Raw genomic sequence first — 112,661 nt, 5'->3', positions numbered from 1 at the left:
TCGGGCACGTTGAGGGAACCCGCCGGGTCGTCCTCGATGAGGAGGACCGTGAGGTTGGTGGGGCCGGGCTGGGGGGCCGGGCCCGTGGCGCCGGGGCCGGAGGCGTGGGAGCCGGGCGGGTTTGTGGAGTTGTCTGCAGGGGCCAGGGCCGAAGCGTTCATGGCAGCCCCCTCTCCGGACGGTCCGCTGGGCGCGGACACGGCGTGCGCCTGACCACTCTCCACGGCCGGGATCGCTCTCTGCCGCGGTACGGGTACGGGCATCGTGTTGGGTTCCTTCCCTCCCCCCGAGGGCACGGCGGGCGAGGGACCTCGACCCACCGACGGGGACCTTAGCGCCAGGCGCCGCCGCAACGGAATGGGCGGCGGGGCGCCGGGTGGCAAACGGCCGACGTCATATGCCGCATCACGTACCGCACTTGGACATGGCAGGGCTTTCTCCTGGGATGACGAATGTCACGCGCCGAAGGTTGAGCCCGGAGGGGAAGGTGTCGCGAGTCACGTGGGGTGGCTCACGGGGGGGGGGCGTGGGGGCGGGGGCATGAGGGCTTAGGTGGGGGTGGCTAGTGGAGGGGGTGCTCACGGAGGAGGTGGCTCACGGAAGGGGTGGCTCACGGAAGGGGTGGTGCGGGGCTGGTCGGGTTGGGGTGGACCGGGTTGGGGTGCGCCACCGTTCGGCTGCCTCAAGCCTGCGGGGCGGGGCCCCGGCTCAAGCCCACGGTTCGGGCCCACGGCTCAACCTCCTGGTCCAGCCCACGGCTCAAGCCTCCGGGTCGGGCCCCCGGCTCACGCCTCCACCTCAAGCCCACACGTCGAGCTCACGGGTCGAGCCCACGCGTCGAGCTCCCGCCTCAAGTCCCCGGCTCAGGTCTCCGCCTCCGGATCACTGCACCGCCTCCGCCGCCGCCTCAACGCCTCCGGCTCACGCGTCCGGGCGTACGACGCCCAGGATCTGCATCGTGCCCGCGCCGGCGATCGTCACCTTTCGGTTCGGGCGGGGGGCGTGGACCATCGAGCCGTCGCCCAGGTACATGGCGACGTGGCTGGCGTCGGAGTTGTAGATGATGAGGTCGCCGGGGCGCATGTCCTGGATGTCGATGTGCTTGAGCTGTCGCCACTGCTCCTGGGACGTGCGGGGAATGGTCAACCCGGCGGCGGCCCACGCCTCGCTGGTGAGGCCGGAGCAGTCGTAGGTGTCGGGCCCCTCGGCGCCCCATTCGTACCACTTGCCTATTTGCTTCGTGGCGAACTCGACGGCCTTCTTGCCCTGCGGTGACGCCTTGCCGTTGATCTCGGCGAGGATGCCGGAGTCCAGCCACGCCGCCTGCGACCTCTGCGCGGCCGCCGCCTCCAACTGCGACAGCCGCTCCCGCTCGTCGTCCTCCAGCTGCGCTTCCAGCTCCTCGGCGGCGGCGATCTGCTTCTTGATCTTCTTCTTGGCCTTCTCCTTGGCCTTGCGGTTGGTCTCCAACTTCTCCCAGCGCGCGGAAGCGTCCTTGGAGTACTGCTCCAAGTCCTGCTGGGTGCGCGTCATTTCGGCGAGCAGCCCCTTCGTCGCGAGCTGGCCCTGGCGAATGCGGTCCGCCCCCTCCAGGAAGTCCTGGGGGTTCTCGGTCAGCCACAGCTGCACCTCGGGCGGGAGGCCGCTGCCCCGGTACTGGGCGCGGGCCGCGGCGCCGATGAGATCCTGCAACTTGTCCAGCTTCTGCTGCCCCTTGACGACCTCGTGGGCCAGGTCGACGAGCTCCTCGGACTGCTTGTCGGCCTTCTCCTCGGCCGCGTTGTACGCGTCCGTCGCGACCGCGGCGTCGTGGTACAGGCCTTCCAGCTTCGTGCGGACGCGTTCCAGGTCCTCGTTCGTCACCGGGGTCGAGCCGGGGGCGGGTGAGGCTGATGCCGAGGGTGTCGGCGTCGGGCTCGGGGTCGGGACGGTCGGACTCGTCTGGCTCGCGTACGCGGTGACCGGTGCGCCCAGGACGGTCATCGCGCAGACCACGGCCACGGCGGCCATGGTCAGGTTGCGCTTGCCGACTGCCATACCTCTTGCCCCCCACCCCAATGGAAACAGAACTGGTTAACCGTCAGTAACTTGCCGGTGCCCGGGTGATCGTGTCACGGCGTCGCGGAATGCGACAGAGGTGGGCAAGAACTCACTTCTTCCCACCGCTACTTCCTCCCTCCCCTGCTCCCACCTGCGTGACATCGTCCCCGCCTGTCCGACGAACGGCCCGACGGGATCGTTCCCGTGCGTCACGAAAATGTCGCTCTGGGTAATCGCAGCGGAGTGAGCAGTGGGTGGGCGGGCGCTAGCGGAGCCGAGGCGCCAACGCCTCCCAGGCCACCGTGACTTCGCCCTGGCGCCAACGCGACACCCCGTCCCGTACCGGCCAGTCCGCGCGCAGCGCGCGGATCGTGCGGATCCAGCGCTGCCGGGCGCCGTACGAGGCGTACGGCGCGGCGGCCGCCCAGGCGCGGTCGAAGTCGCGGAGGAACGCGTGCACCGGTTCGCCGGGGACGTTGCGGTGGATGAGTGCCTTCGGGAGGCGCTCGGCGAGGTCGGAGGGGCGGTCCAGGGAGCCGAGTCGGGTGGCGAAGGTGACGGTGCGGGGGCCCTCCGGGCCGAGCGCCACCCAGACGTGCCGACGGCCGATCTCGTCGCAGGTGCCCTCGACGAGCAGACCTCCGGAGGGGTACGGGGCGGTGGGGAAGTGGGGGCCCGTCGTAGGAGAGTTGGCGCCTGCGGTGGGGGAGTGGGCGTTCGCGGTGGGGTGGGGTGTGCCGGGAGGGGGCGGCGCGGCCGGTTCGAGGCGGGCGCACAGGCGTTCCCATACGGCGGCGACCTCGTCCTCGTCGTACTGGCGGAGTACGTTCGCCGCCCGGATGAGGGTCGGGCGGCCCGGTACGGGCACCTCGAAGCCGCCGTGCCGGAAGGTCATGCCCTCGCACGCGTAGGGCTGCGCCGCGGTGACCCTGGCCGGGTCGATCTCGACGCCGACGACCTGGGTGCGGGGTGCCGCTGTACGGAGGCGGTGGAGAAGTTCGACGGCGGTCCAGGGGGCGGCGCCGTAGCCGAGGTCGACGGCGAGGGGGGTGGTGGCGCGGCGTAGTGCGGCACCGTGCGTCGCCGCGATCCAGCGGTCCATGCGGCGCAGCCGGTTGGGGTTGGTGGTGCCACGCGTCACGGTGCCGACAGGTCTTGCCATGGGGTGAGCGTATGTCCGCGCCCGGGTCTCACGCTCCGGGGCCGCTGCCGTCCTTCTGCCCGAACCGGCTCGGCGGTGGCGGGGCCTCGTGTCCCGCCACCTGCACCCCGTCCCAGCCTGGCTACTACCGCCGTCCTCCGGCCTCGCACCCCCGCCCCCTCGCCGCCCCCGGCCCCGCGGTCTCATGCCCCCTCGACAGCTGCCCGGCCCCCGAACCAAGCCCACCCCACTCCACCCAACTCAGCTCGGCCCACTCCCCAAACCCTCGAACGGTTGAGCGAAGTTCAGTAATAATTACGCAAAGGGGAAATGGAACAGCCTCCTCCGGTGTTCCCCCTCCGGAGAGGGACCCCATGCCCTCCCCACGGCATGCCCGCAGCGAGGAGGAACGCCACGTGAGCCACTACGTCAGCAGGCTCGGGCGACGCTCCCCGGTCGGCGCGGGGCGGCTCCGGCTGCACCGGAAGCCTCGCCGGGTCGCGATGCTCTCGGTGCACACGTCACCGCTGCACCAGCCCGGCACGGGCGACGCCGGCGGGATGAACGTCTACATCGTGGAGCTGGCGCAGCGGCTGGCCGCACAGGGCATCGAGGTGGAGATCTTCACCCGGGCCACGACCGGCGCCCTGCCCCCCACGGTCGAGCTGGCGCCCGGCGTTCTGGTCCGCCACGTCGACGCGGGCCCCTACGAAGGTCTGGCCAAGGAGGAACTCCCGGCCCAGCTCTGCGCCTTCACGCACGGGGTGACGCAGGCCTGGGCGGGCCACCGCCCCGGCCACTACGACCTCGTCCACTCGCACTACTGGCTCTCCGGCCAGGTCGGCTGGCTCGCCGCCGAACGCTGGGGCGTCCCCCTGGTGCACGCCATGCACACGATGGCCAAGGTCAAGAACGCCGCGCTCGCCGCCGACGACACCCCCGAACCCGCCGCCCGCGTCATCGGCGAGACCCAGATCGTCCGCGCCGCCGACCGCCTCATCGCCAACACGGCCGAGGAGGCCGACGAACTCGTACGCCACTACGAGGCCGACCCGGCCAAGGTCGCCGTCGTCCACCCGGGCGTCAACCTCGACCGTTTCCGCCCCGCCGACGGCCGCGCGGCGGCCAGGGCGCGCCTCGGTCTTCCCCAGGACGCCCTGATCCCCCTCTTCGCCGGCCGTATCCAGCCCCTGAAGGCCCCCGACGTCCTCCTCCGCGCCGTCGCCGTCCTCCTCGCCGAGCGCCCCGAGCTGCGGTCGAGGATCGTCGTGCCGGTGGTCGGCGGGCCGAGCGGCAGCGGGCTTGCCAAGCCGGAGGGCCTGCAGAAACTGGCCGCGCGGCTCGGCATCGCCGACGTCGTACGGTTCCGGCCGCCCGTCGGGCAGGAGCAGCTCGCGGACTGGTTCCGGGCGGCGTCCGTGCTGGTCATGCCGTCGTACAGCGAGTCCTTCGGGCTGGTCGCCATCGAGGCGCAGGCAGCCGGTACGCCGGTGCTGGCGGCCGCGGTCGGCGGCCTCCCGGTCGCCGTGCGGGACACGGAGACGGGCTTCCTGGTCCAGGGCCACGATCCCGTCGCGTACGCGCGCGTGCTGCGTGATTTCGCCGACGCCCCCGAGCTGCCGGCCCGGATGGGCGCGGCCGCGGCACGCCACGCCGAGTCCTTCGGCTGGGACGCGTCGGCCGCCGCCACCGCGGACGTGTACACGGCGGCCCTCCAGGACCACCGCCGCCACCGGGTGCGCGCCCACCACGGGTGAGCCCCGCCCGCCCCTCGGCGACGGTTCCGCGCGGCACCCCCGTCGACCCGCTCGTACCGGCGGGTACGCTCGCCCCATGGCTGACGAAGCGTCGATCATCGAGCAGGTCCTCAACGAGGCCGAGCTGGAGTGGGAGAGCCCCGGACCCGGCTCCTACGTCGTGAAACTCCCCGGCACCCGCAAACTCTCGACGACCGTCTCCCTGATCGTCGGCCGCCACTCCCTCTCCCTCAACGCCTTCGTGATCCGCCACCCCGACGAGAACGAGGCGGGCGTCCACCGCTGGCTCCTGGAGCGCAACCTCAAGCTGTACGGCGTGAGTTACGCCGTCGACCCGCTCGGCGACATCTACGTCACCGCCCGGCTGCCGCTCTCCGCCGTCACCCCCGAGGGCATCGACGGCCTCCTCGGCCAGGTCCTGGAAGCGGCCGACGGCGCCTTCAACACCCTCCTGGAACTGGGCTTCGCCTCCGCGATCCGCAGGGAGTACGCCTGGCGCGTCTCCCGGGGCGAACCGACCCGCAACCTGGAGGCGTTCAGCCACCTGACGCGTGACGTGACGTCGGAGACCCGCCCCGATAGCGACCGGGAGTGACCCCCACCCACCGCCTGAAGTGCCGCGTCAGGTGCGCCTGGTCGTAGAACCCGGCCACCGCCGCCGCCTCGCTCGGCCGCATGCCCTCCAACAGCAGCCGCCTGGCCCGCTCCACCCGACGGGACATCAGGTACTGGTGCGGCGCGATCCCGAAGGCCGCCCCGAACGCCCGTACGAGATGCGCGGGGTGGGCCTGGACCGTCCCCGCGGCCTCCTCCAATGTGATCCCGTCCGCGACCCGCTCGTCGAGGAGTTCACGGAGCCGATGGGCGACGGTACGACCCCCGGGACCCCGGAGCCCGAAATCCGCCGCCGGCCTGCGCGGATTCCTCCCAGGATTCCTCCCCGGACGCCTCCCCAGATGCCCCCGCAGCCGCTCCCCGACGAGCGCCAGCCTGCTCTCCGCCTCCAACTCGTCCCCCGGCCGCGCGAGCGCCGTGTGCAACTCCGCCACGCGCCGCCGCAGCAACGGATCCCGCAGGTCGGGCCCGTCCACCGCCGCCCCGATGAGGCTCTCGTCCAACGCCGACGCGCTCGAAGCCGGGTCCAGGTACAGCACCCGCTTACGGAACCCCGCGTCCGTGACCGGCTCCCCGTTGTGCGGCACGAACGGCGGCAACAGCGAGACCGTGTCGCCCGGCGTGCCGTGCTCATGCCGGTCCAACTCGTAGCGCACGGCCCCGTCGTCGACGATCAGCAGCGTCCAGACGTCGTGCACATGCATCGGGTACGCGTACTCGGTGTAGTGCGCGTGGAACACCTCGACGATGCCGGGCACACGGGGTCGCCAGGCGGAGACTTCACGCTGGGGGCGCATGCAAAGAACGTACAAGACGGGGTCGTACGCCGTTCGGCAGTCTCGTCCCATGAACAGCGAGACCCCTGGCAAGACCCCTGGCGAGACCCGTAGTGCGACCCGTAGCGAGCCCCCTGTGGATGTGCTGCCGCCCGTCCGCTTCGACACCAAGATCGCCGTCGTCCTCCGCGACGACCTCGCGACCTGGCAACGCCTCAACGTCACGTCCTTCCTGGTCAGCGGCATCGGCCCGGCGATGCCCGAGGTGATCGGCGAGCCGTACGAGGACGCCGACGGGACGGCCTACCTCCCGATGTTCCGGCAGCCGGTCCTCGTCTTCGAGGCCACGAAGGAGGTCCTGAAGACGGCGCACACGCGGGCGCTGTCCCGCGCCCTCCCCCGTGCGCTCTTCACCTCCGACCTGTTCGCCACCGGCAACGACCGCGACAACCGGGCGGCCGTACGGTCCGTCGCGACGGGCGAGCTGGACCTGGTGGGGTTGGCGGTCTACGGCCCGCGCAACGGGGTGGACAAGGTGGTGAAGGGGGCGCGGATGCATCCGTGAAACCGCCATGGCCACCGCCGCCGTGCTCAGACCGAACCGACGGTCTTCCCGCTGGCCTGCTCTCCGCTGACATGCTGCCCGGCGATCGGGCTCCCGGCGATCGGGCTCCGGGCGATCGGGCTCCCGGGGACCGGCCTTTCGAGGACCGGCTCTCCGGGGATCGGCTCTCCGAGGACCTGTTCTCCGGGGACCGGCTCTCCGAGGACCTGCCCTCCGGGGACCTGCTCCCCGACGGCGGTCGCCTTCCCGATGGCCGTAGCGGAGACGACCGCCCGCGCGTTGCCCGCCCCCTGGCTGCCTGCCCCCGTACCGTCAGCCCCCGTGCCCTCGGCCCCCGTGCCCTCGGCCCCCGTGCCGTCAGGCCGCGTGCTGTCAGGCCCGTCCCCCACCCCCGGCATCCGGCGCATCAGCGCCCAGTACCCGGCCCCCGCCACGGTCCCGATGACCGCGCACAACCCCCACAGCCACTCCGCGCCCCACCGGTCGATGACGACGCCGGACATGAGCGGAGCGACCAGCGCGGCGACGGACCACGACATCGTGTACATGCCCTGGTAGCGGCCGCGCCCCTGGGCGGGCGAGAGGCGGACGACGACGCCGGTCTGCGTCGGCGCGTTGATGATCTCGGCGAGGGTCCAGACGCAGACGGTGAGGGCGAAGACCCCGATCGACCCGGCGAAGGCGGTGAGGCCGAAGCCGTACCCGGCGAGCACGGACGAGACCACCAGGAGCCGTCCCGGATCCCGGTGCTCGATGAACCGGGTGACCGGGATCTGCAGGGCGACGATCAGCACCCCGTTGACGGCGATGGCGAGACCGTAGTCCGCCGGCGTGAAGCCCGCCGCGCCCATCGCGACCGGCAGCCCGACGGACCCCTGCTGGAAGATCAGCGCGACGAGGAAGGACAGCCCGACGACGCCCATGAACCGCCCGTCGCGGACCACGGTGCCGAGCCCGACCGCGTCCGAGGCGGCGCCGGCCCTCCCCACCGCCGTCCCGCTCTCCGGCCGCGACTCCGGCAGCTTCAGGAAGACGAGGATCGCGCAGGTCAGGGTCATCCCGGCCTCGAGGAGGAAGCCGGCGCGATAACTGACCTCGGCGATGAACCCGGCGGCCATGGAGGAGACGGCGAAACCGAGGTTGATGGCCCAGTAGTTGAGGGAGAACGCGCGGACGCGGTCCTCGGGCCGGACGATGTCCGCCATCATCGCCTGCACGGCAGGGCGCGACGCGTTGCTGGCGGCGCCGACGAGGAAGGCGACGGCGGCGATCGCGACGGGATCCCGCACGAAGCCGAGCAGCGCGACCGACAACGCTGTCGAGACCTGTGCGACGAGCAGGGTGGGCCGTCGGCCGAGCCGGTCGGCCATGACCCCGCCGACGAGCGAGGAGACGACCCCGCCGAGCCCGTGCAGCGAGGCGACGAGTCCGGCGTACGAGGCGGAGTACCCGCGGTCCAGCGTCAGGTACAGCGCCATGAAGGTGGCGACGAAGGCACCCAGCCGGTTCACCAGCGTGCTGGTCCACAGCCACCAGAACTCGCGGGGCAGCCCCGAGACCGTTTCGCGGACGGCACGTCTGGCGGCGACGAGTGGCATGGAGCTCCCCCACGGGCGTAAGCGGCTAAAGCGGCGAACACAACTTACGAACGGGGGAGAGACCCGAGCCACCCAATTAACAACCCCAGTCAACTGTCATGGGCGGGGAGCAGGGGGTGCAGCCGGGGGGTGTCCGCCTGTCGGCCGGACGTATGACGGTTCTCGGCCGTCGATTACGCTCGGGGCCATGGCCGACGCACCGTACAAGCTGATCCTCCTCCGCCACGGCGAGAGCGAGTGGAACGAGAAGAACCTGTTCACCGGCTGGGTGGACGTCAACCTGACTCCGAAGGGCGAGAAGGAGGCGACGCGCGGCGGTGAGCTGCTGAAGGACGCCGGCCTGCTCCCGGACGTGCTGCACACCTCCCTCCAGCGACGCGCCATCCGCACCGCGCAGCTGGCCCTCGAGTCCGCCGACCGCCACTGGATCCCGGTCCACCGCAGCTGGCGCCTGAACGAGCGCCACTACGGCGCCCTCCAGGGCAAGGACAAGGCCCAGACCCTCGCCGAGTTCGGCGAGGAGCAGTTCATGCTGTGGCGCCGCTCGTACGACACCCCGCCGCCGCCGCTCGCGGACGACTCGGAGTTCTCCCAGGCGACCGACGCGCGCTACGCGACGATCCCGCCGGAGCTGCGCCCCCGCACGGAGTGCCTGAAGGACGTCGTCACGCGCATGCTGCCGTACTGGTACGACGGCATCGTCCCCGACCTCCTGGCCGGCCGCACGGTCCTCGTCGCCGCCCACGGCAACTCCCTCCGCGCCCTCGTCAAGCACCTCGACGACATCTCGGACACGGACATCGCAGGCCTCAACATCCCCACGGGCATCCCCCTCGCCTACGAACTGGACGCCAACTTCAAGCCCGTCACCCCCGGCGGCACCTACCTCGACCCCGACGCGGCAGCAGCCGCAATCGAGGCGGTCAAGAACCAGGGCAAGAAGAAGTAAGCAGGGCCGAAAAAGCCCCCTACCTGCGGGTTCTCCGCTGGTAGGGGGCTTCTTGGTGGTGCTGGGCCGTCTGTGGGCCGTCAGGTGTGGGAGAGCTCGGGCCGGGCCGTGTCGAAGACGGCAGCCACGGCCTTGCGAGTGCGCTCCTGGCTGGACGGCATGAGGTGCGCGTACACGCGGAGGGTCAGGCCGGGGTCGGAGTGCCCCAGGTACTCGGCGAGAGCCTTGATGTTCTCGTGCGCGTCCAGGAGCATCGAGGCGTAGAAGTGCCGGAGTGCGTGCATGCCGTTCTCGCGGGACTCGGCGTAGGACTCCCCGGCTTGCGCTTGGGGATCACCCCGGCCGAGGCCAGCGCCCGCTTCCACACCTCCTCGTTGAGCGAGGTGCGCCAAACGTGTCCGCCGCGCGGTCCGGTGAAGATCAGCCGCTTGGTCACCGGAGGCCCGTCCGCCACCTGCCACGGCAAGGTGATCTCGACCGGCGGGTACCGCTTCATGTGCTCCCGGAGCGCATCGGCGACCGGTACAGAGAGCGGTACGTCCCGCAGCTTGCCGCCCTTGGGTGGAGCGAACACCGCCTTGCTCGGAGCGGATGGTGCGGACGTCGAGTTGGCGGCCGACGGTGGGTTGCCGTCGCACTGCGCACCATCTCACCTGCATTCGACCCGGAAGCTTCCGAGCAGGCATGGCAGTGGCTGCACGACGTGCCGCATACGGTGGGGGTGCAGTGAGACACACACGCGTGCGTGGTCGGTCGGCGCACCCGCCATCGTGGCTGGCTGTCGTCGGCTGAGGTTAGAACGAAACGGGCCGCATCGCGGGCGGACGAGCGCGGACGGCAGCGGACCATCGGGGCAGGCGAGCAGCACACCAGCCCAAGCGCAGCCCCCACCTAAGTTGCTTCGGGACGACGAAGTCATGAGGTCTCGCCGTCACAGCTTGCCCTGGGTAGGCGATGCTTGGGGTATGACCTCTGAATCCAGCGCTGCCCCGTCGATGACCACTCATATGAGCGCTGCGTCCGATGGAGTCACCAGCGTTTTCACATGGGAGGAGGGCGCACGCATCGAGGTCCGCAACCTGGGCGGGGAGATCGTCATTGAGGCAAACGCTGCCGGGTTGAAGACCCTGGCCGGCCACCTCCTCACGCTTGCGCAGGACGGCACACCGGACGGCGCCCATCTCCACCTGGAGGAGAGCAACGGGCTCGAAGAAGGCTCCGTAGGCCTGGTCTTGGAGCGGTTCAACAACGAATGACTCGTGCCAGATCCTGCGGGGAACCACGGGGAGTAGCGGGAAACCAGGCGACCGTCCGCCAAGCATCTACGCGCCTCCGCCGCAGGTCAGGTCCGGAGCAAGCCCCAGATGCCCTTAGCTTCCCAAGCTGAGGGCTCAGGCACCGTCGCCACGGTGCCGCCGTGGTGGCTTGCTCTGTTCGACGGCACCGACAGCGTGGCTGAGGCCGGGGGGGGCCAGCGAGGCAAACGCGCGCGTGATCGGCTGGCCTCCCCGCCGTCGTGGCTGACTGTCGTCGGCTGAGGCCCATACGAACACGTAATCAGCTGGAGCAGAGGTTACCCACATGCGGCCAGCTCGGCAGGGCTGTGCATCCTGGGCACCATGACGAACCCCGAAGGCCCGTACGTGAAGGTGCACTTCCGGCTTGAGATCGACGACGACTGGCCCCCGGCATCGGCGGAGAGTCTGTGGGCCGTCGACCAGGGGGACGGCACCGTGCGGCTCGACAACATCCCGTGGTTCGTTCGAGGCATCGCGTGCGGGGACGTCGTGGCCATCCAGCCCGACGAGGAAGGTGTGCCATGGGCCGGCGAGGTGGTTCGGCGTTCGGAGAACTGCACCATCCGCTTCATTGTGATCCGTGACGGCGGCTCGGGGGCCGCACGGCAGAGCGTGCTCAACGCGTTTCACGAACTCGGTGTCTGCGGCGAGGGCATAGAGCCGTTCGGCATGGTCGCCCTGGACGTCCCGCCCACGGCCGATCTCTCCAAAGTACAGAAGCTGCTCAACCATGGCGTGGCCAAGGAGTGGTGGGACATGGAAGAGGGGTGCATCACCGCCCAGTGGCGGGCTGCCTCCGTCGGCTGAGGCCGTTCATGTGATCCACGGCTGGGCCGTCTCTGGGCCGTCCGAGGCCGCTCAACAATGGCCAATGACGACCAACGACGACCACCACGCGCACGAGCCCACCGCCCCTGACCAGCAAATACCCAGCTCACCAAGATCCCCGGCAAGACCCAGGGCAAGAAGAAGTAGAGTTGATGATCATGCCCCCGACCTGCGCATACGGCGCGGGGCGGGGACATGTTCACGGTCTGGAACCTCCCTGGAACCTCAGCGCTTCGGCAGTACGGCTCCGGACGCTCTCTCGTCTCCGCCTGAGCTCCCGCATCGTGGAGGGCTGAGACGGCTGCCCCGCGTCCTCCTCCGGCACGCAGGTGAGAACGACGGAGGGAACCCGGGTCGCCAGAATCTTGCTGCGCCAGAGGCTCAGCCCCGTCAGCCGACGCACGACCTGGACGACGTCCATCACGCGGACGCCGGGGTCGGAGAGTGCGACGTCATGGGGCACGTCGTCGCACACCAGCAAGAAGTACTCGTCCGCCCAGACCAGAAACAGGCCCCCTACCCGCCGAACCGCAGGTAGGGGGCCTCATACGATGTGGAGCGTGGTGGGCTACGCCGCGCCCTTGATCTCCGGTGCGATGAAGCGGCGGTGGAGGGGGCCGAAGGTGGTGTGGGGGGTGCCTGGGAGGCCCGCTTTTTCGATGACGGGGGCCAGGCGCTCCGCGAAGAATGACTCGAATGCCTGCTGGGACTCCCAGACGTCCGTGACGTGGAGGCCCTGGTCGTCGAACCAGGCCACGTGGATCTGGCCCCCGGCCGCCGGTACCCCTTCCCAGTCGACCGCGTCTCGCACGGTGTCGTACTGCTCCGGAGTCACCTCAGGCCAGTGCATCGACATCACTACGGACATGTGCAGAACCCCCTTGTTCCCGCCGGTTGCGGCAAGGGGATGGTTCCATCCGGCGAGCGCAGGCGGACAGGGCGTGCGGAGGTGGTGAAGCGGCTGACCGCGCCGACCGAAAGCCCGCGCACGCTCGTTGCGCCGGTCCGTCCGCGCCGGTCCGTCCGCGTCAGCCGTCCGCGCTCGTCCGTCCGCGTCAGCCCGTCCGCGTCAGCCCCCCGCACCGACCCCTCCGCGCCGCACATGATCGGAGTCGGCGCGGTGCACCGCTAGATCGTCAGCGGCACCGGGTGTATCTCGTCCGCCATGTGGCCCGAGCGTTCGTGGACGCGCTGGACCGCGTCCGCGGAGGGGGCCTCGGAGAGGCAGTAGACGGTGCCGGACGCGGGATCGGCCCAGGCCCGCTCGAAGTGGACGTTCTCGTCCTTCTCGACGTCGAGGTCGGCCTGGTGCGCGGCACGCAGCTGGTCCTCCGTGATGCCCTTCATGTTGTGGTGCACGTCCATGAACTTGGTCATGTCCCCTACCTCCTCAACCACCGGCCCCCTCCCCATGCTGCGCCCGTACCGCCGAACGGGCGACTCCGCAGCGGGAGACTCCGCAGGCGCCGTCGCCCTCCCTCGCGGACATGCGTGAAGGGGCCCGTCACGAGTGACAGGCCCCTTCACCCCGCGTACGAGCAGAGCCGGCGCGGCTGATCGGCTGATCGGCAGGTCGACCGATCAGCGTCAGCCGCACTGACACGGGTTGCCGGACTGGCACCCGCACCCGCATCCCGAGCCGCAGCCGCAGGCGCCGAAGAGAGGCAGGGTCTTGATGTCGGCGGGTTGGTGGGTGTCCCGGACCTGTGTGGGGTCCGGCGTGCTGGGGCTGGCGGGGGATTCGGCCATGGTCCCTCCTCGAAGGGATGGAAGGCGAAGGGATGGAAGCGGCGCATCGGAATCCGAAGGCAACACATCGGATTTCGAAGACAACACATCGGATTCCGAAGGCGGCACATCGGCTTCCGAAGGCGGCGCGCCGGAATCCGAAGCGGTGCATCGGAGCCAAGGGAGCGAGGTGGTGTCCTCGCCTGTCCTCGCCCGTTGACTGCCCCATTCCAAGCCCGTTCAGCCGGGCGCATCAACGGCGCATGGAGGCGTTCACACGCCCCGTCCGACCATCGAGCGCCGGGGACCTACGCCCCCTCCACCCCCGCGACCGGCTGCACCGGCTGGATGTCCGCCTGGAGTTCGTCCGCGTGTTCGCCCGTCACCAGGTACACCACCCGCTTCGCGACCGACACCGCGTGGTCCGCGAAACGCTCGTAGTACCGGCCGAGGAGGGTGACGTCCACGGCGGTCTCGATGCCGTGCTTCCAGCGGTCGTCCATCAGGTGCTGGAAGAGCGTGCGGTGGAGCAGGTCCATCGCGTCGTCGTCGCTCTCCAGCTGGAGGGCCAGGTCGACGTCCTTGGTGATGATCACCTCGGCGGCCTTGGCCATCAGGCGCTGCGCGAGCTGGCCCATCTCCAGGATCGTGGCGTGCAGGTCACGCGGGACCGTGTGCTCGGGGAAGCGCAGCCGGGTCAGCTTGGCCACGTGCTGGGCGAGGTCGCCCGAACGCTCCAGGTCGGCCGACATCCGCAGCGAGGTCACGACGATCCGGAGATCCGTCGCCACCGGCTGCTGCCGGGCCAGCAGGGCTATCGCGCGGGCCTCAAGGTCGTGCTGGAGATCGTCGACCTTCTGGTCGGCCTCGATCACGCTCTCGGCCAGCTTCAGGTCGGCGTCGAGCATCGCCGTCGTGGCGCGACCGATGGCCGACCCCACCAGTCGGGCCATCTCGACCAGGCTCTCACCGATCGAGTCAAGTTCCTCGTGGTACGCGTCCCGCATCAGGGTGTCCCTCTCTTACGTACGTCTGCTCGTGGGTAACCAGGAAAGCCGTTCCGGAGGCCGACCCGCCAGGCCGGGCCAGGAAGGCCGTACCCCGACCGCCGCGTCGCACGGTGACGGCGGACGGTGACGGCGAACGGTGACCGGGGCCCCGGACGATTCCCACGCTCCCACGTTCCGGCCCTTACGCGTCCGTTTCCGCCACCCCAAATGAACCAATACTGGCTCCAAGGTGAACTCTGGGCGACGAGTGTTCGAGGTCGCCCTCCGATCGCTGTGGGGATGTCGGACCTCGTGCCTAACCTGGATGCATGGACGTGAACGCGGCAGTCGCCGCAGCGGCTGCGATCGCCGGAGTACTCACCGGCGTCATCGCCATGCTGGCGTTCCGTATCAGCGAGCGCGAGCAGAAGCGTCCCACCAGAACCTCCCTGCACACCGACCCGGTGCTCCCGCCCGGCGTCGACACCGTGCTGTCCGTGCTCCGCTCGTCCGCCGTCGTCCTCGACGAGGCGGACGCCGTCGTCAAGGCCAGCTCCGCCGCGTACGCCCTCGGGCTGGTGCGGGGCGGCAAGCTCTCCATCGAGCCGATGCTCAAGATGGCCCGCGACACCCGTCGCGACGGCGAGATACGACAGGTCGAGCTGGACCTGCCCCGGCGCGGCACGGGACGCGGCGAGGCGCTCGCGGTCTCCGCGCGCGTCGCGCCGCTGGGCTCGCGGCTCGTACTGCTCCTGGTCGAGGACCTCACCGAGGCCCGCCGGATAGAGGCCGTGCGGCGGGACTTCGTCGCGAACGTCAGCCATGAGCTGAAGACGCCCGTCGGCGCGCTCTCCCTGCTCTCCGAGGCCGTCATGGGCGCCTCGGACGACCCGGAGGCGGTGGAACGCTTCGCCGGGCGCATGCAGATCGAGGCCACCCGGCTCACCAACCTCGTGCAGGAACTGATCGACCTCTCCCGGGTGCAGAACGACGACCCGCTGGAGGACGCGGAGCCCGTTCGGGTGGACGAGCTGGTCGCCGAGGCCGTCGACCGCTGCCGCCACCAGGCCGGGACCAAGCAGATCACCATGGCCGCCGGCGGCACCGCCGAGCTGCGTGTCTGGGGCAACCGCGGCCAGTTGGCCGCAGCCCTCGGCAACCTCGTGGAGAACGCCGTCAACTACTCCCCGGCCCGCACCCGCGTCGGCATAGCCGCACGCCGGGTGAGCGCGCCCGGCGGGGACCATATCGAGATCGCCGTGACCGACCAGGGCATCGGCATCTCGGACAAGGACAAGGAGCGCATCTTCGAGCGCTTCTACCGCGTGGACCCGGCCCGCTCCCGCCAGACCGGCGGTACGGGCCTCGGCCTCGCGATCGTCAAGCACGTGGCCGCCTCGCACGGCGGGGAGGTCACGGTGTGGAGCTCGGAGGGACAGGGCTCCACGTTCACGCTCAGGCTGCCGGAGGCGGGCGCGTCCCGTGACCGCGTGGCCCAGCACCCGGACCTCGACGACGAGGACGGACAGCCTCACACCGACAGATCCCCGTACGAACCGTACGGACCGCTTCCCGCCCCGGAGGTCCTTCCGTGACCCGAGTGCTCGTCGTCGAGGACGAGGAGTCCTTCTCCGACGCCCTGTCCTACATGCTCCGCAAAGAGGGCTTCGAGGTCGCCATCGCGACCACCGGGCCCGACGGCCTCGACGAGTTCGAGCGCAACGGAGCCGACCTCGTCCTGCTCGACCTGATGCTGCCCGGCCTGCCGGGTACCGAGGTCTGCCGTCAGCTGCGCGGCCGTTCCAATGTCCCGGTGATCATGGTGACCGCCAAGGACAGCGAGATCGACAAGGTCGTGGGCCTGGAAATAGGAGCCGACGACTATGTCACCAAGCCCTTCTCCTCCCGCGAGCTCGTCGCCCGTATCCGGGCCGTACTGCGCCGCCGCGGCGAGCCCGAGGAGGTCACCCCGGCCGCGCTGGAGGCCGGTCCCGTCCGCATGGACGTCGACCGTCACGTGGTCACTGTCTCGGGTTCCAAGGTCGACCTCCCCCTCAAGGAGTTCGACCTGCTCGAGATGCTGCTGCGGAACGCGGGCCGAGTCCTGACCCGTATGCAGCTCATCGACCGCGTCTGGGGTGCCGACTACGTCGGGGACACCAAGACCCTCGACGTCCACGTCAAGCGCCTCCGCGCCAAGATCGAGCCGGACCCGGGCGCGCCGCGGTACCTGGTCACGGTCCGTGGCCTCGGCTACAAGTTCGAGCCGTAGGCCCTACGGCCGCACGCACGCCGTACGCCGAAGGGCGGCACCCCCGGGAGGGGTGCCGCCCTTCGGCGTACTGATGCGGGCCTCAGTGGCCCGTGGTCTCCTCGGAGGCCGAGACGGACGGCGAGGCCGTCGAGCCGGCGGCGGTGCCCTCCTCCTCGGCGGCCGTGCCGTCGGGGGACGGCGAGCCCGTGCCGTCGGGGGACGGGGAGCCGGTGGTCTCCTCGGACGGGGAGGCGCTGGTGGCGGGGGCCTCGGGGATGTCGCTCGGGCCCCACTTCTCGAAGTAGTGCTCGGCGGGGACCACGAAGGCGCGCAGGGTGACCTCGCCGGTCTCGCTGAACTCGAAGGTGACCTTCTGGGCGTTGCCGTCCTTGACCCCGTCGGTGGTCTCCATGACGGCGGAGGCGTTGCCCTCGCCGCCCAGGATGACGGAGCCGCCGGCCGGGACGACGACCTTGCCGCCCTTGCCCTTGCCCTTGGCGGGCGTGAGTTCGACGGTGCCCGCGCCCTCGACGGTGACGGAGTCGAGGGTCTGGTCGGTCGAGGAGGCGTTGAACAGCGTCGCGGAGACCACGGCGGGGCCCTTGGTCTCGGTGCCGGGCTGGGTGACCACGATCGCGTTCTGGATCTTGATGTCGCCGACGCTGGTGGCCGCGTTGTCCGGCTTGATCTCCAGCGTCTGGGCGTTGTTGCCGGCGGCGCACGCGGCGAGTGAGGCGATCGAGAACGCGATGGCGGCGGCGGCGAGGGCGCCGCGTCGAAGGCTGCTGCTCACGGCGGCGGCAACTCCTAGAACGTGGGCGGTACGTGGTCTGTAGCGGCCTTAGGTTACCGAGCCGTCCCGCCGCCGCCGCACCCGACCCTCCCCAAGTCCCCGACATGTCACCGGAGGCAATTGACGGACACGTCACGCCCGGCTTCGGCCGGCATTCGCAAAACCGTCGTCGATCTCGTCGCCGCCGCGTCCTGGATTTCCGTCGGGGAATGCGCCCCTCCACGAAAAATCGATCAACTGCCAGAACGCCGCCGGAACAGCGCGAGAACACGATCCGGTAACGGCGATACAGGGCCCGTGGACAGAACTCCTTGATCAATTCCGGATTCGTCTCGTACCCGACTCCCTGCACCGAACGGAGTAACGGAAGTCGCACACTTGGAGTCGGACAAAGCGGGACGTTAGGATGCTCCCGGCGTCCTCCGGATGCGTGTAACGTACGCGTTTCGCTCCGCCCGGAGAGCCGCTCCCACCTGCGAATACCCTCTTCCGTTCGGGCCCCGCAGCACGTTCCTGTTGCAGTTGTCAAGCCCCGAGATATGCCCTGACCTGCGAAAACGCCATTCAGAACCCGCCGTATCCGTGTTACCCTGGATAGCCACGGAAGGGGTACCTGTCACATGACGTTCAAGGTTGGCGACACCGTGGTCTATCCCCATCACGGGGCCGCGCTGATCGAGGCCATCGAAACTCGCCAGATCAAAGGCGTGGACAAGACCTACTTGGTGCTCAAGGTCGCTCAGGGCGACCTGACGGTGCGTGTGCCAGCGGACAATGCGGAGTTCGTCGGCGTACGTGATGTGGTCGGTCAGGACGGCCTGGACCGGGTCTTCGAGGTGCTGCGCGCGCCGTATGCCGAGGAGCCCACGAACTGGTCGCGTCGCTACAAGGCAAATCTGGAGAAGCTCGCCTCCGGCGATGTCATCAAGGTCGCGGAAGTCGTGCGTGACCTGTGGCGTCGTGAGCGCGAGCGCGGACTGTCCGCCGGTGAGAAGCGCATGCTCGCCAAGGCCCGCCAGATCCTGGTGAGCGAGCTGGCCCTCGCGGAGAACACCAACGAGGACAAGGCCGAGGCTCTGCTCGACGAGGTCCTCGCGTCCTGAACTGACTGCATCTCGAACTGATTGTGGCAGGCAGCCAGCCCGCTCAGCCGTTCAGTGCAGCAGCACAGCACATCGAAATGCCGCGGTGCCCGATGACGTAAGTGTTGTCGCCGGGCGCTGCGGCATGTTCGTACCCGGATGCCGTACGCCTCGATGGGGTCCCTGATACTTGGCGATACTTGGCGTGCCCCGGTGCTCATGAGTACGCGGTACTCGTACTTGGCGTGCCGGGCCCGGGCAGCTGGCTCGACCAGATGTCACGGAAGGGTCCGGTCAAGGTGTCGCGCCCGGCACGCTGTGGCCATACCCACGTAGGCCGAGCACACAAACCTGACAGGAACCGATGTCTGACGAATCGCGCCCTTCCCCCTCCGGAACCGGTACGGCGACCCGTACGGCGGCCGTGATCCCGGCCGCCGGCCGGGGCGTACGCCTCGGTCCGGGCGCCCCCAAGGCGCTACGCGCGCTGAACGGCACCCCGATGCTGATCCACGCGGTGCGGGCCATGGCCGCGTCCCGTGCCGTGTCCCTGGTGATCGTGGCCGCGCCGCCCGACGGCGCCCCCGAGGTCAAGAGCCTCCTCGACGCGCACGCGCTGCCCGAGCGCACGGACTTCCTCGTCGTACCCGGCGGTGAGTCGCGCCAGGAGTCGGTGAAACTCGGGCTCGACGCGCTGCCGCCCGGCTTCGACATCGTCCTCGTCCACGACGCGGCCCGTCCCCTGGTGCCCGTCGACACGGTGGACGCCGTCATCGAGGCCGTACGGGACGGGGCGCCGGCCGTGGTGCCCGCGCTGCCGCTCGCCGACACCGTCAAGGAGGTCGAGCCGGCGGACGCGCCCGGGACGCCGGAGCCGGTCGTCGCCACGCCGGAGCGGGCGCGGCTGCGCGCCGTGCAGACGCCGCAGGGGTTCGACCGGGAGACGCTGGTGCGGGCGCACGAGACGGTCACCGGGGAGGTGACCGACGACGCGAGCATGGTGGAGCGGCTCGGGCTCGGCGTCGTGGTCGTGCCGGGGCACGAGGAGGCGTTCAAGGTGACCAGGCCGCTGGACCTGGTGCTCGCGGAGGCGGTTCTGGCGCGCAGGAGGCTGAACGATGGGTTCTGAGACGGCGCCCGGGTCGCTGCCGGGTTCGCTGCCGGGTTCCGTGGTGTTGCCGCAGGTCGGGATCGGTACCGACATCCACGCCTTCGAGGAGGGGCGGGAGCTGTGGTGCGCCGGGCTGAAGTGGGAGGGGGAGGGGCCGGGGCTCGCCGGGCACTCCGACGCGGACGTCGTGGCGCACGCCGCGTGCAACGCGCTCTTCTCCGCGGCCGGGATGGGGGACCTCGGGCAGCACTTCGGGACGGGGCGGCCGGAGTGGGCCGGCGCGTCGGGGGTGACGCTGCTGGCGGAGGCCGCGCGGATCGTGCGGGCCGGCGGGTTCGTCATCGGGAACGTGGCGGTGCAGGTGGTGGGGGGCCGGCCGAAGATCGGGAAGCGGCGGGACGAGGCGCAGAAGGTGCTGTCCGAGGTGGTGGGGGCGCCGGTGTCGGTGTCCGGAGCCACGACGGATGGGCTGGGGTTTCCCGGGCGGGGTGAGGGGCTGATGGCCGTCGCCACGGCGTTGGTCGCTCGCGTGGGGTGACCTCGGGGGGTCGCCCCGGCCGCCCCTACCCGTCCCGTCCTCCAGGGGCTGTGCCCCTTCGACCCCCCTTCGGCGCGTTGCCGGGCGCGGGGCGGTGGGGCTTCTCGCGCAGTTCCCCGCGCCCCTTGCGGGGCGCGGGTTCGGGGCGGGGTTCGGGGCGCGGGTCTTCCCTAACGTCACGAAACCGTGGTGCTTGGGGTGATCGGGGCGGGGCACCGGTCATGGGCTACTACTCTTGAGGCGTGACTATTCGCCTGTACGACACCAGCGCCCGGCAGATCCGTGACTTCGCCCCGCTCACGCCGGGTTGTGTCTCGATCTACCTGTGTGGCGCCACGGTGCAGGCGGCCCCGCACATCGGGCACATCCGGTCGGGGCTCAACTTCGACATCATGCGCCGGTGGTTCGAGTACCGCGGGTACGACGTGACGTTCGTCCGGAACGTCACGGACATCGACGACAAGATCATCGCGAAGTCGGCCGACCAGGGCCGCCCGTGGTGGTCGATCGGCTACGAGAACGAGCGCGCGTTCAACGACGGTTACGGCGTGCTCGGTTGCCTGCCGCCGACCTACGAGCCGCGTGCCACCGGGCACGTGACCGAGATGGTCGAGATGATGCGCGGGCTGATCGAGCGCGGGCACGCCTACGAGGCCGACGGGAACGTCTACTTCGACGTGCGGTCCTTCCCGGGGTACCTGCAGCTGTCCAACCAGGAGCTGGACAACCTGCTCCAGCCCTCCGGCGAGGGTGAGACCGGCAAGCGCGACCCGCGGGACTTCGCCATGTGGAAGTCGGCGAAGCCGGGGGAGCCGACCTGGGAGACGCCCTGGGGCCGGGGGCGGCCGGGCTGGCACCTGGAGTGCTCGGCGATGGCGCACAAGTACCTGGGCAGCGCCTTCGACATCCACGGCGGCGGCCTCGACCTGATCTTCCCGCACCACGAGAACGAGATCGCGCAGGCCAAGGCCTTCGGCGACGACTTCGCCACGTACTGGGTGCACAACGCCTGGGTCACCATGAGCGGCGAGAAGATGTCCAAGTCGCTGGGGAACAGCGTCCTCGTCTCCGAGATGGTCAAGCACTGGCGGCCCATCGTCCTGCGGTACTACCTGGGCACCCCGCACTACCGGTCGATGATCGAGTACAGCGAGGACGCCCTGCGCGAGGCCGAGTCGGCGTTCGCCCGGATCGAGGGGTTCGTGCAGCGGGTCGTCGAGAAGGCCGGCGGGATCGTCGAACCCGCCGCCGAGGTGCCGCCTGCGTTCGCCGAGGCCATGGACGACGACCTCGGGGTGCCGCAGGCGCTCGCCGTCGTGCACACCACGGTCCGGCAGGGCAACAGCGCGCTGGCCGCCGACGACAAGGAAGAGGCGGTGGCACGGCTCGCCGAGGTGCGGGCCATGCTCGGGGTCCTGGGTCTCGACCCGCTGGACGCGCACTGGGCCGGTGACGGCGCCGACCGGGGCGAGGACCTCCACGGGGTCGTCGACACCCTCGTCGGACTGGTCCTCCAGCAGCGGGAGGCGGCGCGCGCCCGCAAGGACTGGGCCACCGCCGACGCCATCCGCGACCAGCTCAACCAGTCCGGACTGGTCATCGAGGACAGCCCGGACGGCCCCCGCTGGACGCTCGGCCCGCGCTGAGCCGGACGTCCGGTCGCTTGATCGATTGTGCCGCCCGGGCCTCCGGGCGGCACACTGCATTACGTACACACGACGACGTACGCCCGCGCGTACGCACACGCTTCTCAGGAGACGGGTAGGTCATGGCCGCTAACAACCGCCGCATGTCCGGCAAGAAGGGCGCGCAGGTCGGCAGTGGCGGCCAGCGGCGCAAGGGTCTCGAGGGCAAGGGCCCGACCCCGCCCGCCGAGATGCGCAAGAAGCACAAGGCGAACCGCATCGCCAACGCCAAGGCGCGGCAGGCCGCGCGCCGTCCCGTGGCGCGCCGCGGCGGCAAGGGCACGTCCGAGATGGTCGTCGGGCGCAACCCCGTAGTCGAGGCGCTGCGCGAGGGCGTGCCCGCCTCGACGCTCTACGTCCAGCAGTTCATCGACAACGACGAGCGGGTGCGCGAGGCGCTGCAGCTGGCGGCCGAGCGCGGCGGCATCAACCTCATGGAGGCGCCCCGCCCCGAGCTGGACCGCATGACCAACGGCCTCAACCACCAGGGGCTCGTGCTCCAGGTCCCGCCGTACGAGTACGCGCACCCCGAGGACCTGGTGGCCGCCGCGTACGACGAGGGCGAGGACCCGCTGATCGTCGCCCTCGACGGGGTGACCGACCCGCGCAACCTCGGCGCCGTCGTCCGGTCCGTCTCCGCGTTCGGCGGTCACGGTGTCGTCGTGCCCGAGCGGCGCGCGGCCGGCATGACCGCCGGTGCGTGGAAGACGTCCGCCGGTACGGCCGCCCGTACGCCCGTCGCGCGCGCCACCAACCTCACGCGCGCGCTGGAGGCCTACAAGAAGGCCGGTGTCGTCGTGGTCGGCCTCGCAGCCGACGGCGAGGCCGAGGTGGGCGAGCTGGAGGCCCTGGAGGGACCCGTCGTGATCGTGGTCGGCAGCGAGGGCAAGGGCCTGTCCCGCCTCGTCGGCGAGACGTGCGACTTCCGCGTGCGGATTCCGATGCCGGGTGGGGCGGAGTCGCTCAATGCGGGTGTGGCGGCGGGAGTTGTCTTGTACGAGGCGGCGCGTCGGCGGTCTTGATGGCGGTGGGGTCGGCAGGCGAAGCCCGCCGGTCGGAGGCCGGCGCAGCCGTCCGAAGCCGCGCAGCGTGCGAGGGCGGCAGGCAGGAGGGGGCGTGCGACTTCCGCGTGCGGATTCCGATGCCGGGTGGGGCGGAGTCGTTGAACGCCGGTGTGGCGGCGGGAGTTGTGCTCTACGAGGCGGCGCGCCGCAGGGCCTGAGAAGGGCCCTGACCGGGGGTTCCGGGCGTTCTGGATCACCTTGACGGGGTCCGGACAGATCGGGGCGGTCAAAGCAGTGTCCTAACGACACGTCACTCGGTTAGATGAGTGTGGACACCAGAACACCCCGCACACCCACGGGGGACCGTTCGTCGGGATTCGACTCGGGATTCGACGACGCTCCCGCGCTGAGCATGGTGAAGGTGCCGAGCGATCCGGCGCAGGTCATTGTCAACCACGCGAGCTTCCGCGTGCAGTTGGGCGCCTCCACGCGGGCGTCCCCGCGCATCGCACGGCACCTGAGCGCCACCGAGGACACCACGCGCATCCCCGTCGTGGGCACGGCGGGGCGCTCCGGCGCGCCCGCCGCCGGGCGCCGGCGCGCGCCGGTCGTCTGGAGCGGGAAGTCCGCGCCCGACGACACCGGGGCCCACCGGCTCCTCCAGGCGGTGCGCGGCGCAGGCGTCGGCCTCCCCGACCCGCTCGGCGACACGGGCTCGACCCAGGTCATCCCCCGCGTCGACGGCACGGGCGGCGGCTACGACACCGACGGCGGGCGCTACGGCTCCGAAAGCGGGCGGTACGGCGCCGACTTGACCGTCGAGACGGTCGAGACGCCCATCGTCGGCAGCCAGCGCACGCACGGCGACCACGCCGGCGACGGCACCCGGCTGCTCCCCACCATGCGCACGGTCGACAGCGCCTACGACGAACCCCGCTACGACCCGGCGGGCCACGGCCCCGGTCAAGGCGCCTACGGGGACGACGACTTCACGGACCCGTACGACGACCGGGCCGATGGCGACGAGGGGCGTGGCGGACGCCGGACCGGCAACGAGCCCGTCCGGCACGCCTATTACCCCGGCCGCCGGATGAACCTCGGCGTGGTGCTGCTGCCGCTGCGGGTCTTCCTCGGCTTCATCTCCATCTACGCCGGCATGGGCAAGCTCTGCGACCCGCACTACTTCGACGGCGGCAAGCGCGGCTCCATGGTGAAGTGGCTGAACACGCTGCACCCGTGGGAAGTCGCCGAGCCGCTGCGGCAGTTCGCCCTCGAACACCCGGTGGGCTCGGGGCTCGTCATCGCCTTCGCCCAGGTCATCGTCGGAGTGCTGACCGTCTTCGGACTGTGGCAGCGGGTCGCCGCCGGAGTAGGGGCGCTGCTGTCGGCCGCGCTGCTCGTCACCGTCAGCTGGAAGACCGTCCCCGTCTACGAGACGCCCGACATCATCTACCTCGCCGCCTGGTCCCCGCTGATCATCGCGGGCGCGCCGGTGTACTCCGTCGACGGACGGCTCGCGGGCGGCGCCTGGCGCACGCTCGGGCCGCGCGCCGACATCTGGGAGCTGCGCCGGTACGTACTGCGCCGGGGCGCGCTCGTCACCGCGATCGTCGTCGGGCTGACGTTGCTCGTGGGGTCCCTGCTCGGCGGTGCCGTGCGGGACGCCGACCGGATCGTCGTTCCCGGTCCGGGCGAGGCGCCACGCAACGAGCTGCCGGGGTCGCCGCTGCCGGGTGAGCCGAGCGCGCGGCGCGAGAACAGCCCGTCCGCGTCCGACACGCCGACCGCGGGCGCGACGTCGGCTTCGCCTTCGGAGGCGGCCACCACGCCGGGGGCCACGCGGTCCACCGGGTCGGTGACCGGGGGGCAGCCGAGCCAGACGCAGGGGGCGACGGCCGGGCAGGCGCCGCCGCCGCAGTCGGCGCCCGTGGAGCAGGCGCCGAGCACCACCGCGGGGCCGAGTTCCAGCGGGGGCGCTTCCAGCGGGGCGACCGGTGGGGCGACGTCCTCCGGGGGGTCCACCGGGGGGAGCTCCTCCGGTGGGCAGCCCGGGCTGGTCGGGGGGTTGCTCGGGTAGGTCGTACGGATGTGGTGATGGGCCCCGCGTGAGGTTTTGCGACGCGGGGCCCATTGGTGTGTGAGGAGGCGCCTGGGAGCTCGGGGCAGCGGGTTTCCTCGGCGGCTGCGGGTGCGTGGTGCTTCTCGCGCAGTTCCCCGCGCCCCTATGAGAGCCGTGACTTCGAAAGGCGCCCCTAGCGGTTCTGGGCCGCCAGTTCCTTCGCTGCCTCTGTCAGGTCCTTCGCTGTGTCGATGGCGCGCCAGTAGGCGCCCTGGGGGAGGGGGAAGCCCGCCAGACGGCGTTCTCGGGCGAGGCGGGGGAACGTGGTGCGTTCGTGGTCGCCGCGGGCCGGGAGGAGGTCGGTGAACTCCGGGGAGAACACGTAGACGCCGGCGTTGATCTCGTACGTGGTGGGCGGGGCCTCGATGAAGTCCGTGACGCGGCCGAAGCCGTCCGTCTTCACGGCGCCCCAGGGGATGCGCGGGCGGGCCAGGGCGAGGGTGGCGACGGCGTCGCGCTCGGTGTGGAAGTCCGCCATGTCGCGGAGCGAGAAACGGGTCCAGATGTCGCCGTTGGTGGCGTACCAGGGCCGGTCGGGGTGCGGCAGGTGGGCGGCGGCGTACTTGAGGCCCCCGCCTCGGCCCAGGGGCTCCGTCTCGACGACCGTGGTGACGCGGACCGGGAGGTCGGCGGAGTCCAGCCACTTCTGCAGGACGTCGGCGAGATGGCCGCAGGAGACGACCACGTCGGTCACGCCCTCCTCGGCGAGCCAGGCGAGCTGATGGCCGATGATCGGCGTGCCCGTACCGGGGATCTCGACCATGGGCTTGGGCCGGTCGTCGGTGTACGGACGCAGCCGGGAGCCCTGGCCACCGGCGAGGACCACGGCTTGAACGGGGCGCGACGCGGCGTTCGGATCGGTCATGACCCGAACTGTACGTGGCGCCCCGTTCGCGGGAGCACGGCCCTGTGATCGGCGCGGGAGGGGGTGTCACCGGGGTGGCGTGCCCCGGTGGGTCGCCGGGGTGGTCAGGCGAACTGGGCGGCCACTCCGGTCGCGTACGAGGTGTCGCAGACGGGGCGGGCGAAGCCCTGGGCCCGGGTGGGGCCGTAGGCGCGGACGGCGGCGCGGCCGAGGGCGCGCGCGATGGAGGTGCAGTGCTTGGCCAGCGACGGGCGCTCGTTCACCGCTTCCTGGAGGTGGGTGAGGGCGACTCCGGGGTCCTCGTCCTGGAGCTCCAGCAGGAGCTTGTCCTGGAGCACCTCGTGCGGGGCGCGGTGCTTGGTGCGCTCGGTGGAGTCCAGCTCGGCCACGTCCGAGGCGGCGAGGACCGATTGGTCGGGGTCCGTGGTGGTCCATTGGACCTTGGTGACCGCGAGGGTGCCGGAGAGGACGAGGACGACGGGCAGGACCAGGGCCAGGGAACGGCCGATCCGGCGGGCGGGACCGCGGCCGCGCCGCGTCCGTTGGGTGTAGGTGTGGGTGTGCTTCACGCGAGTGAGGGTAGCGCGGGGTAGTGATATGGCGACATTGGGTCACCGGTATGGGGGATGCGCGAGCGCCGTTCTTGAGGTGGCGGGTTGACGCACACTGGTCGAAATGAGCCGATTTGCCGGGGTAGTTGGCGACAAGGAAAAAGGCCCCGCAGAGGTTTGCGGGGCCTTCTTCGTCAACCTGGGTGATTTATCCCGGGCCGGTGGTTTCGCGAACGGTCGCGTCCACCGTGTCGGGGATCAGTCGGTGAGGCGCTCGCCCGTCGAGGTCGAGAACACGTGGGTCTCGCCCGGACGCGGGACGACGTGCAGCGTCGCGCCCTTCTCCGGGACCTGGCGGCCGTTGACGCGGACCACGAGGTCCTTGGTCTCGCCGCCGACCTCGGCGGTGCCGTAGACGTAACCGTCGGCGCCGAGCTCCTCGACGACGTTGACGGAGACGGCGAGGCCGGCCGGGGCGTCATCGGTGTCCTTCGACAGGGCGGAGGCGACGGCGCCGTCGTGCTCCACGATGTCGAAGTGCTCCGGGCGGACACCGACGGTGACCGTGGTGTCACCCTTGTCGGAGGCGGCCTTGAGGGCGTCACGGTTGACCGGGACGACGCTGTTGCCGAACTTCACACCGCCGTCGGTGATCGGGACCTCGACCAGGTTCATCGCCGGGGAGCCGATGAAGCCGGCGACGAAGAGGTTGGCCGGGCGGTCGTACATGTTGCGCGGGGTGTCGACCTGCTGGAGCAGACCGTCCTTGAGGACCGCCACGCGGTCGCCCATCGTCATGGCCTCGACCTGGTCGTGGGTGACGTAGACGGTGGTGATGCCGAGGCGGCGCTGCAGGGACGCGATCTGCGTACGGGTCGAGACACGGAGCTTGGCGTCGAGGTTCGACAGCGGCTCGTCCATGAGGAAGACCTGGGGCTCACGCACGATGGCGCGACCCATGGCGACACGCTGGCGCTGACCACCGGAGAGGGCCTTCGGCTTGCGGTCCAGGTACTCGGTGAGGTCGAGGATCTTCGCGGCCTCCTCGACCTTCTGCCGGATCTCCGCCTTGTTGACGCCGGCGATCTTCAGGGCGAAGCCCATGTTGTCGGCGACGGTCATGTGCGGGTAGAGCGCGTAGTTCTGGAACACCATGGCGATGTCCCGGTCCTTCGGCGGCAGGTGCGTGACGTCGCGGTCACCGATGCGGATGGCGCCGCCGTTGACGTCCTCGAGCCCCGCGAGCATGCGGAGCGAGGTGGACTTGCCGCAACCGGACGGGCCGACGAGGACGAGGAACTCGCCGTCCTCGATCTCGATGTCGAGACCGTCGACGGCGGGCTTCGTGGAACCCGGGTAGATCCGGGTCGCCTTGTCGAACGTAACTGTGGCCATGGGTCGTAGGCCCCCTTCACCGGCAGGAACGTGCCGGACGATCCGTTGTAAAGGTGGTGATCCACCACGGCCGGGCCATGGTGGTGTAGTCCACGGGAGTGGATTGGGTCAGGACGGTACCTCCCGTTCACCGGGTCTGTCAGTACCTGGACGCCTGTGAACTTCGCGGAAATTTTCGACGGGGGAGAGGTCGTCGTGGTGATTCTCGTCGGCGGAGGCAGAGCACCGCACTTTTGACCTTGCTTCGACGCTTCCTGCTTCTTCGCGCACTGCCACGCGTGCATCACCCCTGATGAGGGGAGCCCGAGCGGTCCTACGCACGCTCCACAGGCATCCCGGCCGACGGCCCGTCGGTCCGTGACGCAGCCGACCGCTAGCACGCGGTCGGTAGAGGCCCCTTCAGTTCCGAAGCTCTGATCACAGTCGGCGCCGTCGTGCCCGGGGGCAAGCCGGCGGTCACCTGCCTGTACAGGCGCATCCCTTCGACCCGGAGATTCGCGGCGGCATTCACGTCTCGATCATGGACGGCCCCGCAAGGGGAGCAGGTCCACTCCCGTACCGAAAGGTCTATCTTCGGCCCCTTCGAGCGGCACGCCGAGCACAGCCGAGTTGAAGGGAAGAATCGGTCGACGATCACCAGGGTGCGGCCGTACCACGCGCACTTGTAGTGCAGTTGCCGCAGCAGCTCACCCCACCCGGCGTCGAGGATGGCCTCGTTCAGCCTCGCTTTTCGCCGTCGGCCCTTGCCGAGGGCCGGACGCAGCAGGGTCACGATGGACAGGTCCTCCACGACGAGCACTTGGTTCTCGCGCACGAGGCGGGTCGTGAACTGGTCCAGCATGTCTTTGCGCATGTCAGAGATGAGTGTGTAGAGGCGGGCGATCCTCTGTCGGACCTTGTTCCGGTTGTTCGATCCCCTCACCTTGTTGTGCAGTTCGCGCTGGAGCCGTGCCAGCTTCTCCGCGTACCGCTTCAACAGCCGAGGTTGATCCAGTTTCGTTCCGTCGTCGAGCGTGACGAGTGACGCCAGCCCCAGGTCCAGTCCCACAGCCTTCGGCTCCTGGGTGTCCGGCAGGAAGGCGGCGGCCAGTGGCGCGATGCGCTCCTCGACGAGCGCTGCTACGAAGTACCGTCCGGCTTTGTCACGCGTGACCGACAAGCGGACCGGGACCACGCCGGCAGGCAGTGCCCGTGACCAGCGGATGCGCAGTGGCTCGGACTGTTTGGCAAGCGTGATCAGACCGGTCCCGGGCAGAGCCGGGTCCTCGACCCACTTGAAGCCCGTGCGCACGTAGATCGCGGACTCCCGCGACCTCCCCTTCTTCTTCCGCTCGGGACACCTGGTCTGGCCGTTCAGGAACCGGGTGAACGCCTGGTCGACGTGGCGCAGGGCCTGTTGGAGCACGGTCGATGACACGTCCTTGAGCCACGCAGTGTCCTCGACCCGCTTCCAGCCGGTCAGCGCACGGCAGGATTCAGCGAACCCGACCTTCACCCGATGCTGCTCCCAGGCCGCCGCCCGCAAGGCCAGACCCTCGTTGTAGACCCAGCGGCAGGCGCCGAAAGTCCTTCCCAACTGCTCGGCTTGCTCGATGGTCGGATAGAAGCGGAACCGGTAGACGCGGTGGTGTGTGTCGGCCTCTTTGGTGTGGCTCCTGAGCGGTGTCGCCTTGCGGGTGTGGTGCTTGCGGCGGCCGGCGATACCGAGGGCGTCGCGCTTGACGCGTTCGGCTTCCGTGCCGTTCACCGCCTGCAGTTTCGTCAACTCAGCAGGCCGCCTCATGTCGCCCACCCCTCCCCGACGATCCGATCTTCGGAACAGCACGTCAGGTCGATCAACGAACGAGTGAGCGGTCGGTTACACAAGGTTGCGGGCGATCAAGGTGCGGGCGAAACGTCATGGCTTCGGGAAAGGGCCTCTGTGTAGAGTGGAGCCGCTTTCGCGCGTGATGTTGTCTGCGCGATGCCCCCTTAGCTCAGTTGGCCAGAGCGCGTGACTTGTAATCTCGAGGTCGTCGGTTCGATTCCGACAGGGGGCTCTGCTTCGATCCCAGGTCAGATGCGCTCTGACCTGGGATTTTTCGTGTTTCCGAGCGGCTCCACGCATAGGCGGCTGAACCGGGATGCCTGCGCAGGCCCTCCGCGCGCGGCTGATGTCACTCCGGCTGAGGGCCCGGGCGGAAGGCTTGCGCGATGATCGCGTACTGGGCGGCGATCTCGAGTTGGCGGCCACTGCTTATCGCGGCCTCCGTGGTCTCCGCTCTGGCCAGGAATGCGCGCGAGCGCTGGAGGCAGTAGGCGCGCACTTCCTCGTCGCTGGCGTTCCCGAGGTTGAGCCCGTCCTGCGCTGGGGGTGTGGTGTACTCCGCTCGGTTCCAAGGCCGCTCTTTCGCCATGGTTTTCCCCTCCCGGTGCGTGCCGATAGTCGACCGCGTCGTGATCGGAATGGTGGCACGAGCCCGGGGGCAGGGGGACTGCGCGGTGTTGGATGACGGCTGTTGTGCGTGCCGACGGCCGGCCCGCACTGACTCTTTAAGTGGAGGCCGGGAATCCCTGGTTTGCCCCTTTCTGTCGTACAACCTTCCGGTGGGGCGGGGGGTCTTCTTCGGCGTCAGCGGTGTTGGGGTGGAGAGACGCAGGGGGATGGGATGCGGCGGATCGGAGCGGTTGCGGCGGTGCTCGTGTTGGCGGGGGCCGGGTTGGGGGCGGCCGCGGGGGTCGCGGGGGCGGTGGAGGGGGCGCGGGCTGCGGTTGCCTGTCCGACCGGGTGGGGGAGTGGGGCCAAGGGGGGTGCCGCTCAGGGGGCCGATCATCTGGTGGACGTCAGGGCCGGGCGGCACGAGTGCTATGACCGGATGGTGTTCGACGTGCCTGGTGGGGGCAGTTCGGTCGGGTATCACGTGCAGTACGTGGACCGGTTCCAGGCGGACCCGTCGGGTGAGTACATATCGGTGGCCGGTGGGGCGGTCCTTGATATCCGGATCGGTGCCTGGAGTTATGACCTGGAGGCCGGGGAGCCGACGTATCCCGGGACGTACGGGAAGGCCCTGCCCGGGGTGAACCTCAGTGGCTACAGCACCTTCCGGGACGCCAAGTTCGGCGGCACTTTCGAGGGGCAGAGTCAGGTCGGCCTCGGTGTCCGCGCCCGGTTGCCGTTCCGGGTGATCCAGCTGCCGGACCGTGTCGTGGTGGACGTCGCCCACACCTGGTGATCTTTTCCCGGTGGGGCTCGGTCAGCGCAGTCGGCGGCCGAGTTCCAGGTCGTCCGGGTCGAGGGAGCGGTTCTCCTCGATCTCCCAGAGGGCGTTCTGGAGGAGGCGGGCGAGGGTCCAGGCCCTCGCCCGTTCGCGGTTCAGGCCCAGGACGTCGGTCATCGCGTCGAAGCGCCAGCGGACCTCGGACGGGTCGAAGCGGTTGTTGAGGGCCGGCCAGAGGTCGAAGCCGGGGTCGCCCGCCAGGGGTTTGGGGTCGATGGCGAGCCAGGGGGACCGGTCGGCGCCGAGGACGTTGTCGAAGTGCAGGTCCCAGTGGAGGAGGCGGTCGCCGGGCTCGGTGACGACCTCGCGGAGTGCCGCCGCGCAGTCCGTCAGCAGGCGGCGGTCGGACGGGTCCGGGATGCGGGCCAGGACCGGTGGGGTGCGCTCCAACATGTTCGCCGCGATGTCGGAGAGGCGGCGCACGGTCGGTGGGGCCGGGGTGGCGGTGAGGTGGGCCAGGAGACGGGCGATGACCAGGATGGCCTTGTGGGTGTCCGGCTCGTGGCTGAGCATGCGGGCCGGGTCGAGGCGTTCGAGGAGCATGGTGCCCGTGTCGGGGTCGTGGTCCAGGAGCCGTACCGCCCCATCGCCGTTCCAGTGGCGCAGGGCCACCGGTTCGCCCTCGCTCTCGTCGTCGGGGATCTGGAGCTTGAGGACCGCCGGGGTGTCGTCGGCCGTACTCACCACCGGGACGACCAGGGCGCACATGCCGTGCATGGGGCGGCCGTCGAGGCGCAGGTTCCAGCGGTCCAGGAAGTCCGCGGTCAGGCGGGGGAGGTTCGCGACGAATCTGCGGCCCGCTTCTCCGTTGATCTCTGCCTGAGTCTCGGCCAGTTCCTCCGGAACATCGATCATGCGGGGGACACTACGCGCGGGCCCGCCCGGAGTCCCTTGGATTTCCGGGCTTCGGGGGCCCGTTCGCCACGGAATCCGTAGGAGACAGGGTGCCCGGCAGCGGCTAGCGTCCGGGCATGAGCAGCTCGGACGCGATCGCGGGCGCCGCCAACGGCGGGGTCTCCTTCTGGTACGCGCAGGCCGGTCTTCCCGTGCCGCGGGAGCCGCTGGGCGGGGACGCGGCTGTCGACGTGGTGGTCGTGGGGGGTGGGTACACCGGGCTGTGGACCGCCTACTACCTGAAGAAGGCCGACCCTTCGCTCCGGATCACGGTCCTGGAGCAGAAGTTCTGCGGGTACGGGGCCTCGGGGCGCAACGGCGGCTGGCTCTACAACGGGATCGCGGGGCGGGACCGGTACGCGCGTCTGCACGGCCGGGAGGCCGCAGTGCGGTTGCAGCGGGCCATGAACGAGACCGTCGACGAGGTCGTGCGGGTGGCCGGGGAGGAGGGTGTCGAGGCGGACATCCACCGGGGTGGTGTGCTCGAAGTGGCCTGCACACCGGCGCAGTTGGGGCGGCTCAAGGCCTTTCATGAGCATGAGGCGGCCTACGGGGAGGTCGACCGTGAGCTGTACGGGGCCCGGGAGACGGCCGAGCGGATCAGGGTCGCGGACGCGGTGGGGTCGACGTGGACGCCGCACGGGGCGCGGCTGAACCCGGTGAAGCTGGTGTCCGGGCTGGCGGCCGTCGTGGAGGGGCTGGGGGTGACCGTGCACGAGTTGACGCCGGTCACCGAGATCGGGGCGGGGCAGGCGGTCACGCCGTACGGGACCGTCCGGGCGCCCTATGTGCTGCGCTGCACCGAGGGGTTCACGGCGAACCTCAAGGGGCAGCGGCGGACGTGGCTGCCGATGAACTCGTCGATGATCGCCACCGAGCCGCTGACCGCCGAGCAGTGGGCGGCGATCGGCTGGGAGGGGCGCGAGACGCTCGGCGACATGGCGCACGCCTATATGTACGCCCAGCGCACGGCCGACGACCGGATCGCGCTGGGCGGTCGCGGGGTGCCGTACCGCTTCGGGTCGCGGACCGACAACGACGGGCGTACGCAGCCGGCGACGATCGAGGCGCTGTACGAGATCCTCGTGCGGTTCTTCCCGTCGCTGACCGGGGTGAAGGTCGACCATGCCTGGTCGGGGGTGCTGGGGGTGCCCCGCGACTGGTGCGCGACGGTCACGCTGGACCGGGCCACGGGGCTCGGCTGGGCGGGCGGTTACGTCGGGTCCGGGGTGGCCACCACCAACCTCGCCGCCCGCACCCTGCGCGACCTCGTCCTGCGCGACTCCGGGCAGGGCGGGGCCACCGAGCTGACCTCGCTGCCGTGGGTGAACCACCGGGTGCGCAAGTGGGAGCCGGAGCCGCTGCGTTGGGTGGGCGTGCAGGGGATGTACGCGACGTATCGCGTGGCGGATCGGCGCGAGGCGGCCTCGAACAGGGGGGAGTCGTCGCGGTTGGCGCGGTGGGCGGACCGGGTGGCGGGGCGGTAGCGACGGTCCGACCGGGTGTCGACGGCATGGCTCGATACGGGTGGTGCTCCGGGAAACCCATGAGTGGTGTGTCACACCTCTGTGCGAACATCGCCTCACTGACCGCCACTTGAGCCCGGTACCGGTACCGGAGCATTCGGCGGGCTCCGACCGTTCCGGGGGGAACCATGTTGACCACAAGCCTGCCCATGAGACGCGGACGCGGGCGGCCCGTGGTGCCGCTGCTCGTGCTGACCGTTCTGGTCTCGCTGCTCACCTCGCTGCTGACCCTGACCGGGGCGGGGACCGCCCGCGCCGACGACCCGGTGGAGTGCGCGCCGCTCGCGCTCGCGCCGTTCGGGGATCCGGGCGATTCCGTCGCCCGTGGCACGCTCGCCGGTGGGGCGAAGGCCTGCCACACGGTCACCGCGGAGCCGGGCCGCCACCAGGTGTCGCTCGCGGACCCTCACCAGGAAGCCTTCCTGGTCGTGCGCGGTGCCGACGGCACCGAGGCCGAGTGCACGGCCCCCAACTACGGTGTGCGCTGGTGCGACTTCCCGGCGGCCGGGGCCTACACCGTGGTGGTGGACAACTCGGGGGGCTTCGACGCCACCGACTACCAGGTCAGCGTGGTCCCGCTGGCCGGGTCCGAGGGCTGTGCCCCTGCCGTGGGCACCTCGTGGGACCTGCCCCCGGCGACGTTCAAGGTGGTCAGCCCGGTGCAGGTCGACTGCCTGCCGTTCCGGGGGGAACCGGGCGAACGCGTCAACGTGTACAGGGGCGAGGTCCGGCAGTGGATCACGGATGAGACCGGTGCGGACATCTGCGGGCGCGGCGAGGACGACGAGCACGGCTGCGTCCTGCCCGGCGACGGCCCGTACCGGGTGCTGGCGTACGGGTTCTCCGACAGTGGGCTGCCCGTCGACGAGCGGGTCCAGATCCGTCGGCTCTCCAAGGCCGAGGGCTGCCCCGTTCTGACGACCGGTGTGTACGGCACCCCGCCCGCGCCCGGCACGCTGCGTTGCCGCTCGCTGACCGTGCCCTCGGCGGGCCGGTTCCTGGTGAGTGCGCTGAACCCCGAGCAGAACGAGGCCCTGTGGTCGTACGTCTACGACGGCGAGGGCAAGAAGGTCTGCCAGGCGGGCGGTTGGTGCACCTTCGCCGTCGCCGGGCGCCACACCCTGGTGGTGGGCGACCCGAACCGGATCAGTGACCCCGAGTACGCCACCGCCTTCCTCGACCGCACCGGCACCGAGGGCTGTCGGTCCGTCGTATGGGGGCGCCACGAGGGCGAGTTCGGCGGTGTGGGCGAGTACGACTGCCTGCTGCTGCCCGGATCCGAGGGGGCGCGGTTCGCGGCGCTGACCAAGCTCGGCGGGCCGGGGCCCCGGCCGGCGGTCGAGGTCGTGGACGGTGAGGGTGTCACCCAGTGCACCGACGACGCGCTGAGCACAGGTACCTGTGAGCCGACGGGCACCGCGCCCTACCGGCTGCTCGTGCACGCGGACTCCGGCACGAGCGGGGCGTACGCGCTCGACCTCGTCCGCACCGACACCCCCGAGGGCTGTGCCGAGCTGCCGAGCGGGAGCTTCGCCGACGACGGCGCACGGGCCACGTTCGGCACCGGCGGCGGGGTCTTCTCGCGCTGTCTGAGCGTTCCGGCGGGCGAGCACACGGAGGGCGAGGTCTTCCAGCTGATCGCCACGTCCGGTGGTGTCGCCGCCCGGTTCTCCGTGGTCGACGCCGACGGCAAAAAGGTCTGCGACCGCAGCGCCGCCACCAACGGGTGGGTGCTGTGCGCGCTGACCCCCGGCAAGGCGCACACCGTGCTCGTCAGTGGCAGGGACCAGACGGCCACGTACACACTCGCACGGCGGGACGTCACGGAGTCCGCGGCCTCGGCCGGCTGCGTCACGAGCGCCGCGACCAAGGTGGGAGGGGCCTCCGTTCCGGGGACCCACGGGGCGCCGGGCACCTTGCGCTGCCACCGCGTCACCACGGGCGCCACCACGGATGTCGTGCACATCGATGCCCGGGACAGGCTGGGCACCGGCAACATCGCGGTGTTCGGTGGCGACGGTGGCATGGAGTGCTCGTTCCGCAACCGGGCCTGCGCGGTGAGCGGGTCCACCAGCCACCAGGTGCTCGTGCAGGTCCCGGCCCACCTCAAGACCGCGCCCGACTACCGTCTGGACGCTCTGCGCATCGCCACCGCCGACGGGCCGGCCGCCGAGTGCGAGAAGGTGCCCAGCGTGGCGTACGGGTACGGCCCGGTCACCGGCAGCCTCGACGAGTCGCGCACCGCGGTGTGCGCGGTGCTGCCCACCGCCGGCTTCGACACCTTCGGCACCGAGATCAGCGACACGACCGGTGCCACGACGACGGCGGTGCCCGCGCTCTACACCATGTCGTCGTGGTCCAACGGCTGTGTGAACTCCTCGGACGGCTATCGCTGCGGTGTGGACGGCTCGTTCGGCCAGAGCACCCCCAGCCTGTTCCTGCTGGGCCTGCCGGAGAAGGCGTCCACCACCTCCTACCGGGCGAGCCTGGTCTGCTCGCCCTCGCTGTGCGGGACGGAGGACGTGGGCGTCACCTCGGTCGGCCCGGACACCGGGGCGGCCGAGAGCAAGGTGACGCTCACGGTGACCGGCACGGCGCTGCCCGTGAACGCCGAGGTCCGGCTGTACCAGAGCGGCCGGAGCATCACGGCGAAGACGGAGTCGGTGTCCACGGACCACCGGACGTTGACGGCTGTCCTCGATCTGACCGGTGTGTCCCCGGGCACGTGGAGCGTCAGCGTGATCGCGCGCGGCTGGGAGTTCCAGCGGGGCACCTTCACGGTCACCCGGGCGCAGCTGAGGAACACCGCCGCGCCCAAGGTGTCCGGCACCGTCGCTGTCGGCGCCAAGGTGACGGCGACGCCCGGCAGTTGGTCCTCGGCGCCGTCGTCGTACACGTACCAGTGGAACGCGGACGGCAAGGCGATCAAGGGCGCCACGGGCTCGACGTACACGGTGCCGGCGGGGCTGCTGGGCAAGAGGCTGAGTGTGACGGTCGGCGCCGCCAGGCCCGGCTGGGACGGCGGGACGTCGACCTCGGCCCCGGTGACCGTCGCCAAGGGCGCCGCGCCCAAGGCGACCAAGGTGCCCGTGATCACCGGGACCGCGAAGGTCGGGAAGACGCTGAAGGCGGGCCAGGGGACCTGGAGTCCGGCCGCGACCTCGTACGGGTACCAGTGGTACGCGGGCGGCAAGATGATCAAGGGGGCGACCAAGGCGTCGTTGGTCCTGAAAGCGGCGCAGAAGGGCAAGAAGATCACGGTGAAGGTGGTCGCGCACCGCACGGGGCACAAGGACGGTTCGGCGGTGAGCAGGGCGACCAAGGCGGTCGTGAAGTGAGCTGAGCCGAGCCGAGTTCGAGCCACGTTGCGCCGAGTGCCGCGTCGGTGCTCTGCGCCCGGCGTCGTCGGTGCCCAGGTGGCCCCGCCCGAAAACGGGCGGGGCCACCTGTCGTCGTCGTGGGCCGTGGGCTCAGGCGGCGGTGTGGTTCGGGGGCTTTGCTGTGATCATCGTGGCGGCGATGGTGGAGGCGAGGAGGAGGATGCCTGCGGCCCACCAGAGTGCGGTGGTGTAGCCGTGGACGATGCTGTCGTGGACTGCGGTCGGGGTGTGGTCGTGGGTTGCGAGATAGGCGGCGCCGGTGCTGGTGGCGATGGTGTTCAGCAGGGCCGTGCCCAGTGAACCGCCCACCTGCTGGGCGGTGTTGAGCGTCGCGGAGGTGATGCCCGCGTCGTGCGGGGCGACCCCGGCGGTGGCGGTGGCGAAGACCGGCATGAAGGTCATGCCCATGCCCAGGCCCATCAGGATCAGCGCCGGGAGGATCCCGGTGACGTACGACGAGTCGACCGTGAGCCGGGTCAGGATCAGCATGCCGGTCGCGGCCAGCAGTGCGCCCGGGACCATCAGCCGCCGGGGCGGGACCCGCTGCATCAGCCGGGCCGAGATCTGGGTCGAGCCCGTGATGATCGCGGCGGTGAGGGGGAGGAAGGCCAGCCCCGTGCGCACGGGGGAGTAGGCGAGCACGACCTGGAGGTAGTAGGTCATGAACAGGAACATCCCGAACATGCCCACGGTCGCCAGGGAGATCGTCAGGAAGCAGCCCGCGCGGTCGCGGTCGCGGACGATGTGCAGCGGGAGCAGGGGGTGCCGTGCCGTCCGCTGCCGCAGGACGAAGCCGGTGAGCAGGGCGACGCCCGCCGCGATGAGGGCCAGGACGCGGGTGTCCGTCCAGCCGCGCGGTTCGGCCTCGCCGAAGCCGTGGACGAGGGCGACGAGGCCGGCGGAGCCGAGGAGGGCACCGGGTACGTCGAGGCGGGCGCCGGTGCGGTCCGGGCGGTCGCGGAGCAGGACGGTCGCGCCGACGAGGGCGACGGCGGCGATGGGCACGTTGACGTACAGGCACCAGCGCCAGTCCAGGTACTCGGTGAGCAGCCCGCCGGAGATCAGGCCGATCGCCGAACCACCGCCCGCGATGGCCCCGTAGACGCCGAACGCCTTTCCGCGTTCCGCCGGGTCCGCGAAGGTGGTGGTGAGGAGGCTCAGCGCGGAGGGGGCGAGGACGGCGGCGAAGACGCCCTGGAGGGCGCGGGCCGCGAACAGCGTTCCGGAGGTGTCGGCCGCGCCGCCGAGCGCCGAGGCCGCGGCGAAGCCGGCCAGTCCGACGACGAAGGCCCGCTTGCGTCCCATCAGGTCCGAGACGCGGCCGCCGAGCAGGAGGAGTCCGCCGAAGGCGAGGGTGTACGAGGTGATCACCCTCCCCCACTGCCTTAAGGGCGTGGGGGGACCCCCAGCCGGTTCCCGTCGGACATGCCGAGGTCCCGCTGCGCCGACGGCAGCGCGATGTTCACGATCGTCGCGTCCAGGATCACCATCAGCTGGGCGAGCGCGATGACGACGAGGGCCCACCAGCGGCGGGGGTCGGGCATGGCAAGGGCGTGGGGGTGTCCGGCGCGAGGGCGGTGGTCGGGGGCGTGTCCCGGTCGGGGCGGGTCGTGGGGGCGGTCACGGCTCCAGCACGACCTTGCCGGTCGTGCCGCGGTCTTCCAGGGCGCGGTGGGCTGCGGACGCCTCGGCGAGGGGGAAGCGGTGGACGGCCGGGGTGAGGCGGCCCGCGGCGGCTTCGGCGAGGGCGCGGAGTTCGAGGGTGCGGATGGGGTCGGGGCCGCCGGCCCGGCGGCGCATCTCCTCGCCGAGGACCGTCTCCGAGACGCCCTCCACGACATAGGGGCCGCCGTCCTTGATGCCGTCCGCCGACCAGCCGAAGACCAGGTGCCTGCCGCCGGGGGCGAGCAGGGCGACGGACTCACGCGCCGCCGCGCCGCCGACCCCGTCGAAGACGATCGTGGCCTTCCCCCGGTACGCCGCGACCTGTTCCGGCCAGGCCGGGTCGGTGTAGTCGACGGCGAGGTCGGCGCCGTTCGCCGCCACCCGGGCCGTCTTCACGGGGCCGCCGGCGAGGCCGATCACCGTGGCGCCCGCGTTCTTGGCGTACTGCACGAGGAGCGTGCCGAGGCCTCCGGCCGCGGCCGGGATCACGACCACGTCGTCCGGGCCGAGGTCGGCGAAGAGGAGGATCCCCATCGCCGTACGGCCCGTCCCGATCATCGCGACCGCCTGCGCGAAGTCGAGGTTCTCCGGGATCTCGTGCAGCCGTTCGACCTCGGTGACGGCCAGTTCGGCGTAGCCGCCGGGCACGAAGCCGAGGTGGGCCGTGACGCGTCGGCCGAGCCAGGTCTCCGCGACGCCCTCCCCGAGCGCCTCGACGACCCCGGCGACCTCGCGGCCGGGGACGGTGGGCAGTTCCGGCGTCGGTCCCGGCCCCGGAACGCCCTCGCGGAGTGCCGCGTCGAGCAGGTGTACGCCAGCCGCGGCGACGGCGATACGCACCTGGCCCGGACCAGGCTCGGGGTCCGCGACCTTCTCGTACGTCAGGTTCTCGGCCGGACCGAAGGCGTGCAGACGGATGGCGTGCATGGAGGGCCCCCTGGAGTCATGTCGTTCACGCGTGGTGCGTGTGCGCCTGGTTTCGCTTGGCGGACCCCAGCCTCCGACCTCAAGCATGCTTGAGGTCAAGGGTGTTCTTCGACCTCCTGCCGAGCGCAAGCGAGACGGCCGCCAGGGCGCTGTTGAACGACACCTCCGAGAGCACGCCCGGCGCCGCGACCTGGTCGCCAGCGAGGTACACGCCGTCGCCCCGGTCCACGGCCGGGCGGTCGCGCCAGCTGGTGCCGACCGGATCGACGGCGCCCGTACGGCCGTTGGCGGTCGCCTCGCGCCGCCAGGTGACGCGGTCCCGCCAGCCGGGGAAGCCGAGGTCGAGCAGGTGTTCGGCGCGGGTGATACCGGCCGCCCGTGACTCGTGCGGGCCGATCGGGAACTGGCCCTGGATCAACTGTTCGCCCGCCGGGGCCAGGGTGCGGTCCTGGGCCGTGAACCGCTCGATCCAGCCGGGCGTGTCCAGGTCGGAGACGGCGAAGGCGTCGCCGCGGCGGGTGCGTACGGCGAGGTCGAGGAGGGCGGTGCGGCCGCTCGGCCAGGTCAGCGAGTCGTCCTTGAGCAGGCGGCGGGCGGCGTCCAGGGAGGTGGCGACGATGACCGGGCCGGGGCCCGTGCGGGGTCCGGTGCCGGGGCCGGGGTTGGCGAGGGCGTCGAGGCTGTCGATTCGGCTGAGGGTCTCCATTCGGACGCCGAGGTTCCAGGCGCGGGCCGCCATACGGTCGATGACACTCGCCCAGCCGCCGCGCGGGTAGTGCGCCTCCGGCGGCAACTTCGTGGCCCGGCGCAGTCGTTCCTGGACGAACGCGGCGGACAGGGAGCCCGGGTCGTGGTGGAACAGCGCCACCGCCGCGTAGTTGGCCGCCGCGCGAGCGGCCTCCTCGCCGGCCTGCTCGGTCGCCCAGGTGAGGAAGTCGACGTCGACGGGCGCGGGGCGGCCCGTGCGGCGCGGGCGGAGGAGCTTGAGCATCGCGAACGGCGGGGTCCGCCGCAGGGCGCCCCTGTGGTGCAGGCGCAGTCGGGTGGTCTCCAGGGGCGGGAGGGGCGCGAGCGGTCCGATCAGGTCCCGTTGCGCCAGCCAGGTCCAGTGCGGGCCGCCGCTGTAGAGCGCGTGCGGTCCCTCGTTCGTGCGGTACGGCCCCTCCGCGGTGCGGGCCCGGCCGCCGAGTGTGTGGTGCGCCTCGTGGACGGTGACCCTCGCGCCCGCCTCGGCGGCGGTGATCGCCGCGGTGAGCCCGGCGAAGCCGCCGCCGATGACGGTGAGGTGGGTGGGGGGTCGTCGGGTGGGGTGCATGACTGGGCTCCCTCGGGTCGGTGTCCGACGGTCGGTGTGCGTCGGACGCTGTGCGTCGGACGGCGTCCGGCGGTCGGTTGCGCGGCTGCGCGGCTGCGTGGCTGTTCGCGGGTACGACGGATCCGGGGTGCCGGGATGTGACATCGGGCTGTGGGGCGGTGCTCGGGGGGCTTTACGCGGTTCAGGTGCGTTGTCAGTGGCGGGGTGCAGGATGGGGGGATGGTGAGGGCGAGGTCGGTGGTGAAGGCGGCGCGGCGGCCTGAGGTGCGGTTGCCGGTGCTGGAGGCGTACGCGGGCGGGGGGCTGGAGCCCGACGGGGACTATGACGGGCTGGAGTTCCGGGAGGAGGACTTCGTCGGGCAGGACGGTGGGGGTGCCCGGTTCATGGACTGCGCGCTGACGGGGTGCGCGCTGGACGAGACGCGGCTGCACCGGGCCCGGGTGCTCGACTCCGTCCTCACGGGGATACGGGGCGTCGGGACGGATCTGTCCGAGGCGACGTTGCGGGATGTCGAGCTGGTGGAGGCTCGGCTGGGTGGGGTGCAGTTGCACGGGGCCGTGCTGGAGCGGGTGCTCGTGCGTGGGGGGAAGATCGACTTCCTCAATCTGCGTGAGGCGCGGTTGAGGGATGTCGTGTTCGAGGACTGTGTGCTGGTCGAGCCGGACTTCGGGGGTGCGCGGCTGGAGAGGGTCGCGTTTGTGGGGTGTGCGGTGAAGGGGGCGGATCTGAGTGGGGTGAGGTTGGTGGATGTGGATCTGCGGGAGGCCGCGTCCGTGGAGATCGCTCGGGGGGTGGATCGGTTGTCGGGGGCGTTGATCAGTGCGGCGCAGTTGATGGATCTGGCGCCGGTGTTGGCGGGGGAGATGGGGATTCGGGTGGAGGGGTGAGGTTGGGGGTCGTCGGGTGGGGTTTTTCGCCCCCGCCGCCCCTACCCGTCCCATCCTCAAGGGGCTGCGCCCCTTTGACCCCCAAGCGTCCGTCCGGTGGGGGCTGGTCGCGCAGTTCCCCGCGCCCCTGAAAGGCCTACGGCCATTTCGGGGCGAAAAAGCAGGGGCGCAGCCCCGCTTTTTCAGGGGCGCGGGGAACTGCGCGAGACGCCCCACTCAGCCGCGGACTAACGCGGCGGCACCCTTACGGCAGCCTCGGGAAGCGGGACTGGAGGGTCCAGATCGCTGGGTTTTCGGCCAGGGGGTCGTGGAGGTCGCAAAGGTCGGCGATGACGTCGTGGAGGAAGTCGCGGGCCTCGCGGCGGAGCTCGGCGTGGGAGAACGTCAGCGGTGGTTCCTCGGCCGGCATCCAGTCCGCCTCGACGTCCACCCACCCGAAGCGGCGCTCGAACAGCATGCGGTCCGTGGACTCGGTGAAATCGAGTTCCGCGTACTGGGGCCGGGAGGCACGGGAGCCGGCCGGGTCCTGGTCGAGCTGCTCCACGATGTCGCACAGCGCCCACGCGAAGTCCAGCACAGGCACCCATCCCCAGGCTGTGGACAGTTCTCGGTCCGCCTTGGTGTCCGCGAGGTACACGTCACCGCAGAACAGGTCGTGCCGCAGCGTGTAGACGTCCGCGCGCCGGTAGTCCGTCTGCGGCGGATCGGGGAAGCGGTTGGAGAGGGCGTAGCCGATGTCGAGCACGTAGGCGATGGTGTCATGTCCTCATAGGATCGCCGACGTGTCCCGATCCGCACCGGTTGTCCCGGCCGCCGCCCTGCTCACCGTCGCGCTGGCCCTGACCCTCACCTCGTGCACCGACGGCGGCGGTGAGGCCGAGAGGGCCAAGGGCTCCGCCGGCCTCCGGGACCCGTACTTTCCCGGGCTCGGCAACGGCGGGTACGACGTCACCCACTACACCCTCACCCTCGACTACGGCCCCGAGGCCAAGGCCCGGCTGCGGGCCACCGCAGTCATCACCGCGCGGGCCACGCGGGACCTCAGCTCCTTCAACCTCGACCTCAAGGGAATGGACGTCGCGTCGGTCGCCGTCGACGGTGTGACGGCGCGCTGGAAGCGGGCCGGGCAGGAGCTGACCGTCACCCCTGAGCAGGGGCTCGACGACGGGGAGACGTTCCGTACGACCGTGCGCTACTCCGGCACCCCCGTGACGATCACCGATCCCGACGGCTCCCGCGAGGGCTGGCTGCCCACCGCCGACGGCGCCCTCGCGCTCGGCGAACCGGCGGGCTCGATGGCCTGGTTCCCCGGCAACCACCACCCCTCCGACAAGGCGGCCTACGACCTCACGGTCACCGTCCCCGAGGGCCTGCGAGCCGTCTCCAACGGGGAGTTGACGGGAGAGTCCACCCGCGACGGCCGTACGACCTTCTCCTGGCGCACCGCCGAACCCATGGCGAGCTATGTGGCCACGCTCGCGATCGGCGCGTTCGAGATCCGTCGCTCGACGGTCGGCGGCCGCAGCCCTCGGCTTCCCGTGTACGTCGCGGTCGATCCCTCCCAGGTCGAAGAGAGCCGGGCCGTGCTGGGGCGCATCCCCGAGGTCGTCCGGTGGGCGGAGGGGAACTTCGGGCCGTACCCCTTCTCCTCCACCGGGGCGATCGTCGACAGGCCGGGGGACTCGGCGTACGCGCTGGAGACCCAGAACCGGCCCGTCTTCCCCGGCGCCCCCGACCTCTCCCTCCTCGTCCATGAACTGGCCCACCAGTGGTACGGCGACTCCGTCACCCCGAAGAGCTGGCGGGACATGTGGCTCAACGAGGGGTTCGCGACGTACGCCGAGTGGTTGTGGGAGGAGGACCACGGGGGCGACAGCGCCCAGGAGGTCTTCGACGCGTTGTACGAGGGCGACCACTTCGCGGACGCCGCCTCGAACGAGGCCGTCTGGGACTTCCCGCCCGCGCGCCCGCCGAGTGCCGCCCGGATCTCCGACAGCCCGGTGTACGAACGCGGCGCCATGGTCCTGCACAAGGTCCGCGAGGCCGTCGGCGACGACGCCTTCTTCGAGCTGATCCGGGGCTGGGCGGCCGCGCACCGCCACGGCAACGCGGACACGGCCGACTTCACGGCGTATGCGGAGAAGTTCGCGGAGGAGGCGGCGCCGGGCGCGGATCTGACGCCGGTCTGGGACGACTGGCTGTACGGGGACGGAAAGCCTCCGCTGGCTTGATCCCACCGCTGCGACCGTCCGCCGGCTTTCGCGTGGTCCGATTCCGCCGAGGTCAGGCGGGACGGCGGTGAGAGCGGGGTGATTCCGTCCGTTTCGATGTCTTCTATTCGTGGCGGAATTACTTCACTCGCGATGTGTGGGAGCAGGCCGAAAATCGATGGCGTGATCGGTGGCGTGACCGATGGGGCAACTTGTTGTTGCGTGCACGGAATCTGGTGGAAACAATTTTTCGTGAGGCTTGCGTGTGCTCTCCTGTGCTGTCTCTTGGTGAGGGTGAGGTATGGAGACGCTCCGTATATCCGGTGACGAGAAACGTGCGCTGATAGCGCTCATGGGGGACGGATCGCAACGTTCCTTGAGGCTCGGCACCTTGGGCCCCGAGGGGACCAGCAGTGAGTACGTGGCCCGGCTGATGACACGATTACTCGGTGACCGAGGGCGCTTCGGAATAGTTCTTGAAGAGACCTTCGAGCACTGTATGGACGCGCTCACCGAGGGGCGTTTAGATCTCGCGCTGGTGCCGCACGCCTACGCCGGTATCAACGCCTTCTACATGAATCCGCTGCTGGAGCCGTCGATCGTGTTCCGAGGGAGTACACCGGAATACGGATTGGCCGCGCGGTCCGACTTCGCCTTTCGCGAGGAACTGCTCTTCACCGACACCGTGGTGACCCATCCGGCCCCCATTCCGCTGCTGGAGTACTACTTCGACCGGCCCGTGAAGCTGGTCACGACGACCTCCACGAGCCAGGCGGCCGGCCAGGTGGCCGACGGCCTCTACAACATCGCCATCACCAATGAACAGGCGGCGAGACAGCACAATCTCAAGTTCGTCTACCGGTTCTCACCGATCCCCATGACGTGGACCGTCTTCTCGAAAAGACTCGAAAAGGAAGGACCGCGATGACCACGCACGTGTATGAGCGCCCCTATTTCCCCGACTCCGCCGTGGTGTTGCACGACAACGGGATCCGGATGGAGTCCTACCGGCGTGGCGACACGGAGGTCCTGGTGTCGTACCTCCCGCCCGGTGCCGTCGTGGCACCGCACTCCCACAGGGAGGCGCAGGTGGGGATGGTCGTCCGGGGTGAACTCTCCATGACGGTCGGCGGGGTGACCCGGCTGATGCGGGCCGAGAAGGACGTGTACATCGCTCCGTCCCATGTCGAGCACTCCGCGGTGAACCCGACGTCGGAGGAGACCGTCGCGCTCGATATCAAACGCTACAAACCGGGTGAGAAGTACACCGCGCCGAGCGAGTACTTCCTCGGCCCGATCGAGTCACGCAAGTTCGTCGGAATGGACGTCACGTTCTTTCTGGAGGACTGGATCGAGTTGATGATCGCCGACATTCCGGGCGGCGGCGAGATGCCGTACCACAAGCACTCCCACGAACAGATCGGGATCTGCCTGGAAGGCCGTTACGACATGACGGTGGAGGAGACGACCCACGAACTCGTCTTCGGTGCCACCTACTTCTGCGAGAGTCAGGAGGGGCATGGTGCCGCGAATCCGCACGAGAGTGTGGCGCGCTCCCTGAACATCTTCATTCCGCCCCGGTATCACCGGGTCCCCAAGTAGACGGACGGCAGAGGAGATCGGTGGCGCGCGTAGCGATCGTGCTGGGGGCCGGCAGCGGTATCGGACGGGCGACCGCGCTGCGGCTGTTGTCCGGGGGCTGTGCGACGGTCCTCACCGCCCGCGGCCGGGACGCGCTGGAGAAGGTGGCGCGGGAATCCGGCGTCGAACGGAACACCTATGTCGTTCCGGGTGACATCACCTCGCCGGAATTCCGTGCCGAACTCGTGGCGAAGGTGGAACGACGATTCGGCCGGATCGATGTCCTGGTCAACAACGGGCCCGGGCCGGCGCCCGGCCCGTTCGACGGGGTGCGGGTGAACGACGACGTATGTGCCGCGATGCATCAGAAACTCGTGCCGTATCTGGATCTCATCGGATCCGTCGCGCCCGTGATGACGAGAAACGAATTCGGCAGGATCATCAACGTCGTCGGAAACATCGGCAGGGAACCCCTGCCGGGCATGTTCCTCTCCGGTCTGGTCAACGCGGCCATGGCGAACGCCGCGAAATATCTGGCGAACCAGTACGCCGCGCACAACGTCACGGTGAACTGCGTGCACCCCGGCACCATCCGGACCCCGCGCTACGACCAGGCCGTCCGGCACTTGAGCCGGGACGAGGGTGTTCCGGAGCCCGAGGTCGAGGACCGTCTCGTACGGGCGGTCCCCATGAACCGGCCGGGGCAGGCCGACGAGGTCGCCGCCCTCATCGGATTCCTGGCCTCCGACGAGGCGTCCTACATCACCGGCCAGCAGATCTCGGCCGACGGCGGCCAGTTGAAGAGTGTGTGAGGAGGGACCGAGTCTTGTTCGAGGACAAAGTCGTCGTGGTCACCGGTGCCGCGTCGGGGATCGGGAAGCGGACGGCGGTCGAGTTCGCCCGGCAGGGCGCCACGGTCGTCGTGGCGGACGTCGACGGGACGAACGGACCCGAGGTCGTCGCCAAGCTGACCAGCGACGGGCACCGGGCGGTCTTCGTCCGGGCGGACCTGACCGCCGAGGCGGACTGCGAGCACCTGATCGCCGTCGCCGCGGAGCGGACCGGCCGGGTGGACGTCCTGGTCAACAACGTCGGCATCGAGATATCCACCCCGATCCACGAGATGCCGGTGTCCGAGTGGGACCGGCTGTTCGACACCAATCTGAAGAGCATGTTCCTGTGCTCCAAGTACGCGCTGCGCCCGATGATGGCGGCGGAGAGCGGGGCGATCGTGAACGTCTGCTCGGTCAGCGGGCTGGTGGCCTGGCCCGGTATCGCCGCGTACAACACCACCAAGGGCGGTGTCCTGATGCTGACGAAGTCCCTGGCCGTCGAGTACGCGCGCCACGGCATCCGGGCCAACTGTGTCTGCCCCAGCATCATCGACACCCCCATGACGGACGCGTCCATCGGTCACGACGCCACCGTCAAGGAGGAGAAGGCGAAGCTGAATCCGGTCGGCCGTCTGGGCACGCCCGAGGACGTCGCGAACGCGATCCTCTTCCTCGCCTCGGACCGGTCGTCCTTCATCACCGGCGCCGCGCTCACCGTGGACGGCGGCTACACGGCCGTCTGAGCGGGCAGCGGAAAGCGGCGCGGAGAAGCGGATGAGCAAGCACGAGCGAGCCAGAGCAAGTGAGTGACAGCAAGTGAGTGACAGCAAGTGAGTGACAGCGAGTGAGCAACAGCGCACGTGGGCGGGAAAGGTTGGCTGGAGTGGCGGATCGCTTGGACGGCGGGCAGCGCGCGGCGGGGTTCCCCCTGCTGACGGTCCTCGCACTCATGGCGGGGATCTTCGCCGTCGGCTCGGAGGAGCTGGTGGTGTCCCCGCTGCTCCCGGACATGTCGGAGTCGTTCGACACCTCGGTCGCCGTGATGGGGCTGTCGGTCAGCGTCTACGGCGTCTGTACGGCGATCGGCGCCCTGATCTTCGCCCCCCTCGGGGACCGGGTGTCACGGCGGGTCGGACTGGTGACCGGGATGACGGTGTTCGTCCTGGGCACGCTGCTGTGCGCGTCCGCCGGTTCCCTGGGGGTGTTCTTCGCCGGGCGGGCGCTGGCCGGTCTGGCCACGGGCGCGTTCGTACCGACCGCGTACGCGTTCGTCGGCGACCAGATCCCGTACCGGCACCGGGCCAGGGCCATGGGCATCGTCGTGTCGAGCTGGTCGCTCTCCCTCGTCCTGGGCGTGCCCATGGGGGACTTCGTCGGTCAGCGGGTCGGCTGGCGGTGGACCTTCGGGCTGCTCTGCGTGCTGGGCGTCCTCGTGATCGGCGTGCTGTTCCGGGCCGGCGGACGCGCCCGCCCCGAGCCCACCGGCCCACAGGGCACACCGGACGGCGCCGCGCGGACCCCGGACGACGCCGTGGGAACACCGGCGCGGCAGGGCGACGGCGGCTGGAGCCGCTCGGTCGTCCAGGCCTTCCGCGCGCCGAAGGTGCTGGTGTACGTCCTGGCGACGTTCCTCAACATGCTCGGCTTCTACGGCATGTACACGTACCTCGGCAGCGCGCTGCAGTACCGGTTCGGCGACGAGAGCTCCTCCACCTCTCTGATGATCCTGCTGTACGGCCTCGGCTTCGCGACGAGCTTCGTCACCGGGAAGTGGGCCGACGACCTCGGCAAGGAGCGCGTGCTCGTCGGTCTGCTGGCCGGACTGGTCCCGGCGCTGGCCGTGATCCCGCTGGTCGACCATCTCACCCCGCTGCTGGTGCTCTGCCTCTTCCTGTGGGGAGCGATGCAGAGCCTGGTCGTCACCCTGCTGAGCACCCTGCTGAGTGAGTGCTCGCCGGCCCACCGAGGGACGATCCTCGCCTTCTACACCCTGGCGACCAACCTGGCGGTGGCCCTGGGCGCCGCCCTGCTCGGCCCGCTGTTCACCGAGTACGGCTTCTCCGCCGTCGGTTTCGTCTGCGCGGGCATCACACTCGCCGCCTGCGGCCTGAGCCAGTGGGCGCGCGGCCGCGAGGCCAGAACCCCCACCGGGACCGACCGGCCCGAGCCCAAGGCCGAGCCCGTCACCGAGGACCGCCGTGTGGCGGTGACCGAGGACCGCCGCCCCGAAGCGGCCGCCGACCGTGAGGACCGGCCATGAGGATCGAGTCCGCCCACCGGCTCCGGGACCTGCCCAGGAACTCGTTCGCGACGACCGTGGCCAGGATCGACCGGCTCGTGCGGTCGGGCGAGGACGTCGTCAACCTCTGCCAGGGGAACCCCGATCTGCCCACGCCCCCGCACATCGTCGAGTCGCTGCGCACCGAGGTCCTCGATCCCGCCACCCACCGGTACGGCTCCTTCTCGGGCCTCATCGAACTCAAGGCCGCCATCGCCCGGTGGTACGCCGCGAACCACCGGGTCGAGCTGGACCCGGAGACCGAGGTCGCGATCCTGTTCGGCGCCAAGGCCGGACTGGTGGAGCTGAGCCAGTGCTTCCTGGACCCGGGCGACGTGTGTCTGATGCCGGACCCGGCCTTCCCGGACTACTGGGCCGGTGTCGCCCTCGCCGGGGCCCGGATGCACCCCCTGCCGCTCCGCCGGGAGAACGGCTTCCTGCCCGACTACTCGGCCCTCGACCGGGCGACACGCGAGCGGGCCCGGCTGATGTTCCTCAACTATCCCAACAACCCCGCCTCGGTGACGGCACCGCCGGAGTTCTACGCCGACACGGTCCGGTTCGCGGACCGGCACGGCGTGCTCGTGGCCTCCGACTTCGCGTACGGGGCCCTGAGCTTCGGCGGCGAGGCCCCGGTGTCGTTCCTGCGGGCGGACGGGGCGAAGGAGGTGGGCGTCGAGTTCATCTCGCTGTCGAAGATGTACAACATGGCGGGCTGGCGGGTCGGCGCCGTCGTCGGCAACCGTGCCGTCGTCGCCGCGATCGACCTCCTTCAGGAGCACTACTTCGTCTCGCTCCCGCCTTTCATCCAACGCGCGGCGATCACGGCCCTGACCGGCCCCCAGGACTGTGTCCACGACCTCTCGAAGATCTACGAACGCCGACGCGACGTCTTCGTGTCCGGTGTGCGGGAGGCGGGCTGGGACCTCGACGTCCCCCGGTCCGTCTTCGCCTGGCTGCCGACACCGGCCGGCGAGCCCTCCGTCGCCTTCGCCGACGCGCTGCTCGACCGGGCCGGGGTGGCCGTGTCGCCGGGCCGCTGGTTCGGGGAGCACGGTGAGGGATACGTACGGGTGAGTCTGCTGGCCCCGGAGGAACGGCTCCGCGAAGCGGTCGTCAGGCTGGCCCGGTTCCGCTGACGTCGGCCGTCGCCGGCGGAGGGTCCCCCGCGCCGGGGACCCCGGCGTCGGCGGCCGTCCCGAGCTCCGCCAGCAGCCGGGGCAGTTCCGGCGGCCATACGGGCTCGGCCGCCGGGTCGGCCAGGTCCGCGGGGGTCCACCAGCGCCAGGCCAGGATGCCCTCCTCGGCGCGGGTGGTGGTGAGGAGGCCGCCGGCCGGCTCGCGGCGGGGGCCCCAGGCCACGTAGATGTCGTCGTACTGGCGGACTCGGACGCCGGCGCGGGTGAAGTCGTGCTCCCAGGAGCAGAGGAAGGCGCCCGGCTCCACGTCCGTCCAGCCCGTTTCCTCGCGCAGTTCCCGCCGGGCGCCCTCGCGCGGCGACTCGCCCTCCTCCAGACCGCCGCCGGGCAGGGCCCAGTGCGGGCCCGTCTCCTCGTCGACGTACCGGAAGAGGAAGACGGCACCCTGCGGATCGAGTACGGCGATCCGCGCGGCCCGGCGCGATCTGCGCGGCGGCTCGCTCGACGGTTCGCTCAGCGGCTTGCGCAACACCGTGCAGGGGCGCCCCAGTTGGCGGTCCCGGCGGTGTTCGACGAACTCGTAGCCGAGGGAGGTCCAGAAGGACAGGGCGCCGGGGGTGTTGTCGAGCGCCGCCAGCCGGACGGCGGCCCGCCCCGCCCGCCTGAACCGTTCCTCGACGAGGGCCGCCAACCGGCTTCCGTACCCCCGGCGTTGGGCCGACCCGTCGACGAGCAGCAACCCGATCCACGGGTCGGGGTCGGCGGGATCGGGATGCCGCGCGAGGGTGATGGCGATCCCGACGAGCCGCCGGGGAGCGGGGCCGTCCCCCTCCTCCGTGCCCTCCCTCGCGAGCAGGATCTCCACATCCGGGTTGGCCAGCTCGATCGACAGGGCCGCGGCCACCTGTTCGGGACGGATGTCGTTCGCGTCCGGGAAGTCACCGCTCAGGGCGTGGAAGTCGCGGTTGGAGGAGTGCAGGGCGGTGAGTTCGGCGAGGAGGGGGCCGGGGACGGTTCCGTCCTCGGCTGCGCGGAGTGGTTCGAGCAGCAGCATGCCCGCACGTTATCGACCAGAAGACCCGTCAGGGGACCTACAGTTCCTCCGGATACGCAGGAGCGGAGGGGGCGTGTGGAACAGCGCGTACGCGTGCACAAGGCGCGGCTGGGCGGTGACGAGTTCCGGGTGATCCGGCCGACCGCGTCGACGGCACGGCTGGCGTTGCGCGACGACCACCACTGGCTGTCGATGTACGTCGACCGGGCCGGTGCGGAGCAGCTCGTCGCCCTGTGGGCGCTGGCCGCCCGGTCCGCCCGGTCGCTGGTCCATCTGCCGCTGCGGGCGGCGGCCGTTCCCGACGGTGCCGGCGGCATTGGCGACGGCGAACCCGTCGCGCTGGACCTGGTCCTGGTCCACCACAGCCTGCGGTTCCCGACCGCCTCGTGGAAGGAGGTGCGGTCCCGGCTCGACACCGGTCGGCCCCAGACCACGGCGACACCGGAGCGGGACTTCCCGGACGAGGACGCCATCGACTACGGCAGATGGCACCACCGTTCGTACCGCGACCAGCTCGCCCTCGACATCGCGGCGCACACCCTGTTCGTCGTGGGCAGCCCCACCGCGTTCCGCGAGCGCGGTGCCGCGCTGCGGGGCCTAGGGCCCTTCTGATGGATCTCCGCGGCGTCACGACGCCCGGCACGCACGCTCGCCGCACGGCGTGAAGGGCCAGGTGGCTCCGCCACAAGACCCTTCACGCCGCACGCCGAGCGCACGCACCGGACGCCGCTCCTTCCTCCACGGAGATCCATCAGAAGGGCCCTAGTCGACGAGGCGCCGTCGTTCCAGCGGCGGCACCCGGACGCCGGGCACTTCTGCGTCGAGCTCGCCCCGGGGCCCTGGTCCCGGACACGGAACCGGCGGCGTGTCCCCGCCTCGCTGCACATCCAGTACTGCGCCGACTGGCGCGTATGACGGCCGAAGGCCCCGCCGTGCGCCGGCGGGGCCTTAGGTTGAGGTGGTGCCGGGCGGGGCGTCGGCCCCGGACCGCGCGCGGGACTCAGACGTTGACGCCGAAGTCCTGGGCGATGCCGACGAGGCCCGAGGCGTAGCCCTGGCCGACCGCGCGGAACTTCCACTCGGCGCCGTTGCGGTAGAGCTCGCCGAAGACCATGGCGGTCTCGGTGGCGGCGTCCTCGGAGAGGTCGTAGCGGGCGATCTCGGCGCCGCCGGCCTGGTTGACGATGCGGATGTAGGCGTTGCGGACCTGGCCGAAGTTCTGCGAGCGGTTCTCGGCGTCGTAGATCGAGACCGGGAAGACGATCTTGTCGACGTCGGCGGGGAGGCCCGCCAGGTTGACGTTGATCGCCTCGTCGTCGCCGGCGCCCTCACCCGTGCGGTTGTCGCCGGTGTGGACGATGGTCTGGTCCGGGGTCTGCTTGTTGTTGAAGAAGACGAAGTGACCGTCCGAGTAGACCTTGCCCTGCGGGTTGACCGCGATCGCCGAGGCGTCGAGGTCGAAGTCCGTGCCGGTGGTGGTGCGGACGTCCCAGCCGAGGCCCACGGTGACGGCCGTCAGGCCCGGAGCCTCCTTGGTGAGCGAGACGTTGCCACCCTTGGACAGGCTTACAGCCATGGTTGGGAGTCCTTCCCTCGTTGCGTACGTGCCTTACGGGCTTCGTGCCGGGGACGAAGCTACCTGTACCCCTATGAACGTCGGGAGGGGCGCCAGAGGTTCCAGCGGTTTTTACTTTCTTTACCCAACGGGAAAAGGGCGTGACGTGGACCGGACATTCGCGCGACCATGGGGGCATGTCCGGTCCTTACGTCATCCGTGGCTCCGTCTCGCTTCCCGAGGCCGAGCTCATGTGGCGTTTCTCCCGCTCCTCCGGTCCCGGCGGACAGCACGTCAACACCAGTGACTCGCAGGTCGAGCTGCGGTTCGACCTCGCGAACACCGAGGCGCTGCCCGAGGTGTGGAAGGCGCGGGCGCTGGAGCGGCTCGCGTCGCGGCTCGTCGACGGGGTGGTCAGTGTCCGCTCCTCCGAGCACCGTTCGCAGTGGCGCAACCGGGAGACCGCCGCCGTACGGCTGGCCGCGCTGCTCGCGGAGGCGACGGCGCCGCCGCCGAAGCCGCGCCGGGCCACCCGTATCCCGCGCGGGATCAACGAGCGTCGGCTGCGGGAGAAGAAGCAGCGCTCGGACACGAAGCGGGGCCGGTCGGGGCGGGACTGGGGCTGAGGGCCGGGGCCCGGCCCTACTGGGACAGTTGCCGGTAGCGGCCCCGGAAGTAGGTGAGGGGCCCCGGGGGTGTGTCCGGGGACGTCGCGGTCAGGACTCTGCCGATGACCAGGGTGTGGTCGCCGGCGGTCACGCGTTGTTCCGTGCGGCACTCCAGGGTGGCCAGGGCGCCGTCGATGAGGGGGGCGCCGCTGGTCTCGCCCCGGGTGTGGGGGACGGAGTCGAAGAGGAGGCGGTCGCTCACGCGGTTGCGCATGGCGAAGCGGGCCGCGACGGTGCGCTGGTGGTCGGAGAGGACGGAGACCGCCCACAGCGGCTGCTCGGCGAGGAGGTCGTCCATGCGGGAGCCCTCGCGCAGGCTCACCATGACGAGGGGCGGGTCGAGGGAGACGGACATGAAGGAGGTGGCCGTCATGCCGACGTCCTCGCCACGCGGCCCGTCCGGATCCAGCGCCGCCTCGTGCGCGGTCACCAGGACCACACCCGCCGCCAGTCGGGACATCGCGGCACGGAACTCGTCTTCGCTCACCCCCTCAGCATGCCCGGCGAGGGCGGAACCGGGGGCGGCCGGGGTGCGCTCGGCCACGGGCGCGTTTGCGAGAGGAACTGTCTTCGACACGCTCGCACGCTAGCCCCCGCCGACGGGCCCCCACATCGGCCCCGGGCCCGACCCGACCCCCGGACCTGCGACCTAGGGCGGCCGCCCGAGCCCGCCGGTCAAGCTTGCTCACAGTGCCTACACAGAGTTCTGAATCCTGTTCAGGAAGCGCACGAGGGAAACGCATAAGCTCCACTCAATTGCTCATCTTTCGCTGTGACTTGAGTCACAGGAGCCATATTTTGTTGACCCTGTGTACCGAGTGGGCTTCGCGCTGTGATTCAGTGGCGGGGAAGCTGGAACCTGTAAGCGGGAACTGTAAGCGGTTGTAAGCCCGCGAGTTAAGCCGGTTGAGCAAGGTTACGCAGGTTACCTGGAGCCTGGAGCTGCCACGAGATCTCGGGGGGAGGGCGAATGGAGACCGAGTCGGAGCCCTACGTCCGTCTGACGACGCTGCGGCAGCTGCACCAGGTGATGGCGGACATGAACACCGCGCGCAGCCTGGCCGACACGCTGCAGACCGTCGCCGACGGTGTGGTCAACGGCCTGGGCTACGAACTGGCCTGCGTGAACCTCGTCCGCCCCGACGGCGACCTGGTCGTCGCCGCCCTCTCCGGGAACAGCGCCGCCGAGGCCCTGATCACCGGCCGCGTCGGCTCCCGCGCCTCCTGGGAGCGCCGGCTGAGCATGGGCGAGGCCTGGGGCGACCTGCGGTTCATACCGCACACCGAGGGCTGGGTGCTCGACGAGGACGACGTCCCCCAGTGGTACACCGACGGCCCCGCGCCCCGCTTCGAGGACGAGTGGCACCCCTCCGACCGCCTCTTCGCGCCGATGTACACCCCGGGCGCCGGTGGCGCCTCCTGCGGCGAGCTGCTCGGCGTCGTCTCCGTGGACCGGCCGCGAAACGGTCGCCGACCGGGCGCGTGGGGACGCGAAGCGCTCCAGATGTACGCCTTCCAGGCCGCCATCGCGATCAGTAACGCCCGGCTGCGCGCCAACATGCAGCGTGCACTGGTCAGGCTCGAAAGGGAGCAGCAGGCGCTGCGCGCCAGCGAGGAATCCTTCCGGCAGGCCTTCGAGTACGCCCCGAGCGGTATGGCCATCGCGGAGATGGGCGGCGACCAGCACGGCCGGATCCTGCGGACCAACGACGCCCTGTGCCGGCTCCTGGGGCGGCCCGCCTCCGCCATGCGGCGGTACGCGTTCTCCGACCTCGTCCACCCCGAGGACATCGGCACGCTCCTGCGGACCTCCGCCGAGGGCGGGCGCGCCGAGCTGCGGCTCGGGCGCCGCGACGGGACGTACGTGTGGGTGTCGCTGCGCAACAGCGTGGTCGCGGACGCCGCCGACGGGCCCCGCTTCCTGCTCACCCACGTCGAGGACATCGAGGAGCGCAAGCGGCGCGAGCTCCAGCTCGCGCACCGCGCCTCGCACGACGCCCTCACGGGCCTGCCGAACTCGGCCGAGCTGCGCTCGCGCCTGTCCGCCCGCATCTGTCAGCGCCCCCAGTCCCTGCCGGCCGGTGCGGCGGTCGACTCGGCCGACTCGATGAACGCGGCCTTCGGGCAGTTCGGCGAGCAGGGGACCGGGGACGGGCACGGGGAGTACGGCGCCGACGCCGCGCGGCTGCCGCACCCGTCGTTCGACGCGTACGAGGCCGCCGGGCACAGCGCCCACGCCTTCGACTTCCACGCGGCGGGCGGGCCCTACGACGCCTTCGACCACCATGTGCACACCGTCGCGCCCGAGGACGAGCGGGACGACGGGACCAAGGGGCTCGCGGTGCTCTTCTGCGACCTCGACGGGTTCAAGTCGATCAACGACCGCTTCGGGCACAACGCGGGGGACGCCGTCCTCATCGAGGTGGCCCGGCGCCTCAGCCGGGGTGTGCGCGACGGCGACACCGTGGCCCGCCTCGGCGGTGACGAGTTCGTCGTCCTCGCCGACGGGCTCGGCCGCGCGGACGCCCAGGACCTCGCCGTACGCCTGCGCAACGAGATCATCCAGCCGATTCGCGTCGACGGTCGCGCCATGCGCGTCGGGGCCAGTTTCGGCATCGGATGGGCCCACTGCGGAATGACGGCGGACGAGGTGTTGAAATCAGCTGACGAGCGGATGTACGTCGAGAAACGATCTCGTCCCAGACAGCACAGGCGGGCCGGATAGCGCCCTGTGTGACAGCGGAGACACCGGGGCAGAAGCCCAGGTCAGCGGCGTGAGGCGGCTGAAAAGCGCCTGGTCGACGAGGGGCCGGTCAGGTGATGAGGTCCGAGTCACCCGTTTGGGCCACGGCGAGCGGGTAGGCTCGCTCTTCTACACCCCCACGCAACAACCCGCCACCCGTACGTGTAAGTACCGCACCGCTGAGGAGACCTAGGGATGACGCCCGGCAACAACGGCGCGAGCACGCCCGAGGACGACGACCCGTTCGGCTACCTCTATGAGGACGGGCAGGCCCGAGGAGCCCAGCCGCCCAGCGGGAGCTACGGCTACCCGAACGCGGTCAACCGGGTGCGACCGGTCGGCGAGCGGCAGTACGGGCAGCAGACCCAGCAGGCCCCGCAGGCCGCCACAGCGCAGTACGGGCAGGTCCCGCAGCAGGCGTACGGCCAGCCGCAGGGCGCCCCTGGCCAGCCGAACGCGCACTACCAGGCCCCCGAGAGCTTCTCCGGCGGCGCCCAGACGACGCGTCAGCAGGGCTACGGCAACGGCGGGGGCGGCGGCCGGGGCCGTGGCCCCAACACCAAGGGCCTCCTCATCGGCGCGATCGCCGTGGTGGCCGCCGTGGTGATCGGCATCAGCGTCGCCATGCTCGGCGGCGACGACTCCGACAACGCCTCGGGCAACGACACCGGCGCCTCCACCGGCCCCACCGTCGAGCAGAGCACCGACCCCAGCCCGAAACCCAGCAAGTCCAAGGACGCGGAGACCACCGAACTCCCCAAGGCCGAGGCCAAGACCCTCCTCCTCGGCGGCAACGCGGCCATCGCCTCCGACGTCCCCGGTGCGAAGTCGGAGGGCGGGTTCTATGTGGGGAACTTCAACTCGGTCGGCTCGTCCATCACCTGGAAGATGGAGGACGTCCCGGCGGGCGGCAAGTACACGCTCTACGTCCTCTACGGAGTCCCGGGCAAGAAGGCCGACGCCACCCTCACGGTCAACGGCACGGCCCAGACCCGCCCGCTCAACCTGGACAACTTCGCCAAGAGCCCCGAGGGCGACTACGCGAAGGGCTGGCAGAACACTTACGCGTCCATCCAGCTCAACAAGGGCAGCAACGAGATCAAGATCTCCTGCGAGGACGGCAACTCCTGCGACGTCAACTTCGACCAGCTGTACCTGGAAAAGGGCTGGAAGAGCTGAGGCCCGCTCGCGAGAGCTGATGCCTCACGCCGCCGTGACCTCCCCCGTCACCGTCACCTGGTCCACCAGTTCCTCGTACGTCTGACGGTCGAACTCGCCCGCCGCCGGGGCCAGTACGGTCGCCGCCGACAGGGCGACCGCGCGGGACAGGCGGGCGGGCCAGGGGAGGCGGTCGACCAGGCCCGACAGGAGGCCGGCCACCACCGAATCGCCCGCGCCGGTCGGGTTGCCGCGCAGGCGGCGCGGCGGGGTGGCGCGCCACAGGCCCTCGGGTGTGTGGGCGAGGAGACCGTCGGGGCCGAGCGAGGCGACGACCGCCTGCGCGCCGCGGCGGCGGGCGTCCCGGGTCGCGCGGGACGGCTCGTGGGAGCCGGTGAGTTCGGCCAGCTCGTCGGCGTTCGGCTTCACCAGGTCGGGCCGGGCCGCCACTCCGCGGCGCAACGGCTCGCCGCCGGTGTCCAGCAGGACCGGCACGGACAGCGTGCGGGCCGTACGGACCAGGCCCGCGTACGCCCCCACCGGCACCCCCGGCGGCAGACTGCCGCACAGGGCCACCACCGAGGCGGAGCGCAGCAGATCGACGTACGCCTCCTGGAAGGCGGACCACTCGGCGGGCGAGATGAGCGGGCCCGGTTCGTTGAGCTGAGTCGTGTCACCACTCGCGTCGGCCACGGCGATCGTCCGGCGTGTCGCACCCTCCACCGGAACCAGCGCGTCCACGAGGCCCGGAGTGTGCGTGAGCCGGTCCTGCACGGCCCGGCCCGTCGCGCCGCCGACGAAACCGGTGACCGTCACCTCGTGGCCGAGCGCCGCCAGCACCCGGGCCACGTTCAGGCCCTTGCCGCCGGGCCGTTCGATCACATCGGTCACCCGGTGCGTGGCGTGGGGCCTGAGGTCCCGTACGCGATAGGTGAGGTCGAGAGCGGTGTTCAGTGTGACCGTGAGGATCACCTGGGCCTACCCCCTTGGTGCTGGTGAGCGCGCCTGCCGAGTAACAGGGTGCGCTCGTCCGGACGCGGTTGCGGAGGCTCGATCATGCCAAAAGAGCGGCGGTCGGCCCAGCCCCCGGGACAACCGCCGCACTCTTCGCTCTCCGTCAACAACCGGACCGATCACCCCAGTTGGGGATCGACCACCCACTCGCCCTTGCGCAGGACGCCCTTGACGTCGAAGTCCGCGTCGAGGAGGACGAGGTCGGCGTCCTTGCCGGGGTCCAGGGAGCCGACGCGGTCGTAGAGGCCGAGGAGTTTCGCCGGGTTGGCGGACAGGGCGGCGACGGCGTCCTCGACGGGGATGCGGTCGACGGTGACGGCCCGTTTGAAGGCGCGGTCCTGGGTGAGGGTCGAGCCCGCGATCGAGCCGCCCTCCACCAGACGGGCCACCCCGTCCACGACCTCGACCGCCAGCGGGCCCAGCGTGTAGAGACCGTCGCCGAAACCGGCGGCGTCCATCGCGTCGGTGATGAACGCGACCCGGTCGGCGCCCGCGTGACGGAACGCCAGCTGGAGGGCGGCGGGGTGGAGATGGGTGCCGTCGTTGATCAGCTCGACGGTGATCCGCTCGTCCTCCAGGAGCGCGGCGATCGGGCCGGGCTCGCGGTGGCCGAGCGGCGGCATCGCGTTGAAGAGGTGGGTGGCCACGGTCGCGCCCGCGTCGATGGCCTGAACCGTCTGCTCGTACGTCGCGTCCGTGTGTCCGATCGCCGCGATGACGCCGTGCTCGGCGAGGAGCCGTACGGAGTCGAGGCCGCCGGGGAGTTCGGTGGCGAGGGTGACCATCGTGGCCCGGCCGCGCGCCGCGTCGATCAGCTTGCGGACCTCCGCCGGGTCGGGGTCGCGGAGCAGTTCCTGCGAGTGGGCGCCCTTGCGGCAGGGGGAGATGAAGGGGCCCTCGAAGTGGATGCCGGCGATGTCGCCCTGCTCGGCGAGTTCGGAGAGGAAGCCGGCGCGGTGGGCGAGGCCGTCCATGTCGTCGGTGACGGTGGAGGCGACGAGGGTGGTGGTGCCGTGGAGGCGGTGGGTGTGGATGCCGCGCAGGACGTCGTCGACGGTGCCGGAGGTGAAGGAGGCTCCGCCGCCGCCGTGGTTGTGGAGGTCGATGAAGCCGGGGACCACCCAGTGGCCGCGGACGTCGATGGTGTGGGCGTTCTCGGGGGCGTTGGCGGTGATCTTGGTGCTCTTGATGGTGAGACGGCCGTTCTTCACCGTGCCGGTGGGGAGGACGAGGTTGGCGCCTTCCAGGACGTACGGATGCGCTGGGTTCGGCGACTGCGGGTGCGTGGGGGCTGGTCGCGCAGTTCCCCGCGCCCCTTTCAGGGCGCTGCTGTCGGACCCGGTGTCGGAAAAGGCGGGGGCCATCAGGGGGTTACCTCCGAAGGGTCCGTGGGGGTCGTGGGGGTCGTGGGGGTGAGCAGATCCCAGGCCAGTAGGCCCGCGCCCAGGCTGCCTGCTGTGTCGCCCAGGGCCGCGGGGACGATGGTGGGGACCTTCTGGAAGGTCACCCGGTGTTCCACGGCGGTGCGGAGAGGGTCGAACAGGGTGTCGCCGGCCTCCGCCAGGCCGCCGCCGATGATGAGGGTGCGCGGGTCGAGAAGGGTGAGGGCGGTGACGAGGCCGTCGGCGAGGGCGTCGACGGCGTGCTGCCAGACGGCGCCCGCGCGGGGGTCGCCCGACTCGACGGCCTTGGCGCAGTCCGCCGCGTCGGCCTCGGGTGCCCCGGAGGCCTCCGCCCAGGCCTGGCTGACGGCCGCCGCCGAGGCGTACCGCTCCAGACAGCCGTACTGCCCGCAGGGACACGGGATCCCCCCGGGGCGTACGACGATGTGGCCGATCTCGCCCGCGAAGCCGTGGGCGCCCGCCTCCACTCGGCCGTCGACGCCGATCGCGCCGGCGATGCCGGTGCCGAGCGCCACGAAGAGATAGCGGTCCGCGCCCCGGCCCGCGCCCACGCGCCCCTCCGCGAGCCCCCCGGTGCGCACGTCGTGGCCGAGGGCGACCGGGACGCCGCCGAGGCGCTCGGCGAGCAGCGCGCGCAGCGGGACGTCACGCCAGCCGAGGTTGGCGGCGTAGACGGCGGTGCCCCGCTCGGAGTCGACGATGCCGGGCACGGCGACCCCGGCGGCGACCGCCGGTTCGCCGAAGTGCCGCTCGCCGTACGCGCGCAGCTCGGCGGCGAAGTCGAGGATCGACGCGACGACGGCCTCCGGCCCGCGCTCGCGACCGGTCGCCAGGCGCGCCTGGTGCAGCAGGACGGGGGCGCCGGCGGGTGTTCCCCCGCGGGGCCCGGGGCCGGCCCCGACCAGTGCGGCCTTCATCCCGGTGCCGCCCACATCGAGGGCGATGACATGTCTCACGGAGGACAGTGTGACCCTTCGACCCGCGAGAGGTCTAGTCCACTCGCATGGTCTAGACCTGACGGGGAGGGTGGTGTAGACCTTATGGAGGGTTCGGGAAGTTGAGTGATCAACGCCTTTGAGCGCGGAGCCGGTGACTCAGGCTGGTCCACGCGGGGCACGTGCGATGTGTTTGGGGCAGTACGAGTGCGACAGCGGCAGCGGCGGACGAAGAGCGGCGTCTGGAACAGCGGCGTCAGGAACAGCGGCGTCAGGAACAGCGGCGTCAGGAACAGAGGGATGGCGGCACTGTCCGCGCTGGGGCTGATGGCGACGCTTGCGGGGTGCGGTGCCTCGGCGGCTGACGGCCCCGGCGTCACCCTGAAGCTGGTGGCCGCCGACTACGGCGACTCCGAGGCCAACAGCTCCCGGAAGTACTGGGACGCGGTCGTGAAGGCGTACGAGAAGAAGACCCCGGGCGTCACGGTCGACGTCACCGTCTACTCCTGGAACGACGTCGACCGCAAGGTCAGGGAGATGGTCGCCGCCGACGAGGCGCCTGACATGGCGCAGGCCGGCACCTACGCGGACTACGCCGCCGCCGACCGGCTCTACGAGGTGGACGACCTGATCTCCATCCCCGTCCAGGCCGGTTTCCTCCCCCAGCTCGCCGACGCGGGCAAGGTGCGGCGCGTCGCGTACGGGATGCCGTTCGCCGCGTCGACCCGTGTCCTCTTCTACAACAAGAAGCTCTTCGCCGAGGCGGGCCTCGACGGCGCCCCGCGCAGTTGGAACGAGCTGGCGGCCGACGCGGCGGCCCTCGACGCGGCCGGGGTCGAGACCCCGTACGCGCTGCCGCTCGGGCCCGAGGAGGCCCAGGCCGAGACGATGCAGTGGCTGCTCAGCGGCGGGGCCGGCTACACCGACAGCGTCGGCACCTACCGGATCGACTCCGAGGAGAACGTCCGGACCTTCACCTGGCTCAAGGACAAGCTGGTCGACAAGAAGCTCACGGGGCCGACCGCGCCGGCGGAACTCAACCGGGCCGACGCGTTCGCGGCGTTCGCGCGGGGGGAGGTGGGGATGCTCAACGGGCACCCCAGTCTGATGCGGATGGCCGCCGACGAGGGGGTCGACTACGGGACGGCCGTCCTGCCGGGGTACGACGGGCGGAAGCACGCGACCATGGGGGTCGCCGACTGGATGATGGCCTTCAAGCAGAACGGCCACGGGGAGGAGATCGGTGACTTCCTCGACTTCGTCTACAGCGACGAGAACGTGCTCGACTTCTCCCGGGAGTACGACCTGCTGCCGGTGACCGCGTCGGCGTCCGAGGCGATGGCGGCGGGCACGGACGATGACGACGCGCCCCTCGGGCCGTTCCTCGACGCGCTTCCCGACGCCGCGTTGCCGCCCGTGGGCAAGACGTCCTGGGCGGATGTCAGCGCGGCGGTCAAGGAGCAGATCGGGCGGGCGGTGCGGCCGGGGGTGGAGCCGGGGGTCGTGCTGGAGCAACTGCAGCAGACGGCGACTGTGGCGGATCGGGAGGGATAGACGCGGCTTGGGGGCGCCTAGTAGCTCGGGGGTTCGGGCGTGTTGGCGGGTGCGGCTCCGGTGGGGCTTCTCGCGCAGTTCCCCGCGCCCCTAAAAGACCAGGCCCCTGCGGGCCTGAAAGACCACGGCCCTGCGGGCCTGAAAAGCCTGGGGCGCAGCCCCTGCTTTTCAGGGGCGCGGGGAACTGCGCGAGAAGCCCCACCGGGCCCGCAGTCGCCATCGCACCCGCACCCCCGAGCTACTGGGCGCCCTGTCACACCCTTCCGTTACCGTCGTCGCATGGACGCGCTCGAGCCTCGTGAACAGGCCATCCTCGCCGTGGAGCGGCAGGGGTGGGAGGGGCCGGGGGCCAAGGAGCGGGCCATAAGGGAGCGGCTCGGGATCGCACCCGTGCGGTACTACCAGCTGCTCAACGCTCTGCTCGACGACCCCCGCGCCCTCGCCCACGACCCGGTCACCGTCAACCGGCTGCGAAGGGTCAGAGAGGCCCGCCGCGAGGAGCGATGACGGACACGGCGGATAGGGTCGACGCATGGGCAGCCACAAGGACGCAGAGACCCCCCGAGCCACCTTGCCGACACCCGTGACCTCCGCCGGGCGGGACGCGCTGGCGGCGATCCTCGACCGACCCGGCCGTACGGTGATCGCCCTCGACTTCGACGGCACCCTCGCCCCCATCGTCGCGGACCCCGAACAGGCCCGCGCCCACCCCGACGCGGTCGCCGCGCTCGCCGCGCTCGCGCCCAAGGTCGCCTCCGTCGCCGTGGTGACCGGCCGCCCCGCGAGCGTCGCCGTCCGCCACGGCGGCTTCGCCGACGTCCCCGGCCTGGAACACCTCGTCGTCCTCGGCCACTACGGCGCCGAACGCTGGGACGCCGCCACCGGCACCGTCAGCGCCCCCGCCCCGCACCCCGGTGTCGCCGCGGTCCGCGCGGAACTGCCCGGCCTGCTGGACGGACTCGGCGCCCGGGACGGCGCCTGGATCGAGGAGAAGGGCCGCGCGGTCGCCGTCCACACCCGCCGTGCCACCGACCCCCAGGCCGCCTTCGAGGCCCTGCGCACGCCCCTGACCGACCTCGCCGCGCGCCACGGTCTCATCGTCGAACCCGGCCGGCTGGTCCTCGAACTCCGCCCCCCGGGCATGGACAAGGGCGTGGCCCTGCGCGACCACCTCGCGGAGACCGCCGCCGAGTCCGTCCTCTACGCCGGCGACGACCTCGGCGACCTCCCCGCCTTCGCCACCGTCGAGAAACTCCGCGCCGAGGGCACACCGGGCCTGCTGGTCTGCAGCGGCAGCACGGAGGTCACCGAAGTGTCGGAGCGGGCGGACCTGGTGGTCGACGGCCCGGCAGGCGTCGTACGCCTGCTCGCGGCCATCGCCGAGCACGTATAGGCAGTCGGGCGCCCAGCGATTACCGGGCGCCCGCCAACGCCTCCAGCTGATCCAGGAACCACCGCGTCGGCGGCAACGCGGTCGCCGCCCCCGCGAGCCGCTTCGTCCGTTCCGCCCGCTCGGGCTCCGGCAGGGACAACGCCTCGTGCAGGGCGGCCGCCGTACCCACCACGTCGTACGGGTTCACCACCAACGAGTCGTCGCCCAGTTCCTCGTACGCCCCGGCCTCTCGCGACAGCACCAGCGCGCATCCCTCGTCGGAGACGACCGGCACCTCCTTGGCGACGAGGTTCATGCCGTCCCGGATGGGGTTCACCAGGGCCACGTCGGCGAGCCGGTAGGCCGCGAGGGAGCGGGCGAAGTCGTCCTTGAGGTGGAGGACGACCGGGGTCCAACCCGGCGTCCCGTACCGCTCGTTGATGTCGTCCGCGACCCGCTGGACCTCGCTCATGTAGTCCCGGTACACCGCGAGGTCCTGCCGCGACGGGTAGGCGAGGGCGATGTGCACGACGCGCTCGCGCCAGGTCGGCTGCTCGTCGAGGAGCTGTCGGTAGGCGTGCAGGCCGCGCACGATGTTCTTGGAGAGTTCCGTGCGGTCGACGCGGACGATCGTGCGGCGCGGGGTGCCGTCGGGCGCCGTACCGATCTGCTCGCGCAGCGCGGCCATGCGGTCGTCGACGTCCGCCTCGTGGGCGCGGGCCCGCAGGAAGTCCGCGTCGGCGCCCAGGCCGTGCACGCCGATCCGGGTGCCGGACGCGGCGTCGGGGCCGAGGACGGCGCGCGCGCACTCGGTGAACGCGTCCGCCCACCGCCGCGTGAGGAACGCGGCCCGGTCGGCGCCGAGGATGCCGTCGAGGACCTGCGCGGCGATGTCGTCGGGCAGCAGCCGGAAGTAGTCGACGGGCGCCCACGGGGTGTGGGAGAAGTGGCCGATCCGCAGGTCGGGGCGGAGTTCGCGGAGCATCCGGGGGACCAGGGTCAGGTGGTAGTCCTGCACGAGCACGGCCGCGCCGTCCGCCGCCTCCTGCGCGAGCGCCTCGGCGAAGGCGCGGTTGTACGTCTCGTACGACGCCCACTGGCGCCGGAACTCCGCGTCGAAGGAAGGTTCCAGCGGGGTCTGGTAGAGCATGTGGTGCACGAACCACAGCGTGGAGTTGGCGACGCCGTTGTACGCGTCGTGGTGCACGTCGGCGGGGATGTCGAGCATGCGGACGCCGGGCTCGCCGACGCCGCGGCGTACGGCCTCGCGGTCGCCGTCGCCGAGGGCGGAGCAGACCCAGACGGCCCCCGCCTCCGAGTCGATCGCGGAGAGCCCCGAGACGAGTCCGCCGCCGCCGCGCTTCGCTGTGAGGGCGCCGGATTCGTCCTCCGTGTACGTGATGGGGCCGCGGTTGGAGGCGACGAGGATCCGCGCGCTGTGCGTCGATGCCATACGGCACAACCTAGCCACGGGCTCCGCCGGTCAAACGTGGGGTGCGGCTGTGTACCGGGCGCCTGATGGGGTGGGGGGTGCGGGTGCGTCGGCGGCCGCGGCCCGGTGGGGCTTCTCGCGCAGTTCCCCGCGCCCCTGAAAGACCAGGCCCTGCGGGCCTGAAAAGCGCGGGGCGCAGCCCCGGCTTTTCAGGGGCGCGGGGAACTGCGCGAACGGCCCCCACCGGGCCCGCACCCGCCCGACGACAGAACCACCCCACCCCTCACGCGGCCTTTCGCCGCACGTACTCCCCGATCTCCACCATCGGCGGCCGTTCCTCCAGGTCCACCGAATACGTGCGCGGCTCGAACCCCTCCCGCCCCCGCTCGAACTGCGTCAGCACCGGACGGATCAGGTGCCCCCGGGCCAGCCGCAGCTGAGCCGTGCGGTAGATCGCCGCGGACATGCGGCCCAGCGCCGCCCCGTCCTGGTGGCGGTGTTTGCGGACGCCCACATCGACCTGGGCCAGCGCGTCGAGGCCGACCAGGTGGAGCGCGTCGACCAGCATGCCCAGCTCGATGCCGTAGCCCACCGGGAACGGCAGCCGTTCGAGGAGCGAGCGCCGTGCCGCGTACTCGCCGCCGAGCGGCTGGACGAAGCCGGCCAGCTGGGGCCAGTGCATGTTGAGGAGGGGGCGGGCCATGAGTTCGGTCACACGGCCGCCCTGTCCGGCGGCGGAGCCGAGGGGGCGGTCGTACATCGCCTTGACGAGGTCGACACCGGGCTCGGTGAGCAGCGGGCCGACGATCCCGGAGACGAAGTCCGACGAGAACTCCCTGAGGTCCGCGTCGATGAAGCAGACGATGTCGCCGGACGTCACCATCAGCGACCGCCACAGCACCTCGCCCTTGCCGGGCACGGCCGGGATACGGGGCAGGATCGAGTCGCGGTGGACGACCCGCGCCCCGGCGGCGGCCGCGACCTGCGACGTCCGGTCCGTCGAGCCGGAGTCGACGACCACGATCTCGTCGACGAGCGGGACCTGCCGCATGAGGTCATGGCGGATGATCGCGACGATGTCGCCGACCGTCTCCTCCTCGTTCAGCGCGGGCAGGACGACGCTGACCGTCTGTCCCGTGGCTCGTTTCGCGGCCATGATGCGGTGGAGCGGGCGGTCGGACATGGACCAGGAGCGGGTGTTCAGCCAGTGCTCGACTTCGTTCAGCACAGTGCGCGGCTCCTCTGCGTTCATCTCGCGGTTCGGACGGCTCTCTCAACTGTCCTGGCCTTCGGTTACAGTCTTGGACAACGCTGGTGACCATCGCATGTCGCGGCTCGTCGGCGTATACAACCAAATACCGCTCATCCAGAGGGGCAGAGGGATACGGCCCGATGAAGCCCCGGCAACCCTCCAGCCGGTCTCGTAGTGATCACTGTCGATCACACCGCGAGGCTCCCGGCTAGGGAAGGTGCCAAATCCGTCTCACGGCGAAGTGCGTCGTGAGGAAGATGAGGAGAAAGGGCCTCGCCTCCATGGCTGCGCAGACTGTTGCAAGCACCACCGAATCCTCCGCCTCCACCGGTTCCACGGTAGACCTCGGCCCCGCCGCCGCGCTGAGCTGTCGTGAGTGCGGCCACCGCGTCCCCCTCGGACCGGTCTTCGCCTGCGAGGAGTGTTTCGGTCCCCTCGAGATCGCGTACGACTACTCCGCGTACGAAACGGAGGAGCTGCGGAAGACGATCGAGTCCGGGCCCGCGAACATCTGGCGTTACGCGCCCCTGCTGCCCGTTCCGGCCGACGTCGCCGACAAGCCGAACATCAACCCCGGCTGGACCCAGCTCGTCAAGGCCGACAACCTGGCCGCCGCGCTCGGTGTCGACGCCGGCAAGCTGTTCATCAAGGACGACTCCGGCAACCCGACGCACTCCTTCAAGGACCGCGTCGTCGCCCAGGCCCTGGAAGCGGCCCGCGCCTTCGGCTTCACCACCCTCTCCTGCTCCTCCACGGGCAACCTGGCCGGTGCCGTCGGCGCCGCCGCCGCCCGCGCCGGCTTCCGGTCCTGTGTGTTCATCCCGCACGACCTGGAGCAGGGCAAGGTCGTCATGGCCGCGGTCTACGGCGGCGAGCTCGTCGGCATCGAGGGCAACTATGACGACGTGAACCGCTTCTGCTCCGAGCTGATCGGCGACCCGGCCGGCGAGGGCTGGGGCTTCGTCAACGTCAACCTGCGGCCGTACTACGCGGAGGGCTCCAAGACCCTCGCGTACGAGATCTGCGAGCAGCTCGGCTGGCAGCTCCCCGACCAGCTGGTGGTGCCGATCGCCTCCGGGTCGCAGCTCACGAAGATCGACAAGGGGCTCCAGGAGCTGATCAAGCTCGGGCTCGTCGAGGACAAGCCGTACAAGATCTTCGGCGCGCAGGCCGAGGGGTGCTCGCCGGTGTCGGTGGCCTTCAAGGCCGGGCACGACGTGGTGCGCCCCCAGAAGCCGAACACCATCGCCAAGTCGCTCGCGATCGGCAACCCGGCGGACGGGCCGTACGTGCTGGACATCGCGCGGCGGACCGGCGGGGCCGTGGAGGACGTCACGGACGAGCAGGTCGTCGAGGCGATCAAGCTGCTCGCGCGGACCGAGGGGATCTTCGCGGAGACCGCCGGTGGGGTGACCGTGGGCGTGACGAAGAAGCTGATCGAGGACGGGCTGCTGGACCCGACGCTCACCACGGTCGTGCTCAACACCGGTGACGGTCTCAAGACGCTGGACGCGGTGGCGGGGACGGGGCTCACCGCCACCATCCGGCCCAGCCTTGATTCGTTCCGTGAGGCCGGCCTCGCGTAAGCAGGACCCGTCAGCAAGTCGTTCGGCTGCGGGTAAGTGGGGGCTTGTCGCGCAGTTCCCCGCGCCCCTTAGGTTCGCTGCACTCCCCGGAGGTTTCAGATCATGTCCGTCAACGTCCGCATCCCCACCATCCTTCGCACCTACACCGGTGGGCAGGCCGAGGTCCAGGCCGAAGGGGCGACCCTCGGCGAGGTCATCGCCGATCTCGAGAAGAACCACAACGGGATCGCCGCCCGGGTTCTGGACGACCAGGGCAAGCTGCGGCGGTTCGTGAACGTGTACGTGAATGACGACGATGTGCGGTTCGAGCAGGGGCTGGAGACGGCCACGCCGGACGGTGCGGGCGTGTCGATCATTCCCGCGGTCGCCGGTGGCTGACCGCCGCTCCGTACCGGTCGGTAGTAACCGTCGGTAACATTGATTACCGAGAGTTCATCGAATTGCCCCCTCCGTGAGAGAAGCGGAGGGGGCAATTCTCTATGGTTGAGCACTGTAGAGTTGGGGAACCCGGTCCGATCACCGTAGTGATTTCTTGCCGGGCGCATATGTGATCGCGCCGCACGCCCTATATGAAGTAGCCAAAGTGTGCAGGCCTTTTGTGTATTTTGTTCCCTTTGTGGGGCCCGACTTGCCCTGAATTCGGGCGAATTGTTCGTACATTCCCGACCGGTCGTGTCCAGAATTCTCGTCCGATTGACCTGTTGCAGAGGGCAGTTGGACAGATACATTCGGCCGCGGTCGACGCGTTCCGGCGCACACCCCCAACCGTTGGGGGGTGAGGTCTGACCCGGATCCGCGAAGTGTGGATCTGTGCAAGGGCCAGTAATAGGGGAGTTAGGCATGGCTCAGGGCACCGTCAAGTGGTTCAACGCGGAGAAGGGGTACGGCTTCATCGCGGTCGACGGTGGTGCGGATGTATTCGTCCACTACAGCGCGATCCAGATGGACGGTTACCGCACCCTGGAAGAGGGCCAGCGGGTCGAGTTCGAGATCTCGCAGGGTCAGAAGGGGCCGCAGGCGGACATGGTCCGACTCGCGGCCGGCTGAAGTAACGCGCCGGGTTCCACGCAGCGACGTTCTTCGTTCTTCATAGGAGGGCTCGCACCCCGCACCGGGGTGCGAGCCCTCTCGTGTGCCCGGCCGTACCCGGCCGCGGCCGGCCCGGGGTGCCGCCGACGGGGCGCGCGCGGGCGCGTTCACCTGCGGATCATCGAGAGCCGCTTGCACTCGACCATGCCGAGTGCTAATCATTGGCGTTAGCACTCTGAAGGTGAGAGTGACAACGAGGACCGGGTCGGTGAGGCCCGCAGGCCGGGTGGGGCAAGGAACCACGAGGCAGGCGAGCCGTCCGTCGCGGGCGCGGGCGCGGTCCGAAGGAATCACCCCCAGTCCTGGAGGGACCACTTCACATGGCCAAGATCATCGCGTTCGACGAGGAGGCGCGGCGCGGCCTCGAGCGCGGCATGAACCAGCTCGCGGACGCCGTCAAGGTGACGCTCGGCCCCAAGGGCCGGAACGTCGTCCTCGAGAAGAAGTGGGGCGCCCCCACGATCACCAACGATGGTGTCTCCATCGCCAAGGAGATCGAGCTCGAGGACCCGTACGAGAAGATCGGCGCCGAGCTGGTCAAGGAAGTCGCCAAGAAGACGGACGACGTCGCCGGTGACGGTACGACCACCGCGACCGTTCTAGCCCAGGCCCTGGTCAAGGAAGGCCTGCGCAACGTAGCCGCCGGCGCCAACCCGATGGCCCTCAAGCGCGGCATCGAGAAGGCCGTCGAGGCCGTCTCCGGTGCGCTGCTCGACCAGGCCAAGGAGGTCGAGACCAAGGAGCAGATCGCCTCCACCGCCTCCATCTCCGCCGCCGACACCCAGATCGGCGAGCTCATCGCCGAGGCCATGGACAAGGTCGGCAAGGAAGGCGTCATCACCGTCGAGGAGTCGCAGACCTTCGGTCTGGAGCTCGAGCTCACCGAGGGCATGCGCTTCGACAAGGGCTACATCTCGGCGTACTTCGCGACCGACATGGAGCGCATGGAGGCGGTCCTGGAGGACCCCTACATCCTCATCGCCAACTCCAAGGTCACCAACGTCAAGGACCTGCTCCCGCTCCTGGAGAAGGTCATGCAGTCGGGCAAGCCGCTGCTGATCATCGCCGAGGACGTCGAGGGCGAGGCCCTGTCGACCCTGGTCGTCAACAAGATCCGTGGCACCTTCAAGTCCGTCGCCGTCAAGGCCCCGGGCTTCGGTGACCGCCGCAAGGCCATGCTCGGCGACATCGCCATCCTCACGGGCGGCGAGGTCATCTCCGAGGAGGTCGGCCTCAAGCTGGAGAACGCGACCCTGGACCTCCTGGGCCGCGCCCGCAAGGTCGTCATTACCAAGGACGAGACCACCATCGTCGACGGTGCCGGCGACACCGACCAGGTCCAGGGCCGCGTCAACCAGATCCGCGCCGAGATCGAGAACAGCGACTCGGACTACGACCGCGAGAAGCTCCAGGAGCGCCTGGCGAAGCTCGCGGGCGGCGTGGCGGTCATCAAGGCCGGTGCCGCGACCGAGGTGGAGCTCAAGGAGCGCAAGCACCGCATCGAGGACGCCGTCCGCAACGCGAAGGCGGCCGTCGAGGAGGGCATCGTCGCCGGTGGTGGCGTGGCCCTGCTGCAGGCCTCCCAGGTCTTCGAGAAGCTGGAGCTCGAGGGTGACGAGGCGACCGGCGCCAACGCCGTGAAGCTCGCGCTGGAGGCCCCGCTCAAGCAGATCGCCGTCAACGGTGGTCTCGAGGGTGGCGTCGTCGTGGAGAAGGTCCGCAACCTCCAGGTCGGCCACGGCCTGAACGCCGCGACCGGTGAGTACGTCGACATGATCGCCTCCGGCATCATCGACCCGGCGAAGGTGACGCGCTCCGCTCTGCAGAACGCCGCCTCCATCGCCGCGCTGTTCCTCACCACCGAGGCCGTCATCGCCGACAAGCCGGAGAAGGCTGCCGCGCCCGCCGGCGGCGGCATGCCGGGCGGTGACATGGACTTCTGATCGACCCCGGTCGATCACCGTCCTTCAGTACCGAGGGCGGCACCCCCTGGACGCAGGGGGTGCCGCCCTCGGGCGTGTCCGGGGTCACAGCGGACGGGGGTGCGGCGGCGGAATTCCGTGCGAGGAGGGGCGGTTGTGCGAGGAGGCACCGCTATATGCGTGCGCATGGAATGCATCCCGCTCTCGTCTCCCCTTCTCAGGAGTCCCCACGTGACCACCGCTTCCACCGCCCCCACCACTGGTTCCACCTCCCGTGCCGCCGAGATCCTGTCCCGGCCCGTCACGATCAACGGGCTGACCATCCCCAACCGGATCGCGATGGCGCCCATGACGCGGACGTTCTCGCCCGGTGGCGTGCCGGGGGCGGACGTGGCCTCCTACTACGGGCGCCGGGCGGCCGCGGGCGTCGGGCTGATCGTGACCGAGGGGACGTACGTCGGGCACGAGACGGCGGGGGATCTCGACCGGGTGCCCCGGTTCGCCGGTGAGGAGCAGCTCGCGGGGTGGGCGAAGGTCGTGGAGGCCGTGCACGCCGGGGGCGGCACGATCGTGCCGCAGCTGTGGCACATCGGGACCGTCCGGCAGCAGGGCAAGCTCTTCCCCGACGCGCCCGTGTTCGGCCCGTCCGGGCTGCGGGTCGACGGCACCCCGGCCGAGGGCGGCCGGGCCATGACCCAGGCCGACATCGACGAGGTCATCGCGGCCTTCGCCAAGTCCGCCGCCGAGGCCGAGCGCATCGGCATGGACGGCGTCGAGATCCACGGCGCCCACGGCTACCTCGTCGACCAGTTCCTCTGGGAGCGCACCAACCGCCGTACGGACGCCTACGGCGGTGACCCGGTCGCCCGGACGAAGTTCGCGGCGGAGATCGTGGCCGCCGTACGGGACTCCGTGTCCGCAGACTTCCCCGTCATCTTCCGCTACTCGCAGTGGAAGCAGGAGGCGTACGACGCGCGCCTCGCGGAGACGCCCAAGGAGCTGGAGGCGGTGCTGAGCCCGCTGGTGGCGGCCGGTGTCGACGCCTTCCACGCGTCCACGCGCCGTTACTGGCAGGCGGAGTTCGAGGGTTCCGAGCTGAACCTCGCGGGCTGGACGAAGAAGCTCACCGGCAAGCCCACCATCACGGTCGGCTCGGTCGGCCTGGACGGGGAGTTCCTCGCCGCGTTCGCCGGCGAGAACGCGTCGACGAAGGCCATCGACGATCTGCTGGACGGGCTGGAGGCCGAGGAGTTCGACCTCGTCGCCGTGGGCCGTGCGCTGCTCCAGGACCCCGAGTGGGCGGCGAAGGTGCTCGACGGCCGCTTCGACGAGCTGAAGGCGTTCGAGCCGTCGGCGCTGGGTTCGCTCAGCTGAGTCACCGCCGGGTGAGTCACCGCCGGGTGAGCCGCCGCCACGCCGGGGATCTTTCGCCAAGTCTCCCCAGTACCCGGCGGTAGCGAGCCAATTCCGTCATATGTGTCGTTGTAGTGTCGTGGCACAGCGCCGTCGGCGCCCCAACTCCGTTGATAACACCGGTAGTTGGGGCGCCGACGTGCTGATCATCCCATGATGGTCCCCTTCCCCCACGAATCGGACGAGATCCCATGGCACGACACAAGCTCACCCTCAAGCACAAGCGGTTCATCGCGGCCGGTGCCGTCGTCGCGGCGATCGCCGGCGGCCTCGGCGTCGCCGCGAACGCGGGCGCCAGCGAGACGGTCGAGAAGACGACGGCCGAGAAGAAGGCGCCGGTGGCGAAGGTCGTCGTGAAGACGGTGTTCGCCCCGGCCGCCACCGCCGACGTGGCGCCCGCCGTCACCTACGACACCGCGCTGGTGCCGGTCGCCGGGCGGGTGCAGGTCAAGGAGGAGCTGCGGCGCGACGGCGGTACGCGGATCGAGCTGCGGCTGCGGGACCTCGCCGCGAACCGTGTCTACGGCGCCCACGTCCACACCAAGCCCTGCGGCGAGCTGCCCGCCGACGCCGGGCCGCACTACCAGGACGAGCTGGACCCGAAGCAGCCGTCCGTCGACCCCGCGTACGCCAACCCCGAGAACGAGGTGTGGCTGGACGTGCGGACCAACAAGGACGGTTCGGCGCGTTCGATCGCCGCCGTCGACTGGCGGTTCCGGGACGGCGGGGCCCGGTCGGTGGTCCTGCACGCGGCGGCCACCTCCACGCACGAGGGTCACGCGGGGACGGCCGGGGCGCGGCTGGCCTGCGTGAACGTGCCGTTCAAGTAGGAGTCTCCCGCAGGGAACCCGCGGGCGCGGCCGGTAGCCGGTAGTGGTCAGTCGGCGTAGTCCTTGAGCTTCTCGGCATCGAGCGTGATGCTCAGGGGCGCCGGGATCTCGACGGTCGCGCCCACCGGTGGGACTCGGTCCGCCGGTACCGGCCGTCCTTCGGTTCGGTGCACACGGCAAAAAACAACACGACACCACCTGAGTCGGCCGCACAGGCCACGCGGCGACGGACGGACGTCCTCGGGCAGGCCGGCCGCTCAGTGGCGCCCAGCCAGCGCAGCGGCTCCGGCTCCCACGTGCGCACCCGGTGCCCGACCCGGCAGTTCGGGATGACGAGACGTCAGGCGCCGGTGCGCCAGGTGCGCGGGCCCTGGAAGCCGGGCGTGCGCTCCGGGCGGGTCCAGGTCGCCCGGGGCCGGGGCCGGGGGCGGCGGGAGGTGTCGTACGGGCCGGTCGTGGTGGTGGTGCGGGCGAGGAGCACCGCGGTGATCGCGGCCAGCTCCTCCGGGCTCGGGCTGCCCTTCTCCACGCGGAGCACCGACGTCTCCCGGATGTCCTGCATGGTCGCTCCTCGGTCACTGGGGTGGGTTGCCGTGCTTGCGGCGGGGGAGGCCGGCGTCCTTGGCGGTCAGCATCGACAGGGCGCTGATGAGCGTCGCGCGGGTGTCGGCCGGGTCGATGACGTCGTCGACCAGCCCGCGCTCGGCCGCGTAGTACGGGTGGACGAGGTTGCGCTTGTACTCGTTGATCTTCTGGGCGCGCATCGCCTCCGGGTCGTCGGCCGCGGCGATCTCACGGCGGAAGACGACGCCGGCGGCGCCCTCGGCACCCATGACGGCTATCTCGTTGGCGGGCCAGGCCAGCGCGACGTCCGCGCCGATGGAGCGCGAGTCCATCACGATGTAGGCGCCGCCGTACGCCTTGCGCAGCACCACCGAGATACGGGGCACGGTGGCGTTGCAGTACGCGTACAGCAACTTGGCGCCGCGCCGGATGATGCCCTCGTGCTCCTGGTCCACGCCCGGCAGGAAGCCCGGCACGTCCACCAGCGTGACCAGCGGGATGTTGAAGGCGTCGCAGAACTGCACGAACCGCGCGCCCTTCTCGCTCGCCCTGATGTCGAGTACCCCGGCCATGGCGCCGGGCTGGTTGGCGACGACGCCGACCGTACGCCCGTCCAGGTGGGCGAGCGCGCACACGAGGTTGGTCGCCCAGGCGGCGTGCACCTCCATGAACTCGCCGTCGTCGACGATCTCCTCGATGACGTCACGGACATCGTAGGAGCGGTTGCCGTCGGTGGGGACCAGGTCGAGCAGCGCCGGGCAGCGTCGGTCGGCCGGGTCCTCGCTCGGCAGCTCCGGCGGCAGCTCGCGGTTGTTGGAGGGCAGTAGGGACAGCAAGTACCGCACCTCGGCGAGGCAGGTCTCCTCGTCGTCGTAGACGAAGTGGGCCACGCCCGAGGTGGCGCCATGCACGTCGGCACCGCCCAGGCCGTTCTGGGTGATCTCCTCGCCGGTCACCGTCTTCACCACATCCGGACCGGTGATGAACATCTGCGAGATGTCCCGGACGGCGAACACGAAATCGGTCAGCGCCGGGCTGTAGGCGGCGCCGCCCGCGCACGGGCCCAGCATTACGCTGATCTGCGGGATGACGCCCGAGGCCTGGGTGTTGCGGCGGAAGATCCCGCCGTATCCGGCGAGGGCCGAGACGCCCTCCTGGATACGGGCCCCGGCCCCGTCGTTCAGGGACACCAGCGGCGCGCCCGCCGCCAGGGCCATGTCCATGATCTTGTGGATCTTCTGGGCGTGCGCCTCGCCGAGCGCGCCGCCGAAGATGCGGAAGTCGTGCGCGTACACGAAGATCGTGCGGCCCTCGACCGTACCCCAGCCGGTGACCACACCGTCGGTGTACGGCTTCTTGCGCTCCAGGCCGAAACCGGTGGCCCGGTGTCGGCGCAGCGCCTCGATCTCGGTAAAGCTGCCCTTGTCCAGCAGGAGTCCGATGCGCTCGCGGGCGGTCAGCTTGCCCTTGGCGTGCTGCCGCTCGGTGGCCGCCGGGTCGGAGCCGTCCAGGGTGAGCCGCTTCAGCCGGGCCAGTTCCTCCAGGTGGTCCTGGACGGCGGTGGCGGAAGCGGACGGGGACGTGGTCATGGGGTCTCTCCCTCACTTTCCTGTGCGGGTTGCGGTGCGGGTTCCTGTGCTTCCGATGCCGGTCACTGTGCGCGGACGGTGCTGCGCCAGGCGGGCACGGCGGCGGTGATCAGCTCGGCGGCGTCGTCGGTGTGCAGGGACTCGAGGGGCAGCGCCCACAGGGTCGCCAGGTGGTCGGTACGGGTGTGCAGCGCCACGGCGGTGGCATGGCCGGGAGCGCCGGGCACGTCGGCGACGAGCCATCCGGCGGGGCGGGCGCGGAGGTCGCCGCCCAGATAGTCGGTGCCGGGCCCGCGCGCGAGCCCCGTGCCCAGACCCTTGAGGTACGCCTCCTTGCGGGCCCACACCCGCGCGAATTCGGCGGGGCGCTCGCTCGGCGGCAGTCCGGTGAGCTCCCGCCGCTCCCGTAAGTGCAGCGCGGCCAGGCACAGCTCGGCGGCCTCCGGCGACGGCACGCGCTGGACATCGGCTCCCACCGGCACCCCGGCGAGCGCGACGAGCGCGCGGCCATGGCTGTGCGAGAGGGAGAAGTGCAGCGGCGGCGGGCTGCCCGGCAGCACCGGCCGGCCGTGCGGCCCCCCGCAGCGGGGGCACGGGTCCCTGCCGAACACCACCCGGGCGGGCTCGGTCCCCAGGTACACGGCGAGCACCCGGCGCAGCGCCAGATGCGCCGACACGTACCGCAGCCGGTCCCGCCCGCGCACGAAGGCGGCGGCCCGCTTCCGTTCCCGCGCGTCGAGTTCGCCGGTCGGCAGGGACGGACGGGCGTCGTCCGTCCAGGGGACGTACGACGCCCATAGATGCACCTGCGCGGGCCCGAGGACGCGCGCCGGGGCCGGCGGCACGACACGGTGGCCGGGGAGCGGGCCGCGCCGGGGGCCGCCGAGAGGCTCAGCCGTCATGGGGGACCTGCCTCTCGCCGGGGCCGTCGTACGCCGGACGGGCGCGCTGGACTGCGTACGCGAGGACCGCCGCAGCCAGGGACGCGAGGCCGCCCGCGTAGAGGCCGGAGCGGGCGCCGAACTCCTGGGAGAGCCGGCCGACCACGAGGGCGCCCAGAGGTGTGGAGCCCTGGAGTACGAGGGTGTAGAGGGCCATGACCCGGCCCCGGTAGCGCGGGTCGCTGCCGAGCTGGATGCGGTGGTTCGCGGCCTGGGCGAAGTAGACGGCGGCGAAGCCGGTGAGCGCCACCGGCAGGGCGGCGGCGGACGGCCCGGGCGCACCGCCCGCAGCGGTGGTGAGCAGTCCGAACGCGAACGCCGAGACGATCACCGTACGGCTGGAGGGGCGCCCGCGACGTGCGGTGGTGGCCAGCGCGGCCAGCAGCGATCCCGCGGCGAACGCGGTCGTCAGCAACCCGAAGGCGGCGGCGTCCGAGTGGAACACGGTCTTGGCCATCAGCGGCAGGGTCAGCTGGAAGTTGAGCCCGAACATACCGACCACCGCGACCAGCGCCATGGGCAGCAGCAGGTCCTGGCGGCCCGTTACATGCCGCAAACCGTCGAGGATCCGGGGGCGGCTGCCCGGCTCGTCCGCCCGGTGCAGCTCGGCCGGACGCATCCGGTGCAGGCCCGCGACGGTGGCCAGGTAGCTGGCCGCGTTGAGCAGCATGACCGACCCGGTGCCGGCCGCGCCGATCAGCGGCCCGGCAACGGCCGGGCCGACAACCCGGGCGACGTTGAAGTACGCCGCGCTGAGCGCCGACGCGTTGGGCAGCAGCTCGGCTCCCACCATCTCGCCGACGAAGGACATCCGGGTGGGCACCTCGACGGCGTTCACGGCCCCGAGTCCCAGGGCGAACAGCCAGACGTGCCACAGCCGGACCGTTCCTGACAGCACCAGCACGCCCAGTGCCGCGGCCATGGCGCCCGAGGCCAGGTTGGCGGCGATGAGCAGCAGGCGCTTGTCGTGGCGGTCTGCGAGTCGGCCGCCGTGGAGGGTGAACAGCATCAGAGGGGCGAACTGCAGGGCGGTGACGGCGGCGAGGGCGGTCGCCGAGTCGTCGGTCAGCGCCAGCACGAGCCAGTCCTGGGCCGTGATCATCATCCAGGTGCCGGCGACGGACAGGACCTGCCCGGCGGCGAAGAGCCGGAAGTTGCGCACGGACAGGGACCGGAACATCCCGGCGGGGCCGAACCGTCCGGTGGCCGGCCTGCGGTCGGTCAGCACGGTGCGGTCGCCGCCTCGGGCCGCCGCGCCAGGCACTCCTCCAGGAAGGCCAGCGCCCGCAGGTGGTAGGCGCGGGCGGCCAGGCCGAGGCTGATGTTGTGCCCCGCTGCGCCGAGTCGGTCGACCACCACCCGGGGAGCGGCCAGCAGCGCTCGGAGTCCGGCGACGGCCTCGTCGTCGTGGCGCCACAGCGACTCATACTCGGCGAAGGTCAGTCGGACCGGCACCCGTACCCGGGCCGCGACCTCGGGAAAGACCCGTGGCCAGCGCGGGAGTTCGGCGACTTCCCGGGCGGGCATCGGGGCGACCAGGCCCTGGCTGAGGCTGAAGGTGCCGGGGGGATACAAGCCCGGAGGTCCCCAGCTGCGCTGCGGGCGCACGCGTCCGTCCGCGCCCGGGAGGTCCTTCTCGGGTACGGCGTAACGGTGTCCGCAGCCCGACACGTCCAGGCCAAGCAGCCTGCCCCGGTCGTCGTCGGCGGCGGCGGTCAGGGCGAGTTTGCCGCCGTAGGAGTGGGCGAGGAGGAAGAGGCCGCCGCCCGTCTCGTACCGCCCGGCGAAGTCGTCCAGGGCCGCACGCAGGGTCATGGACTGCTCGGTGAGAGTCTGCCCGTCGGGGAAGACAGGGGCGGAGGCGCCGTAGCCCGGGCGGTCGACGGCGAGGACGGTCAGGCCCAGGCGCGCCCCAAGGGTGAGCAGGGACAGGTCGGGGCGGGCCTGGCCGTCGAAGTAGCCGGCCGTCATGCCGCCGCCGTGCAGCGCGACGACCGCGGCGCGGGGCAGGCCACCGGTCGGCTCGGCGAGCAGGGCCGACAGGGGGACGCCGGAGGCGTCCAGGGTGACGCGGCGCACGCCGGGGGACAGGCCGGGCGCGGTGGGGACGGACGCGGAGGTCCGGCGGGTGGGGCTGGACATGGGTCTCCTGGGGGCGTCGGCGCCGTCGAGCGGTCAGGTGCGGGGCACCGGGGGCTCTCCGGTGGACCACACGAGCCGGAAGGAGAGGTGGCTGAAGCGCCATCCGTCCTCGTCAAGGCGGGCCTCGCCGTGGGCGGAGGTTCCCGTGGTGAACAGGGCCTCGGACGGCAGGACCTGCGTCGAGATCAGGTTGGCGCGCACGGTGGCGTGGCCGTCGCCGAGATCCACGACCGCGCCGGAGTTCAGGTGCTGCGTGCGCGCGAACTTCGCCATCGCCGTGCGGTGGAACTCCGCCAGCCCCTCGATCCCCTCGTGCCGGGCCATCGGGAACTCCACGCAGGCGTCGGCCGTGAACAAGGACGCGGCCCAGTCGTCGTCGGTCCGCCGCTCGTCGAGGCCGACGAGGTAGCGGTCCAGGAGCGCGCCGACCTCCAGCCGGTGGACGAGCCGGGTGACGTTCTCGTCGGTGGCCGGGACGGTGGACGTACGGACAGTCGGGAGCGCGGGTTTCGTCTCGGACAAGGGCATGATCGGCTCCAGCTTCCGCGCTGCGCGCGATGGGTGGGTGCGGACGGGGGCTCGGGTGGGCAGGGTCCGGGGTTCTCTGTCGTGAGGCGCCGGGCTAGTGGGTGGGGTGGAGGCGGGCTTCGGACAGGTGGGGCGGCGCGTACCGGCTTCGGACAGGCGGCGCGCGTACGGGCTCGGAAGGGTCGGGACGGGTCAGGTCGGTCGGGCCATGGGTCCGGTGGATGTGGCGTCAGGTGCGGACCGTGCTCTGGTCCCGGTGATCCGCGGGCGCGCTGTGCCGCGGTACCCGGCGGAGTACGGCCGCGGCCACGACGGCACCGCAGAGCAGCAGGGCCGCGCCCGCCCCCGCCGCCACGCGCAGGCCGTCGGTGAAGGCCTGGCCGGCCGCCGCCAGGACGTCGGCGGGCAGGTCGGCCGCCGCGCCCTTGGCGCCGCCCATCGTGGCCCGTGCGGTGTCGGCCGCCTCGGACCGTCCCGCGGAATCGGCGAGCACGTCCTCCATGCCGCGCCGGTACACGAATGTCGCGCAGCTGCCGAGCAGCGCGATGCCGAGGGCGATGCCGAGTTCCTGGGTGGTCTCGGAGATCGCGGACGCGGCGCCCGTGCGCTCGGGCGGTGCCGCTCCAACGACCACGTCGACACCGAGGGCCAGCACAGGCATGACACCGCCGAAGAGACACACCAGCGCGCCGATCACGATCCCGAGCTCCGCCCTGCCGCCCCCGGCCAGGGCCAGCACGGCCAGGCCGAGCGCGGCCGAGGTCATGCCGCCCGCGATCACCGGCCCCTGCCGCACCCGATTCGCCAGGGCCGGGGCGAGCATGGTCGTCACCACGCCGACCAGGAACGGCGGCAGGGTCCACAGGCCGGCCTCGAACGGCGTGAGGTCGAGGACGAGTTGCAGGTACTGCGAGGCCAGATACCCCATGCCGCCGACGGCGACCGCGCCGACGGTCAGGGCGAGCAGCGCGACCCGCACCGTGCGCCCGGCGAACAGACCGAGGTCGATCAGCGGGTCCGGCAGTGTGCGCTGCCGTCGGACGAAGAGCAGCAGGCCCAGCGCCCCGGCCGCCATCGCCAGCACGGGAACCGGCGCGGGACCGCTCTCCGCTGCCTTCTTCAGGCCGTACATCCCGCTGAGCACCGCCGCCAGCGCCAGCAGGGCACTCGTGAGGTCGAGCCGCCCGGTCGCCGTGGTGTCGCGGTACTCGGGCAGCAGGGCCGGTCCCGCCACGAGCAGAAGCAGCATCACAGGGACGCCGATGAGGAAGGCGGCGCCCCACCAGAAGGTCCCGAGCAGCGCGCCTCCGATCAGCGGCCCGATCGCCGAGCCGGCCATGAAGCTCATGAACCACAGGGAGATGGCCCGGGTCCGTTGCCCGGGGTCGTGGAACATGTGGCGGATCAGCGCGACGGTGGACGGGGCGAGCGTCGCGCCGCACACGCCGAGCAGGGCGCGGGCCGCGATGAGCGCCCCGGGGCTGGTGGCGAACGCGGCGAGCACCGAGGCGACCCCGAATCCCGCCGCGCCCAGGAGCAGCAGCCGACGGCGGCCGATCCGGTCGCCCAGCGTGCCCATCAGGACCAGGAAGCCCGCGATCATGAATCCGTAGACGTCGACGATCCACAGCAGCTGGGCGCTGCTGGGGCGCAGTTCGGCGCTGAGCGCGGGTACCGCCAGGTGCAGCACCGTCAGGTCCATCGACACGAGCATGGCGGGCAGGGCGAGCAGCGCGAGGCCGGTCCACTCGCGCCGCCCGGCGCGGGGGAGGTCGTCGGCTGTCTCGTCGGGGGGCATGGGGTCTCCTTCGCCGCCTTGCGGCTTCAGTGGGGCGGTCCGGTCGGGACGGGCCGGGTGCCGGCCCGCTCCGCTCAGCTCCCCGCGGGGGCGGGCTCGCCGAGTCCGGCCAGGGCCTCGGCCCAGGTGGCACGCCGGGCGATGACCGTGCGCAGGCGCATGACGGCACGGCGCTGGTTCAGGCCGAGGGCGCCGATCAGCCGTTGGCCGCGCCGGTAGAGGGCGAGGAAGCCGTCGGAGTCGGTGTCGCCGGCGACGACCTCGACGTGGTCGGCGTGCGGGGCGCCGACGAACTGGACACGGTGCTCGGCCCAGTCCGACCAGAAGTACGGCACGGTCGAGCACTCCGCGGCCGGGCCCGCGCCGATCGCGTTGCGGGCGGCCAGGGCACCCTGCTCCGCGGCCGTCGTCCAGTGTTCGAGGCGGACGGTCCGGTCGAGCACCGGGTTGAACCACCGAGCCACGTCCCCCGCGGCGTACACGCCGGGCGCGCTGGTGCGCAGGTACCGGTCGCAGACCACGCCGTCGTCCAGGTCGAGGCCGGACCCGGCCAGCCAGTCCGTGGCCGGGCGCGCCCCGATGCCCACGACGACGAGGTCCGCGGGCAGCACGGTGCCGTCGGTGAGCCGGACCGCGGTGACCCGGTCCCCGCCGCCCTCCACCGCCTCGACCGCGGTGCCGCAGCGCAGGTCGATGCCGCAGCGGCCGAGCAGCCCGCCCAGAACATCCCCCATCTCCTCGCCGACGGACCGTACGAGGGGCGTCGGTGCCGCTTCGAGGACAGTGACGCGGGCGCCCAGCGCCTGTGCGGTGCAGGCCACTTCGGCGCCGACGAACCCGGCGCCCACCACGACGATCCGGACGCCGGGGCGCAACGCGGCGTGCAGGGCGCGGGCGTCGTCGAGGGTGCGCAGCGTGTGCACGCCGCCCAGGCGCTCGGTGCCCGGCAGGGTGCGCGCGCTCACGCCGGTGGCGAGCACGGCCGCGGTGTAGGGAATGTCCTCGTCGCCGACCGTGACGGTCCGCGAGTCGGGGCGCAGCGCGGTCGCGGGGACGCCGAGGCGAAGGTCGACGCCGAGTTCCGAGCGCAGTGACGCTTCGCTGCTCAGGTAAGGCGGCGGCTGCTCCGGGCCGGTGCGCAGATACTCCTTCGACAGGGGCGGCCTGTTGTAGGGCGGGTGCGGTTCGGCGCCGACGAGGGTGACGGCACCGTCGAAGCCGGCCCGGCGCGCCGCTTCCACGGCACGCAGGCCGGCGACGTTGGCACCGACGACCACGAGACGGCCACCGCGAACGGTACGTGTGGGCACGGTGGTGGATCCTTCCCGGTCGGAGTCGGTCGGGGTCAGGCGGACGGCGGCTGGACGAGGCCGAGCTGTGTGAGGATGCCGAAGTCGTCGATCAGGCCCCAGCGTTCGACGACCTGACCACCCGCGAACCGGAAGATCTCCACCCCGCTGACCTCGAACCGGCGGCCGGTGGGCGGGATGCCGTGGAGCGCTGCCCGGTGGGTGCCGGACACGGTGAACGCCAGGGACACGTGGTCCTCGTCCCCGCTGATGTGCCGCGGTTCCAGGCGCAGGTCCGGGAAGGCCGACGTGAGCCCGGCGAAGAACTCCAGCAGCCCCTGACGGCCGGGGCCCTGGCCCGGGGCGAGGTCGTGGTCTACGGCGTCCTCGGAGAACAGCGTGTGGACGCCGTTCTCCGCGTCACCGGAGTTGATCAGTTCCACCGCCTGCTTCAGGACGGCGATGTTGTCCTCGCGCGCCATGTGCTGTCTCCTTGTCTCCCCTGGCCGGTCGGCCGTTCAGGCCTGCTGCCGGCTGCGCGTGTACACGACACGGTAGGTGTGGGCGCGCCGGGCCGTGATGATCTTGTCCACGGCGGCACGGATCTCCTGCTGCTCCACCGGCCGGTCCGACTCGCGCATGTGGTGGTAGGCGTCGTACGCCTCCTTGCTCGCCCACTGGGCGTACAGGACGATGAACGTCCCGTCGATGCCGCGGCAGATGCCGTGCGAGCGGTAGCCGGGCACCGTCATCAGCCACTCGTCGGGGCGGCCGAGGAGGCTCACCAGCTCGTCCTGGTGCTCCGGCGCGACCTCCATGACGATGATCACGGTCCAGTCGTCGCGGTCCGGCGAGATCTCGATCCGCTCCAGGTCCGGGTGGTGCTGGGAGAACACCACCTCGGTCTTGAGCAGGTGCACGGAGGTCGAGATCTGCTGGAACAGCGGCACCGTGTTGCTCTTGTACCTGTCGCCCGCGTACCGGTTCTCCAGGTCCTGCAGGCTGCGCCACTGGATGTAGTTGGCGGTGCCCGGCGCGTCCTCGCAGGCGTGCAAAGTCGACGACATCCAGCCGGGGAAGGTGTGGCCGGTGTCGATGATCGCGCGCATCTCCTCCAGAAGGCGCTCGTGGTTCTCCTGGTTGTCCGCCTCGAACATGTTGAAGACCGTCAGGTAGCCGTCGTGTGCCTTGATGAAGGGCATGGCCGTCCTCTTCCTTGGTGTTCCTCGGTGCCTCGGTGCCGTGCTTTTCCCGGTGGCCGGGCGGTGACCTAGGCGCGGACGGCTTCCACGACGCTGCACAGCCCGCCGCTGACGACCCGGGCCAGCTTCAGGCCGGACCGCTGGAAGAGCCCGTCGAACTCGGCGGCGGTGCGCTGGCTGCCCCCGCTGAGGACCAGCATGTCCAGGTCGACGAGCTTGACGAGGGGCGCGGGTTCGGTGCCGTCGGGGAGCGTCGCCTCGACCAGCAGCACCCGGCCGCCGGGCGCCAGCGCGCGCTCGCAGTGGGTGAGGATCCGCACGGACTGCTCGTCGTCCCAGTCGTGGATGATGTTCGACAGCACGAGCGCGTCGGCGCCGGACGGCACCGCCTCGAAGAAGTCGCCACTCACCAGCTCCACGCGGTCGCGCACGCCGGAGGCGTCGAACACCTCGCCGGCGCCCTCGATGACTTCGGGCCGGTCGAAGAGCACACCGCGGGTGCCCGGGGCGGCCTTGAGGATCTCCGTGAGCAACGTGCCGTGGCCGCCGCCGATGTCGGCGATCGTCGCGAAGGGCGTGAAGTCGTACGTGGTGACAACCTCGGCGATGACCTGGCGGGACAGCTCGGTCATGGCGTCGTCGAAGACGGTGCCCGTCTCGTCGTGGGCGTTGAAGTGGTCCCAGATCTCGGTGCCGTGGATCTTCGCGAAGGCGGGCGTGCCGGTGCGCACGGTCTCGGCCAGGCCGGACCAGGTCCAGCGGTCGGCCGGGGTGCTGACCCAGCGGGCGAAGTTGCGCATGGAGTTCGGCGAGTCGGTGCGCAGCGCGTCGCCCAGCTCCGTCGACTCGAAGACCCGGCCCTCGTGTTCGCGGAAGAGGTCGAAGTCGGCACAGGCGCGCAAGAGCCGGTAGAGGGTCGGCTCGTGGGCGCCGATCGCGGCAGCGAGCTCGGTCACCGTGCGCGGGCCGGAGCCGAGGTGGTCGGCGACCCCGAGGTCGGCGGCGGCGCTCACGGCCGCGGACATCCAGCTCGCGGTGGCGAGGTTGAGGACCTGCAGGTGAGGAGGCACGTCACTGGTCTGAGCCGGCATGGTCGGCACTTCCTTCTCGTGTGGTGGCGAGCTTCGTGGGGTGGCAGGGCAAGGACACGCGGGACGGCACGGCGCCGCGTACGGTGCGAGGGACGCGCGGTCAGGAGGGCACGGGCCGGACAGCAGGCGCGGTGGCGCGCACTTGGGGACGGGCCGCGCGGCCGATGAGGCGCCGGCTCAGGCGCGGGAACTTCGCGTGGAGCAGGCGGCCGACAGCGTAGCGGTAGATCATCAGCGGGGTGATGCCGCAGACGCCGGCCTCCAGGCGGGCGGCCAGCTCGCGCAGGTCCTCGGGATCGGCGGCGACACGGTGCCGGATGGCCAGCAGGGGCATGTACACCCCACAGCGCTGGTGGATCAGGTCCGACAGGGCCATGGTCAGCAGCGTGCCGGGCCCCGAGCCGTGCGGGAACGACAGAAGCCTGTGTCCCATCGTGAGCTTGAGGTGGGCATGGGCACCCGAGACGCCGCCGAGGACCTTCGAGGTGCGGCAGAGCCGGTCCAGCGCGGCCCGCAACTCGGCGTAGGCGGCGAGCTGTTCGGCGCGCTGGGACGGGTCGTCCACGGCGTCCAGGGCGTGCGCGGAGATGTGCGCCCCCAGGTTGTGGCGGAACTCGGTGCGCAGCCTGGCCACATGGGTGGGCGACGTCTCCTCGGCCCGGCTGCGCACCTGGTCGGAGACCATGACCACGGCGGCGGGCAGTGTCATGTCGCTGAGGGTCTTGCCGAGGGTGACGATGTCGGCTGTGCGCATCACGTCGGTGTGGGCGAGGTAGTGCTCGCCGGTGCGCCAGCCGCCGGTCAGCACCTCGTCCACGCCCACGAGGTAGCCGTGTGCGTCGCGGTGCCGGTCGATGGCCCGCACCAGGTCCGCCGGCAGCGGGCGGCACGCCGCTCCCTGGACGAGTTCGAACCAGACGAGGGCGACGTCCTCGGTGCGGAGCAGGGCGCGGAACCGGTCGACGGCGTCCGGGGCGAACGGGTCGATGTAGGCGAGGTGGGCGTAGTAAGGGCGGAAGGCGTCCGTGTCGGACTCGGTCTTCTGCGGGCCGTGCTTGCTCAGGTTGAGAGAGAACAGCGTCTTGCCGCCGTAGTTGCCGGTGAACGTGACGACGGTCCGGCGCTTCGGTGCGGCGAGCGCCGCCAGGGTGACCGCCGTGTGGTTGGCGACCGCGCCGCTGACCGAGGGGAAGGCGTGCGGCAGGCCGGTGAGGCGGGCGAGCCGGCGTTCCAGGTCGGCGAAGTAGTCGTGGCCGGGATCGTGCCGGTCCAGTACCTCGGGCACGAGGTCGGGCGGGTTGTGGCCGCGCAGGTTGCTGCCGAAGCCGCCGGCGCAGTCGATGACGTCCCGTCCGGCGCGGGTGGTGAGCCGCCCGCCCGAGGCGCGTACCGCGTCGATGTTGAGGTGGAAAACCTGCGCCATGCCGGCGATGTCGGGGTTGATGTGCCGGCCCCAGTACTCGACGGTCGTGCGCGGGTCGTCGTGGATGGCGCGCAGCACCTGACGGTGCGCCTCCGTGACGTGCCCCGCCTGCTCCAAGGCGTCCCGTACGAGGGAGGCGCACAGCGTGTTGCCCCCGTAGGTCGACGTGTGGGCGAAGCAGTCGACCCGGTTGTGCCACACCTGGTGGGCGGCCGGGGACATGGTCAGCACGCCGAACGGCACCTGGCGCCCGGAGAGGTTCTCGCCGAAGACCACCACGTCGGCGCCGACGGGGTTGGCGAACAGGTCCGGGGCGGACACGTCGAGTTCGGTGGCGCACAGCACCACCAGACCGCCTCGGTCGCGGCACCGGCCGGTCAGGTCCAGCAGGGCCGCGTCGTCCAGGTCGGTTTGGTCCTCGCGGACGACGACCACGGCCTCCCAGGCGACGGCGGGATGCCTGCGCCGGGCGTCCTCGGCCGAGGACACCGTCACCACGTGGGGGATCAGCGCCTCCTCGGTGCCCACGGCGAGCGGGTCCATGAACTCCTGGTAGCGGCCGTACTCGTCGATGAGCAGCACCCAGCCGCCCGCGTCGCGCCCGGCGCGGACGGCCGAGTGGCGGGCCAGCTTGATCGCGCCGGACAGGGCTTCCAGTCCGGAACTCAGCAGGTAGCTGACCCGGGGGCCGCCGGATCCGGCGGGGACGAGGGCGTCGAGCAGGTAGCCGAGTCCGGCCGCCGCGGAGTTGACGTAGTTGCTCGCCATCAGGAACGTGCACCGCTGTTCCCGGTTGTGCTCGGTCATCAGCTCCAGGGTGCGGCGGGTGACCGGCCGGAACACGGACTCCGTCGTGTGTTCCATGGCTTCAGTTCTCCATCTGCAGCGCGGCCACGGGGCAGGTGAGCACCGACTGCACGGCGGGCTCGTGCTGGTCGGCGGGCACGTCGCGGCCCTCCGCCAGGAAGATCAGGTCGCCCTGGTCGTCGAGTTGGAAGAGGGCGGGGGCGACCGCCTCGCACACCCCGTGCCCCTCACACCGCTCTCGGTCAACGGTCACCCTCATCGTGGGCCCCTCTCAAGCTATGGGAACAGGTCGTCAGACGTGCAGCGTGGCCGTGAGCGACTCCATGCCGCGGATGGTGTTGTGGCGACGCCAGACCGGCTCGCCGACCTCGATGTACTCCACCCGCCGGGCGAGTTCGGCGAGCAGGGCGTGCGCCTCCATGCGGGCGAGTCCCTGGCCCACGCAGCCGTGCAGTCCGTGACCGAAGGCCAAGTGGGCGGCGACGTTGGGGCGGTCGATGTCGAAGGCGTCCGGGTTCTCCCAGAAGCGCTCGTCGCGGTTTGCGGACGCGTACAGCAGGAACACACGGGAGCCGGCCGGGAGCGTCACGCCGTCGAATGTGTGGTCCCGGGTCACCAGGCGGCAGAAGCCCCGTGCGGGCGTCTCCAGGCGGACGATCTCGTTGAAGGCGCCCGGGATGAGCGTGTGGTCCTCGCGGATCCGCTTCCACTGCTCGGGGTGCGCGCCGAGCAGCCAGATCGCGGCGGCCAGCGCGCTCACCGTGGTGTCGAGGGACGGTACGAGGAAGTCGCCGAGCAGCGTCGGCAGCAGCTCCTGCGGCACCTCTCCGTCGTCCACGGCCGCCACCAGATTGGCGCCCCAGCTGTCCGGGCGCAGGTCGCGCGAGGCGGCCAGCTGGCCGAGGAACTCCCACAGTCCCTGCAGGACCGGCATCCCGGCCAGCGTCCGCTCGTTCATCGGGCCCAGGGCGTTGAAGCCGGCGGCCGCCCAGTCCAGGAGGTTGCCGCGTTCGGCCTCCGGCCAGCCGAGCAGGTCGGGCACCAGGGACACGGGGAAGCGCTGGGCGAAGTCGGCGACGGCGTCGAAGGTGCGGCGCTCGACGAGTTCGTCCACGAGGGCGGCCGCCCGCTCCTGGACGTGCTGCTCGTGCTGACGCAGTGCCTTCGGCGTCAGTTGCCGCCCGAGGACCCGGCGGATCCGGTCGTGCTCGGGCGGGTCGCTGGCGATGGTGCCGCCGGCCATGACGCGGTTGAGTTCCTCGCTCATCCCCACGCCCGACGCGGAGGAGAAGGTGCCGTGGTCGTGCAGGGCGTCGTACACCTCGCGGTAGCGGGGTACGGCGAAGGCTCCGTACTTCTCCATCCAGACCGCCGGCCCCGTGCCCCGCAGCGTGCGGTAGTTCTCGTACGGCTCCAGCACAGCCTCGTCGGTATACAGGTCCAGGTCGGTTGCGGGAGTCGTCACTGTCACGGCAGGCAGCCTTTCTCGTCGGTTTTTGCTGAGGCTTTCCACGACACACGAGAGGGGTGAATTCCCTTTCGGACCGCCCGAACGCAGCGGGGCGAAAACGCCGTTATGCAGTCCGCGAAGAACGCCCTGTCATTCTTTGCCGGCGCCGACAGGACGGTCAAGAACTGCTCTTACAGAGCTGTGCAAACTTGTGTTGCGCCGATGTCAGAGATTCCTCCGGGCCGGGAAAAGCAGAACCGGCGGACAAGGTGTCCGCCGGTTCTGAGGGAGCTGGAGGAGGGGTCAGAACCCCGGGAAGACCCTCCGCAGGTCGTCGAGCGTGACCCGGTCACTGGTCAACCGGACCTGCGCGGGCGTGTGTTCGGGATCGAGACGGCCCACCGTCAGGCGCAGCAGCGCCTCGGCGGGCAGTTCCAGTTCGCCGTCGGGATGCTGCGGGGTCTCAGAGAAGGAGACCGAATCCCCCAGTTCGAGGCCGAGGAGGCGCTCGGGGGCGGTGGTGCGCACGGCGAGGGAGAGCTTCCTGCCGTCGAGTGCCTCGGTGCGGCCCAGGAAGCCGATGAGCATGTCCAGCGGTTCGAAGAGGTGCTCCACGGCTTGCGGGGCGAGGTTCGCGCCCGGGTCGAACGCCACGTGGACGTCCCAGGCGTGGTAGGTGAACTCGCCCAGCCGCAGCCCCGTGACGCCGACGACGTCGAGCGGCGCGGGCAGGAAGCCGAGGTCGATGGTGAGGCCGGAGCGGGTGGCCTCGTCGAGGCCTTCGTACCGCTGCACCAGGGCCTCGTCCGCCTTGCGGAAGGAGTCGGCCTGCTGCCGGGCCGTCATGGCGTTCCAGCGGTCCCACACCCGCTCGTTGAACCCCCCGCCGGGCGCCGGCGAGACGGTGAGCGCCGCCTCCAGCATCGCGAGGCCGATCTCGGCGCCGCTGCCGAGATGGCTGAGGACCTGGGCGACGGTCCACTCGTGGGAGCCGGAGCGGCGGTTCAGGTCCGCCTCCGTCAACCCCGCCACGAAGGACGCGAGTTCGTCGTGGCCGGAGCGCAGCGCCGCTATCGGCGCGTCGGCTCGGGTGCCCATCTGTTACCTCCATCGGTGGGTCGTGTCGTCCCGTCGCACGGGCACACGTCGCAGGCTGTCATCCGCCACCCTGCCCGGCAAGACGGACATGACGTGCGACCACCAAGCTCTGACGCAACTTGACACTGGTCTGACCGAACGGCCATTGAAATCCCGTGGCCCGGCGACAAGTCTTCAGCGTAGCCCCTGCGGCGCCGGAATTACCGCGAATTCCGTGGCGGCGGCCGTCACCGCCTGCCCGAAAACGAATTGTTCCGGTCCGTTCCCACGCGATTCATCCTGCGTCCCGAGAAATGCGTGCCCGAACGAGGAGGCCCCACTGTGAAAGTTCTCTTTGTCGCCGGCGCGAGTGCGGCCACCCTCTTCGCGCTCACGCCCCTGGCACAGGCGCTGCGCGGCGCGGGGCACGAGGTGATCCTCGCGTCGACGCAGGAGATGGTGCCGGTCGCCGAACGGCTCGCGGTGCCCTTCGTCGCCGTCACCGACCGGACGCTCGCGAGCCTGCTCTCCACGGACCGCGCGGGTGAGCCGGTGCCCAGGCCCGTGACCATGGCGGAGCAGCGGCGCTTCGCCGGCACTTGGTTCGCCCGGCTCGCGGCCTTCAGCATAAACAGCCTCCTGGAGCTGTCCCGGAGCTGGCGCCCGGACCTCGTGGTCGGCGGTACGAGCTCGTACGCCGCCGGACTGGTCGCCGCGCACCTCGGGATCCCGCAGGTGCGCCAGGCCTGGGACACACTGGCCACCGGCGAGGTGGTGGACCGGCACGCTGACGAGGAACTGGCCCCGGAGCTGGCGCCGCTGGGCCTGACCGCACTGCCCCGGCCGGACCTGTTCCTCGACATCTGCCCGCCGAGCCTGCGGGCACCGGACGAGGACGGCATCCCTTCCCGCACGATGCGCTGGATTCCCGGCAACTCCCAGCGGCAGCTGGAGCCCTGGATGCTGACCCGGCCCGTACGGCCGCGGGTGTGCGTCACCTCCGGCAGCCGAGTCGCCGTCACCGAGAACCAGGAGTTCCTGCGCCGGCTAACCCGCCGACTCTCCGACCTCGACGTGGAGATCGTCGTCCCCGCCCCCGAGGAGGTGGCACCGGAACTGCGGGCCGCGTTCCCCGGTATCCGGGCAGGCTGGGTGCCGCTCGACGTCCTGGCCCCCACCTGTTCCGTGATCGTGCACCACGGCGGCGGGGTGACGGCGCTGACCGCGCTGCACGCAGGGGTGCCCCAACTGGTCCTGCCGTCCTTCGAGCTGTTCGAGGAGTCCTGGACCCGGCTGGCGAAGAGCGGGGCCGGGACCGTCCTGATGCCCGCCGAGCAGTCAGATGACCGGGTTGCCGAGGCCTGCCGGGAGCTGCTGACCGGGACGGCGTACCGGGAGCGGGCGGGCGAGCTCGCCGGGGAGATCCACAGCCTGCCCGTACCGGCGGAACTCGTTTCCGCGCTCGAGGAGTTGGCGTCCCGGTGAACCGCTCGTACCCGGCCGCGGCGGGAGCGGGGGCCGTTCCCCGCAGCCTGTTGGTGCTGGGTGCCACGGGCACCCTCGGCCGCCACGTCACCGCGGCCCTGCGCGCCGCGGGCGACGCCGTGACGCCCCTGTCCCGCGGCGGACCGGATCCTCTCGACCTCACCACGACCGCCCCCGACGAACTCGCCGACCTGCTGCACCGGTACCGGCCCGACGTCGTGGTCAACGCCTCCGGCCGGATCTGGCACGCGACCGAGGAAGAGCTGTGGGCCGTGAACGCCGAGGCGGTGGCCCGGCTCGCCGGGGTGATGGCCGCGCTGCCCTGGCGGCCCCGGCTGGTCCACCTGGGCAGCGTGCACGAGTACGGACCAGGAGAGCCCGGCACCGGCATCGGCGAGAACCGTGCGCCTGCACCGGTCACCCCGTACGGGCGCGCCAAGCTGGGCGGCACCCGGGCGGTGCTGGAGGCCGTGCGCGACCAGGGCCTGGACGCGGTCGTGCTGCGCGTGGCCAACGTCTTCGGGCCGGGTATGTCGCCCAGCAGCCTCCTCGGCGGCGTGGCCGAGCGGCTGGCGCGGGCGGAGCGGGGCCGCAACCGCGACGACCCGCCGCTGCGGCTGCGGCTGGCACCGCTGCGGGCTCGGCGCGACTTCGTGGACGTACGGGACGTGGCGGACGCCGTCGTCGCGGTTGCACGCGTGCGGACCGTGACGGAGGCTCCCGCGCCCCATGAGGGGGATGCCACGGGCACCCTGGGCATGGCGGACACCGCCACCGCGGCGCCGACGCGGCACACGACCGCCACGACCGGCCCGGCACACCGGCGAGACAGTGCGGACACCGCAGACCTCGCCACCGCCGCACACCCCCGGGACACCGCGCACACCACCACAGCACACACGCGGGGCAGGACGGACACCACCGCCCCGGCACCCGCGCGGGACACGACGAGGACGGCTGCCGCCGCGGACGCGGGCCGGACGCGTCGCGTTGATCCCGTGATCAACGTCGGCAGCGGCACGGCGGTGCCCATGCGGGACGTCGTCGACCGCCTGATCGCGCTCAGCGCCGTCCCCGTGCTCATCGAGCCGGCGGCGCCCCAGGACCCGCGGCGCGTCGACGTGGAGTGGCAGCAACTGGACACCGGCCGGGCCCGCCGCCTCCTTCACTGGCGGCCGCGGCGCGACCCGGACGCTTCACTGCGCGATCTGCTCGCGACGCAACGGCAGGCAACGACAGAGGGGTTGAGATGACCACGCGCAAGGAGCTCGTGCTGGAGGCGGTGCGCAAGTACCACCACGAAGTCCACGACGATGGACCGTTCGTCCCGGGAACCACAGAGATCTGGCCCTCCGGCGCGGTCCTGGACGAGGAGGACCGGGTGGCCCTGGTGGAGGCGGCCCTGGAGATGCGGATCGCGGCGGGCCGCAGTTCGCGGAGGTTCGAGTCGGCCTTCGCCCGCAAGCTCAAGCGCCGCAAGGCGCACCTGACCAACTCCGGCTCCTCGGCCAACCTCCTTGCGACGACGGCCCTCACCTCGCCCCTCCTGGAGGACCGCAGGCTGCGGCCCGGCGACGAGGTGATCACGGTCGCGGCCGGTTTCCCCACGACCGTCAACCCGATCCTGCAGAACGGGCTGGTGCCTGTCTTCGTCGACGTCGACCTCGGGACCTACAACACGACCGCCGACCGGGTGGCGCAGGCCATCGGTCCCCGGACCAGGGCCATCGTGATCGCGCACGCGCTCGGCAACCCGTTCCCGGTCACGGAGATCGCCCAACTCGCCGACGAGCACGACCTCTTCCTCATCGAGGACAACTGCGACGCGGTCGGCTCGCGCTACGACGACCGGCTCACCGGCACCTTCGGCGACCTGACCACCGTCAGCTTCTACCCGGCGCACCACCTGACGATGGGTGAGGGCGGTTGCGTCCTCACCTCGAACCTGGCGCTGGCGCGGATCGTGGAGTCGCTGCGTGACTGGGGCCGGGACTGCTGGTGCGAGCCGGGCGAGAGCAACAAGTGCCTGAAGCGGTTCGACTACCAGATGGGCACCCTGCCCGCCGGATACGACCACAAGTACATCTTCTCGCACGTCGGTTACAACCTGAAGGCGACCGATCTGCAGGCGGCGCTCGGCCTGACCCAGCTCGACAAGCTCGACGACTTCTGCGCGGCACGGCGACGCAACTGGAAGCGGCTGCGCGAGGGCCTGGACGGCGTACCGCACCTGCTGCTGCCCGAGGCAACCGACCGCAGCGACCCGAGTTGGTTCGGCTTCGTGATCACAGTGGACCCCGAGGCGCCCTTCCACCGGGCCGAACTGGTGCAGTTCCTGGAGGACCGCAAGATCGGCACGCGGCGGCTGTTCGCCGGCAACCTCACCCGGCACCCCGCCTACATCGACCAGCCGCACCGCGTCGTCGGTGACCTCGCCAACAGCGACATCATCACCGACCAGACGTTCTGGGTGGGCGTCTACCCGGGGCTCACCGACGAGATGCTCGACTACGTCGTCTCCTCGGTCCGGACCTTCGTGGCGAGCCGCACCTGACCACCCGCCCCCATCGACGCATTGGGAGACAGTGATGCCCTCGCCCGTAGGAACGTCCCCCGTGGCCACTCCTCCTCTGCTGCGGCCGCGCCACGATCCCTCGATCCCGGAGCGGCTGGCCCGGTCGGCGGCCGAGACCGGCGGTGTGCAGCTGCGCACCGACGACTTCTCGGCCTGGCTGGCCGAGCGGCGCCGCGCGCATCGCTTCCGGGTGCGGCGGATCCCCTTCGACGAGCTCGACGGCTGGTCGTTCGACGCGGGCACCGGCAACCTCGGTCACCGCAGCGGGCGGTTCTTCACCGTGGAGGGCCTGCGCGTGACCATGGACCGCGGGCCGTTCCGCTCCTGGGACCAGCCGATCATAAAGCAGCCCGAGGTCGGCATCCTGGGCATCCTGGTCAAGGAGTTCGACGGGGTGCTGCACTGCCTGATGCAGGCCAAGATGGAGCCGGGAAATCCCAACCTCCTCCAGCTCTCCCCCACCGTGCAGGCCACGCGGAGCAACTACACCAAGGTGCACCGGGGCGCGGACGTGAAGTACATCGAGTACTTCACCCAGCCGGGTCGCGGGAGGGTGCTCGCCGACGCCCTGCAGTCGGAGCACGGCTCCTGGTTCCTGCGCAAGGCGAACCGGAACATGATCGTCGAGACGGTGGGCGAGGTGCCACTCGACGACGACTTCTGCTGGCTGACCTTCGGCCAGATCGCGGAGCTGCTGCACCGGGACAACGTGGTCAACATGGACGCCCGTACGGTGCTGGCCTGCGCGCCCTTCCCGCGGACCGAGTCGGGCGCCCGCCACACGGACACCGAGCTGCTGTCCTGGCTCACCGCCGAGCGGTCGGTGCGTGACGTGCGCGTCGAGCGCATCCCGCTCACCGAGGCCCGCGGCTGGAAGTCGGGCGGCTCCTCCATCGACCACGAGGACGGACGGTACTTCAGCGTCGTGGTGGTCTCCGTCGAGGCCGGCAACCGCGAGGTGAGCGGCTGGACTCAGCCGCTGTTCGAGCCGCACGGGCTCGGGGTCACAGCGTTCCTGGTCCGGCGCATCGACGGCGTGCCCCATGTGCTCGTGCACGCCAGGCCCGAGGCGGGCTTCGTCCACCCGCTGGAACTCGGCCCCACCGTCCAGTACACCCCGGAGAACTACGCCCACCTGACGGGCGGGCAGCGGCCGCGCTTCCTGGACCTCGTGCTGTCCGCACCCGCCTCCCGGGTCCGCTACGAAGCCGTGCACGCGGAGGAGGGGGGCCGCTTCCTCAACGCCGAGAGCCGCTATCTGCTGATCGACGCGGACGGCTGGGCCGATGTCCCGCTCGACCCCCCGCTCGGGTACCGCTGGGTGACCCCCGGCCAGCTCACCTCCCTGGTCAGGCACGGGCACTACGTAAACGTCCAGGCCCGGACACTGCTCGCCTGCCTCAACGCGGCGGGGGTGCACGACCGATGACGGCCGTACGCATGGGCGTCATGGGCTGTGCGGACATCGCGCTGCGCCGGATGCTCCCGGCGATGGCCGCCACGTCGGAGGTCGAGATCACGGCCGTGGCCAGCCGTGACCCGGCCCGGGCACGGGCCGTGGCCGGGCGGTTCGGCGCGGCGCCGGTGCACGGCTACGCCGAGCTGCTGCGCCGCCCCGATGTCGACGCCGTCTACCTGCCGCTCCCGGCGGCGCTGCACGCCGAGTGGACCGAGGCCGCGCTGCGGGCGGACAAGCACGTGCTCGCGGAGAAGCCGCTCACCACCGACGCGGCGCGCACCCGGGAACTCGTGGCGCTCGCCCAGGCACGGCGGCTGGCCCTGTGCGAGAACGTGATGTTCGTCCACCACCCCCAGCACACGGCGGTGCGCAAGCTGCTGGCCGACGGAGCGATCGGACGACTGCGGTCCTTCCACGCCTCGTTCACCGTCCCCGCGCGGCCCGCCGACGACATCCGGTACCGGGCGGACCTGGGCGGCGGTGCCCTGTGGGACACGGGGGTCTATCCGGTCCGGGCCGCCCAGCTCGTGCTGGGCGACGGCCTGACGGTGGAGGGCGCGGTCCTGACCAGTGACCCGGGCCGGCCGGTGGACACCGGGGGAGCGGTGCTGCTGCGCTCTCCCGGTGGTGTCACCGCACAGCTCCGGTTCGGCCTGGACGACGGCTACCGCTCGGCGTACGAGCTGTGCGGCACCGAGGGGCGGCTCACCGTCGAACGGGCCTTCACCCCGCCGGCCGGGCACCGCCCGGTGCTGCGCCTGGAGCGCGGGACGGCCGTCGAGCACGTGGAGCTGGCGGAGGCCGACCAGGTCACGGCCACCGTCGCCGCGTTCGCCGGAGCCGTCGCCGAGGGTCGGCCGGTCGACGCGGACGCCGTACTGGCCCAAGCGGCGCTGCTGGACGCCGTACGACGCCGTGCGACCGGCTGACCGCACGGCCGCCCGGTCACCGGCACAGGCTGCGCTCGGCGGTCGTCACCAGGAGGTCGGCGACCTCGTCGACGGGGGCACCGCGGCCCGCGTACAGCAGGTCGAAGCTGTCGAAACCGCTCAGCAGCCAGAGCACGTCGGTGGCCCGGTCGACGGTGGTGTCCGGGCGCAGCAGGTCCTGCTCGGCCAGGCGTCCGGCGAGGTGGGCCATGCCGGCCGCCCGGCGCTGTTCCATCCGCTCGACCGCGCCGCCGACGGCAGCGGAGTCCAGCAGGGCCATGGAGGACAGCACGCGCAGCACGTCCCGGTGGGCCGCGTACATCTCGACCACACCGCGGATGCCGCCGCGCAGGGCCTCGCGGGCGTCGGGATGGTCCGACTTCTCGATCATCGAATCGAACCCGCCGCGCTGCAGCAGGTCCGCCCCGACGGCGTCGAACAGGCCCGCGCGCGAGCCGAAGACCAGATACACGGTGGGCCGCGCGACCTTCGCCGCCTGGGCGATCCGGTCGACGCTGACCGGCTTGGACGGCGCGGTTCGGAGCTGGTCGTAGACCGCGTCGAGGATGCGGCGCCGGGTCTCCTGTGCCGCCTCGGCGCGCTGGCGCTGCTCGTACTTCCGGGTTGCCATGGCACCATCCTAGTTCACTTGACAGTGTGTATTCTGAAAGACAGAGTGTTGTATGAAAGTGGCGCACGCAAGAGTCCGCGACGGCGCCCGGGCTGTGGGATGAGGGAGAAGAGTGACCGCGCAAGTGATGATCCGGTGGAAGCTCGGCCCCGACGCGTTGGAGCGCCACGAGGGGATGCTCCGGACCGTGTACGAGGAGCTGGACTCGGTCCGGCCGCAGGGCCTGCGCTACGACACGTACCAGCTCGACGACAAGGTCACCTTCGTGTCCTTCGTCGAGATGGCGGACGGCCCGGGCGTGCTCGGGGGCCTGAACGCCTTCCAGAGCTACCGGGCGGCCCTCGACGCCCTGTGCGTGGAGCCTCCGGAGGTCATCGTGCTCCACAGCGCCGGTGAGTACGTGTCGCCGAGTTGACCGGCGGCGCCGCGACACCGAGTGACATCGAGACAGACCCAGGCAATGACAGACACCCGTTTACGGAGAGGCAGTATCACCATGACCGCATCGGCCGCGCAGACCCCGCTCAAGGTCGCGATCATCGTCGGCACCACCCGTCCCGGCCGCAAGGCCGACACCGTGGCCCGCTGGGTGCACGACATCGCCGTGAAGCGCGAGGACGCGGCCTACGAGGTCGTGGACATCGCCGAGTTCGCCCTGCCCCACCTCGACGAGCCCATGCCGGCCCTCACCGGTGAGTACTCCCAGCCGCACACCCGTGCGTGGGCGGACAAGGTGGGCTCCTTCGACGCGTACGTCTTCGTGACGCCGGAGTACAACGCCTCCATCCCCGGCGTGCTCAAGAACGCCATCGACTACCTGGGCGCCGAGTGGGGCGGCAAGGCCGTCGGCTTCGTCGGCTACGGCATGGAGGGCGGCGTGCGCGCCGTCGCCCACCTGCGGGTCGTCCTCAGTGACCTGAAGGTCAGCGACGTGCAGCCGACCGTCGAACTGACCCTCCCCGACGACTTCGAGAACTTTTCCGTGTTCACGCCGCGCGAGTCGCAGGAGAAGCAGGTGCTCGCCGTGCTCGACGCGCTCGTGCCGGAGGCCGCTCGCCTGAAGGCCGAGCCCCCGGCCGAGGCTCCCCAGTTCGCCTGAGCCCTTCCGGCTGTGGGCCTCTCGGCAACGGGCCGTCTCCCCCGTCGGCCCCGACCGCAAGGCCGAGCCCACCGGGCCTCCGGCCGGCCCACACCAGAGGCCCGGCTCGCCCACGCGAGCCGGGCCTCGCCCCATGTCGCCCACCCGGCGCCGGTGTACTGGGTGGGCGCGCGACCAGGCCCTGCGGGGACCGGGGCCGTCGCCCGGCCACCGGAGAGCGCGCCACACCCCCAGCCCCCCGGGCTCAACAGGCACCCGCCCCCGCAAGCCAGGCGCACCCCGACCCGGGTGGCCAGGCGCCGCCGCACCGGACGGGTGGGCGGGACCCGCCAGGACCGCGGCTATCACCCCCCCATAGGACAGCGAGCACCACGCCGCGCCCCCCGGGCCGACAACGCACCGTCGGCCCCGCAAGCCGGCTCACCCCACCTCGAAGGCGGGCGCCCCTCAGCCACCCACCTTCGCGGGGTCCCCGGGCCGCACCGCGGTGGTGAGGGGCCGGGCCATCGCGCGGGCCTCGGTCGGGCCGTACGCCTGCTCCACGCCGTCCAGCAGGGCGTCGGCGGTGAGGGCGTACTCCTGGGTCCCCGTGGTCTGCAGGACCACCGTGGCCAGCGCGCAGCCGAGCCGGGCCGCGCGGGCTTGGGGCCAGCGCCAGGAGATGCCGGCGAGGTAGCCGGCCCGAAAGGCGTCGCCGACGCCCGTCGGGTCGAGGGTCTCGTCGGCCGGCACGGCCGGGACGCGCAGCGGCGGCCCCTCGGCAGTCACGATCTCCACACCGGCGGGCCCCCGGGTGGTGATCCAGGTGGCCGTGCGACGCAGCACCTGCTCCCGCGTCCATCCCGTCCGCTCCATCAGCAGGGCCGCCTCGTACTCGTTCGTGAACAGGTACCGGGCACCCTCCACGAGCCGGCGGGTCTCCTCCCGGCCGAGCCGCGCGAGCTGCTGCGAGGGGTCGGCCGCGAACGGGATGCTCGCACGGCGGCACTCGTCGCTGTGGCGCAGCATGGCCTCGGGGTCGTTGGCCGCCACGACGACGAGCCCGGGCACGCCGTGCCGTTCCACCACCGCGGCCAGCGAGATCTCCCGCGCCTCGGCCATCGCGCCCGCGTAGAACGTCGCGATCTGGTTCTGCCGGGCGTCGGTCGTGCACACGAACCGGGCGGTGTGCAGGTTCTCGCTGATCCACACCGAGGCCGTGTCCACGCTGTGCGTGCGCAGCCGGTCCCCGTACGCGGCGAAGTCCTTGCCCGCCGCGCCGACCAGCACGGGGGCGAACCCGAGCGAGGCCAGGCCGAAGGCGATGTTCGCGGCCACACCCCCGCGCCTGATGTGCAGGCTGTCGGCCAGGAAGGACAGCGAGACCCGGTCGAGCCGGTCGGCGATCAACTGGTCGGTGAAACTCCCCGGAAAGGCCATCAGATGGTCGGTGGCGATGGAGCCGGACACCACGATGCGCGGCATGTGCGGTCCCCTTTCGGATACGGCGGTCGGCTGGCTGAGGGCGGAGGCTGAGAGATGCACATGCCGGTGCCCCGCACGGGTCCGTACGGGGCACGGGGGGGGCAAGAGGCGGTTCGGGCCGCGGTCAGGCGGCGGCGGCCCTGCGCAGCGGCTCCACGCGGTCCGTGCGCTCCCAGGTGAACTCGGGAAGCTCACGGTCGAAGTGGCCGTACGCCGCAGTCCGGGCGTAGATCGGCTGGAGCAGGTCGAGGTCACGTATGAGGGCCGCCGGGCGCAGGTCGAAGACCTCGGTCACGGCTGTCTGGATCCGGTCCACCGGCACCGTCTCCGTACCGAAGGTCTCGACGAACAGCCCGACCGGCTCCGCCCTGCCGATCGCGTACGCCACCTGCCCCTCGCAGCGGGAAGCCGGCCCGGCGGCGGCGACGTGCTTGGCGACCCAGCGCATCGCGTACGCCGCCGAGCGGTCCACCTTTGACGGGTCCTTGCCGGAGAAGGCGCCACCGCCGTGCCGTGCCATGCCGCCGTAGGTGTCGATAATGATTTTGCGGCCCGTCAGGCCCGCGTCGCTCATCGGGCCGCCGATCTCGAAGCGCCCGGTGGGGTTGACCAGCAGACGGTGCTCCTCGGTCTCCAGCTTCACGCCCTCCTCGGCCAGTTGGGCCAGCACGGGCTCGACGACGTGCTCCCGGATGTCGGGGGCCAGCAGGCCGTCCGGGCTGACGTTCGCCGCGTGCTGCGAGGACACCACCACCGTGTCCAGCCGCACCGGCCGGGCCCCGGCGTACTCGACGGTCACCTGTGTCATGCCGTCCGGGCGCAGGTAGGGAACCGTGCCGTCGGCGCGCACCTCGGTCAGGCGCCGGGCGAGCCGGTGCGCCAGGTGGATGGGCAGGGGCATCAACTCGGGCGTCTCGTCACACGCGAATCCGAACAACAGCCCCTGGTCCCCGGCGCCCCCCAGTATCGACGCCCTGGGCGATGTCCGGGGACTGGGCGCCGATCGACACCGACACACCGCAGGAGGAGCCGTCTAAACCCTTCTTCGAGGAGTCGTAGCCGATGCCGAGGATCTTCTCCCGCACCAACTGGGCGGCGCGTAGGCCCGTGTGGTGACCTCGCCGGCCACGTGCACCAGCCCGGTGGTGATCAGCGTCTCCACGGCGACGCGAGGCCGGGTCCTCGCGCAGCAGGGCGTCGAGGATCGTGTCGCTGACCTGGTCGGCGATCTTGTCGGGGTGCCCCTCGGTCACGGACTCGGAGGTGAACAGGCGTGTTGCCATGGCGGTTCCTTCGGGTGAGGCCGGCGGGGTTCCGGGGACGGTGGGGCCGTCAGCCGCGTTCGGGCGCGCCGAACCAGCGGTGCAGCGCGTCCTCGGCCGGGCCGGCGTCCCGCGAGGTCCAGGCGACGTACCCGTCGGGCCGCACCAGGACGGCGTCGGCTCCGGCGAAGGGGTCCCCGCTCTCCGGCGTGGCGGTCACGGTCACGACCCGGTCCTTCCGGCCCGCGCCCGCCTGTCGCAGGGCAGGGTCGTCGGCCAGGTCCAGCAGTACGCCCTGGGCGCCGTGCAGCAGTTCGGTCGTGCTGGTCGCCCCCGTGGCGGTGCGCAGCGCGTGATGGCCGATCCGGCGGCCGAGCAGCGGGTGACCGCCCTCACCGACCTCGTAGCGGATGTCGATGTGGCTGACGGCGCCCGCGAGGTGCCGCTTGACGTCGTCGTAGGCGATGAGCTCGGTGAACAGGGCGCGCAGCGGGTCCGCCTCGGGGCCGCCGAGGAACACCGTGCCCTGGGTCCTGGTGTTCAGCAGCAGCCGCGCGCCGACCGGATGGCGCTCGTCGTGATAGGTGTCCAGCAGACCCGCCGGGGCCCAGCCGCGCACCACGGCGGCCAGCTTCCAGCCCAGGTTGGCCGCGTCCTGCACCCCGGTGCTCAGGCCCTGTCCGCCGGCCGGCAGGTGGATGTGGGCGGCGTCACCGGCGAGCAGCACGCGTCCCCTGCGGTACTCGGTGACCTGGCGGGTGGCGTCTGTGAAGGAGCTGACCCACTCCGCTCCGCCGCCGCTGATGTCCTCCCCGGTCAGGCGCTGCCAGGCGTCGGCGACCTCGGCGAACTCCGGCGTCTCGCTGCGGTCGGGCGGTGGCGTGCCGTGCTCGCACACGATGATGCGGTCCACGCCCTCCGCGAGCGGGGCCGCCATCACCATGCCGCCGGGCAGCCGCTCGCCCAGGAACCGCGGTTTCAGGTCACAGCCGACGACGTCGGCGAGGTACATCCCGCGGGTCGCGTCCGTGCCGGGGAAGTCAAAACCGGCAGCCTTGCGGACGGGGCTGTGGCCGCCGTCGCATCCGACCAGGTAGCGCGCCCGGAGCCGCCGTTCGCCCTCCGGTGTGGCGGCGGTGACCGTCACGCCGTCCTCGTCCTGGGCCAGTTCCAGGAACTCCCACCCGCGCCGCACCTCCGCCCCGAGGCCCACCGCCCACTCCTCCAGCACGGCCTCGGTCTGCGACTGGGGTATGCCGCGCGCCCCGAAGTGGGCACCCTCCAGGACCGTGTAGTCGAACTGGATGCCGCCGAAGTGGCCCATCGGGCTGGTCTCCGGGTGGCCGAAGCGCGGCAGCAGGCCCCGCTCGTCGAACACCTCCATGGTCCGGGCGGTGAAGCCCAGTCCGCGCGACTGCCCGGTGGGCTCGGCGAGCCGCTCGGCCACGACCACCCGCACGCCGCCGAGCCGCAACTCCCCGGCGAGCATCAGCCCGGTCGGCCCGGCGCCCACCACCACGACGTCCGCGTCGAACGTCTCCGTCTCCATGCCTGTCGTCCTCTCGTCTGTACAGCGTGAATGTCAGGACCGCACCGAGCCGTCCCGCCGGGTCCCTCGACCCCTGCGAGCTCCGCCTCGCGTCGGATGACCCGTACGAGAACCGCGCGCTCCCCGCGGAGGCCCCGCGCACCGCCCCGCAGGGACCCGCGTCTGTCGTCGAGCGCGCTACGCGGCCGGGGTCGGTCGTGTCCCGGGGTGTTTCAGCGGCTTCCACCACTGGGGGTTGTCGCGGTACCAGGCGACGGTCCTGGCGAGTCCCTCGTCGAAGGCGATGCGGGGCGCGTAGTCCAGTTCGTTGCGGATGCGGGTGTCGTCGAGGGAGTAGCGCAGGTCGTGGCCCTTGCGGTCGGCGACGTAACGGATCATGGACCGGTCGGCGCCGGCCAGATGCAGGATGCGCTCGGTCAGCGTCAGGTTCTCCAGTTCGTTGCCGCGCCCGATGTTGTAGACGCCGCCCGCCCGGCCGCGTTCGAGCACCAGCTGGATCGCGCGGCAGTGGTCGTCGACGTGCAGCCACTCGCGTACGTTGCGGCCGTCGCCGTAGACCGGCACGGGAAGGCCTTCGAGCAGGTTGGTGACGAACCGCGGGATGAGCTTCTCGGGGTGCTGGTACGGCCCGTAGTTGTTGGAGCAGCGGGTGATGGAGACGTCCAGCCCGTGGGTGCGCCAGTAGGAGCGGGCCACGAGGTCGGCGGACGCCTTGGACGCCGCGTAGGGGGAGTTGGGCAGCAGCGGGGACGCCTCCGTCCAGGAGCCGGTGTCGATCGAGCCGTACACCTCGTCGGTGGAGACATGCACGACCCGAGACACCCCGGTGCGCAGGGCCGCCTCCAGCACGGTCTGGGTGCCCAGCACGTTGGTGCGGACGAAGTCCGCCGCCGCGTCCAGTGATCGGTCCACGTGCGACTCTGCCGCGAAGTGCACCACCGCGTCGTGGCCCGGCAACAGCTCCAGCAGCAGCGCCAGATCACTCACGTCCCCGCGTACGAAGGTGAGCCGCGGGTGCGCCGCGGGCAGGTTGTCGCGGTTGCCGGCGTAGGTCAGCAGGTCGAGCACGGTGACGTCGCTGGTGCCGCGCGGACCGTACTCCCCCGCGAGCAGCGAGCGCACGTAGTGCGAGCCGATGAAGCCGGCACCGCCGGTGACCAGGATTCTCATGCCTCGTCCTCCAGTGGGAGTGGTCGGGTGGGGCCGCCGCTCAGCCGGCGGCCGCGATGTCCATGACGTACTGGCCGTACGACGACTTGGACTGCCTGCGGCCCAGGGCGTGGCAGGCGTCGCGGTCGATGAACCCCATGCGCAGCGCGATCTCCTCCAGGCAGGCGACCCGGATGCCCTGGCGGTGCTCCAGGAGCTGCACGTACAGGCTGGCCTCGGTGAGCGCGTCGTGCGTGCCGGTGTCGAGCCAGGCGAAGCCGCGCCCCAGCGGGACGAGTTCGGCCCTGCCCCGCTCCAGGTACACCTTGTTGATGTCGGTGACCTCCAGCTCGCCCCGGTCGGAGGGCTCCAACGCCCGGGCGATCTCCACCACGTCGTTGTCGTAGAAGTACAGGCCGGTGATGGCCAGGTTGGAGCGCGGCCGCGCCGGTTTCTCCTCGAGGGAGACCAGCCGGCCCTGTCCGTCGACCTCGCCGACGCCGTAGCGCTGCGGGTCGCTCACCGGGTAGCCGAACAGGACGCAGCCGTCGACGTCCCGCGCGTACTTCTGCAGGACGCGGCCGAATCCCGGCCCGTGGAAGATGTTGTCGCCCAGGACCAGTGCCACCTGGTCGTCGCCGATGTGCTCGGCGCCGATGAGGAACGCGTCCGCCAGGCCCCTCGGCTTGTCCTGCTCCGCGTAGGTGAGGCGCAGCCCGAGCTCCGTGCCGGTGCCGAGCAGCCGCTGGAAGTCGCCGACGTCGTCCGGGGAGGTGATGATCAGGATGTCCCTGATCCCCGCCAGCATCAGCACGGACAGGGGGTAGTAGATCATCGGCTTGTCGTAGACGGGCAGCAGTTGTTTGGACGTGGCCAGCGTGATCGGGTGCAGCCGGGTGCCGTGGCCGCCGGCCAGGATGATGCCCTTCACTGTCCCTGCCTCTCTGCCTGCGGGGCCGACGCGCCGAACCAGCGCCGCAGCGCGCCCAGTAGCTCTGTCTCGGTGGAGTCGGCCCACACGACGTGGCCGTCCGGGCGCACCAGGGCGACGCCGACACCCCGCAGGGGCCCCTGGCGCACGGGCCCGGCCCGCACCGCGTCGACCCGGTCCGCCCACGGGGCGGCGGACTCGCCGGCCCGGGACCCGGTGAGGTCCAGCAGCAGGCCGCGTCCGGGGCGTGCCGCCTGTGCCGTGCCGCAGGGCCGTCCGGCCACCGTGAGGGTGGCGTGCGGCAGGCGGGCGCCGAGCAGCGGGTGGGCGGTGCCGCCGACGTCGTAGCGGATGTCGAGGCCGGAGATCATGCCGGCCAGGTGGGTACGGACGTCCTCGGCGGCGATGAGTTCCGCCAGCAGCGCGCGCGGCGCCTCCGCCTCCGGGCCGCCGAGCAGCAGCAGCGCCTGGGCGCGGATGTTGGCGAGCACCCGGCGGCCCACCGCGTGCCGCTCGTCGTGGTAGGTGTCGAGCAGGGCCTCGGGAGCGTGGCCGCGCACGGTGGCGGCCAGCTTCCAGCCGAGGTTGACGGCGTCCTGGAGGCCGAGGTTGAGGGCCTGTCCGCCGATGGGCATCTGGCGGTGCGCCGCGTCCCCGGCGAACAGGACGCGGCCGTGCCGGTAGCGGGTGAGCTGCCGGTTTGCGTCTCCGAAGGAGTTGACCCACAGCGGGGTGCCGTGGCCGATGTCCTCCCCGGTGACCCGCTTCCACGCCTCCACGACCTCGCCGAACCCGGGCTCACCGGTGCGGCGCCGGGCGTACGTGCCGAGGGCGTGCACCATCACGCGGGTCACGCCGTCACCGCGCCGGGCGGCGATGGCGAGGCCCTGCTCCAGGCGCTGGAAACGCCGGTTCGGGATGTCGAGGCCGGCGATGTCGGCGCGCAGCAGCTCGCGCTGCGCGTCCTGGCCGGGGAAGCCCACGCCGAGCAGACGCCGTACGGCCGACTCCTCGCCGTCGCACGCCACCAGGTAGCGGCAGCGCACCCGGACGGGCCCGTCCGGACCGGCGGCGACCGCCTCCAAGCTCTCCTCCGAGGCCCGCAGGGCGCGCAGTTCGTGGCGCCGCGCGATCGTGGCCCCCAGGTCCCGGGCCCAGTCCTGCAGCAGCCGTTCGGTCTCGGTCTGCGGCACCTTCCACTGTCCCGCCCAGGGACTGGGCAGCGTCAGGTCGAGCGGGATGCCGCCGAAGTGCCCGCGCGGTTCGCCGGGCGGGGTGCCGAGGACGGTGAGCAGGCCCCGGCTGTCGAGGATCTCCATGGTGCGGGCGTGCAGCGTGGAGGCCCGGGACTCCGTCGTCGGGGCCTGCCGCTTCTCCAGTACGACCACCTTGGCGCCGCCCAGGCGCAGTTCACCAGCGAGCATCAGCCCGACCGGCCCCGCCCCCACGACGGCGACCTCGGTGTCCATTCGGCGGATGGCCATGATCAGCGCCGGCTCTCCGCGTAGTCCTTGGCGCGGCCCAGGGTGGCGCGGCTGTTGGTGCTCAGCGCACCCTGCACGTAAGCGCGGGCGTCCGCCACCGTCGCGTCCGCGCCCAGGACGCGCGCGATGTTGCTCTCGTTCAGCACGACCGTGTGCTGCGAGGTCGCGGTGGTAACGCCGTCGTCGCCCTCGTCGAACGTCCAGTAGCCGGTGTGCAGCGTCATCAGGGCGGGCAGCGTGACCTGCTTGTAGGCGATCCTGCGGTGCGGGAAGGTCACGCGGTACGACTTGGTGGTGTGCACCGAGCCGTCTTTGGCCCGCGTGTCCATCTCCAGGGTCTGCAGACCGGGTGTGTCCTCGGTCAGCCGCACCTTCGCCACGTGCGGCAGCCGCTCGGCCCACAGGCCGGCCTGGTCGATGAAGTCGTAGACGTCCTTGGCGCGCCCTTCGATCCGCACGCCGTCCTCGAAGGAGAACGTCAGCTCCTCGGAGACGCGGGCCAGTTCGACGTTGGTCTTCAGTGCGGCGAGCTCCGCGCGGGAGTTGCGGTCGACGGCCTCGTCGATCCAGTTCAGTCCCTCGGGATCGTCGTCGACCGCCCGGTAGTCGTGCAGCAGCCGGATCCTCGCCTCCGTCTCGGACAGCGGCTCGATGATCCAGGTGCCCCCCATGGCGGCGACCGGCGGCGCGGAGACCTCCTGCCGGAAGGTGATCCGCAGCTCCGCCGGGTCGAGGGTGCGGCGTGAGGTCCAGTTCTTGGCCTCGCCGTTGGCGGTGGCCCAGATCCGGATGCGCTCCTCTCCGGCGCCGCGCTCGACGTGGTCGACGTAGATGGTGGGCGGGAAGATCCGCGGCCAGTTCTCGACCTCGGCGATCAGCTCGTAGACGGTGGCGGCCGGTGCCGCGACGGTGATCTCGTGCTCGACCTGACGGGTCGTCATGTAAATTCTCCTCCGGAGGTCAGAAGTTGCCGAGGCCGCCGCAGACGTTCAGGGCCTGCGAGGTGATGGAGGCGGCTGTGTCGGAGGCCAGGTAGCCGACCAGGCCGGCGACCTCGTCGGGCGTGGAGTAGCGGCCGAGCGGGATTTTGGCCTGGAACTTTTCGAGGATGGCGTCCTCACTGGTGTCGTAGGCGGCGGCGTACCCCTGACGCACGCGCTGTGCCATCGGCGTCTCGACGTAGCCCGGGCAGACGGCGTTGACGGTGATCCCGGTCGGCGCGAGTTCGTTGCCGAGGGCCTTGGTGAAGCCGACCACGCCGTGCTTCGACGCCGAGTAGGGCGCCCCCAGCACCACGCCCTGCTTGCCCGCGGTGGAGGCGATGTTGATGATCCGGCCGCGGTCCTTGGCCCGCATGCCGCCGGTGTTGAGCACCTCGCGGGTCATCCGGAAGACGCTGTTGAGGTTGGTGTCGATAACGTCGTCCCACAGCTCGTCGGCGAGGTCGGCCGTCACCCCGCCGCCGCTGCGGCCCGCGTTGTTGACCAGCACGTCGATCGTGCCGGACCGCTCCACCGCGGCGGCCACGAACGCGGCGATGCTCTCCCCGGACCGCACGTCGACGGCGCTGCCGTCCACGTCGAGGCCCTCCTCGCGCAACTCCTTGACGGTGGAGGCCACGTTCTCGGCGGTACGCGCCCCGATGAACACCCGGTGGCCGTTGCGGCCCAGCTGCCGGGCCACGGCCAGACCGATTCCGCTGGTGGCTCCGGTGACGAGGGCGACCCGCACGTCCTGCTGCGGCATGGTTTCTTCTCCTGATGGCGTAGAGGCTGGTGAGGTGGGGGCGGCCCGCCCGTCGGCGCGCACGGTGCTCAGGCGGCTACGGCGGACAGGTGCGCGTTGACCGCCTCGATGAGGGCGCGCGGGGTGACGGCGTCGGTGAGCACCGAGTCGTCGAGGGTGATGCCGTACTCGCGCTCGATGCGGCCGCCGGTCTCCAGCAGCGCCAGCGATTCGTAGCCGAGCTCCTCGAACTCCTTGTCGAGGATGTCGCCGTTCAGGTCGACGCCGTCGCCGGCACCGGCGCCCTCCAGGAGGATCCTCCTGAGGTCGTCGAGGGTGAAGCTCTTGTCGGACATGCGGACTCCTTCGTGATCGTGATCGCGGTGCGTGATCGGTGTCGGGTCGGGTCGCGGGGCCCGCCCCCGGCGGCCGGGGCGACGGTCGGCGCCTGATCGGCCACCCGCGCCCGGCCGGCGGCCGATGCCCAGGTCGGCGGGAACCGGTCTGGTCGGCCGCCGGCATCCTCGTCGGCGCTCGACGGATGGTCGGTGGTCTGCGTCCGACCGGTGCCACCGCCAGGTCGGCGGCAGCCATCTGGTGAGCCGCCGAGATCTCATCGGCGGTCGGCGGCCACCGCCAGTCAACGTTCGCGGTCGGTGGCCGTCGTCTGGTCGGCGGCCCGCACGACCATGGCGGAGTTGAAGCCGCCGTGGCCGCGGGCCAGGACGAGGGCGGTGCGCACCTCGGTGGTGCGCGGCTGGGCCGTCACCAGGTCGAGCGCGTACTCCTCCGCCTGTTGCACGTGCACGGTGGGCGGGATGAGTCCCTCCCGGATGGCGAGGAACGCGGCCGCGAGATCCAGCGGGGCACCACCGGAGTACAGCCGGCCGGTCATCGTCTTGGGCGCGGTGACCGGCACCCCCCGGGGGCCGAAGACCGCGGTGATGGCCTCCGCCTCGGCCCGGTCCAGCTCGGGTACGGCGGCGGCGTCGGCGAAGACCACGTCGATGTCGCCGGGCACGGCCCCCGCGTCCGCCAGGGCGATCTCCATGGCCTTGCGCAGCCCCGGCTTGCGGCCCCGGCCCGGCGCCGGGTCGAAGGTGGTCCCGTACCCGGAGATCTCCCCGTACACCTCGGCGCCACGGCCGCGCGCGGCCACCGCGTCCTCCAGGACCAGGATCGCGCCGCCCTCACCGGGCACGTGCCCGCGGGCCTCCGCGTCGAACGGCACATAGGCGCGGGTCACCTCGTTGCTGGTGCTCACCCGCCCGCTGGTCAGCTGGGCGACCCAGCCCCAGGGGCAGATCGAGGCATCGACCGCGCCCGACACCACCAGCCGCGTGCCCTTGCGGATCTGCCGGCGTGCCTGCGCCACCGCGTCGAGGCCACCGGCCTGGTCGCCGACGACCACCCCGCAGGGGCCCTTCATGCCGTTGCGGATGGAGATCTGGCCGCTGTTGACGGCGTAGAACCACGCGAACGACTGGTAGGCGCTGACGTACTGGCTGCCCTGGCTCCACAGCTTCTCCAGCTCGCGCTGGCCGAACTCGAAGCCGCCGGAGGAGCTCGCCGTGATGACGCCCATGGCGAACTCGGGCAGCTCGTCGGGCCGCACGCCCGCGTCGGCGAGCGCCCAGTCGGCGGCGACCAGGGCGAGCCGGGTCATCCGGTCGGTCTGCGGGAGCAGCCTGCTGGGCAGGTGCTCCTCCGCCACGAAGCCCGGCACCTGCCCGGCCAGCCGGGCCGGGTACTGCGCGGGGTCGAAGTGCGTGATCCGGCCGATGCCGCACTTGCCGCCCCGGGTGGCCGCCCAGTAGTCCTGCGTGCCCAGGCCGTTGGGCGCCGCCACGCCCAGGCCCGTCACCACCACCGACGTGGTCATGCCGCGCTCCTCTCGGGCCGGGCCAGCACCATCGCGCTCTGGAATCCGCCGAAGCCACTGCCGACGGAGAGCACCGCATCGACCAGTTGGTCGCGCGCCGTCAAGGGGACGTAGTCGAGATCGCACTCCGGGTCCTGGGTGTGCAGGTTGGCCGTGGGTGGCACCACGTTGTTCTCCATGGCGAGCGCGGACGCCGCGATCTCGATCGAACCGATCGCCCCCAGGGAGTGCCCGACCATCGACTTGATGGAGCTCACCGGCGTCCGGTAGGCGGCCTCGCCCAGACTCCGCTTGAACGCGGCCGTCTCGTGGCGGTCGTTCTGCTTGGTGCCCGAACCGTGCGCGTTGATGTAGTCGAGGGCCTCCGGGTTCATCCGCGCCTCGTCCATCGCGACCCGGATCGCCTCGGCCATCTCGACGCCGTCCGGCCGCAGACCGGTCATGTGGTAAGCGTTGCTGCGCGTGGCGTAGCCGGCGATCTCCGCGTAGATGTGCGCACCCCGTCGGCGTGCGCTGTCCAGTTCCTCCAGCACGAAGACGGCCGCCCCCTCACCGAGCACGAAACCGTTGCGGGTGGCGTCGAACGGCCGGGAGGCGCGCTCGGGCTCGTCGTGGCGAGGCGTGGTCGCCTTGATCGCGTCGAAGCACGCCATCGTGATCGGGGAGATCGGCGCGTCGGAGGAGCCCGCGACCATGACATCGGCGGACCCTTCGCGGATCAGCTCGACGGCGTGGCCGACGGAGTCGATGCCCGACGTGCAGCCGGTCGACACGACCGTGCTCGGCCCCTCGGCCCCCACGGCCCAGGCCACCTCGGCCGCGAACGAGCTGGGCACCAGGAAGTTGTACAGGTGCGGTACGGCGTAGACGTGGTCGACCAGGGTCAGCCGACCGCCGTCGCTGACAGTCCGGTACTCCTGGTCGAGCCCCATGGTGGCCCCCACCGCGCTGCCGACGGTGACGCCGACGCGGTACGGGTCGTACTCCTCCAGCTCGATGCCGCTGTCGGCGACCGCCCCGCGCGCGGCGACGACCGCGAACTGCGCGGCCCGGTCCATGCGCCTGACCTCCTGCGGGCTCAGGCCGTGCATCTCCGGATCGAAGTCGATCTCCGCGGCCACCCGGGAACGGAAGGGCGACGGGTCGAAGAAGGTGATGCCGCGGGTCGCGGTCCTCCCCTCACTCAGCAGGCTCCAGAAGTTCTTTATCCCGACACCACCGGGCGCCAGAACCTCGATGCCCGTGATGACGACGCGCCTGCCGCTCACGCGGACGCCTCCCAGTTGTAGAAGCGCGTGGCCATCGCGTCGGCGGGCGAGCGCCACGTCGCGGGGGCGTACGCCTCGATGTAGGGCTTGAGGTCCTCGCTGACGCGGACGAAGCGCGGGTCGGTCTTCGCCTGCTCTATGCGCTCGCCGCCGTCCTCGGACTCGAAGTCCTGCAAGTGGAAATACAGACCCCGGTACAAGAACAGCTGGCGCCGGCGCGTTCCCATCAGATGAGGCATTTCCGTGGTGTCGAAATCGCCGAAGATCTTTGCGACGTCGAGGCTCGCACTGGGGTCCATCCGAGCCACAATCAGGGTGCTGTGCATGGAATCCAACTCCTCCACGACCGAAATCCGACACCTAGCCTCTTCGGTCGGGGCACATATTTCGACACCTGTTGAGTCAGGTTTGTGTCAGAACCTGTCAGGCGTCTGCGAAGCGCATGACACGGAATACAGAGGACGGGAAAGCCGAGCGCCCGGCGGGCTGGCTGTCGCGGTCCGCCGGGCGCTCGGTGGTGTCGGCCGGGGTCAGTCCCTGATCTCGCAGATCGGGGCGCCGGAGGTGAGAGAGGCGCCGACCTCGGCGGCCAGGCCCTTGATGGTGCCGGACTTGTGGGCGTTGAGGGGCTGTTCCATCTTCATGGCCTCCAGGACGACGACCAGGTCGCCTTCCGTGACCTCCTGCCCCTCCTCCACGGCGATCTTGACGATGGTGCCCTGCATCGGGGAGGCGAGGGAGTCGCCGGAGGCCACCGGCCCGGGCCTCTTCGCCGCCTGCCGCTTTGGCTTGGCGCCGGCCGCCAGACCGGTACGGGCCAGGGACATACCCAGCGAAGCCGGTAGGGAGACCTCCAGGCGCTTGCCGCCCACCTCGACCACGACCGTCTCCCGGCCGGGCTCCTCGTCCGCTTCGGTGCCGGCGGGGGCGGCGAAGGGCTTGATATCGTTGACGAACTCGGTCTCGATCCAGCGCGTGTGGACGGTGAACGGTTCGGTGGAGCCGGTCAGTTCGGGGGCGAAGGCCGGGTCGGTGACGACCGCGCGGTGGAAGGGGATGGCGGTGGCCATGCCCTCGACGGTGAACTCCTTTAGTGCGCGGGCGGCGCGCTGCAGGCTTTGCTCGCGGGTGGCGCCGGTGACGATCAGTTTGGCCAGCAGCGAGTCCCAGGCGGGGCCGATCACACTGCCGGACTCCACGCCCGCGTCGAGGCGCACGCCTGGGCCGGACGGCGGGGCGAACGTGGTGACCGTGCCGGGCGCGGGCAAAAAGCCCCGGCCGGGGTCCTCGCCGTTGATGCGGAACTCGAAGGAGTGCCCGCGCGGCACCGGGTCGTCGTAGCCGAGCTCCTCGCCGTCGGCGATGCGGAACATCTCCCGCACCAGGTCGATCCCGGCGACCTCCTCCGTGACCGGGTGCTCGACCTGCAGGCGGGTGTTGACCTCCAGAAAGGAGACCGTGCCGTCGGCCCCGACCAGGAACTCCACCGTGCCGGCCCCGACATAGCCGGCCTCCTTCAGGATCGCTTTGGAGGCGCGGTACAGCTCGGCGACCTGCTCCTCGGACAGGAACGGGGCCGGGGCCTCTTCGACCAATTTCTGGTGCCGGCGCTGCAGCGAGCAGTCACGGGTGGAGACGACGACCACGTTGCCGTGGGTGTCGGCCAGGCACTGGGTCTCCACGTGCCGGGGCTTGTCCAGGTAGCGCTCCACGAAGCACTCGCCGCGGCCGAAGGCGGCCACCGCCTCCCGCACCGCCGAGTCGTACAGCTCGGGCACCTCCTCCAGAGTGCGAGCGACCTTGAGACCACGCCCGCCACCCCCGAAGGCCGCCTTGATCGCGATCGGCAGACCGTGCTCCCGCGCGAACGCCACGACCTCCTCCGCATCCGCCACCGGGTCCGGGGTGCCGGCCACCAGCGGGGCGCCCGCGCGCTGGGCGATGTGCCGGGCGGCGACCTTGTCACCCAGGTCGCGGATCGCCTGCGGCGGCGGACCGATCCAGACCAGGCCCGCGTCCAGCACGGCCTGCGCGAACTCCGCGTTCTCCGAGAGGAAGCCGTAACCCGGATGGACCGCGTCCGCACCTGACTCACACGCGGCCTTCAGCACCTTGTCGATGTCGAGGTAGCTGGTGGCGGGGGTGTCACCGCCCAGGCCGAACGCCTCGTCCGCCGCACGCACGTGCAGCGCGTCCCGGTCCGGGGCAGCGTAGACGGCCACGCTCGCGATCCCCGCGTCCCGGCAGGCCCGGGCAACGCGGACAGCGACTTCACCACGATTGGCGATGAGCACCTTGCGCACGATGGAGACTCCCCGTTCAACAGACCTACTGCCGCATGGATGGAAGACGTCATACGAGAGGCCCCGCGCAGGCTCACCCGTCCCGCACGGAACCACCCGCCCGCTCAGACCCGCCCGAGCCGGAAGCCGACCCCGCGCACCGTGATGATCCAATCGCTCGCCCCGAGCTTGCCCCGCAGGCTGCTGACATGCGTGTCGACGGTCCGGCGCGACCACGAGTCCCCCCACACCTCCCGCATCAGCCGTTTACGCGGCAGGACGGTGTCCGGGTGCGAGGCCAGCAGGAACAGCAGGTCGAACTCCTTGCGGGTCACCTCGACGCGCCGCCCGTCCAGCCGGACCTCCCGCATGCACGCGTCGATCCGCAGCCGCCCGTGCGAGACGACCTTGGGCGGCTCGGGCACCGCCGGGGCGGCCCGGCGCATGACGGCTTCCATACGGGCCATCAGCTCGCGGAAGCCGTACGGCTTGGCGATGTAGTCGTCCGCGCCCGCCTGGAGGCCGAGCACCCGGTCGACCTCGCTGTCGCGTGCGGTGACGGCGATCACCGGCACAGCGCACGCAGCCCGGATGTCCCGGCAGACCTCCAGCCCGTCCAGGTCCGGAAGTTCCAGGTCGAGCAGTACCAGGTCGGCGTCCCGGTAGGCCCGGAGCGCGGCGTCTCCCGTCGCGACCCGCTCCACCTCGTGTCCGTGCCGCCTCAGCCCCTTGGTCAGCGCCTCGGCGTCACAGGGGTTGTTCTCCACCACCAGGACCCGCCACGCCGCGGTCCTGGCGGTCCGGTCGAGCCTGGCCCAGACCGGCGCCGTTCCGATCGGGTCGCCGTACGTCGTCTCCTGCTCACTCGGGGCCGGTATGCGGTCGGCTCGCTGCAGTGCCACTTCGAGTTTCATGGCTTCCCCCTCGGACTTCAAACCGGATCGCCACTCTAACCACCGGTGTTTTCGGTCGATTTTCGAGGCGATTTCAGCACCGCTTTTCACCATTGGTTTTACCGTCCCTTTTCGCTGC

General features: G+C 71.2%; 103 protein-coding genes, 1 tRNA gene, 3 pseudogenes and 1 riboswitch (1 of these 108 cut by a window edge). Of the genes and pseudogenes, 46 read left to right on the top strand and 61 right to left on the bottom strand.

The window, feature by feature from the left end:
- From L3078_RS21085 to L3078_RS21075, 3 genes are all read right to left on the bottom strand, one after another.
- Positions 1-263: the 5' portion of a PP2C family protein-serine/threonine phosphatase gene (locus tag L3078_RS21085; protein ID WP_239755538.1), read on the bottom strand. The gene continues 1,156 nt to the left of window position 1, outside the view; the window shows 263 of its 1,419 coding nt (coding positions 1-263); its start codon is at positions 261-263; its stop codon lies off the left edge, out of view.
- Between the two features lie 658 nt (positions 264-921).
- On the bottom strand, positions 922-2,037 hold the full coding sequence (locus L3078_RS21080; protein ID WP_239755536.1) for a C40 family peptidase: 1,116 nt from the start codon (positions 2,035-2,037) through the stop codon (positions 922-924).
- Between the two features lie 268 nt (positions 2,038-2,305).
- The gene (locus L3078_RS21075; RefSeq protein WP_239755535.1) at positions 2,306-3,202 is read right to left on the bottom strand and encodes a class I SAM-dependent methyltransferase; all 897 of its coding nucleotides are present in this window, start codon (positions 3,200-3,202) and stop codon (positions 2,306-2,308) included.
- Positions 3,203-3,597: 395 nt separating this feature from the next.
- Between L3078_RS21075 and mshA the strand changes: the two genes are divergently transcribed.
- Both mshA and L3078_RS21065 read left to right on the top strand, forming a co-directional pair.
- Entirely contained in the window at positions 3,598-4,938 is a 1,341-nt protein-coding gene (gene mshA, locus L3078_RS21070) for a D-inositol-3-phosphate glycosyltransferase (protein WP_239755534.1), read from the top strand.
- Positions 4,939-5,014: 76 nt separating this feature from the next.
- Positions 5,015-5,533: a type III secretion system chaperone family protein gene (locus L3078_RS21065; protein WP_239755533.1), complete on the top strand. Its 519-nt coding sequence runs from the start codon at positions 5,015-5,017 to the stop codon at positions 5,531-5,533.
- On the opposite strand, the gene L3078_RS21060 is transcribed toward L3078_RS21065, so the two are convergent.
- On the bottom strand, positions 5,475-6,350 hold the full coding sequence (locus L3078_RS21060; RefSeq protein ID WP_239755528.1) for an AraC family transcriptional regulator: 876 nt from the start codon (positions 6,348-6,350) through the stop codon (positions 5,475-5,477). The genes L3078_RS21065 and L3078_RS21060 overlap by 59 nt on opposite strands.
- On the opposite strand from L3078_RS21060, the gene L3078_RS21055 reads away from it, so the two are divergent.
- Positions 6,349-6,894, top strand: coding sequence for a DUF2000 family protein (locus tag L3078_RS21055; RefSeq protein ID WP_420864082.1), 546 nt, complete (start codon positions 6,349-6,351; stop codon positions 6,892-6,894). The genes L3078_RS21060 and L3078_RS21055 overlap by 2 nt on opposite strands.
- A gap of 26 nt (positions 6,895-6,920) precedes the next feature.
- Here L3078_RS21055 and L3078_RS21050 read toward each other — a convergent pair whose 3' ends face one another.
- On the bottom strand, positions 6,921-8,492 hold the full coding sequence (locus L3078_RS21050; protein WP_239755526.1) for an MDR family MFS transporter: 1,572 nt from the start codon (positions 8,490-8,492) through the stop codon (positions 6,921-6,923).
- A gap of 187 nt (positions 8,493-8,679) precedes the next feature.
- Here L3078_RS21050 and L3078_RS21045 point away from each other — a divergent pair, with 187 nt between their 5' ends.
- Positions 8,680-9,441, top strand: coding sequence for a phosphoglyceromutase (locus tag L3078_RS21045; RefSeq protein ID WP_239755524.1), 762 nt, complete (start codon positions 8,680-8,682; stop codon positions 9,439-9,441).
- A gap of 80 nt (positions 9,442-9,521) precedes the next feature.
- On the opposite strand, the pseudogene L3078_RS21040 reads toward L3078_RS21045, so the two are convergent.
- Positions 9,522-10,024, bottom strand: a pseudogene (locus L3078_RS21040) (tyrosine-type recombinase/integrase); the annotation flags it as partial.
- Between the two features lie 382 nt (positions 10,025-10,406).
- Here L3078_RS21040 and L3078_RS21035 point away from each other — a divergent pair.
- Positions 10,407-10,697 (top strand): Imm32 family immunity protein, encoded by a 291-nt coding sequence (locus tag L3078_RS21035; RefSeq protein ID WP_239755523.1) that lies wholly within the window; start codon positions 10,407-10,409, stop codon positions 10,695-10,697.
- Between the two features lie 363 nt (positions 10,698-11,060).
- A complete protein-coding gene (locus tag L3078_RS21030; RefSeq protein WP_239755522.1) occupies positions 11,061-11,546 on the top strand; it encodes a DUF4265 domain-containing protein in 486 nt (161 codons plus the stop codon).
- Between the two features lie 263 nt (positions 11,547-11,809).
- Here the strand turns inward: L3078_RS21030 and L3078_RS21025 are convergent.
- From L3078_RS21025 to phoU, 4 genes and pseudogenes are all read right to left on the bottom strand, one after another.
- Positions 11,810-12,072, bottom strand: a pseudogene (locus L3078_RS21025) (ribosomal protein L7/L12); the annotation flags it as partial.
- 63 nt (positions 12,073-12,135) lie between these two features.
- Positions 12,136-12,435 carry a class I SAM-dependent methyltransferase gene (locus L3078_RS21020; protein ID WP_239755521.1) on the bottom strand — a complete coding sequence of 100 codons (300 nt, stop codon included), beginning with the start codon at positions 12,433-12,435 and terminating at the stop codon, positions 12,136-12,138.
- A 260-nt stretch (positions 12,436-12,695) separates the two neighbouring features.
- Positions 12,696-12,944 (bottom strand): SCO4226 family nickel-binding protein, encoded by a 249-nt coding sequence (locus L3078_RS21015; protein ID WP_239755519.1) that lies wholly within the window; start codon positions 12,942-12,944, stop codon positions 12,696-12,698.
- A gap of 659 nt (positions 12,945-13,603) precedes the next feature.
- On the bottom strand, positions 13,604-14,302 hold the full coding sequence (gene phoU / locus L3078_RS21010) for a phosphate signaling complex protein PhoU (protein ID WP_239755518.1): 699 nt from the start codon (positions 14,300-14,302) through the stop codon (positions 13,604-13,606).
- Positions 14,303-14,613: 311 nt separating this feature from the next.
- Here phoU and phoR point away from each other — a divergent pair, with 311 nt between their 5' ends.
- Both phoR and phoP read left to right on the top strand, forming a co-directional pair.
- The gene (gene phoR, locus L3078_RS21005; RefSeq protein ID WP_239755517.1) at positions 14,614-15,879 is read left to right on the top strand and encodes a two-component system sensor histidine kinase PhoR; all 1,266 of its coding nucleotides are present in this window, start codon (positions 14,614-14,616) and stop codon (positions 15,877-15,879) included.
- A gap of 5 nt (positions 15,880-15,884) precedes the next feature.
- A complete protein-coding gene (gene phoP, locus L3078_RS21000) occupies positions 15,885-16,556 on the top strand; it encodes a two-component system response regulator PhoP (RefSeq protein WP_010985401.1) in 672 nt (223 codons plus the stop codon).
- A gap of 82 nt (positions 16,557-16,638) precedes the next feature.
- Here phoP and L3078_RS20995 read toward each other — a convergent pair whose 3' ends face one another.
- Entirely contained in the window at positions 16,639-17,331 is a 693-nt protein-coding gene (locus tag L3078_RS20995) for a copper chaperone PCu(A)C domain-containing protein (protein WP_239755516.1), read from the bottom strand.
- A gap of 620 nt (positions 17,332-17,951) precedes the next feature.
- Between L3078_RS20995 and L3078_RS20990 the strand changes: the two genes are divergently transcribed.
- From L3078_RS20990 to L3078_RS20965, 6 genes are all read left to right on the top strand, one after another.
- Positions 17,952-18,434 carry a CarD family transcriptional regulator gene (locus L3078_RS20990; RefSeq protein WP_003953493.1) on the top strand — a complete coding sequence of 161 codons (483 nt, stop codon included), beginning with the start codon at positions 17,952-17,954 and terminating at the stop codon, positions 18,432-18,434.
- A gap of 343 nt (positions 18,435-18,777) precedes the next feature.
- Positions 18,778-19,542 (top strand): 2-C-methyl-D-erythritol 4-phosphate cytidylyltransferase, encoded by a 765-nt coding sequence (ispD, locus tag L3078_RS20985; RefSeq protein ID WP_239755514.1) that lies wholly within the window; start codon positions 18,778-18,780, stop codon positions 19,540-19,542.
- On the top strand, positions 19,532-20,062 hold the full coding sequence (gene ispF / locus L3078_RS20980) for a 2-C-methyl-D-erythritol 2,4-cyclodiphosphate synthase (RefSeq protein ID WP_239755513.1): 531 nt from the start codon (positions 19,532-19,534) through the stop codon (positions 20,060-20,062). Before ispD ends, ispF begins: the two co-directional genes overlap by 11 nt.
- Positions 20,063-20,304: 242 nt before the next feature.
- A complete protein-coding gene (cysS, locus tag L3078_RS20975; RefSeq protein WP_239755512.1) occupies positions 20,305-21,708 on the top strand; it encodes a cysteine--tRNA ligase in 1,404 nt (467 codons plus the stop codon).
- A 122-nt stretch (positions 21,709-21,830) separates the two neighbouring features.
- Positions 21,831-22,769, top strand: a complete 939-nt coding sequence (rlmB, locus tag L3078_RS20970) for a 23S rRNA (guanosine(2251)-2'-O)-methyltransferase RlmB (protein ID WP_239755511.1) — start codon at positions 21,831-21,833, stop codon at positions 22,767-22,769.
- A 310-nt stretch (positions 22,770-23,079) separates the two neighbouring features.
- Positions 23,080-24,828, top strand: a complete 1,749-nt coding sequence (locus tag L3078_RS20965) for a DoxX family protein (protein ID WP_239760401.1) — start codon at positions 23,080-23,082, stop codon at positions 24,826-24,828.
- Positions 24,829-25,003: 175 nt separating this feature from the next.
- On the opposite strand, the gene L3078_RS20960 is transcribed toward L3078_RS20965, so the two are convergent.
- From L3078_RS20960 to L3078_RS20945, 4 genes are all read right to left on the bottom strand, one after another.
- Positions 25,004-25,735: a nucleotidyltransferase family protein gene (locus L3078_RS20960; RefSeq protein ID WP_239755510.1), complete on the bottom strand. Its 732-nt coding sequence runs from the start codon at positions 25,733-25,735 to the stop codon at positions 25,004-25,006.
- A 104-nt stretch (positions 25,736-25,839) separates the two neighbouring features.
- Positions 25,840-26,304: a hypothetical protein gene (locus L3078_RS20955; protein WP_239755509.1), complete on the bottom strand. Its 465-nt coding sequence runs from the start codon at positions 26,302-26,304 to the stop codon at positions 25,840-25,842.
- Positions 26,305-26,544: 240 nt separating this feature from the next.
- Positions 26,545-27,681 carry an ABC transporter ATP-binding protein gene (locus L3078_RS20950; protein WP_239755507.1) on the bottom strand — a complete coding sequence of 379 codons (1,137 nt, stop codon included), beginning with the start codon at positions 27,679-27,681 and terminating at the stop codon, positions 26,545-26,547.
- A gap of 373 nt (positions 27,682-28,054) precedes the next feature.
- A complete protein-coding gene (locus tag L3078_RS20945) occupies positions 28,055-29,464 on the bottom strand; it encodes an RNA-guided endonuclease InsQ/TnpB family protein (protein ID WP_239760400.1) in 1,410 nt (469 codons plus the stop codon).
- Between the two features lie 182 nt (positions 29,465-29,646).
- Here L3078_RS20945 and L3078_RS20940 point away from each other — a divergent pair.
- Positions 29,647-29,720, top strand: a tRNA-Thr gene (locus tag L3078_RS20940).
- Positions 29,721-29,837: 117 nt separating this feature from the next.
- Here L3078_RS20940 and L3078_RS20935 read toward each other — a convergent pair.
- Entirely contained in the window at positions 29,838-30,077 is a 240-nt protein-coding gene (locus L3078_RS20935; RefSeq protein WP_239755505.1) for a hypothetical protein, read from the bottom strand.
- Positions 30,078-30,329: 252 nt separating this feature from the next.
- Here L3078_RS20935 and L3078_RS20930 point away from each other — a divergent pair, with 252 nt between their 5' ends.
- Entirely contained in the window at positions 30,330-30,893 is a 564-nt protein-coding gene (locus L3078_RS20930) for an AMIN-like domain-containing (lipo)protein (protein ID WP_239755503.1), read from the top strand.
- A gap of 21 nt (positions 30,894-30,914) precedes the next feature.
- Here L3078_RS20930 and L3078_RS20925 read toward each other — a convergent pair whose 3' ends face one another.
- Complete coding sequence (locus L3078_RS20925; protein WP_239755501.1) at positions 30,915-31,793, bottom strand: aminoglycoside phosphotransferase family protein; 879 nt, start codon at positions 31,791-31,793, stop codon at positions 30,915-30,917.
- A 116-nt stretch (positions 31,794-31,909) separates the two neighbouring features.
- Between L3078_RS20925 and L3078_RS20920 the strand changes: the two genes are divergently transcribed.
- The gene (locus tag L3078_RS20920; protein WP_239755500.1) at positions 31,910-33,319 is read left to right on the top strand and encodes an NAD(P)/FAD-dependent oxidoreductase; all 1,410 of its coding nucleotides are present in this window, start codon (positions 31,910-31,912) and stop codon (positions 33,317-33,319) included.
- A gap of 188 nt (positions 33,320-33,507) precedes the next feature.
- Complete coding sequence (locus L3078_RS20915; RefSeq protein ID WP_239755499.1) at positions 33,508-36,696, top strand: Tat pathway signal protein; 3,189 nt, start codon at positions 33,508-33,510, stop codon at positions 36,694-36,696.
- 132 nt (positions 36,697-36,828) lie between these two features.
- Here the strand turns inward: L3078_RS20915 and L3078_RS20910 are convergent.
- The 3 genes and pseudogenes from L3078_RS20910 to L3078_RS20900 form a co-directional block, all read right to left on the bottom strand.
- Positions 36,829-38,282 (bottom strand): annotated as a pseudogene (locus L3078_RS20910) (MFS transporter).
- A gap of 76 nt (positions 38,283-38,358) precedes the next feature.
- Complete coding sequence (locus L3078_RS20905) at positions 38,359-39,330, bottom strand: zinc-binding dehydrogenase (RefSeq protein WP_239755498.1); 972 nt, start codon at positions 39,328-39,330, stop codon at positions 38,359-38,361.
- Between the two features lie 79 nt (positions 39,331-39,409).
- Positions 39,410-40,645 carry an FAD-dependent oxidoreductase gene (locus L3078_RS20900; protein ID WP_239755497.1) on the bottom strand — a complete coding sequence of 412 codons (1,236 nt, stop codon included), beginning with the start codon at positions 40,643-40,645 and terminating at the stop codon, positions 39,410-39,412.
- Between the two features lie 219 nt (positions 40,646-40,864).
- On the opposite strand from L3078_RS20900, the gene L3078_RS20895 reads away from it, so the two are divergent.
- Positions 40,865-41,533: a pentapeptide repeat-containing protein gene (locus L3078_RS20895; protein WP_239755496.1), complete on the top strand. Its 669-nt coding sequence runs from the start codon at positions 40,865-40,867 to the stop codon at positions 41,531-41,533.
- Between the two features lie 244 nt (positions 41,534-41,777).
- On the opposite strand, the gene L3078_RS20890 is transcribed toward L3078_RS20895, so the two are convergent.
- Complete coding sequence (locus tag L3078_RS20890) at positions 41,778-42,278, bottom strand: hypothetical protein (protein ID WP_239755495.1); 501 nt, start codon at positions 42,276-42,278, stop codon at positions 41,778-41,780.
- A gap of 37 nt (positions 42,279-42,315) precedes the next feature.
- Here L3078_RS20890 and L3078_RS20885 point away from each other — a divergent pair, with 37 nt between their 5' ends.
- The 7 genes from L3078_RS20885 to L3078_RS20855 all read left to right on the top strand — a co-directional run bounded on the left by L3078_RS20885 (position 42,316) and on the right by L3078_RS20855 (position 49,574).
- Positions 42,316-43,764, top strand: coding sequence for a M1 family metallopeptidase (locus tag L3078_RS20885; protein WP_239755494.1), 1,449 nt, complete (start codon positions 42,316-42,318; stop codon positions 43,762-43,764).
- Between the two features lie 280 nt (positions 43,765-44,044).
- Positions 44,045-44,671, top strand: a complete 627-nt coding sequence (locus L3078_RS20880) for a prephenate dehydratase domain-containing protein (RefSeq protein ID WP_239755493.1) — start codon at positions 44,045-44,047, stop codon at positions 44,669-44,671.
- Positions 44,668-45,345, top strand: coding sequence for a cupin domain-containing protein (locus tag L3078_RS20875; RefSeq protein WP_239755492.1), 678 nt, complete (start codon positions 44,668-44,670; stop codon positions 45,343-45,345). Before L3078_RS20880 ends, L3078_RS20875 begins: the two co-directional genes overlap by 4 nt.
- 20 nt (positions 45,346-45,365) lie before the next feature.
- A complete protein-coding gene (locus L3078_RS20870; RefSeq protein ID WP_239755490.1) occupies positions 45,366-46,136 on the top strand; it encodes an SDR family oxidoreductase in 771 nt (256 codons plus the stop codon).
- Positions 46,137-46,150: 14 nt separating this feature from the next.
- Positions 46,151-46,900: an SDR family NAD(P)-dependent oxidoreductase gene (locus L3078_RS20865; RefSeq protein WP_239755488.1), complete on the top strand. Its 750-nt coding sequence runs from the start codon at positions 46,151-46,153 to the stop codon at positions 46,898-46,900.
- A gap of 140 nt (positions 46,901-47,040) precedes the next feature.
- On the top strand, positions 47,041-48,417 hold the full coding sequence (locus tag L3078_RS20860; protein WP_239755486.1) for an MFS transporter: 1,377 nt from the start codon (positions 47,041-47,043) through the stop codon (positions 48,415-48,417).
- A complete protein-coding gene (locus tag L3078_RS20855; RefSeq protein ID WP_239755484.1) occupies positions 48,414-49,574 on the top strand; it encodes an aminotransferase class I/II-fold pyridoxal phosphate-dependent enzyme in 1,161 nt (386 codons plus the stop codon). Before L3078_RS20860 ends, L3078_RS20855 begins: the two co-directional genes overlap by 4 nt.
- Here L3078_RS20855 and L3078_RS20850 read toward each other — a convergent pair.
- Positions 49,552-50,625 carry a bifunctional GNAT family N-acetyltransferase/NUDIX hydrolase gene (locus L3078_RS20850; RefSeq protein WP_420864178.1) on the bottom strand — a complete coding sequence of 358 codons (1,074 nt, stop codon included), beginning with the start codon at positions 50,623-50,625 and terminating at the stop codon, positions 49,552-49,554. The genes L3078_RS20855 and L3078_RS20850 overlap by 23 nt on opposite strands.
- Before the next feature lie 78 nt (positions 50,626-50,703).
- Here L3078_RS20850 and L3078_RS20845 point away from each other — a divergent pair, with 78 nt between their 5' ends.
- Positions 50,704-51,240 (top strand): hypothetical protein, encoded by a 537-nt coding sequence (locus L3078_RS20845; protein ID WP_239755480.1) that lies wholly within the window; start codon positions 50,704-50,706, stop codon positions 51,238-51,240.
- Positions 51,241-51,628: 388 nt separating this feature from the next.
- Here L3078_RS20845 and L3078_RS20840 read toward each other — a convergent pair whose 3' ends face one another.
- Positions 51,629-52,204 (bottom strand): TerD family protein, encoded by a 576-nt coding sequence (locus L3078_RS20840; protein WP_005486352.1) that lies wholly within the window; start codon positions 52,202-52,204, stop codon positions 51,629-51,631.
- 176 nt (positions 52,205-52,380) lie between these two features.
- On the opposite strand from L3078_RS20840, the gene arfB reads away from it, so the two are divergent.
- Positions 52,381-52,809, top strand: coding sequence for an alternative ribosome rescue aminoacyl-tRNA hydrolase ArfB (gene arfB / locus L3078_RS20835; RefSeq protein WP_215456366.1), 429 nt, complete (start codon positions 52,381-52,383; stop codon positions 52,807-52,809).
- A 16-nt stretch (positions 52,810-52,825) separates the two neighbouring features.
- Here arfB and L3078_RS20830 read toward each other — a convergent pair whose 3' ends face one another.
- Positions 52,826-53,338 (bottom strand): flavin reductase family protein, encoded by a 513-nt coding sequence (locus L3078_RS20830; protein ID WP_239755479.1) that lies wholly within the window; start codon positions 53,336-53,338, stop codon positions 52,826-52,828.
- 483 nt (positions 53,339-53,821) lie between these two features.
- Between L3078_RS20830 and cdgB the strand changes: the two genes are divergently transcribed.
- Complete coding sequence (gene cdgB, locus L3078_RS20825; protein ID WP_239755478.1) at positions 53,822-55,576, top strand: diguanylate cyclase CdgB; 1,755 nt, start codon at positions 53,822-53,824, stop codon at positions 55,574-55,576.
- Between the two features lie 213 nt (positions 55,577-55,789).
- The gene (locus L3078_RS20820) at positions 55,790-56,773 is read left to right on the top strand and encodes a CBM35 domain-containing protein (protein WP_239755477.1); all 984 of its coding nucleotides are present in this window, start codon (positions 55,790-55,792) and stop codon (positions 56,771-56,773) included.
- Positions 56,774-56,797: 24 nt separating this feature from the next.
- Here the strand turns inward: L3078_RS20820 and L3078_RS20815 are convergent, their stop codons facing one another.
- The 3 genes from L3078_RS20815 to L3078_RS20805 all read right to left on the bottom strand — a co-directional run bounded on the left by L3078_RS20815 (position 56,798) and on the right by L3078_RS20805 (position 60,125).
- The gene (locus tag L3078_RS20815; RefSeq protein ID WP_239755476.1) at positions 56,798-57,724 is read right to left on the bottom strand and encodes a 1-phosphofructokinase; all 927 of its coding nucleotides are present in this window, start codon (positions 57,722-57,724) and stop codon (positions 56,798-56,800) included.
- Between the two features lie 161 nt (positions 57,725-57,885).
- Positions 57,886-59,130, bottom strand: a complete 1,245-nt coding sequence (gene nagA, locus L3078_RS20810) for an N-acetylglucosamine-6-phosphate deacetylase (protein WP_239755475.1) — start codon at positions 59,128-59,130, stop codon at positions 57,886-57,888.
- Entirely contained in the window at positions 59,130-60,125 is a 996-nt protein-coding gene (locus L3078_RS20805) for an ROK family protein (RefSeq protein WP_239755474.1), read from the bottom strand. Before L3078_RS20805 ends, nagA begins: the two co-directional genes overlap by 1 nt.
- A gap of 279 nt (positions 60,126-60,404) precedes the next feature.
- Between L3078_RS20805 and L3078_RS20800 the strand changes: the two genes are divergently transcribed.
- The 3 genes from L3078_RS20800 to otsB all read left to right on the top strand — a co-directional run bounded on the left by L3078_RS20800 (position 60,405) and on the right by otsB (position 63,051).
- Positions 60,405-61,658, top strand: coding sequence for an ABC transporter substrate-binding protein (locus tag L3078_RS20800; RefSeq protein ID WP_239755473.1), 1,254 nt, complete (start codon positions 60,405-60,407; stop codon positions 61,656-61,658).
- Between the two features lie 279 nt (positions 61,659-61,937).
- Entirely contained in the window at positions 61,938-62,165 is a 228-nt protein-coding gene (locus L3078_RS20795) for a DUF3263 domain-containing protein (RefSeq protein WP_060886971.1), read from the top strand.
- Positions 62,166-62,190: 25 nt separating this feature from the next.
- A complete protein-coding gene (gene otsB / locus L3078_RS20790; protein WP_239755472.1) occupies positions 62,191-63,051 on the top strand; it encodes a trehalose-phosphatase in 861 nt (286 codons plus the stop codon).
- 19 nt (positions 63,052-63,070) lie between these two features.
- Here the strand turns inward: otsB and L3078_RS20785 are convergent, their stop codons facing one another.
- Both L3078_RS20785 and L3078_RS20780 read right to left on the bottom strand, forming a co-directional pair.
- Complete coding sequence (locus L3078_RS20785) at positions 63,071-64,483, bottom strand: alpha,alpha-trehalose-phosphate synthase (UDP-forming) (RefSeq protein WP_239755471.1); 1,413 nt, start codon at positions 64,481-64,483, stop codon at positions 63,071-63,073.
- A gap of 262 nt (positions 64,484-64,745) precedes the next feature.
- The gene (locus L3078_RS20780; protein ID WP_239755470.1) at positions 64,746-65,690 is read right to left on the bottom strand and encodes a glucosyl-3-phosphoglycerate synthase; all 945 of its coding nucleotides are present in this window, start codon (positions 65,688-65,690) and stop codon (positions 64,746-64,748) included.
- Positions 65,691-65,821: 131 nt separating this feature from the next.
- Positions 65,822-65,978, top strand: a riboswitch (SAM riboswitch).
- A gap of 17 nt (positions 65,979-65,995) precedes the next feature.
- On the opposite strand from L3078_RS20780, the gene thrC reads away from it, so the two are divergent.
- The 6 genes from thrC (at position 65,996) to L3078_RS20750 (ending at position 72,554) form a co-directional block, all read left to right on the top strand.
- The gene (thrC, locus tag L3078_RS20775) at positions 65,996-67,300 is read left to right on the top strand and encodes a threonine synthase (protein ID WP_239755469.1); all 1,305 of its coding nucleotides are present in this window, start codon (positions 65,996-65,998) and stop codon (positions 67,298-67,300) included.
- A 102-nt stretch (positions 67,301-67,402) separates the two neighbouring features.
- Complete coding sequence (locus tag L3078_RS20770) at positions 67,403-67,678, top strand: ubiquitin-like small modifier protein 1 (RefSeq protein ID WP_045556005.1); 276 nt, start codon at positions 67,403-67,405, stop codon at positions 67,676-67,678.
- 462 nt (positions 67,679-68,140) lie between these two features.
- On the top strand, positions 68,141-68,347 hold the full coding sequence (locus L3078_RS20765) for a cold-shock protein (protein ID WP_005486335.1): 207 nt from the start codon (positions 68,141-68,143) through the stop codon (positions 68,345-68,347).
- Positions 68,348-68,709: 362 nt separating this feature from the next.
- Complete coding sequence (gene groL, locus L3078_RS20760) at positions 68,710-70,332, top strand: chaperonin GroEL (RefSeq protein ID WP_239755468.1); 1,623 nt, start codon at positions 68,710-68,712, stop codon at positions 70,330-70,332.
- A gap of 165 nt (positions 70,333-70,497) precedes the next feature.
- A complete protein-coding gene (locus L3078_RS20755) occupies positions 70,498-71,685 on the top strand; it encodes an NADH:flavin oxidoreductase (protein ID WP_420864177.1) in 1,188 nt (395 codons plus the stop codon).
- Between the two features lie 230 nt (positions 71,686-71,915).
- Complete coding sequence (locus tag L3078_RS20750; protein ID WP_239755466.1) at positions 71,916-72,554, top strand: superoxide dismutase family protein; 639 nt, start codon at positions 71,916-71,918, stop codon at positions 72,552-72,554.
- A 47-nt stretch (positions 72,555-72,601) separates the two neighbouring features.
- On the opposite strand, the gene L3078_RS44615 is transcribed toward L3078_RS20750, so the two are convergent.
- The 16 genes from L3078_RS44615 to L3078_RS20675 form a co-directional block, all read right to left on the bottom strand.
- On the bottom strand, positions 72,602-72,727 hold the full coding sequence (locus tag L3078_RS44615) for a hypothetical protein (RefSeq protein ID WP_275593159.1): 126 nt from the start codon (positions 72,725-72,727) through the stop codon (positions 72,602-72,604).
- A gap of 167 nt (positions 72,728-72,894) precedes the next feature.
- Entirely contained in the window at positions 72,895-73,116 is a 222-nt protein-coding gene (locus L3078_RS20745) for an acyl-CoA carboxylase subunit epsilon (protein ID WP_239755465.1), read from the bottom strand.
- Positions 73,117-73,129: 13 nt separating this feature from the next.
- Complete coding sequence (locus L3078_RS20740; protein ID WP_239755464.1) at positions 73,130-74,707, bottom strand: acyl-CoA carboxylase subunit beta; 1,578 nt, start codon at positions 74,705-74,707, stop codon at positions 73,130-73,132.
- Positions 74,708-74,769: 62 nt separating this feature from the next.
- Entirely contained in the window at positions 74,770-75,609 is an 840-nt protein-coding gene (locus L3078_RS20735) for a 4'-phosphopantetheinyl transferase family protein (protein ID WP_239755463.1), read from the bottom strand.
- A complete protein-coding gene (locus tag L3078_RS20730) occupies positions 75,599-76,912 on the bottom strand; it encodes an MFS transporter (RefSeq protein ID WP_420864081.1) in 1,314 nt (437 codons plus the stop codon). Before L3078_RS20730 ends, L3078_RS20735 begins: the two co-directional genes overlap by 11 nt.
- Positions 76,870-77,790, bottom strand: a complete 921-nt coding sequence (locus tag L3078_RS20725; protein ID WP_239755462.1) for an alpha/beta hydrolase — start codon at positions 77,788-77,790, stop codon at positions 76,870-76,872. The genes L3078_RS20730 and L3078_RS20725 overlap by 43 nt, the downstream gene beginning before the upstream one ends.
- A gap of 33 nt (positions 77,791-77,823) precedes the next feature.
- Positions 77,824-78,318: a nuclear transport factor 2 family protein gene (locus L3078_RS20720; protein WP_239755461.1), complete on the bottom strand. Its 495-nt coding sequence runs from the start codon at positions 78,316-78,318 to the stop codon at positions 77,824-77,826.
- A gap of 229 nt (positions 78,319-78,547) precedes the next feature.
- Positions 78,548-80,116, bottom strand: coding sequence for an MFS transporter (locus L3078_RS20715; RefSeq protein ID WP_239755460.1), 1,569 nt, complete (start codon positions 80,114-80,116; stop codon positions 78,548-78,550).
- Positions 80,117-80,190: 74 nt separating this feature from the next.
- Positions 80,191-81,426, bottom strand: a complete 1,236-nt coding sequence (locus tag L3078_RS20710; RefSeq protein ID WP_239755458.1) for an NAD(P)/FAD-dependent oxidoreductase — start codon at positions 81,424-81,426, stop codon at positions 80,191-80,193.
- A 35-nt stretch (positions 81,427-81,461) separates the two neighbouring features.
- Positions 81,462-81,887, bottom strand: coding sequence for an ester cyclase (locus tag L3078_RS20705; protein ID WP_239755457.1), 426 nt, complete (start codon positions 81,885-81,887; stop codon positions 81,462-81,464).
- Positions 81,888-81,923: 36 nt separating this feature from the next.
- A complete protein-coding gene (locus L3078_RS20700; RefSeq protein ID WP_239755456.1) occupies positions 81,924-82,607 on the bottom strand; it encodes an antibiotic biosynthesis monooxygenase family protein in 684 nt (227 codons plus the stop codon).
- 68 nt (positions 82,608-82,675) lie between these two features.
- Positions 82,676-83,698 (bottom strand): acetylserotonin O-methyltransferase, encoded by a 1,023-nt coding sequence (locus L3078_RS20695; RefSeq protein WP_239755455.1) that lies wholly within the window; start codon positions 83,696-83,698, stop codon positions 82,676-82,678.
- Between the two features lie 100 nt (positions 83,699-83,798).
- Entirely contained in the window at positions 83,799-85,985 is a 2,187-nt protein-coding gene (locus L3078_RS20690) for an aminotransferase class III-fold pyridoxal phosphate-dependent enzyme (RefSeq protein ID WP_239755454.1), read from the bottom strand.
- A 4-nt stretch (positions 85,986-85,989) separates the two neighbouring features.
- Positions 85,990-86,187, bottom strand: a complete 198-nt coding sequence (locus tag L3078_RS20685; protein WP_239755453.1) for a ferredoxin — start codon at positions 86,185-86,187, stop codon at positions 85,990-85,992.
- Positions 86,188-86,220: 33 nt separating this feature from the next.
- Positions 86,221-87,399 (bottom strand): cytochrome P450, encoded by a 1,179-nt coding sequence (locus tag L3078_RS20680; protein WP_239755452.1) that lies wholly within the window; start codon positions 87,397-87,399, stop codon positions 86,221-86,223.
- Between the two features lie 282 nt (positions 87,400-87,681).
- Positions 87,682-88,476, bottom strand: coding sequence for a maleylpyruvate isomerase N-terminal domain-containing protein (locus L3078_RS20675; protein ID WP_239755451.1), 795 nt, complete (start codon positions 88,474-88,476; stop codon positions 87,682-87,684).
- A gap of 321 nt (positions 88,477-88,797) precedes the next feature.
- On the opposite strand from L3078_RS20675, the gene L3078_RS20670 reads away from it, so the two are divergent.
- From L3078_RS20670 to L3078_RS20650, 5 genes are read left to right on the top strand one after another with little or no spacing between them, the layout of a single operon-like run.
- On the top strand, positions 88,798-89,940 hold the full coding sequence (locus L3078_RS20670; protein ID WP_239755450.1) for a nucleotide disphospho-sugar-binding domain-containing protein: 1,143 nt from the start codon (positions 88,798-88,800) through the stop codon (positions 89,938-89,940).
- A complete protein-coding gene (locus L3078_RS20665) occupies positions 89,937-91,193 on the top strand; it encodes an NAD-dependent epimerase/dehydratase (RefSeq protein ID WP_239755449.1) in 1,257 nt (418 codons plus the stop codon). The genes L3078_RS20670 and L3078_RS20665 overlap by 4 nt, the downstream gene beginning before the upstream one ends.
- Complete coding sequence (rfbH, locus tag L3078_RS20660) at positions 91,190-92,494, top strand: lipopolysaccharide biosynthesis protein RfbH (RefSeq protein ID WP_239755448.1); 1,305 nt, start codon at positions 91,190-91,192, stop codon at positions 92,492-92,494. The genes L3078_RS20665 and rfbH overlap by 4 nt, the downstream gene beginning before the upstream one ends.
- A 34-nt stretch (positions 92,495-92,528) precedes the next feature.
- A complete protein-coding gene (locus L3078_RS20655; protein WP_239755446.1) occupies positions 92,529-93,944 on the top strand; it encodes an NDP-hexose 2,3-dehydratase family protein in 1,416 nt (471 codons plus the stop codon).
- Entirely contained in the window at positions 93,941-94,903 is a 963-nt protein-coding gene (locus L3078_RS20650) for a Gfo/Idh/MocA family protein (protein ID WP_239755444.1), read from the top strand. The genes L3078_RS20655 and L3078_RS20650 overlap by 4 nt, the downstream gene beginning before the upstream one ends.
- 16 nt (positions 94,904-94,919) lie before the next feature.
- Here the strand turns inward: L3078_RS20650 and L3078_RS20645 are convergent, their stop codons facing one another.
- On the bottom strand, positions 94,920-95,534 hold the full coding sequence (locus L3078_RS20645; protein ID WP_239755443.1) for a TetR/AcrR family transcriptional regulator: 615 nt from the start codon (positions 95,532-95,534) through the stop codon (positions 94,920-94,922).
- Positions 95,535-95,646: 112 nt separating this feature from the next.
- On the opposite strand from L3078_RS20645, the gene L3078_RS20640 reads away from it, so the two are divergent.
- Positions 95,647-95,949: a hypothetical protein gene (locus tag L3078_RS20640; protein WP_239755442.1), complete on the top strand. Its 303-nt coding sequence runs from the start codon at positions 95,647-95,649 to the stop codon at positions 95,947-95,949.
- An 81-nt stretch (positions 95,950-96,030) separates the two neighbouring features.
- A complete protein-coding gene (locus L3078_RS20635; protein ID WP_239755441.1) occupies positions 96,031-96,633 on the top strand; it encodes an NADPH-dependent FMN reductase in 603 nt (200 codons plus the stop codon).
- A gap of 447 nt (positions 96,634-97,080) precedes the next feature.
- Here the strand turns inward: L3078_RS20635 and L3078_RS20630 are convergent, their stop codons facing one another.
- From L3078_RS20630 to L3078_RS20560, 15 genes are all read right to left on the bottom strand, one after another.
- Positions 97,081-98,097, bottom strand: coding sequence for a carbohydrate kinase family protein (locus L3078_RS20630; RefSeq protein WP_239755440.1), 1,017 nt, complete (start codon positions 98,095-98,097; stop codon positions 97,081-97,083).
- A 124-nt stretch (positions 98,098-98,221) separates the two neighbouring features.
- A complete protein-coding gene (gene metK / locus L3078_RS20625; protein ID WP_239755439.1) occupies positions 98,222-98,998 on the bottom strand; it encodes a methionine adenosyltransferase in 777 nt (258 codons plus the stop codon).
- Positions 98,999-99,014: 16 nt separating this feature from the next.
- Complete coding sequence (locus tag L3078_RS20620) at positions 99,015-99,380, bottom strand: S-adenosylmethionine synthetase N-terminal domain-containing protein (protein ID WP_239755438.1); 366 nt, start codon at positions 99,378-99,380, stop codon at positions 99,015-99,017.
- A gap of 49 nt (positions 99,381-99,429) precedes the next feature.
- Positions 99,430-100,908, bottom strand: coding sequence for an FAD-dependent monooxygenase (locus tag L3078_RS20615; RefSeq protein WP_239755437.1), 1,479 nt, complete (start codon positions 100,906-100,908; stop codon positions 99,430-99,432).
- Positions 100,909-101,085: 177 nt separating this feature from the next.
- Positions 101,086-102,078, bottom strand: a complete 993-nt coding sequence (rfbB, locus tag L3078_RS20610) for a dTDP-glucose 4,6-dehydratase (RefSeq protein ID WP_239755436.1) — start codon at positions 102,076-102,078, stop codon at positions 101,086-101,088.
- Positions 102,079-102,118: 40 nt separating this feature from the next.
- Positions 102,119-102,988: a glucose-1-phosphate thymidylyltransferase RfbA gene (gene rfbA, locus L3078_RS20605; RefSeq protein ID WP_239755435.1), complete on the bottom strand. Its 870-nt coding sequence runs from the start codon at positions 102,986-102,988 to the stop codon at positions 102,119-102,121.
- Positions 102,985-104,472 (bottom strand): FAD-dependent monooxygenase, encoded by a 1,488-nt coding sequence (locus L3078_RS20600; RefSeq protein WP_338059513.1) that lies wholly within the window; start codon positions 104,470-104,472, stop codon positions 102,985-102,987. Before L3078_RS20600 ends, rfbA begins: the two co-directional genes overlap by 4 nt.
- 2 nt (positions 104,473-104,474) lie before the next feature.
- Positions 104,475-105,413, bottom strand: a complete 939-nt coding sequence (locus L3078_RS20595) for an aromatase/cyclase (protein ID WP_239755433.1) — start codon at positions 105,411-105,413, stop codon at positions 104,475-104,477.
- Positions 105,414-105,432: 19 nt separating this feature from the next.
- On the bottom strand, positions 105,433-106,218 hold the full coding sequence (gene fabG / locus L3078_RS20590; RefSeq protein WP_239755432.1) for a 3-oxoacyl-ACP reductase FabG: 786 nt from the start codon (positions 106,216-106,218) through the stop codon (positions 105,433-105,435).
- Positions 106,219-106,286: 68 nt separating this feature from the next.
- Positions 106,287-106,553 (bottom strand): acyl carrier protein, encoded by a 267-nt coding sequence (locus tag L3078_RS20585; protein WP_239755431.1) that lies wholly within the window; start codon positions 106,551-106,553, stop codon positions 106,287-106,289.
- 284 nt (positions 106,554-106,837) lie between these two features.
- On the bottom strand, positions 106,838-108,079 hold the full coding sequence (locus L3078_RS20580; RefSeq protein ID WP_239755430.1) for a ketosynthase chain-length factor: 1,242 nt from the start codon (positions 108,077-108,079) through the stop codon (positions 106,838-106,840).
- Positions 108,076-109,347, bottom strand: coding sequence for a beta-ketoacyl-[acyl-carrier-protein] synthase family protein (locus L3078_RS20575; protein WP_239755429.1), 1,272 nt, complete (start codon positions 109,345-109,347; stop codon positions 108,076-108,078). The genes L3078_RS20580 and L3078_RS20575 overlap by 4 nt, the downstream gene beginning before the upstream one ends.
- Positions 109,344-109,673, bottom strand: coding sequence for a TcmI family type II polyketide cyclase (locus tag L3078_RS20570; RefSeq protein ID WP_239755428.1), 330 nt, complete (start codon positions 109,671-109,673; stop codon positions 109,344-109,346). Before L3078_RS20570 ends, L3078_RS20575 begins: the two co-directional genes overlap by 4 nt.
- Before the next feature lie 204 nt (positions 109,674-109,877).
- Positions 109,878-111,650, bottom strand: coding sequence for an acetyl/propionyl/methylcrotonyl-CoA carboxylase subunit alpha (locus L3078_RS20565; protein WP_239755427.1), 1,773 nt, complete (start codon positions 111,648-111,650; stop codon positions 109,878-109,880).
- A gap of 104 nt (positions 111,651-111,754) precedes the next feature.
- Entirely contained in the window at positions 111,755-112,543 is a 789-nt protein-coding gene (locus L3078_RS20560; protein ID WP_239755426.1) for a response regulator transcription factor, read from the bottom strand.
- Between the last annotated feature and the right edge of the window lie 118 nt (positions 112,544-112,661).

The organism is Streptomyces deccanensis (genome assembly GCF_022385335.1).
Lineage (GTDB): Bacteria > Actinomycetota > Actinomycetes > Streptomycetales > Streptomycetaceae > Streptomyces > Streptomyces deccanensis.
This window is presented reverse-complemented; position numbering and strand designations above follow the sequence as displayed.

What these genes read in the sequence shown, in the direction of transcription:
- L3078_RS21080 (WP_239755536.1), bottom strand. Translation starts at nt 2,037, where the DNA reads ATGGCAGTCGGCAAGCGCAACCTGACCATGGCCGCCGTGGCCGTGGTC.
- L3078_RS21075 (WP_239755535.1), bottom strand. Translation starts at nt 3,202, where the DNA reads ATGGCAAGACCTGTCGGCACCGTGACGCGTGGCACCACCAACCCCAAC.
- L3078_RS21065 (WP_239755533.1), top strand. Translation starts at nt 5,015, where the DNA reads ATGGCTGACGAAGCGTCGATCATCGAGCAGGTCCTCAACGAGGCCGAG.
- L3078_RS21055 (WP_420864082.1), top strand. Translation starts at nt 6,349, where the DNA reads ATGCAAAGAACGTACAAGACGGGGTCGTACGCCGTTCGGCAGTCTCGT.
- L3078_RS21060 (WP_239755528.1), bottom strand. Translation starts at nt 6,350, where the DNA reads ATGCGCCCCCAGCGTGAAGTCTCCGCCTGGCGACCCCGTGTGCCCGGC.
- L3078_RS21050 (WP_239755526.1), bottom strand. Translation starts at nt 8,492, where the DNA reads ATGCCACTCGTCGCCGCCAGACGTGCCGTCCGCGAAACGGTCTCGGGG.
- L3078_RS21045 (WP_239755524.1), top strand. Translation starts at nt 8,680, where the DNA reads ATGGCCGACGCACCGTACAAGCTGATCCTCCTCCGCCACGGCGAGAGC.
- L3078_RS21035 (WP_239755523.1), top strand. Translation starts at nt 10,407, where the DNA reads ATGACCTCTGAATCCAGCGCTGCCCCGTCGATGACCACTCATATGAGC.
- L3078_RS21030 (WP_239755522.1), top strand. Translation starts at nt 11,061, where the DNA reads ATGACGAACCCCGAAGGCCCGTACGTGAAGGTGCACTTCCGGCTTGAG.
- L3078_RS21020 (WP_239755521.1), bottom strand. Translation starts at nt 12,435, where the DNA reads ATGTCCGTAGTGATGTCGATGCACTGGCCTGAGGTGACTCCGGAGCAG.
- L3078_RS21015 (WP_239755519.1), bottom strand. Translation starts at nt 12,944, where the DNA reads ATGACCAAGTTCATGGACGTGCACCACAACATGAAGGGCATCACGGAG.
- phoU (WP_239755518.1), bottom strand. Translation starts at nt 14,302, where the DNA reads ATGCGGGACGCGTACCACGAGGAACTTGACTCGATCGGTGAGAGCCTG.
- phoR (WP_239755517.1), top strand. Translation starts at nt 14,614, where the DNA reads ATGGACGTGAACGCGGCAGTCGCCGCAGCGGCTGCGATCGCCGGAGTA.
- L3078_RS20990 (WP_003953493.1), top strand. Translation starts at nt 17,952, where the DNA reads ATGACGTTCAAGGTTGGCGACACCGTGGTCTATCCCCATCACGGGGCC.
- ispD (WP_239755514.1), top strand. Translation starts at nt 18,778, where the DNA reads ATGTCTGACGAATCGCGCCCTTCCCCCTCCGGAACCGGTACGGCGACC.
- ispF (WP_239755513.1), top strand. Translation starts at nt 19,532, where the DNA reads ATGGGTTCTGAGACGGCGCCCGGGTCGCTGCCGGGTTCGCTGCCGGGT.
- rlmB (WP_239755511.1), top strand. Translation starts at nt 21,831, where the DNA reads ATGGCCGCTAACAACCGCCGCATGTCCGGCAAGAAGGGCGCGCAGGTC.
- L3078_RS20960 (WP_239755510.1), bottom strand. Translation starts at nt 25,735, where the DNA reads ATGACCGATCCGAACGCCGCGTCGCGCCCCGTTCAAGCCGTGGTCCTC.
- L3078_RS20950 (WP_239755507.1), bottom strand. Translation starts at nt 27,681, where the DNA reads ATGGCCACAGTTACGTTCGACAAGGCGACCCGGATCTACCCGGGTTCC.
- L3078_RS20945 (WP_239760400.1), bottom strand. Translation starts at nt 29,464, where the DNA reads ATGAGGCGGCCTGCTGAGTTGACGAAACTGCAGGCGGTGAACGGCACG.
- L3078_RS20935 (WP_239755505.1), bottom strand. Translation starts at nt 30,077, where the DNA reads ATGGCGAAAGAGCGGCCTTGGAACCGAGCGGAGTACACCACACCCCCA.
- L3078_RS20930 (WP_239755503.1), top strand. Translation starts at nt 30,330, where the DNA reads ATGCGGCGGATCGGAGCGGTTGCGGCGGTGCTCGTGTTGGCGGGGGCC.
- L3078_RS20925 (WP_239755501.1), bottom strand. Translation starts at nt 31,793, where the DNA reads ATGATCGATGTTCCGGAGGAACTGGCCGAGACTCAGGCAGAGATCAAC.
- L3078_RS20920 (WP_239755500.1), top strand. Translation starts at nt 31,910, where the DNA reads ATGAGCAGCTCGGACGCGATCGCGGGCGCCGCCAACGGCGGGGTCTCC.
- L3078_RS20915 (WP_239755499.1), top strand. Translation starts at nt 33,508, where the DNA reads ATGAGACGCGGACGCGGGCGGCCCGTGGTGCCGCTGCTCGTGCTGACC.
- L3078_RS20905 (WP_239755498.1), bottom strand. Translation starts at nt 39,330, where the DNA reads ATGCACGCCATCCGTCTGCACGCCTTCGGTCCGGCCGAGAACCTGACG.
- L3078_RS20900 (WP_239755497.1), bottom strand. Translation starts at nt 40,645, where the DNA reads ATGCACCCCACCCGACGACCCCCCACCCACCTCACCGTCATCGGCGGC.
- L3078_RS20895 (WP_239755496.1), top strand. Translation starts at nt 40,865, where the DNA reads ATGGTGAGGGCGAGGTCGGTGGTGAAGGCGGCGCGGCGGCCTGAGGTG.
- L3078_RS20880 (WP_239755493.1), top strand. Translation starts at nt 44,045, where the DNA reads ATGGAGACGCTCCGTATATCCGGTGACGAGAAACGTGCGCTGATAGCG.
- L3078_RS20875 (WP_239755492.1), top strand. Translation starts at nt 44,668, where the DNA reads ATGACCACGCACGTGTATGAGCGCCCCTATTTCCCCGACTCCGCCGTG.
- L3078_RS20855 (WP_239755484.1), top strand. Translation starts at nt 48,414, where the DNA reads ATGAGGATCGAGTCCGCCCACCGGCTCCGGGACCTGCCCAGGAACTCG.
- L3078_RS20840 (WP_005486352.1), bottom strand. Translation starts at nt 52,204, where the DNA reads ATGGCTGTAAGCCTGTCCAAGGGTGGCAACGTCTCGCTCACCAAGGAG.
- arfB (WP_215456366.1), top strand. Translation starts at nt 52,381, where the DNA reads ATGTCCGGTCCTTACGTCATCCGTGGCTCCGTCTCGCTTCCCGAGGCC.
- cdgB (WP_239755478.1), top strand. Translation starts at nt 53,822, where the DNA reads ATGGAGACCGAGTCGGAGCCCTACGTCCGTCTGACGACGCTGCGGCAG.
- L3078_RS20820 (WP_239755477.1), top strand. Translation starts at nt 55,790, where the DNA reads ATGACGCCCGGCAACAACGGCGCGAGCACGCCCGAGGACGACGACCCG.
- nagA (WP_239755475.1), bottom strand. Translation starts at nt 59,130, where the DNA reads ATGGCCCCCGCCTTTTCCGACACCGGGTCCGACAGCAGCGCCCTGAAA.
- L3078_RS20800 (WP_239755473.1), top strand. Translation starts at nt 60,405, where the DNA reads ATGGCGGCACTGTCCGCGCTGGGGCTGATGGCGACGCTTGCGGGGTGC.
- L3078_RS20795 (WP_060886971.1), top strand. Translation starts at nt 61,938, where the DNA reads ATGGACGCGCTCGAGCCTCGTGAACAGGCCATCCTCGCCGTGGAGCGG.
- otsB (WP_239755472.1), top strand. Translation starts at nt 62,191, where the DNA reads ATGGGCAGCCACAAGGACGCAGAGACCCCCCGAGCCACCTTGCCGACA.
- L3078_RS20785 (WP_239755471.1), bottom strand. Translation starts at nt 64,483, where the DNA reads ATGGCATCGACGCACAGCGCGCGGATCCTCGTCGCCTCCAACCGCGGC.
- thrC (WP_239755469.1), top strand. Translation starts at nt 65,996, where the DNA reads ATGGCTGCGCAGACTGTTGCAAGCACCACCGAATCCTCCGCCTCCACC.
- L3078_RS20770 (WP_045556005.1), top strand. Translation starts at nt 67,403, where the DNA reads ATGTCCGTCAACGTCCGCATCCCCACCATCCTTCGCACCTACACCGGT.
- L3078_RS20765 (WP_005486335.1), top strand. Translation starts at nt 68,141, where the DNA reads ATGGCTCAGGGCACCGTCAAGTGGTTCAACGCGGAGAAGGGGTACGGC.
- groL (WP_239755468.1), top strand. Translation starts at nt 68,710, where the DNA reads ATGGCCAAGATCATCGCGTTCGACGAGGAGGCGCGGCGCGGCCTCGAG.
- L3078_RS20755 (WP_420864177.1), top strand. Translation starts at nt 70,498, where the DNA reads ATGGAATGCATCCCGCTCTCGTCTCCCCTTCTCAGGAGTCCCCACGTG.
- L3078_RS20750 (WP_239755466.1), top strand. Translation starts at nt 71,916, where the DNA reads ATGGCACGACACAAGCTCACCCTCAAGCACAAGCGGTTCATCGCGGCC.
- L3078_RS20745 (WP_239755465.1), bottom strand. Translation starts at nt 73,116, where the DNA reads ATGCAGGACATCCGGGAGACGTCGGTGCTCCGCGTGGAGAAGGGCAGC.
- L3078_RS20740 (WP_239755464.1), bottom strand. Translation starts at nt 74,707, where the DNA reads ATGACCACGTCCCCGTCCGCTTCCGCCACCGCCGTCCAGGACCACCTG.
- L3078_RS20735 (WP_239755463.1), bottom strand. Translation starts at nt 75,609, where the DNA reads ATGACGGCTGAGCCTCTCGGCGGCCCCCGGCGCGGCCCGCTCCCCGGC.
- L3078_RS20725 (WP_239755462.1), bottom strand. Translation starts at nt 77,790, where the DNA reads ATGTCCAGCCCCACCCGCCGGACCTCCGCGTCCGTCCCCACCGCGCCC.
- L3078_RS20720 (WP_239755461.1), bottom strand. Translation starts at nt 78,318, where the DNA reads ATGCCCTTGTCCGAGACGAAACCCGCGCTCCCGACTGTCCGTACGTCC.
- L3078_RS20715 (WP_239755460.1), bottom strand. Translation starts at nt 80,116, where the DNA reads ATGCCCCCCGACGAGACAGCCGACGACCTCCCCCGCGCCGGGCGGCGC.
- L3078_RS20705 (WP_239755457.1), bottom strand. Translation starts at nt 81,887, where the DNA reads ATGGCGCGCGAGGACAACATCGCCGTCCTGAAGCAGGCGGTGGAACTG.
- L3078_RS20700 (WP_239755456.1), bottom strand. Translation starts at nt 82,607, where the DNA reads ATGCCCTTCATCAAGGCACACGACGGCTACCTGACGGTCTTCAACATG.
- L3078_RS20695 (WP_239755455.1), bottom strand. Translation starts at nt 83,698, where the DNA reads ATGCCGGCTCAGACCAGTGACGTGCCTCCTCACCTGCAGGTCCTCAAC.
- L3078_RS20690 (WP_239755454.1), bottom strand. Translation starts at nt 85,985, where the DNA reads ATGGAACACACGACGGAGTCCGTGTTCCGGCCGGTCACCCGCCGCACC.
- L3078_RS20685 (WP_239755453.1), bottom strand. Translation starts at nt 86,187, where the DNA reads ATGAGGGTGACCGTTGACCGAGAGCGGTGTGAGGGGCACGGGGTGTGC.
- L3078_RS20675 (WP_239755451.1), bottom strand. Translation starts at nt 88,476, where the DNA reads ATGGGCACCCGAGCCGACGCGCCGATAGCGGCGCTGCGCTCCGGCCAC.
- rfbH (WP_239755448.1), top strand. Translation starts at nt 91,190, where the DNA reads ATGACCACGCGCAAGGAGCTCGTGCTGGAGGCGGTGCGCAAGTACCAC.
- L3078_RS20655 (WP_239755446.1), top strand. Translation starts at nt 92,529, where the DNA reads ATGCCCTCGCCCGTAGGAACGTCCCCCGTGGCCACTCCTCCTCTGCTG.
- L3078_RS20650 (WP_239755444.1), top strand. Translation starts at nt 93,941, where the DNA reads ATGACGGCCGTACGCATGGGCGTCATGGGCTGTGCGGACATCGCGCTG.
- L3078_RS20645 (WP_239755443.1), bottom strand. Translation starts at nt 95,534, where the DNA reads ATGGCAACCCGGAAGTACGAGCAGCGCCAGCGCGCCGAGGCGGCACAG.
- L3078_RS20635 (WP_239755441.1), top strand. Translation starts at nt 96,031, where the DNA reads ATGACCGCATCGGCCGCGCAGACCCCGCTCAAGGTCGCGATCATCGTC.
- L3078_RS20630 (WP_239755440.1), bottom strand. Translation starts at nt 98,097, where the DNA reads ATGCCGCGCATCGTGGTGTCCGGCTCCATCGCCACCGACCATCTGATG.
- metK (WP_239755439.1), bottom strand. Translation starts at nt 98,998, where the DNA reads ATGCCCCTGCCCATCCACCTGGCGCACCGGCTCGCCCGGCGCCTGACC.
- L3078_RS20620 (WP_239755438.1), bottom strand. Translation starts at nt 99,380, where the DNA reads ATGGCAACACGCCTGTTCACCTCCGAGTCCGTGACCGAGGGGCACCCC.
- L3078_RS20615 (WP_239755437.1), bottom strand. Translation starts at nt 100,908, where the DNA reads ATGGAGACGGAGACGTTCGACGCGGACGTCGTGGTGGTGGGCGCCGGG.
- rfbB (WP_239755436.1), bottom strand. Translation starts at nt 102,078, where the DNA reads ATGAGAATCCTGGTCACCGGCGGTGCCGGCTTCATCGGCTCGCACTAC.
- L3078_RS20600 (WP_338059513.1), bottom strand. Translation starts at nt 104,472, where the DNA reads ATGGCCATCCGCCGAATGGACACCGAGGTCGCCGTCGTGGGGGCGGGG.
- L3078_RS20595 (WP_239755433.1), bottom strand. Translation starts at nt 105,413, where the DNA reads ATGACGACCCGTCAGGTCGAGCACGAGATCACCGTCGCGGCACCGGCC.
- fabG (WP_239755432.1), bottom strand. Translation starts at nt 106,218, where the DNA reads ATGCCGCAGCAGGACGTGCGGGTCGCCCTCGTCACCGGAGCCACCAGC.
- L3078_RS20585 (WP_239755431.1), bottom strand. Translation starts at nt 106,553, where the DNA reads ATGTCCGACAAGAGCTTCACCCTCGACGACCTCAGGAGGATCCTCCTG.
- L3078_RS20580 (WP_239755430.1), bottom strand. Translation starts at nt 108,079, where the DNA reads ATGACCACGTCGGTGGTGGTGACGGGCCTGGGCGTGGCGGCGCCCAAC.
- L3078_RS20570 (WP_239755428.1), bottom strand. Translation starts at nt 109,673, where the DNA reads ATGCACAGCACCCTGATTGTGGCTCGGATGGACCCCAGTGCGAGCCTC.
- L3078_RS20560 (WP_239755426.1), bottom strand. Translation starts at nt 112,543, where the DNA reads ATGAAACTCGAAGTGGCACTGCAGCGAGCCGACCGCATACCGGCCCCG.